A 110606-nucleotide genomic window follows, 5' to 3' on the forward strand; every position below is an offset into this window, starting at 1 on the left:
CCGGCGAACGGCGTGATGGTGGCGCCGATCGCCCGGATGCCGCGTTGATGCGCGCGCCGGATCAGCTCGCGGTAGCCATGGATCATCGCGGCCGCCTGCGGCAACGGGGTGTGCGGGGCGAAGGTCGAGCCCGGCCAGCCGATGTCGTTGATGCCGATGGCGACGATCACCGCACGGATGCCACGCTGCGCAAGCACGTCGCGCTCGTAGCGCGCCAGCGCGGATTCGCCCATGCCGGCGCGCAACAACTGGCCGCCGGAGATGCCGGCATTGAGCACGGCGATGCCGCGCGGTGCGAGCCGCTCGGCGAGGCCGTCGGGCCAGCGGCGGTTGGCGTCGACGGTCGAGCCATTGCCTTCTGTGATCGAATCGCCGATCGCGACCACGGCCCCTGCGTTGTTGCCCGCCTCTACCTCGATGGCGGCGACGAGCAGCCTGCCGCTGAAGGATGTCGCATGGGAGAGCGTGGCATTGCGCGTTGCGTCGCCTGGCGACAGCCACGCGGTCTGCCGTCCATCCCAATGGAAGCCGCCTGGCCGGAACGGCTTCGGCAGATGCAGGCTGATCGCAATCTCGCTCAGCGGCGGCACGGCCAGCTCGATCGCATCGCTGGTCACGGCCGCGCCGGCCGGAATCGTGATCGACGGACTGCCGCCGAAGGTCGCCGCGCGATCAGTGCTTGCATCGATGCCATCGCGCCCTGCGGAAAGGGCGAGCCGGGCTGCACCGATTGTCACCGGCTCGCGTCCATAACGGTTGGACAGCACCAGCCGCGCGCGTGTACCGCCCACGCTGACTCTGGCGAGCTGGCGCAGCGTCTGTCGGTCCAGCCGTGCCGGCACGCCGGTCGGCAGCGGCAGTTCGCCGGCTTCCCAGATCGGCTGCTCGCTGGCGGTCCAGGTCGGCAGCCAGTGAGTCATGGGCGCCTCGGTGGCGAACGCGGAAATCGCCGCGGTGCCCACTACGACGGCGGCGCAGGTGCGCAGCCAGCGCTGGCGCAAGGCTTGGGGAAACGAAATCGGCATGGTTCAGGTGGTCCTGTGAAAGCCCGGCGGCAAGCCGGTACAGGCGTCAAGCTACGGTATGCCGATCCGTTGCAGAAGCTGGCAAAATGGCATGTCGCTCATTCGATATTGGAATAGGCTGCCCGAAATTCGCGGTGCAGCCCAACGTTGTCGGGAATCCATGATGGACACCATCCGCGCCATGCAGACGTTCGTCCGCGCCGTCGAGCTGGGCAGCCTGTCGGCCGTCGCGCGCGAACAGCAGGCCTCGCAGCCGACCGTCAGCAAGGTCGTGGCCGCGCTCGAGAGGCAGCTCGGCGTACGGCTGCTCGAGCGCAGCACCACCAGCTTGTCGCCGACCGAGGCCGGGCGCCGCTTCTACGAGCGGGCGCGGCGCGTGCTGGAGGAGTTCGGCGAGGCCGTCGGCGATGCGCAGGGCCAGGCCGAACGTCCTTCCGGACTGGTCCGGCTCAGCGCTCCGGTCAGCTTCGGCGTGCTGCGCCTGAACGCGCTGGTGCTCGCGTTCCAGCAGCAATATCCCGACGTGGAGGTCGAGCTGCTGTTCGACGACCGCTATGTCGACCTGGTAGCCGAGGGCGTCGATCTGGCGCTGCGGCTGGGCGCGCAGCTGCCGCCCAATGTGGTCGCGCGGCGCATCGCCGTGTCGCCGCGCATGCTGGTCGCCAGCCCCGTGCTGATGGGGCGGCATAAGCGCGTGCGCCGTCCCGCGGACCTGGCATCGCTGCCGATGCTGCGCTTCACGTGGCTGGCCGGCGGCAACGCGATCGTGATGGAAGGGCCGGATGGCACGGCCACGGTCGAGGCGCCATGCCGCTATCGGGTCAACAACTCGCTGGCGATGCGGGAAGGCTTTGTCGCCGGCGCCGGCTTTGGACTGACGCCGGCCTGGCTGGTGCAGGATCTGCTCGATGACGGCGTGCTGGTGCCCGTGTTGCCACGCTGGCATGGCTCCGCGCAGGACGCCTTCCTGGTCTATCCGAGCCGCCGCTATCAGCCCGCCCGCGTGCGCGTGCTGATGGATTTCCTTGCCGAGCGCATTCCGTTGCTGCCGGGCATGCGGCCCGTGTAAGGTCGCCGGGGGAACTACACGGACGCCACGATGGTGTCGCGCAGCCAGCGATGCCCCGGGTCGCGATGGACGCGCTCATGCCACAGCATCGACATTTCGTAGCCCGGTATCTCGATCGGAGCCTCGACCACCCTGATCCCGGCGGCATCGCGCACCAGGCGCGACGGCAGCATCGCGACCAGATCGGTGCTCTCCAGCACGGACAGCACGAACAGGAAATGCGGCACCGACAGGGCGACCCGGCGTGACAGCCCGCGAGCGGCCAGCACCTCGTCGGTCGGCCCGTAAAAGCCGCCGCCATCGGGCGACACGATCACGTGCTCGAGCCTGCAGAACTGCGCCAGCGTCGGCTTGCGCTTCAAGCCGGGGTGCCCGGCGCGGCCGGCCAGTACATAGCGTTCGGTGAACAGCGGCCGGCGATGCAGGCCCTGCGGCGCGCCGTCGGTCGTGTGGAAGGCCAGGTCGATCTCGCCGTGTTCGGCCTGCCGCGCCAGCAGCGACGGCACCGCCTGCACGATCGCCAGCCGGGTGCCCGGTGCTTTGGTGCGCAAGTCGCGCAGCAGCGGCAGCACGATGGTCGCTTCCGCGTAGTCGAAGGCCGCGATGCGCCAGGTGTCGCTCGCCTGCGCCGGATCGAAGGGGCCCTGCGGGGATACCGCTTGCTGCAGCGCCTTCAGCGCTTCGCGCAACGGCTCGCGCAGCGCCTCGGCACGGGCCGTCGGCCGCATGCCGCGCGGGCCGGGCAACAGCAGCGGGTCGCCCAGCGTGTCGCGCAGCTTGGCCAACTGTACGCTGACCGACGGTTGCGACAGGTTCAGCCGCTCGGCCGCGCGCGTGACGTTGCGCTCGGCCAGCAGCACGTCGAGCGTGATCAGCAGGTTCAGATCCAGCCGTCCGAAATTGTTCATGGCAATACCTGGAATTTCAGAAATTCATTTCCAATATACCGGACGCGACCCTAAGCTGGCCTTCTCTTGCAATGGGCAATGGAGGCTCACCATGAACATTCTTCTGGTCTATGCACATCCCGAGCCCCGCTCGCTGAACGGGGCCATTCGCGACTTTGCCGTCGAGCGGCTAAGCCAGGCCGGGCATACGGTGCAGGTATCCGATCTCTATGCGATGCGGTGGAAGGCCGCGCTCGATGCCGCGGACAATCTCGCCCATCGGGCCGGCGAGCGTTTCGATCCTTCGCTCGACTCCAGACAGGCGTTCGAAAACGGCACGCAGAGCGAAGACATCGCCGCCGAGCAGCGCAAGCTGCTGTGGGCCGATGCGGTGATCCTGCAGTTTCCGCTGTGGTGGTTCTCGATGCCCGCGATCCTTAAAGGCTGGGTGGAACGCGTCTATGCCTATGGGTTTGCCTATGGCGTGGGCGAGCACTCGGATGCGCGCTGGGGCGACCGCTATGGCGAGGGCACGCTGGCGGGCAAGCGCGCGATGCTGATCGTCACCGCGGGTGGATGGGAGCCGCATTACAGCCCGCGCGGCATCAACGGCCCGATCGACGACATCCTGTTCCCGATTCATCACGGGATCCTGCATTACCCGGGCTTCGACGTGTTGCCGCCCTACGTGGTCTACCGGACTGGCCGCGTCGATGCGGCACGCTTTGCGATCATCCAGCACGAATTGGGACAGCGGCTGGATCGGATCGACACGACAGCGCCGATTCCATTCCGGCGGCAAAACGGCGGGGATTATGCGATTCCGCAGTTGACCTTGCGGGACGACCTCGCGCCGGGGGAGACGGGCTTCGGGGTGCATGTTGCGGGCGTGCACGAGGCACGCCCGCCGGCCGCATCGGCAATCGGATCCGATGCGGTGATGACGCCTTAGCGAGGCGTCAGCTCGATCCGCTTCTCCGCCGCCCGCTCGACCGCCTTGCGCGAATACACCAGCGGGAACGTCTGCCCCTTGGCCCACACCGGTGCCAGATCGCGGTAGTGCGGGTTGGCCGGGTCGCCCGATTGTCCAGGGGTATTGATCACGCGCCCCTGGTCCCAGTTGCCGACGTCGAGCACCATGCGGAACGACGCGCCCGCGGTCAGGTGGTAGTCGCTGTTGCGATAGCTGGTGTTCATCGGCGTGAAGGCGGACCCGCCGATGCCGCCCGCATCGACGTTGTACTGGGCGCGCGTGGCGTCGTCGACGATGTTGGCGAGCGGATGGCGGAAGATCGCGCGATGCAGCGCGCCCCAGTTGGCCAGTTTTTCCGGCGAGGGCGAACGCCGCTCCAGTTCGGCCATCGCCGCCTTCAGCGAGGTCAGCATGACCTCGTCGCGCCGCGCCACCGGCATCCACGTGTCCGGCTGCTCCAGCACCGCCAGCACGCGCGCCGCATCGCCGGCGCCGACCAGCCTGGCGGCGTCCTCCGGCAGCGCCGCGCGCACGACCGCGGGCCGCAGATGGTTGCTGAACCAGATCTCGAACAGCGCGGCCGGCACGCTGTCGGCCCGCACATTGCCGTCCCAGCCGCGCAGCAGCGCGACGGCGCGCTGCACCTGCGGGTCCTGCAGCAGCGATGCCGCGGCGCCGGCATTGCCGACGGTGCGCATCACGGCCAACGTGCGTTGCGCCGGCAGCGACACCGTGTCGTTCTGCCACGCGATCGAATCGCGCAGCGAGCTGACCGGTGCGGCCGCGACCAGACTCTTGAGCCGGCGCGCCCGCGAGCTGTCGCTCCATTCGTAGCCGACGCCGAGCTTCGCGGCCGGATGATCCGGCGGAATATTGTTCTCGTTCGCGGTGACGATATGGCCGGCGGACGGGTTATAGGCCCACGGCAGCTCGTCCATGTTGCGGTAGCCGGCCCACTCGTAGCGCCCGTCGCCCGGTACCGGGAACAGGCCGTCCCAGTTGGGGCGGATCACCGTCAGGCCGCCCGGAATCCAGCCGATATTGCCGTTGCGGTCGGCGTAGACCTGGTTTTCGCCGGGCGCGCCCCAGCGATTCATCGCCGCGCGGAACTGGTCCCAGTTGGTCGCGCGCATGTAATCCATCGAGCCGAAGTAGGGCGCCATGCCGGCATCGAGCCAGGCCGCGCGCAGCGCCCAGGCGCGGTGGCTGGCATCGTCGGCATGCAGCACGGGGCCATGGCGCGTGAAGTCGATCGTGACCGTGCGCGGTTCGGCCTCGCCGCGGACCGCGATCTTCTCGGTGATGGTTTCCATCGGCTCCCAGCGTCCGCGATAGCGGTAGGACTTGGGCTGCGCGGGATCGGTCTCGTAGACGTACAGGTCTTCCTGATCCATGTAGAAGCGCGTCAGGCCGAAGGCGATCGTGCCGTTGTGGCCGATCGAGATGCCGGGCAGGAACGGCTCGCCCGCGCCGATCACCGACAGGCCCGGCGCATTCAGATGCGACACATAGCGCAGGCTCGGCGCGCCGTGCGACCGGTGCGGGTCGTTGGCGAGGATGGGCCGGCCCGTCGAGGTCCGGCTGCCGGCGATCACCCAGTTGTTCGAGCCGAGGCTGCGGCCGGTGTCGCTGTTCGCGTCGACCGCGGCGTAGAGCTGGTCGACCGGCACGCTACCGGCGGCCGCCTTCTGCCAGGCTTCCTTCGGGAAGTTCGCCGCGGCCGTGGCCAGCGTATAGGCCTTCTTCAGCGCGGCGGCGGGCACCGCGCAGGGGTCCAGGCCCTCCGGCAGCGTCGGCGTGATCGGCGGATCGAGCTCGCGCCGCAGCCAGTCGGCGCGCGCTGCCTGCTCCTTGGCCTGGCAGTACAGCGTGGCGCGGTCGACCTCGCCGGTGAAGTTCAGCGTCAGGCCATGGTGGCGGATCCGGACGATGTCTTCGGCGCGCCAGCGCGAAGGCTTGTAGCCCAGCTGCTTGAACTCGCGCGGCAGCAGTTCGGGCTGCGCCTCGGTCAGCGCCACGTAGGCGTTGACGCCGGCGACGAAGGCCTCGGCCACGCGCTTCGCGTCCGAGCCGTAGGCCAGCCATTCGCGGTACATGTCGCCGCGGTACAGCACCGCCCGCGCCATGCGGTCGCCATCGACATAGGCGGGGCCGAAGTCCCTGGCCATCTCGCCGAGCCCGCGCTTGCGCCACAGGTCGATCTGCCACAGCCGGTCGCGGGCGGCGATGAAGCCTTGCGCATAGAAGGCGTCGTACAGCGTGCCGGCGTAGATGTGCGGCACGCCCCAGCGATCGATCAGGATGCTGGCCGGCTTCTCCAGGCCTGGGGCTGCATAGCGGTCGGTGGGCGGGGCCGCGGACGCCGTGCCGGCCAGCATGGGCAGGGCAGCGGCTGCGACGGCGAGTTGGCGGAGCAGGGTGGCGGCGGGCCGCCGGCGGACGATGCGCATCGGGTCTCCTTGCTTTGTTGGTCTTGATGGAGCGCGTGCCGGATGATGGCTCAGCGGAATCCGGCCACCGAAGCATAGCCGAGCGGGCAGCGGCATGGGGAAGGGATGCACGGTGATCGCACGGATCGCGGGCGATGCGGGCGATGCGGGCGCGTAAGGCCATGCCGTTGTCAAAATTGCACGCGGCGCGGTATGGCGCGCCGCAGCGAACGGCGCTGTTGCACCCGGCACGATCCGTGCGTGGTCAGCAAGACTTCAAGCCCTTCGAGTCATCGCCATGGCAAGGAAAGATGAGTACGGCACCAATGCCGAGGCCGCGCGCGCGTCGACGCGCGGCCGCCACCTGATCGCGCGCCCGATGCTGTGGGTGTTTATCGCGATCGTGCTGATCGGCCTGCTGATGCTGTCGTATTGGTAAGGCAGTCGGGCGACCGTCGAAGCGCGGTCCGCCCTTGGTGCGCTCAGGCGCCTACCGGCACGTACTTGTCCCGGTGGGCTTCCAGCCATTGCGCCGACGCGCTGGCGTCGTGCTCGGTCGGGTGGAAGTCGCGGCGGAAATAGTCGCGCCAGGCGCTGAACGTCTGCCGGATCAGACCACGCTTGCCGAGCAGGAACCGCATCGCGCCGGTCCAGGTGCGCCATTGCCATAGCGTGCCGTCGCGGCGCAGGTTGTCGATGGTCTGGCGCAGCGCATCGCCAAGGAAGGTGAGGCTGATGCGGCGGAACCAGGTAATGCGCCATTCGTGCGAGCCGCCCAGCGCCTGGTACAGGTCGAAGGCGGTATTGCGGTGCTCGGTCTCTTCGGCGCTGTGCCACAGCCATAGCGTCGCCAGACGCGGGTCCTGCTCGCCGAGCATGTCCGCGTTGCGCAGCATCCAGTCGGCAAAGATCGCGGTGAAGTGTTCGAACGCCGCGGTGATGGCCAGCGGGTGGCGCGGGTCCACGCCCTCGAGCTGCTTGAGCCGTTCCTTCGATCGGACCTCCCACGCATTGACCAGCCCCTGCCTGCGCAGATGCTCGTTGTAGAGGCCGTGCAGGCGGCGGTGCGTGGCCTCCTGGCCGACGAAACCCTGCACCTCGGCGCGGAAGCGGTCCTGCTGCTCTGGCGGCAGCGCCTTCAGGCCGTTGCGCACCGCATCGATAAAGAACTGCTCCCCGACCGGGAAGCTCATCGACAGCGCATTGAGGAAGGCCGTGCGAAAGGGATCGCCCGCGCACCAATGCCGCGGGATCGGCGCTTCCATATCGACGAGCAGGCGGCGAACGACGAGATGCGTCACGGTAGTCTCCCTGGGGTATTTGCCGGGAGCGTTGCCCGGCTGGTACTGCGGAGTACCGATCATGATGGCGCGGGTCGGTACTGTCAAGTACCATGGCGGCGGACCACGACCCGACCATGACGAGCCGCCCATGCACGCACCCGCCATCCTGACCGCCGGCACCGCGCCGGACCGCAGCGAGCATCGACGCCGCCTGCTCGAAGGCATGGCCGGCGCGGTCGCGCGCAAGGGCTATGGCGAAGTCACCATTGCCGATATCGTGGCCGAGGCCAACGTCTCGCGCCGGACCTTCTACGAGCATTTCGATTCCAAGGCCGATTGCCTGATGGCGCTGTACGTCAGCGCGAGCCGGCATGCGCTGCAGGTGCTGCGCGCCGCGATCGACCCGCGCCAGCCGTGGACCGCCCAGGTCGAAGGCGCGATGCGCGCCTATCTCGGCTATATGGCGGGCAACCCCGCGCTGCTGCGCACGCTGTTCATCGAAATCCTGAGCCTCGGCGGCCCCGGCCTGGCGGTACGCCGGCAGGTCCACCGCGAGCTGGCCGAATTCATCCAGCGCACCGTCGGCACCGACCAGCGGCGCCGGCAGCGCCTGCCCTACGAGAGCGCACTGGCCCTGGTCGGCGCGGTCCACGAACTGGTGCTGGAGCGGATCGAGCGAGCCGGGCCGGCGCGGCTGGAGGCGCTGGTGCCGACGGTCTGCGATCTGGTGCGCCGGATCGTCGGGGAGCCTGTTTGATGCCCTGTTTGACGCCCCCATCGGCCATGGAAGGAATCGACTCGAACAGGGATACCGTGAATAGCGGCGGAAGTGGCGACATTGCGGCTGTCAGGGACTGTTATCTGTCGGGACGAATTGCCGACGCGCTTCACGCCGCGCAAACGCTTCTGGATCGGCACCCCGATCACGCCGAATTGCTGAACCTGGCGGGCGTTTGCTACATGGCGCTTGGCGATGACAAGGCCGCCGAGGCGGCGCTGCGCCGTGGTAGCCAGGCGGCGCCCGAGTCCGCTGACATCAGCAACAATCTCGGCGCGCTGTATCGCAAGATGGGGCGGCAAGACGAGGCAGAGCGGTGGTTCCGGCGCGCTGTTGCCACGGCACCGGGTCATGGGCAGGCACTGCTCAATCTTGGCTTGCAGTTGCGATCGGCCAGGCGCCTCGACGAGGCCCGGCACGCGATATCGCAAGCGATCGAGATGGCGCCCGACAACCATCAGGCCTGGAATGTCCTTGGACTGGTGCTGAAGGATTTACGCCGCTTCGACGAAGCAGACATTGCGCATCGGCGTGCACTGGCACTGGATCCGCACAATGCCTCGTACCGGCTCAACCTTGGCAACCTGCTGCTTTACCGGAACAATTGGCCAGAAGGGCTTCCGCTATTCGAGGCTCGCTGCGAGGCAGGTTTGCAAGGAGCATTCTCCAGCTCGCCCGGGCTACCGTTTCCGCAGTGGCGAGGCGAGTCGCTGGCGGGGGCATCGCTGCTGATCTGGCCCGAGCAAGGCTACGGCGATCAGATTCAGCTGGTGCGCTATGTCAGGAAGATCAAGGAATCCGGTGCCAGGCACGTTACGCTGGTGTGTGATGCCGCGACCCTGGCATTGTTCTCTTCGATGCCCGAAGTCGACGCACTGGTTCCCCGCGAACGATTCAATCCGTCCGCCTGCCCGCGGCATGATTTCTGGACCTATATCTGGAGCATCCCGCTCAATCTGAAAAGCGGGCCCGGGTCGATTCCATCGGAGTTGCCATATCTCTTCGCGCCTGCGACCGCGGCATCGAAATGGGAGCGCTTCTTTCCAAAGAGACGCCTTCGAGTGGGACTGGTATGGAGAGGGAACCCCGGCAACGAGAACGACCATGTCAGGTCGCTGCCGAGCCTGAAGACGCTGGAGCCCCTATGGCAAACCGAGGGTGTCACGTTTGTCAGTCTGCAGAAGGAGGCTGACGGAGACCGGATACGGTCGGAGATCGGTGACCGCTTCATCCTGAACCTGGGAAATCGGGCGGCCGACTTTGCCGACATGGCCGGTATCATTTCCCGGCTGGATCTGGTCGTGGGAGTCGATACGGCCGTGGTGCATCTGGCCGCAGCGCTTGGCAAGCCCACCTGGATATTGCTTTCCAACGTTGCAACCGACTGGCGCTGGACGTGCGAAGGACCGACATCGATCTGGTATCCGGGCGCCGTCAGGCTGTTTCGGCAGGAGGTGGGCGACACCGACTGGTCCGGCGTCGTCGCGCTTGTCGCTGATGCCTTGTCCGCGGTTCGGAAAGCGAAACCGTGACTGGAACAACAATACGGAGGTTCGCCCCATGCCCGTGTTTCGCAACCTGGAGCAGCAATCGCTGGACAAGCAGTACAACAACCGGGCCGCGGTGCCCGAGCACCCGGCTATCCTGGCGCGGTGGGCTGCGGATGCCGCGGCCTTCCGGCAGGCACATGCGGTCGAGGAAAACCTCGCCTATGGCAGCGATCCGAAGCAGACGCTGGACTATTTCCCCGCCGGGGGGGCGGGCCGGCCGCTGCTGATCTTCATTCACGGCGGCTATTGGCAGGCGCTGGACAAATCCGATTCCAGCCATCTTGCCGCCCCGTATCTCGCACGCGGCATCGATGTGGCGATGCTGAACTACCGGCTTGCACCGGACGTGACGATGGCCGAGATCGTGCGCGACAACCGCAGTGCCGTGGTGTGGTTGCACCGGAATGCGCGCGTGCTGGGCTTCGACGCCAATCGCATCTTCGTCTCCGGCCATTCGGCGGGAGGCCAGCTGGTCGGCATGCTGGCCGGCACGCGGTGGGAGGATGTCGGCTTGCCGGCCGACGTGTTGAAGGGCGGCTGCTCGATCAGCGGGCTCTACGACCTGGAGCCGATCCGGCTCTGCTATCTCAATCGCGTGATCGGCCTGACCGAAACGGATGTCGCCGCCTACAGCCCGATTCACCATCCGCCAACCACAACGCTGCCGATGATCCTCACCGTGGGCGGCGATGAGTCCGATGAATATCACCGCCAGCAGGCGGAATATGCCGCGCTGCTCCGGCAACGCGGCGTGCCCGTCAGCATCGTCGTGCAGGCGCACGGCCACCATTTCGATGCGCTGGAGCATCTCGGCGATGCGCAAAGCGAGCTGGCGGCGGCCGTGCGGGGGATGATCGAGGCGACCGCGTAACTCTCGCACTGGGCGTCCGATCGGTGCGACGGATCGTCATGGCAATGGAGTGATCAGGTAGCTGAAATGGACTCCAGCGCTTCCCCCCGCGTCTCAATGCCGAACCGGTAGACGATCCATGCCGCCGCCAAAAAACAGGCGGCGCCCAGCGCGAAGACGCCGGCCTGGCCTGCAAGCGGCAGTACCAGTCCAACCAACGCCGGGCCGATCAGCGAGCCGACACGGCCGACGGTCGACGCCATGCCGCACCCGGTAGCGCGCGCCCTTGTAGGGTAGAGCTCCGGGGTATAGGTATAGAGCACCGCCCACATGCCGAACATGAAGAACTGCATCGTGCCGCCGGACAGGAACAGCGCGGCCGGCTCGGCGTGCATGCCGGCGACGCGGCCGTAGAGAAACGCCGCTACGGCGCCGCCCACCAGGGTCGCCACGCATGCCGGTTTCCTGCCCCATCGCTCGACCGCCCACGCGGCGCACAGGAAGCCGGGAATGCCGCCGATCGAAATGTAGACGGTATAGAGCACCGACTTGGTCACGCCCATGCCTCCCTGCTGCAGCAGGGCACCGATCCAGGTATTCAATCCATAGAAGCCCAGCAAGGCGAAGAACCATAGGCCCCAGACCGTCATCGTCCGATTGCGGTACTCGGGAGACCACAGCACCTTCACGCCGAAGGTTTGCGCATCGGCCGTCGTCACCGTGGCACTGGCTTCGGGCAACGATGTCAGCTTCAGGCGGCGCATCACCGTCGATTCGATGCCGTCGACGACGCGTGCCGCCTCCTCGTGCCTGCCCTTGGATTCGAGCCAGCGCGGCGATTCCGGTACGTAACGACGGACCACGAAGAGAAACAGCGCCGGAACGGCGCCGAGCATGAACATGGTGCGCCAGTCGTATGCCGACAGGACATAGTAGGACATCAGTCCGGCGCAGATGAAGGCGATCGGCCAGTTGCCATCCATCAGCGCCAGATACTTGCCGCGCTGGCGCGCCGGAATGAATTCCGACAACAGCGTTTGCGCCAGCGGCAGCTCCATGCCCATGCCGACACCCAGCAGCAGCCGGTACAGGCCGAGGGTGACGGGATCGTTCGCGGTCGAGCAAAGGAAGCTGCCGACGCCCCAGACGATCATGCTGACCTGGAAGACCGGCTTGCGTCCAAAGCGATCCGCCAGCATGCCCGAGCCGAGGGCGCCGACTGCCATGCCGACAAAGCTGGCGCTGCCAAGCATTCCCGCCTGCGCGCTGGTCAGCCCGAATTCGGTGCGGATCGACCCGAGCAGATACGTCATCATCGCGAGGTCGAGATTGTCGAAGAAGAACGCCATTGCAATGACGGCGAAAAGACAGCGGTGGTAGCCGCAGATGGGCAGGCGTTCAAGGCGGTCGCCGACGCGCACGCGCATCAGCTCGATCGGTGTCACTCTCATGTTGTCTCCTGTCTTGTCGTGGCCGGCTCCGTGCGGAGCGGTGGTGTGCAACATGGCCGTGCGGCATGTCGTTCGCTACTGTCGCGCGGGATGGCAGGCGGGGCACGCGTCGAGATGCCAACGGCTATCGCCATGGCGCCAACAGGTTCGACCGGCGTGGCGAATGCGGCTGATCATCGCGCGATGGATTCATGCGCGGAACGGAAGACACTGCGGATGCGTGGCCGCCCGCTCGTGGAGCAGGGTGGCCACGCCTTGCGGCCCATTGGAGAGGGCCAGGAGGGAGCGATCGGAGCGCGGAGGCGGTAGGGATCAGCGGGCGGAGAAGCGCTGCGGATCGAACGCTTCCTCAGGCAGCGCCGACAGCGTCGCGCCGGCCGGAAACGGATAGCGCAAGTAAGGTGCCCGTGGCTGGCCGGGCGGCGAGTATTGTCCGTCCGCGAGAATCCGCTTCTTGGCCGACAGTGAAAGGATTTCGCAGCGGTACGCCACGATCTGGTTGGCGGCCCCATCTTCGATCGGGGTGTAGTCCTTTTCGGGGCGGAACTTGTCGAGTGCCAGGTACTGATGCGCCCGAATTTCGTCGGTCTGGTCGCGCAAGGTGGCGACGCATCTCGCGATGACACTGTAGTACTCGAGGCTGGTGTTCTGGCCTTTGGGTGCCTTGAGCAATGCCACTGGGCGATCGATCTCGATGGTCACGTGAGGATTGGCCCGTATCGCCGAAGCCAGCTTTCCGTAGCGGGAGCTATGGATCAGGAAGGCATCTCCGGTGAAGGTGAAGCTTTGGGCCGTCACGTAAGGGAAGGGGTTGTCGTGGACGGCGACCCGGCAAATCAGTTCGTCCTTTAGAAAGGCCTCGATGGCGGGCCAGTCTGACCATGCCAGGTCGGTTCTCCGCATTTCATTGGTCAAGTAGGCGGGCGTCATGTTCGCACTCGGATTTATGGTTTGAGGGAATCAGTACAGAAAGCGCAGCTGGTCGCGCGCGGGGCCCAGGCCGACGCCACGAAGTCGGCGAGCGACGGCGCCTTCCAGCCAATGCAGCAAGGCATCGAGCTGCGGTGGCAGCGGGTCTTCACGGCGCTGTGGCAGCGCATTTCGACTGAATGCGGGAAATTCGCGGATGCGAGGTTCGGTTGTGCGATGAGAGGCGCCATCGAACAATGGAATAACCTGGCGCCGCGTGTCGACGAACCACGCCAGGCAATCGCATTTGTTCAGGAACCACTCGTCGATGCCATGCTGACGTATCGTCGTCCGTAGTTGCGCGACGTCGAGCAGTCCAATGCGACGCGGCCGCCCGGTCACGGTGCCGTACTCGTCGGCCAGCACGCGAAGGGCGGTGCCGATATCGAAGGCGTCGTCGCTGGCGAGCAGGCGAGCCGGATCATGGCGCGCGGCCTCGCGATACCGGTCGCCACGGTGTGCTGCCGCTGCCGCGCAGTATTGCGCCGAGCGCGTGCCGCCCAGCTCCGACGGGAAAGGTCCCGCGCCGACGCGCGAGACGATGGCCTTGGCGACGCCGATGGTCTTGCGGTGGTATTTGGCTGGCAGGTCGCCGCCGACATAAGCATAGGCCGGCACGGTATGGCTGGAGGTCACCCATGGCTGGTCGCCGTGCGTCACGTCGAGCATAACGGACTGTGCTCCCTCGAACAGCACGCGCGCGCCGCCCTCGACCAGCGTGCCCAGATGGTCCGGCTCAGAGGTGACGAAGTCGCGTACGGTCCGCCAGGCGGCGCGCATGCGGACGACCGCCGAGCTACGAGCATCCGCGCCGGCGCCCGTGCCGCCCTGCTTCTTGCACTCGCCAAGAAGGCGGAACACCGCTTCGCTGTCGGCGACCAGATCGCGCAGCTGGAACGCGACACGCATGCCCCCGCGCATGCGCCTTGCGTGGTCGGAGTAGCAGGGCCCGATGCCGTTTCCGGTGGTTCCGATGCTGCCACCATCGTCCCGGTCGAGCGCTACATGGGCGGGTTGGATCAGAGGGCAGCGGTCGCTGATGTTCAGACGCCCGTGCAACGAGATGCCGCGCGACGCCAGCATCGCCATCTCGTCGGCCAGTTCGGCCAGGCCGATCGCGCATCCCGAGCCGATGTAGAGCGACAGCGAAGGGTGCAGGACGCCGGAGGGAATCTGCCGCAGGCGAAGCGCGCCACCGGGGGCATCGATCGTATGCCCGGCATTGGCGCCGCCGTTGAAGCGCGCGATGACGTCATAGTCGCCGGCGAGATGGTCGACGATTCTGGCTTTGCCTTCGTCCCCATATTGCAGGCCGACCAGCACGTCGGCATATCCGGTGCGGGATGGTGTCGTCATGCGTCGATGGCCAGCGCGAACGTGGCTTCGATTTCGACCGGTGCGCCGAATGGCAGGCTTGCGACGCCGATCGCAATGCGCGCGTGTCTGCCCTTGTCGCCGAAGACGAAGTTGATCAGCTCGGAAGCGGCGTTGACCACGGCAGGAGCATCGTGGAAGCTCGCCGAGGTGGCCACGAAACCGCCAATGCGCAGCACGCGCTGGACCCGTTCGAGGTCGCCGTCCGTGGCGGCGGCGACCCAGCCGAGTACGTTGGCCACGCAGAGCCGCGCGGCTTCGCGCGCCGTGTCGAGCGACACGCCGTCAGGGACTCGGCCCGTCGCGAACGCCTTGCCGCCAACCGTTGGCAGTTGGCCCGAGATCGTCAGGATCCCGCGGTGCAGGGTATAGGGGACAAACAGCGCGGATGGCATGTCGGCCGGAGGCAGGACGATTCCGGCCTCCCGGATGCGTTCGATGACTGGCATGAGCTTCCTCGTGAGCAATGGCGACGCGCTGCCGGCGCCTTGCACGGCAGTGTCGCCATCTCACTGTGCCTTGGGAGCCCGCCGTCGTCCCGTGCGGCGAGGCCATGCGATGTCGCGCGGACGCCAGCTTCCGCGCGATGCGCTGCTAATGCTGCGCCATATCCTGAAAGTACTCGGTCGGCGTCATGCCGAGGGCGCGACGGAACATGGCGCTGAACGCGCTGGGACTCTCGTATCCCAGCTCGAGGGCAATGTCGGTGACGGGCTTGCCTTCTGCCAGCAACCGCACGGCGGCCATTAACCTGGCCTGCTGCTTCCAGCGGCTGAAGGTCAGGCCAGTCTCCTCGGGAAACAGGCGGATGATGGTGCGTTCGCTGGCACCGACGGAGCGGCTCCATTCCTCGACCGACGTCTCGTCGGACGGCTCGGCGACAATGCGGGCGCAAATGCGGGCCAGGCGTGGATCGCGGGGCATCGGAAGATGCAGTGGCACGACGGAGAGCGGCCGCATTTCATGCAACAGCAGGCTGGCGACGAGCCCGTCGCGACCCTCCTCGTGATAGTCAAGCGGCATGGTCACCGCCGCCGAGATCAACTCGCGCAGCAGCGGCGGCACTGCCACCACGCAACACGTCGTCAGCTCGGTGGGGACTGCGTCCTCCCGGACATAGACGGTGCGCATCTCCACGTCGCCGCACGCCTTCATTGCGTGCCGGACATTGCAAGGCACCCACACGGCCCGCTGTGGGGGTACCACCCAGGATCCCCATTCCGTCGTCACCAGAATCGCCCCGGTATAGGCATAGATCAACTGGCCGCGCGGATGCGAGTGATAGTCGATATAGAACCGGTCGGGCAGCTCGCGAGCCATGCCGCCGAGCGGGCGGTCGATGTGCTGGTAGTCGTCGCGATTCTCGCTCTTTCCGAACATGGCGTCTCCGAGATAGCGGGTGTCATCTGGCGGGGCGCCGTTTGCGCCTTGGCCATTTATCTTGGGGGTCGACGTGAGCGCGTCGTATTTTTTTAGCGATCGGTGTTCGCATCGAACCCGAATGTTCGGAGCCAAATTTAATGTCAGTGTATCGAAACTTCAATCAGGAATCGCTCGACCGGCAATACAACGTCCGGGGCGGCATTCCGCACTATCAGGCGATCTTCGAGCGGTGGGCAAAGCAGAGCGCTGAGGTTCGTCAGGCGCATGCCGTCAGCCAGGATCTCGCCTACGGCGATGACGCGAAACAGAAGCTCGATTTCTTCCCTGCTCGCAGTGCTGGCCGGCCATTGCTGATCTTCATTCACGGCGGATATTGGCAATCGCTGGACAAATCCGATTTCAGCTATCTGGTGATCCCGTACCTGGAGCGCGATATCAATGTCGCCGTGGTCAACTATCGGCTCGCACCCACGGTCGCGATGGGCGATATCGTGCGTGATAACCAGGATGCCGTGGTATGGCTGTACCGGCAGGCGCAGACGCTCGGCTTCGATGCCGATCGCATCTTCCTGTCCGGGCACTCGGCCGGCGGCCATCTGACTGCGACGCTGGCTGGTACGAGTTGGCAGGACTTCGGGGTGCCGGCGGACGTGCTGAAGGGCGGCTGCGCAATCAGCGGCCTCTATGATCTGGAGCCGATCCGACTCTGCTATCTCAACAAGGTGGTGGGATTGACGGAGGCGGACGTCGGCGCCTACAGTCCGATGGGCCATCCGCCCTCGACCAGGCTGCCGATGATCCTTACCGTCGGCGGCGATGAGTCGGACGAATATCATCGCCTGCAGGCCGACTATGCCGCGCTGCTGCGTCAGCACGGCGTACCGGTGGAGATCGTCGACCAGCCCAGCGGCCATCATTTCGACGCAGTCGATGCTCTCGGCGAGGCGCGCGGCGTGCTGACCGAGGCCGTGCTGAGGATGATCGCGGCAGCGGCGTAAAGACGCCAACGCCTCAGGAGCGGGCCATCTGTGCATTCCTCTCCTTGGCCGGGAAGCAGAGGTCCGCCAGCAATGCCACGAGGAGCAGCGCCGCCGCGGTCAGGAACAGCAGCCGGTGCGATTGCCCGCTCGCATTGAACAGCGCGGAATAGGCGTAACCCGCGACGGCCATCGCCGCCGCCGACACGATGCTGGCGCGGCTCCAGGCGATGTTTTGCCGCGGCGCATGGTCCGGGACGAGTTCATGCACACGGGCCAGCGCCAACGGCACCATGCCGGGCGCGAAGGTGCCGATCACGACGGTCAGGGCACCGAGCACCAGCAGGTTGTCGGTGACATACACCGCGGCCAGCACGATGGCCAGCACCAGCGACACCAGCCTGATACCCGGACCGGCGCCCAGCCGATCGGCGAGAAAGCCGTACAGCGGCGGTCCGGCGATGGCGCCAAGGCCATAGACCGCCCAGAACACCGCGCCCAGATGCGTGCCCGCGCCCAGGCCGCGGGCGATGAAGTCCACCAGGAATACCATCGGCACCACCGCGGCGGTCGCCATCAGCGCGTACTGCAGGAACAGCATCCACACGGCGCGGCCGAAGCGCGGCGTCGCGGACGGTGCCGGTCTTGCCGGCGCCGGGTGAGGCCGATCCAGCTGCCGTGGCGGCCACGCGAACCAGCTGGCCGCGGTCAGCAGCGCCGACACGATTGCCAGGCCGATCCAGGTTTGCGCCAGCCCCCATTGCAGCAACAGCGGAATGATGGTGCCCGATCCCGCAATGCCGAGCCCGAGACCGAGGAAGATGGCGCCGCCCGCGGCGCCTTTGCGCGCCGGCGGCACGTGCGGCAGGATGGTGCCGGCCACCAGCACCATGACGATCCCGCCGGCGATTCCCGACATGAAACGCCACGCGAAATACCAGCCGAACGACAGCGGCACGGCACAGGCGAGAAAGGCGGCGGTGATCCATACCATCATCAGGCGCAGCGTGCGCTCGTTGCCCAGCCGCGCACCGACGGTCCGGCCGATCCATGCACCGCAGACATAGCCGGCCAGATTGGCGGCGCCCAGATAGATCACGCTGGAAGCGGGAAACCAGTGCGCCTGGATCAGTTCGGGGATCAGCGGCGTGAACGCGAAGCGCGCCAGCCCGATGCTGTCGAGGCTGGCGCACAGGCCAGCGAAGATGTAGCGCCAGACCAGCGCGCGGTCCAGTTGTGCTGGCGTGTAGGAAGGAGGGTGTTTGGTCATGGGTGAGCGTGATAGGGAGGCAGGGCGCGCATCGTCCGGCGCCGGTTCGATGGATGGCTGATGTTTGACACTGTTGTCATGTTTGACAACTTAGTCAAGATTGACGAAGGTGTCAATCATCGGCTTAAATGGCAGCATGTTTTCAAGGGGCTTTGCCGCCCGAGCATTTGGAGAAACAGATGGCTGGGGTTCGCCAATTCGATGAAGGTCTTGCGCTGGACAAGGCGCTGGCGCTGTTCTGGCAGAAGGGCTATGCCGCGACCTCGATGCAGGAGCTGGCCGCGGCCACGGGGGTGCAGCGCGGCTCCCTGTACAACGCCTATGGCGACAAGGAAACGTTGTTCCTGCGCGTGTTCGATCTCTATCGCGAGCGCTTCGTCGGGCAGATGCGCGAGGCGCTGGACAAGCCGAGGTTGCGCGACGCGCTGCGCGGCTTCTTCGGCTGCGTGATCGCCTCGATGACCACGTCGATGGCCAGCGGGATGCCGACCCGCGGCTGCCTCAGCACCAAGACCGCCGTGGGCACCGAAGATCTGGAGGGGCCGCTGCGCGCGGCCCTGAAGGCCTTGCTCGACGATATCGAGCAGGTGCTGTTCGAGCGCTTGTCGCGTGAGGGCGAGCAGGCGCCGCTGGCACTGCCGCCGCGGCAGGCCGCCCGGCTGATCGTCACGTTCACGCGGGGACTGGTCGTGGTCGAACGGGTCTATCAGGACGAGAAACGGCTGCGCGCCACGGCCGACAATCTGATCGCCGTGCTGCTCGGGCCGCAATAACGCCTCTTCGCGATGGCCCGATGACGCGATGACCCGACCACCGCGGCGCGCCATTGTTCAAGCGGCGCCAACAGTGCTGCCAATGCCGGGGCGATGATCTTTTGGTCGCCGCCGCGCATAGTTCTCCCATGTCGCAACCCTTCCTCTCTATCCGCGACCCTTCCAACGGAGAACTGACATGAGCACCGACAATCTCACCGACAATCTCACCGACAAGCGCACCGACAAGCGCACCGACAAGCGCACCGGCAAGCCCGCCGACAAGCGCACCAAAAACCAGGTCGCCATCGTGACCGGCGCCTCCCGCGGCATCGGCGCCGCGATCGCGCGGCGCCTGGCCCGCGACGGCTTCACCGTCGTCATCAACTATGCCGGCAGTGCCCGCGACGCCGAGGCGCTGGCCGGGCAGATCGAGCAGGCCGGCGGGCGCGCCATTACCGCGCAGGCCGACGTCAGCGACGGCGCGGCCGTCCGGCGCATGTTCGACGCGGCCGAGACCGCGTTCGGCGGCGTCGACGTGCTCGTCAACAACGCAGGCATCATGCGGCTCGCCACGCTGGCCGACAGCGACGACGCGTTGTTCGACAGCCAGGTCGCCATCAATCTGAAGGGCACCTTCAACACGCTGCGCGAGGCGTCGCGACGGCTGCGCAGCGGTGGGAGGATCATCAATCTGTCGTCGAGCATGGTCGGCTTGTCTCAGCCGACCTACGGCGTCTATGCGGCGACCAAGGCCGGCGTCGAGGCGATGACGCGCGTGCTGACCAGGGAATTGCGCGGCCGCAATATCACGATCAACACGGTGGCGCCAGGTCCCACGGCGACCGCGCTGTTTCTCGATGGCAAGCCGGACGAGGTGGTCGAGCGCCTGGCGAAGCTGGCACCGCTGGAGCGGCTCGGTCAGCCGGAGGACATTGCCAACGTGGTGTCCTTCCTCGCCGGTCCCGATGGCGCCTGGGTCAATGGGCAGACGCTGCGCGCGAACGGCGGCGTCATTTGATGCCGGAGTATCGCGCCGGCGCTAGCGGAAGCTGGCGCGATACTGCGCCGGGGAAATGCCAAGCCGCTGCTGGAACAGCACGCGCATCCGGTCCACCGTCACGAAGCCGCACTTGTAGGCGATCGACTTCAACGGCAGGGCACTGCCCTCCAGCAGATTGCGCGCGATATCGATGCGCGCGCGCTCGATGAACGCATGCGGCGTCATGCCGGTATCCGCGACGAACAGGCGGACCAGATTGCGTCCGCTCATGCCGACTTCGGCAGCCAGCGCATCGAGCGTCAGCCTGGCGCCGATGTTCGCCATCACATAGGCCTGCACGCGGGCCACCGGCGAATCGGCCTGCGTGGGCGCCGCGGCCAGATAAGGGCTGAACTGCGACTGGCCGCCCTGGCGCTGCGCCACCACCACCAGCCGCTTGGCCACCGCCAGCGCCGCCGCGGCGCCGTGGTCCTCCCGCACCAATGCCAACGCCAGGTCGATGCCGGCGGTGACCCCCGCCGAGGTGACCAGCTTGCCGTCGCGCAGATGGATGCGGTCGTACTCGACCGTGGCGGCAGGAAACCGCTCGGCCAGGTGGGCGGCGTTCTGCCAGTGGGTCGTCACCGTCCGGCCATCCAGCAGGCCCGCGTGGCCCAGCACGAAGGCGCCGGTACAGACCGAACCATGCAGCCGCGCGCGCGATGCCGCGTTACGTAGCCACTTCGACACCGCGGCATCGGCCGGCGCACTCGGCAGGCCAGGGCCGCCCGCCACCAGCACGATATCGAGGCGTGGCGCTTCGTCGTTCAGCGACAGGTCCGGCATCAGCTGCATGCCGTTGGACGCGCGCAGCGGCTTGCGTGTCTTGCCGACCAGCACCGTCTGATAGCGGTCCTTGGGCCCGATAAAGGCATTGGCCTCGGCGAAGACGTCGACCGGACCGGCGACATCCAGCGCCTGCACGCCGTCGAGCATCAAGATGGCTACGGTGGTTACGCTCATATCGTCGATGTCCCGAGGCTGTCCTGAAGTGCGCTCATGATGTCCTGATCTGACGGAATCGCACCATTGTAGCCAACGACCGCGCCAGCCAGAATGAAAGCGCAAGCCCGGGCCGCCGAGGTCGACGATGAGGCGGGCCGGCTGGCATCCCACTTTCCACTCTTGCGATGGCGACCGCATCGTGCGCCGTGCCGATGCCCCGCCATGCCAATCCTTCAGGAGCAATAACGATGGCTGAAATCATTGCCGGCATCCGCGTGCCCGACAGCGCGATGGCACGCGCCGCGACGCAACTGGTGCGCGATACCGAAGACGACCTGCTGTACCACCATAGCCGCCGCGTGTTTTTCTGGGGCGCGCTGACCGGCGAGCGCAAGGCGCTGGCCTATGACCCGGAGCTGCTCTATATCGGCGCGATGTTTCATGACATGGGGCTGACGCAGCGCTATGCCAGCGACAATCTGCGCTTCGAAGTGGACGGCGCCAACGCGGCGCGCGATTTCCTGAAGGGGTATGGCATTGCTGAACGGGATATCGACGATGTCTGGGCGGCCATCGCGCTGCATACGACCCCCGGCATCCCCCAACATATGCGCCCGACGGTGGCGCTGGTCACGGCGGGCGTCGAGATGGATGTGCTGGGGCTGTGCTATCACGACTTCACCGGCGAGCAGCGCGACCACGTCTGCCGGCATCACCCGCGCGAGCACAACTTCAAGGAAAGCATCATCGACCATTTCGCCGAGGGCACACGCCGCAAGCCGCTGACGACGTTCGGCAACGTCAAGGCCGATGTGCTGGCGCTGAAGGACCCGAACTATCAGCGCCTGAACTTCTGCAGCATCATCCTGGGGTCGGCCTGGCCGACCTGATCCGGCCGGGCAGGGACCGGGCGCACGAAGGGTTCGCGCATGCCGGGTCGCGAATCCGTGCTAGCGGCCCGGCCGCGGACCCTTGGCCGCGAACTCCGCGACGAGCAGGCCATACTCCTCCATCTGCGGAAACTTCGCGAAGCTGTGCGCCGCTCCGGTCTTTGCCCAAGGCAGCGCCTCGCTCGTATAGGTTTCGACGTAGGGCGCGAACCAGGCGGCATCGTCGAGCATGGTGGGGCGAACGTTGACAAAGCCCATGCTGGGTTCCATCTCGGTAAATACCCAGCTCTTGCACCAATCGCAATGCCGGTGGTGCACCTGCTCGCCATGCATGCCACCGACGACCGGCTCGCCATCGGTCACGCGAAAGCCGGCCTCGGGAATCGCCATCGACAGCGAGAAGGCGCTGGCGCTCATTTTCTGGCAGCCGGTGCAATGACAGGCCATCGTCAGCAGCGGCGGCGCGGTGACTTCAAAGCGCAACCGTCCACATCGGCATCCGCCGGTCCAGGGCAAGTTCCAGTCGTTCATCGCGATCTCGTCGTAGGTTTGAGGAGACGAAATTCTATGATGGATCGGAATTTCCCCGGATCCGCTGTCTGTGCGGCGCCGATGGTGGCCTCAATGGCGATGGCGCAGGGCGGACTTCATTGCAGTGTCAGCCCGATCGCCTTGGTTGCCGCCTGGTAGGTCGGCCAGACGCGGCCGATGAACTGGCGCAGGGCATCGCCGGTCAATGGCGTGTCCTGGCTGCCGAGTTGTTGCCTGACCATCTTGACCTGCTCCGACTCGCTGATCGATCTGGTCACCAGCTCGGCCAGCCGCGCGGCGATCTCCGGCGGCATGCCCGCCGGGCCCAGCAGCATGTTGCATTCGGTCAGGTTGCGGAACACCGGACTGGTGAAGCCCTCGTCGGCCCATGTGGGGATGCCGGGCAGGCGATCGCTGCGCGGACCGGAGATGATCAGGATCGGCTTCAGGCCGCCCGACTGCAGGCCGCCCGTCATGCCGAGCAGCGAGCCGGCGCCGACATCGATATGGCCGGCCAGCAGGTCGCCCATCATCGCGCCCGTGCCCTTGTAGTTGATGATGTCGAGCTGGGCGCCGGTTTCCTTCTTCAACTGGGCCACCATCAGTTGCCAGCCGGAGCCCACCCCATAGTTGCCGACCGAGACCGGCCGCTTGCGGGCCAGCGCCAGCACCTCCTTGAAGTTGTTGGCGGGCAGGTTCTTGTTGGCCACCATCACGCCGACGCCCGTGCTGACCGCCGCGATCGGCAACAGATCGCGCGACGGATCGATCGGCGGCTTGCGCAGCAGCACCGGCGCCTGCGCGAGCTGGCTGTGCAGCGTAAACAGCAGCGTGTAGCCGTCGGGCTCGCTGCGCGCCACGGTCTCGGCGGCGATCATGCCGACGCCGCCGGGCTTGTTCTCGACCACCACGGGCACCTTCAGCACGCCGGTGAAATACTCGGCGAACGCGCGCGCCGTGCTGTCGTTGGACGAGCCGGGCGCTTGCGCGGCGATGATCCGGATCGGCCGGGCCGGCCAGTTGGCGGCGCGTGCCGACGCGACCGGCCACGGCAGCACGGCAAGGGCGGCACCAGCGCGCAGCAGGCGACGGCGTTGGCCGTCGACCAGCCATTGGGGTGGGTTGTCAGCCTTCATATCGTCTCCGTATCGTTGTTATCACTGCGCGGCCGCCAGCCGCGCCGAAGCGGGCGCTACATGCCGATCAATGCGGCCCGCTCGACCAGATTCCGGACGATGCGGATCGACGCGATGTCGATCATCTTGCCGTCGTACTGGACGGCGCCCAGGCCCTGTGCGAGCGCGGCGTCGTAGGCGCGCATCATGTCGCGGACGCGAGCGACATCGTCCGGCGAGGGCGAGAACACCTGCTGCGCCAGTTCGACCTGCGACGGGTGGATTGCCCACTTGCCGACCATGCCGAGGATCATCGCGCGCCGCGCTTCCTGCAGATAGACGTCCGGGTCGCGGAAGTCCGCGAAAGGACCATCGACCGCATCGAGCCGGTGAGCACGCGCGGCGATCGTCAGCCGGTGGCGCTGGTAGTGCCAGATATCGCCCGGATAGCCGCCGCTGCCGCCGATATCGCGCACCGACACGCCCTGGCTGGCCGAGTAGTCGCCCATGCCGAAGATCAGGCATTCGAGCCGGGGCGTGGACGCCGCAATGGCTTCCACGTTCATCATGGCCTCGACCTCTTCGATCAGCACGTCGATGCCGATCCGATGCGGCAGCTTGAGCTTGATCTCCATCATCGTCAGCAGCTTGTCGACGAACTGCACGTCGGCCGCGCTCATCGCCTTGGGCAGCATGATGACGTCCAGGTTGGCGCCGGCGCCTTCGACCACGTCGATGATGTCCTCGTAGGCGTACTCGGTGGTCAGGTCGTTGACGCGCACGCAGCGCGTGGTCCTGCCCCAGTCGAGCCCGTTCAGCGCGTCGACGATCTTTGCCCGCGCTGGCCGCTTCTCGGCCGGCGCGACGGCGTCCTCGAGATCGAGGAACACGAAGTCGACGTCCATCGCGGCGGCCTTGCTCATCATCTTCTCGCTCGAGCCCGGCACCGAAAGCTGGCAGCGGCGCAGGCGCCGCGGTCGTTGTTGTGCATCCCTTTGCATCGCGGTATTTGCTCCTTGGTGGTATGCGCTGTCGCCCGGCGAACCATGGCGATCCAGCGTGTCAGGGCCGCAGCGCGGCAATCTCGGTTGCGGTAAAGCCAAAGTCCGTCAGCGTCCGTTCGGTGTGTTCGCCGACCATCGGGGCTCGGCGCCGCACCGCGCCGGGCGTCGCGCTCATGCGCACCGGCGTTCCGGCCACCGTCAGTGGCCGTGCCGCGCCGGGCTGCTCGACTTCGACCAGCATGCCGCGCGCGCGAAAGTGCGGGTCGGCGAAGATGTCGCGCGCATCGAACACCGGGCCGAACGGAATCTCGCCGCCGAGTTCGTGCGCCAGTTGCTGCTTGGTAAAGCGCCGGGTCCACGCGGAGACGATCTCGTCGACCGTTTCGCGATGCGCGACGCGGGCGTCGTTGGTGGCGAAGCGCGGATCGTGCTGCAGTTCGGGCCGCTGCATCCGCGCGACCAATAGCGCCCAGAAGCGGTCGTTCGGCACGCCCAGGCTGACGTGGCCGTCGGCGGCGGGAAACAGTCCGAACGGGCACAGCAGCGGGTGGCCGTTGCCCTCCGGCCCCGGCGCGTTGCCGGTCACGCCATACTGGAACACCAGCCGCTCGCAGATGGCCAGCACCGCATCGACCATCGCGACGTCGACGAACTGGCCCTGGCCGGTACGTTGCGCGCGCCAGCATGCGGCCGCGATGCCATAGGCAAGGAACATGGCAGGCACGATATCGCCGATGCCGGGACCGATCTTGGTCGGCGGGCCGCCGCGGCGCGCTCCGGTGATCCCCATGATGCCGCCCATGGCCTGGGCGACCGGATCATAGGCCGGCCACTCGGCGTAGGGGCTCGCGCCGCTGCGCGGATCGCCGAAGCCCCGCAGCGTTGCGTAGACCAGCCGCGGGTTTTCGGCGGCCAGCGTCTCGTAGCCCAGGCCGAGGCGGTCCATCACGCCCACGCGATAGTTCTCGACCAGCACGTCGGCCTGCCGTGCCAGCCGCAGCAGCGCATCGCGGCCGGCGGGCTGCTTCAGGTCCAGCTCCACCGATTCCTTGTTGCGGTTGATCGACCCGAAGTAGGCGCCGTATCCCCGCTGCTCCAGGCGCAGCGCGCCATCGAGATGCGGGCCGTTGCGGCGCGTCAGGTCGCCGCCTGGCGGTTCGATCTTGATCACGCGCGCGCCCTGGTCGGCCAGCATCATCGACGCGTACGGTCCCGCCAGCATCTGGGTCAGGTCGAGCACGACCAGGCCGTCGAGCGCGCCGGCGGGACGCTCGTCCCCGCTCATCGCTCCCCCCAATGGCTCTTGCGCTTGAGCAGTACCGCGCGTTCTGCCTGCACGCACAGCTTGTCGTGCTGGTTGATGCCGTAGTGGCGAAAACGGACGAGGCCCGCGTCCGCGCGGCCGGGCGCGTCTTCCACCGCCAGCACCTCGGAGTAGGCGTACAGCGTGTCGCCATGGAAGACGGGATGCGACAGCCGGATCTTGTCCAGGCCGACTTCGCGCAGGCATTGTTCCGCGGTGTCCTGCGCGGCGAGGCCAAGCACCATCGACAGATTGATGCCGCCGAACACCACCCGCTGCGAGAAGATGCCGTTTGCCGCGCGCCGCATCGCGTCCTCGTTGAAATGGCCCTCGGCGGTGTTCATCACCATATTGGTCAGCAGCACGTTGTCCATCTCGGTCACGGTCTTGCCGCGCGCGTGGCGGATCAGCATGCCGGGCGAGAAGTCCTCGAAGTAGCCGTCGTGGCTGGTCAGCGCATGCGTCTTCATGCCGTGGCCCTCCCGGCGCCCTGGCGCTGGTCGAAGGCGCGGCTGGCGATCATGGCCTCGACCTCCGATCGTCCCAGCAGGCTGTTGGCGATGATGCGCTGCTGGATTTCCGAGGTGCCCTCGAAGATCTTGGTCAGCCGCGCGTCGCGCCAGTAGCGCTCGACCGGGAACAGCCTGGTATAGCCGGCGCCGCCGAAGATCTGCAGCGCGGTCGAGGTCACGCGCTCGGCCATCTCCGAGGCGAAGTACTTGACCATCGACGCTTCCTTGTCGCAACGGCGGCCGCTGTCGATCTCGTTGCAGACGTAATACAGCAGCTGGCGCGCCGCCTCGATTTCCGTCGCCATGGTGGCGATCTTGAAGCGGATCGCCTGGTACTCGGCGATCGGCATGCCGAACTGCCGGCGCTCCAGCGAGTAGGCGATGGCATCCTCGAGCGCGCCCTGGGCCAGTCCGATCGCACGCGCCGCGGTATGCGCGCGGGCGCCCTCGAGACCCTTGGCCATCAGCAGGAACGCCTTGCCTTCGCCGCCCATCAGGTTGCGGGCGGGGACGCGCACGCCATCGAGCGCCAGTTCGAAGGTCTTCCAGCCGAAGTAGCCGATCTTGGGAATCGGCGAGCCAGTCATGCCCGGCGGAAAGCTGCCGCGTTCCTTCTCGATCATGAAGCAGGAAATGCCTTCCCAGCGCTTGTCCGGGCTTGGCGGCGGCGAGGTGCGGGCGAACAGGATCAGGTAGTCGGCGCCGTCGGCAAAGGTGCACCAGTACTTGTTGCCGGTCAGCACCCATTCGTCGCCGTCGCGCTCGGCCCGGCACGAGATCGAGGCCAGATCCGAGCCGGTGTCGGGCTCCGACAGCGCACTCGCGTTCAGGAATTCGCCGCGGACCACGCGCGGCAGATAGGCTTGCCGCATGTCCTCGGGCATGGCCTTCATGATCCAGCCCCCCTGGGCGCGCGCGACGATGGACGCGACCGACATCCAGCCGCGCGACAGCTGCTCGCAGATCAGGCAGTACTCGAAGATGCCAAGGCCGAGGCCGCCGTACTGCTCCGGAATCGTGATGCCGAAATACCCCATCTCCGCCATCTTGTCGCGCAGATCCATGGGGATCTCGGCATCCGGGCCGTCGAGGGCGTTGGCGACGGGCAGCACCTCCTTCATGGTGAACTCGCGCGCCGCCTCCCGGATCATCTGGCGCTCTTCCGTCATGTAGCCCTTGCCGTCTGCCGATATGGTCATGCCCTGGTCCTCACAAGATTCGAACGTTTGAACTCGATCACCGCTTCGCCGCGCTGGTTGGTGCCCCGCGTGTGCCAGGTCACGATGCCGTAGCCGGGACGGTTGCTGGCGAGCCGCCGCGCGACCACCTCGGAGCTGGCGTACAGCGTGTCGCCCGGGTAGACGGGCTGTCCGTAACTGAGCTCGTCGACGCCGAGGAAGGGCCCCCCGCCTTCCGACAGGTCCTCGACCGACAGGCCGAAGACGGTGTTGAACACCAGCAGCGGATTGACGGGAATGCGCGGGTGTCCGCTGGCTTCGGCCACCGCGGCATTGGTGTATTGCGGGTTGTAGTGCAGCGTCAGCACCGAGAACAGCGTGTTGTCGGCTTCGCTGACGGTGCGGCCCCAGTGATGGGTAAAGGCGCGCCCGGGCTCGAACTCCTCGTAGCGATTGCCGCGGACGCGCAGCCTGGCCTCGGATTTGAGCCGCGCCACGATCGGGTCCACGGAAGCGGTGTCCTGGGATGTCATCGGATTGCCTCGAACAGGGGGTCAAGGGAAGGGAGCCGGTCCAGCGTTTGCACCGCATCGGCCAGGCGGCGAAAGCGCGCGCCGCCTAGCACCGGCGTGACGATGGCCTCGGCCTTGGCCAGCAATTGCTGCCACTGCCGGTCGAGATCGGTGGCGGGCACCGCGACATTGGCGCTCTCGCGCACGGTGCGGCCGTCGCGCGTGCGAATTTCGACCACGGCAGTGTTGCGGTCTCCGCCCTGATCGGTGCGCAGCGTGACCCGTTCGCGAGCGCCCGCAAGGCGAGGGTCGGTGGCCTGCTGGTCGGTGTAGTTGCCCAGGGACGCGGTCGATACGCCGTCGAGCGCCATCACCGCAAGATGCTGGATCGCGAACTTGATCTCCAGGCCCGTGCGCGGTTGCGCGATGTCGCAGACGCCGCGATGCGGCCCGGACACGAGAATGGCCATCGTCTGCATGTCGTCAAGGCCGATGCCATGCTTGCGGCGCGCCTGCGCCACGGCTTCCAGCGTGGAGTGGGTCAGATAGCAGGACGCGTGGTACTTGAACAGCGTCTTCTCGATCGCCATGGTGCCGCGCGGCTCGAACTGCGTGGGCAAGGGATGACTATCCGGCGCCTGCGTGGCGGCAAATCCCTGGGCGCATTCCAGCGCGGCGGTGTTGGCGGTGAAGCCGCGCGCCGCCAGCCGGGCCGCCATCACGCCATGCATCGCCGCCTTGCCGGCATGCAGCGGCTTTGCCATCGTGCCGAACATGCATTTGAGGCCGGCCGCCTGCGTGGCCGCCAGACCGAGCGCGTGGGCGCTGCGATCGGGGTCCAGCCGCATCAGCCGCGCGCAGGCCGCAGCCGCGCCGATGGCGCCGGTCGTTCCAGTGGGATGCAGACCGAAGCGGTACTGCGCATCGCCAATCCGCTCGCCGATGCGCGATTCCACCTCGTGCCCGATCACCAGCGAGCGCAGCAGGTCCATGCCGTCGGCGCGTTCCAGTTCTGCGACGGCGAGCGCGGCGGGAGCGACCGGTACGGTGGGGTGGCCACGCATCGCGGAAGCGACGTCATCGAAGTCGAGCGCGTGGCCCGCGGCCCCATTGATCAGCGCGGCATCGGCGACATGCGCGCGGCTGCCGGCCAGCACGGTACACGGCGCGTTCGTGCCGCCGCCGTGCTCGGCGGCCAGCATCCTGACCAGCGGCTCGTCGTTGGCGGCGATCGCTACCGCCAGCCAGTCCAGCAGCGCGTGGCGGGCCCAGAGCAAGGCCGCCGGGCGGATTGCGGTGTCGTCGACCGTACTGATCCACTGCGCCATCGCGGCGGTAAAGCCGGGTGCTGCCTGATCCGATCGTTCCATGTCCACCTGTTCGATGCGCCGCGATTTGCGAGCGGCGGTTGTTGCGGGTGGGGGCAGTATCGGCCGGCCGGGCTTCGGCGGGCATCACATATGTGATGGTTGACGATGGCCGCCATTCATCACGTATGTGATGGCGGGATGACGGACGGAAGGGCAGACTGCAGGTCGCGCGGTCGCGTACCGCCTGTCCTCCAGCCAACTTCGATATCCAGACCATGACCGACGATTCCATTCGCCTGCGCCGCTCCGTTCTCTACGTTCCCGCTGCCAACGCCCGCGCCATCGACAAGGCAGCCACGCTGCCATGCGATGCGATCGTGTTCGATCTCGAGGATGCGGTGTCGCCGGCGATGAAGGGCGCCGCCCGTGGACAACTTGCACAGGCCCTGTCCGCACGGGACTTTGACGGGCACGAGATCGTGCTGCGCGTCAATGCGCTGGGCACGGCCGAGTTCGAGCAGGATCTGTTGCTCGCCGCCAGCGCGCGCGTCGACGCGGTACTGCTGCCGAAGGTCGGGGACGACGCCGATGTCGTGGCGTTCGCCCGCGCCTGCGCGGCGCTGGCGTGGGACAAGCCGGCGGCGCTATGGGCGATGGTGGAGACGCTGCAGGCGATCCATCGGCTCGACGCGATCGTCGCGGCAGGGCGGGCGGCGACGCCCCGCCTCGAATGCCTGGTGATCGGCACCAACGATCTGGCCAAGGACACCGGTGTATTTGCCGGCGAGGAACGCCGCTATCTGTTGCCCTGGCTGATGCAGGCCGTGCTGACGGCGAAGCGCCACGGGGTCGACATCCTCGACGGCGTCTGGAACGACTTCGGGGACCAGGCCGGCTATGCCGCGGAGTTGACGCAATCGGTGCGGATGGCCTTCGACGGCAAGACGCTGATCCACCCGTCGCAGATCGATGCCGCCAACGCGGCATTCGCCCCGTCGGCACAGCAGGTAGCGGAGGCCGGACGGATCGTTGCCGCGTTTGCGGCAGACGCGCACGCCAATGCGGGTGTGATCAATCTGGACGGCAAGATGGTCGAGCGGCTGCATCTGGAGCAGGCGTCGCGGCTGCTGGCTCGCCACGAGGCGATCGTGCAGGCAGAACTGCGGCGAAGCGGGGCAACGCAGAACGCCTAGCAGTTTCGCGCGACCGCCAGCACCGCGGGCAGCAACTGCTTGCGGCGCGCGTGCAGCCGCGCCACCGGCCCGCCGGTACCGATGCCCAGCCATTGGCCGCGGATCGGCGTCGCCAGCAGCGTCGCCAACACGCCGGCGCCCGGCGTGGCCAGGTTCGCGGATTCGTAATAGCCTTGTTCGCGCGCCTGCCGCACGGCGCGCATGGTATCGGCCAGCCGCGCCGGCGGCCATGCCGGTTTGTGCTCCGCGTTATAGCGTCGCAGCAGGCGGCCCACCTCGTCGTCGTTCATCCGGCTCATCAGCATGATGCCGATCGCGGTCAGGTGCATCGGGCGCATGCCGCCGGATACGGCGGTAAGCCGAAGCGCATGCGGGGACTCGATGACCGACAGGTACTGCAGCATGATGCCGCTCTGGCGGCCAAGCAGCACGGTCTCGCCGGTTTCTTCGGACAGCCGCCGCATGGCGTCATGCACGGTGGCACTGGCGCCATGCTTGCGCGTGGTCCAGTCGCACAGGAACGACACGCGAACAGAGGGACAGAAGGTCCGTGCCTGCGCGTCGAACTCCATATAGCCGCGGGCCACCAGCGTGCGCACCAGCATCGAAACGCTCGATTGCGGTATGCCGAGCTTCTCGACGATTTCGCTGACCCGCAACGGCCGGCGCTCGCGCTCGAACAGCTCGAGCAGATCGAAGACCCGGTTCGCTGACTTCACCATGCCTGCATCCATCGACTGTCTCCCATGCCGCGCAGCCTGGGCTGCGGGTCATTCTGATGTTGGTGCGTATGGTAAACCGGGGCGTTTCGCCTGCGATGGAGACGTGCGCCGGTCAGTGTCCAAGGTGTTCATTGCTTCGAGCGCCGCCGGCTCGCGCGCGGGCCCGGAAGCTTTCGCGGTGTTTAGACTTTCCGATCTGGAACTGTCATCTACTCTAATGATCGCTGTAGATCATTTCCGGAATGGCATACATTGCTCCCACCGGGCCGCGCCAGATCGCCGATCTGCCGGCCCGCATCGTTGTGAGAGCCATGAACGCCCGCCATCTTTCCTACCTTCCAAGCCGTGCCGTGATCCGCGAGGTCGGCCTGCGCGATGGGCTGCAGAGCGTGCAGACCATCGTGCCGACCGAGCACAAGCGCGAATGGATTCGTGCCGCCTACGAGGCCGGCCTGCGTGAAATCGAGATCGGATCGTTCGTACCGGCGCGGCTGCTTCCGCAACTGGCCGATACGGCCGAGCTGCTGGACTTCGCCGGCACTCTGCCGGGATTGTTCTGCTCGGTGCTGGTGCCGAACCTGCGCGGTGCCGAGCTGGCGCTGGACCACGGCGCCGACCTGATGCTGGTGCCGCTGTCGGCAAGCCACGCGCACAGCCTGGCGAACCTGCGCAAGACCCCCGACGAAGTGGTGGCCGAAGTGGCCCGCATGCGCGCGGCCCGCGATGCCGCCGGTGCCCGCACGTTGATCGAAGGCGGGATCGGCACGGCCTTCGGCTGCACGATCCAGGGGCACGTCGACGCGGAGGAGGTATTGCGTCTGATGCAGGCGCTGCTCGATGCCGGCGCGGACCGCGTCAGCCTCGCCGATACGGTGGGCTATGCCGATCCAGCGCACGTCGCATCGCTGTTCGAACGCGCTGTCGCGATCGCCGGCGACCGGCTATGGTGCGGCCACTTCCACGATACCCGGGGACTCGGGTTGGCCAATGTCTACGCTGCGATGCAGGCCGGCGTGAACCGCTTCGACGCCTGCCTTGGCGGTATCGGTGGCTGCCCGCATGCGCCGGGCGCCAGCGGCAATGTCGCATCCGAAGACCTGGCCTATATGCTGGGCAGCATGGGCATCGACACCGGTCTCGATATCGGCGCGCTGCTGCGCCTGCGCGGGCGGGTTGCGGGCTGGCTTGCTGGCGAGACCTTGCACGGCACGTTGTGGCGCGCCGGCTTGCCGAAGACATTCCCCGGCGTCGACGCCGGCCACGATGCCGGCCTTGATGTGCCGAGCCACTGTGGCGCGGCAACTTCCTCGACTTTCGACGCCTGATCGCCGCCAATTGGCTCATATCATGACGCAAAGCAATGAATCCCTGCCGCTTGCTGGCATCCGCGTGGTCGAGTTCACCCATATGGTGATGGGGCCGACCTGCGGCATGATCCTCGCCGACCTCGGCGCCGAGGTGATCAAGGTCGAACCGCCGGGCGGCGACAAGACGCGCAATCTGCCGGGCCTGGGCATCGGGTTTTTCCGCGCCTTCAACCGCAACAAGAAAAGCGTGGTGCTCGACATCACGACCGACGAGGGCCGGGCCACCGCGGCGGAACTGGCCGCGCAGTGCGACGTGCTGCTGGAGAACTTCCGTCCCGGGCTGATGCAGAAGCTCGGCCTGGACTACGGCACGCTGTCGAAGTCCTGCCCGCAGCTGATCTATGTCTCGCACAAGGGCTTCCTGCCGGGGCCGTACGAGAACCGGCTGGCGCTGGACGAGGTGGTGCAGATGATGGGCGGGCTGTCGTACATGACCGGCCCGAAGGGGCGGCCCTTGCGCGCCGGCACCTCGGTCAACGACATCATGGGCGGCATGTTCGGCGCGATCGGCGTGCTCGCCGCGCTGCGCGAACGCGATCGCACGGGGCGCGGCCAGGAGATCCAGAGCGCGCTGTTCGAGAACTGCGTGTTCCTCGCCTCGCAGCATATGCAGCAGTACGCGATGACCGGCGAGGCGCCGCCGCCGATGCCATCGCGCGTATCGGCCTGGAGCGTCTACGACGTCTTCACGCTGGCCGACGACGAGCAGCTGTTCATCGGCGCGGTCAGCGACAAGCAGTTCGCCACGCTATGCACGGTTCTGGAGCGGCCCGACCTGCTCGACGTGCCCGAGTACGGCAGCAATGCCTCGCGCGTCGCCGTGCGGCCGCGGCTGCTCGAGCAGCTCGGCGGCATCCTGCGGCATCACCGCGTCGCCGAACTGGCGCCGAAGCTCGAGGCGGCAGGCATTCCCTACGCGCCGATCGTCCGCCCGGATCAGCTGCTCGACGACGTGCATCTGAAGGAGAGCGGGGGAGTGGTGCCGATGCAGGTCGAGGACGGCTCGACGGCGCCGACCGTATTGCTGCCGCTGCTGATGGGGGGCCGCCGTCCCGGCGTCCGCAGTCCCTTGCCGAAGCCCGGCGAGCACAACGACGAAATCCTGGCGCGGCTCGGCAAGGGCGCGCGCTGATATCACCGGGGCGGCCGGGGTGCAAGGCACGCCGGGAAGCCCGAACAGCCTGGACAGGCCGCGGCACAGCGGCCGAACAAGACCCATCAGGAGACAACATCATGCATTCCTCCCGCCCTCGTTCTGTCGCGCCCTCGCTGCCGCGCCGTCGCAACATGATCAAACTGGCGGCCGCGGCCGTCACGTTCGGCATGCTCGGCGCGCCGGCGCTGTATCCGTTCCGCGCCGCCCAGGCGCAGCCGGGGTCCGGCAAGCCGATCCGGCTGATCCTGCCAATCAGCGCGGGTTCGGGCGTCGATGCGATCGTCCGGGCCGCTGCGCCGGCGCTTGGCAAGGCGCTCGGCCAGCCGGTCGTCATCGAGAACATGCCCGGCGCGGGCGGCATCACCGGTACGGCCGCTGTGGTCAAGGCGGCCCCGGACGGCACCACGCTAGGCATGGTGTCGAACAACCATGCGATCAATCCCAGCGTGTTCAAGTCGATGCCGTTCGACGCGATCAAGGACATCACGCCGATCAGCGTGCTGGGCGCGACCTCGCTGGTGCTGGTAGTCAACCCCAAGGTGCCGGCGCGCAACGTCAAGGAACTGGTCGCGCTGCTGAAGACCAGGCCGGACGAATACAACTACGCGTCCTCCGGCAACGGCACCGTGATTCATCTGGCCGGCCAGATGTTCCTGGAGGAGGCGGGCATCAAGGCGCGCCATATTCCGTACAAGGGCACCGGCCCGATGGTCACCGATCTGCTGTCGGGCCAGGTGCAGATGGGCGTGGTCGCGTTGAACGCCGCGCTGCCGCATCTGAAGGCGGGCACGCTGCGTGCGATTGGGCTGTGCGGCGCGACCCGTTCGCAGGCTGCCCCCGATATCCCGACCATCGCCGAACAGGGCTTGCCCGCTTACGACATCGAGGGCTGGTTCGCGCTCGTCGGTCCGGCCAACATGCCGCCCGCCGAAGTCCAGCGCCTGCACGACGCCTTCGCCAAGGCCTTCACCAGCCCCGAGGTGGTCGAGGCGCTGAAGAAGCAGGCGACCGCCACGCGCCCGACCACGCCGGCGCAGGCGGCAAAGTTCTTCGCTAGCGAGGTCGCGCGTTATGCCACGCTGGTCAAGAAGGCCAACGTGTCGATCGAATAGCGTGACGCGTCGCGCGTCACGCGGGCCTTTCTTCTCCCTACCAACGCATCATCGAACATGGCTCTCTACCAGCTCGGCGACCTGACGCCGTCCATCTCCGACACCGCCTTCGTTGCGGATCAGGCCACCGTCATCGGCAACGCGCAGCTTGGCGAGCAGGTCACCGTCTGGCCCGGCGCGGTGATCCGCGCCGATAACGAAGCGATCGCGATCGGCGATGGCTCCAACGTGCAGGAGGGCGCCGTGCTGCATACCGACCCGGGCTTCCCGCTGCGGATCGGTACCGACGTCACCATCGGTCATCAGGCAATGCTGCATGGCTGCACCATCGGCGATGGCGCGCTGATCGGCATCCAGGCGGTGATCCTGAACAACGCGACGATCGGCAGCGAATCGCTGGTCGCGGCGGGCGCGCTGGTCACCGAAGGCAAGTCCTTCCCGCCGCGATCGCTGATCCTCGGCTCGCCGGCCAAGGCCGTGCGCGAACTCAGCGAAGAAGAAGTGCGCAACCTGCGCGCGAACGCCGCCGACTACGTCAAGCGCGGCGCCGACTACAAGAGCCAGCTGAAGAAACTGGTCTGACCGGGCATTCGGGCCCGACAGGCAGCACCAAGGGGAGACGTCGCGCAAGACGGTCTGCCGGTGCGGGGTGCCGCGGACCGTCACGCCCGGGCTGGCGTTGACGGGGAGAGCGGCGCTGCATCCAGGCCGGTTTGCTTTTTAATGAGAATGAAATATCATTATCGTCCACTCGAATGAGGACGATATCTTGCCCGCCGCCCCACATCCACGACCCCACACGATCCGATGGCACCGGCGCGCCGCCATGGCATTGCTGGCGACGGCGCCAGGCATCTGCGCGGCGCAGCCGGGGGAGGCCGCGCCGGCCGCCGAGCTGGAGGAGGTCACCGTCACCGGCACGCGCGAGCGGGCGTACCGCGCGGTGGTCGCACCTACCGCGAACAAGAGCGATACCGCGCTGAAGGAAACGCCGTTTTCGATCCAGACGGTGACGCGCGAACTGATCGAGGACCGCGGCGTATTCACGCTGGGCGAGGCGATTCGCACCGTTCCCGGTGTGACGGCGCAGGTCGGCTGGGGCGGCAGCAACGACCGCTTTCGGCTGCGCGGCTTCGCGACCTCGGCGAACCTGAAGAACGGCTTTCGACGCAGCGTGTTCGCGCCGGTCGACGAGATGGCCAATATCGAGCAGATCGAAGTGCTGAAGGGGCCTGCGTCCGCGCTCTATGGCCGTTTCGAGCCGGGCGGCGTGGTCAACCTGGTCACCAGGAAGCCGTTGGACAAGCCGCAGCACAGCGTCGAGCTGACCGGCGGCAGCCATGATTTCCGCCGTGTCACGGTGGACAGCACGGGCCCGATCAGCGATACGCTGAGCTACCGGATCACCGGCTCCTGGCAGGACAACCGCAGCTTCCGCGATTTCGTCGATGCCGAAACGGCGTTCGTATCGCCGGTACTGCAATGGAAGATCGCGCCGCAGACGCGGCTGACGGCGGAGTTCGAATTCGGCCGCCGGCGCGGGGCCTTCGATCGCGGCTTCGGCAACAGCCCGCTGTTCCTGAACGTACCGATTCACTACAACTATGGCGAGCGGGACGCGCGGCTGGACAACGACAGCGCACTCGGCTCGCTGGTGCTCGATCACCGTTTCGACAATGGCTGGGAACTGCGGGCTGGCGCCCAACGGTCGTACGCGCGCACCGATGCGGTCTGGTATCCGTATGGATTCCCCGCGATCAGCGGCGCCGACAGTTCCGACCCGCAGGTCAATCGCCGCAAGCAGCGCAATATCGACCGGCAGACCGATACCACGCTGATGGCCGAGGCCTCGCGCCGCTTCGAGACCGGCGGCATCGGCCATCGCGTATTGATCGGCGCCGATTACAACTGGGACGAATGGGACTTCAGCGCGCAGGCCAACGTCGGGCCCGGCGGCTTCCCGGTCAATCTGCCGATCGACCTCTACCACCCGGTGCATGGCGCCGCTGCGGGACCGCTGCTGCCGTACGATGGTTCGCGCTACACCGGCCGCAATCTCGGCCTGTATGCCCAAGACGAGCTGCAGTTCGGACCGCATTGGCGCCTGCTGCTGGGCCTGCGCTACGACCGCTCGCGCTCGAGCGCGCGGGCGCAGTACCTGCGGGCGGCCGACACGCTGGTCCGGCATGACGATGCGTTGTCGCCGCGGGTGGGCCTGACGTGGACGCCGGTCGAGCCGGTGTCGTTCTACGCGAGCTGGGCGCGCTCCTTCCTGACCGAACCGTCCGGCGGCATGCTGCGCGCCGGCACGCTGCCCGCACCGTCGCGCGGCAAGCAGACCGAGGTCGGTGCCAAGTTGAGCCTGCTGGACGGCCGGCTCGAGCCGACCGTCGCGCTGTTCGACATTCGCCGCAGCAACGGCGTGGTCTCCGATCCGGAGGAATTCAACTATGTGATCCAGGTCGGCGAGCAGCGCAGCCGGGGCTGGGAGATCGACGTGCCCTTCAGCATCACGCCGCGCTGGCGCGTGCTGGCCAGCTACACGCAGTACAAGGCGGAGATCGCCGCCGACAGCAATCCGGCGCTGGTCGGCAAGCTGCTGGTCAATGCGCCGCGCCGCACCGCCAGCATCTGGACCACCTACGATTTCGCCGGTGCTGCCTCTGGGCTCAGTGTCGGCATCGGCGCGACCTATGTCGGCGAAAGGCAGGCCAATACCGAGAACACCTTCGCGCTGCCTTCCTACACGCGCTGGGATGCCAATATCGCGTACCGCTTCGGCAAGGCCCGCCGCTACAAGCTGCAGCTGACGGTGCAGAACCTCGGCGATCGCCGCTACTACGACTCCGGCGGCGCCTTCGTGCCGACCTATCCGGGGGCGCCGCGCACCGTGTTCGCCAGCTTCGGAGCGACGCTGTGACGGTGCTGGCGACCACGGCCCTGTTCGCCGGCCACGGCGGCCGGGCGTTGCTCGGGCCGCTCGATCTTGCGATCCCGAGCGGGCGTTTCGTCTGCCTGCTCGGTGCGAACGGCGCCGGCAAATCGACGCTGATCCGCACGCTGTGCGCGATGCAGGCGCCGGTGGCGGGGCAGGTGCATCTCGATGGCGAGCCGATCCACGCGATGTCCTCCGTGCAGCGCGCGCGGCGTCTTGCGGTGGTGCTGACCGAGCGCGTCGACGGCACGCTGATGCGCGGCTACGAGCTGGCCAGCATGGGACGCTATCCCTATCTCGGGTGGGGAGGCCGGCTGAGCCCGGACGACCATCGGATCGTGCACGAGGCGCTGGCCTGCGCCGGCGCGCTGTCGCTGGCGGATCGGCTCGTCGCCGAGATGTCCGATGGCGAGCGGCAGAAGATCATGATTGCGCGCGCCCTCGCACAGCAGCCTCGCCTGCTGGTGCTCGACGAAGCGACGGCCTTCCTCGACCTGCCGCGCCGCGTCGGCACGATGCAGCTGCTGCTGGATCTCTCCCATCGGAATGGCCTGGCGGTGCTGTTGTCCACGCACGACCTCGAGCTGGCGCTGCGCTATGCCGACGAGCTGTGGTTGATCGACGGCCAGCGGCGGCTGCATGTCGGCGCGCCGGAGGACTTGGCCATCGACGGCGTGCTGGGGACGAGCTTCGCCGCCGACGGTCTGACCTTCGATCTCGAGCGCGCGGAGCTGCGCGTGGGACCGGCGGGAACGCGTGCGATCCGGCTCGAAGGTGGCGGGCTGCGCGCCAGCTGGGCGGCACGCGCGCTGGAACGGGCAGGGTATGTCCGCGATCCCGCCGCCGCGCTGACACTGCGCGCCGATGCGAGTGGATATGCGCTCGCCGGCGACGACAGCGAGGCGACCCGCTATTCGACGCTCGGCGAGCTGGTCGAGGCGCTGCGTTCGGCGTCGAACGGGACGGCCATCGCGCAGGAGCGGCCGTGAACCGGCACGGGTTTGCCGCCGCCACCGCCGCGGCAATCGGGCTGAACATGCTGTTATGCGGCTGCACGCGGATCGAAGCGCCGCCGCGCGCCACGTGGCCGAAGCAGGCCGTCGGCGCAGCCGGTCCCACCGCCAATCTCGATGCCGCCTGCGTCGCCGACTATCGTCCCGGGGTCGATTACTTCCCCCACAAGACGACGTTTTCGCATGCGTCGCAACTGGAGGTCGAGTACGGCCCCCACTACAAGCGCGTGCGTTTCACGCCGAGCGTGGGTACCGGTGAACGGCTCGAGTATCTGCTGGTCCAGTGCGGTACGCCGGTCCCGCCGCATCGCGACGAGGTTCCGGTGATCATGGTGCCGATCCAGCGCCTGGTCACCGGCAACGCGGCCATGCTTGGCGCGCTGGACGAGCTGGGCCTGGTGGACCGCCTGTACGGCACGGAGAACGTGCGCAGCGTCACGGTGCCGTCGGTGCGGGCCCGGATCGCGCAGGGCCAGGTCCACGACATGTGGGGCTATGGCCATGCATCGATCGAACAGGCGATGTCGGTGCAGGCCGATGTCTACCTGAGCTTCTATTCGGCCTATCCGCAGGGCAATATGCATCCGCGCCTGTGGGAGCTCGGCGTGCGTGCGATCGCGCAGGCAGACCATCACGAGCCCCATCCGCTGGGACGTGCGGAATGGCTCAAGCTGCTGGCGCTGCTGTCCAATCGCGAGCAGCGTGCCAACACGCAATTCGCGTCGATCGAGACGGCATACCGACGGCTGGCCGAGTTGGCGGCGCGCGCACGGGCTCGCCCCGCGGTGATGTCCGGCTTTGCCGCGGGACGCCAGCGCTTCGAGACGTTCGGCGCGGACAATCAGCGCGCGCGCTTGATCGCCGATGCCGGCGGACGCTATGTGCTCGACGGTGGCGGTACAGGCAGCCTGGTTTACCTGCCGTTCGAGCGCGTCTATGCGCGCGGCGCCGATGCGCCGGCCTGGCTTGGCACGGTGGGAGGGCGCGCCGATATCGAGGCGTGGATCGCCGCCAGTCCGCTGCACGGGCGCTTTGCCGCGGCTGCCAGCCGCAACGTCCACGCATGGGACCGCGGCTATACCGGCGCCTGGGCGTACCCGTACCAGGACCAGAGCATGACGCAGCCGCATGTCCAGCTTGCCGAGGCCATTGCGGCGCTGCATCCCGAACTGGCGTCGGAAGCCGCCGACGTCCTTGCCGTCTCGCAACAGGACACGCCGGCTTCCGGTCTCACCTCTCGATTCCTGCGGAAACTACCGTGACGACCCTGACTTCTGCCGCGGCTTCGATGCCCCGGACTTCTTCGCGGCGCGGCCCGCTGATCTTTGCCGGCCTGGGGCTCGCCATGCTGGTGCTGCTGGTGTCCGAGCTCACGCTGGGCGCCGTGGCCGTGCCGCTGCCGGCCGTGCTGCAGGCGTTGACCGCACAGCCGATGGAGGCCGAGGTCTGGCGCGATATCGTGCTGGGCTTTCGGCTGCCCCGGGCAATCAATGCGATGGTCAGCGGGGCGGCCCTCGGTGTGTCGGGGCTGCTGTTGCAGACGCTGTTCCGCAATCCGCTCGCCGATCCGTTCGTGCTCGGCATCGTGCACGGCGCGCGGCTGGGCACGGCGTTGCTGGTCACCATCGCCGGCGTCGCGGGCAATGCGTTCCTGCTGCGCTACGGAGTGGTCGGTGACCTCGGCATGGCACTGGCATCGATCGCCGGGTCCACCGCCGTGCTGGCTCTGCTTGCGGTGCTGTCGCGCCGGGTCGGCACGGTGACGCTGCTGATCACGGGCCTGATGCTCGGCTATCTGGCGGTCGGCCTGATCAGCGCCTCGATGCACTTTATCGACGAAACGCAGGCGCGCGCGTTCAAGGCCTGGGACGATGCCAGTTTCGCCGGCGCCACGCGCCGGCAGCTGGAACTGCTGGTGCCCGGCGTGGCGCTCGGCCTGCTCGGCAGCCTGCTGCTGGTCAAGCCGCTGAACGGCCTGCTGCTCGGCGAGCGCTATGCCGAGTCGATGGGGATTCCGGTGGCGCGGGTCAAGCGCGCCGCGTTGCTGGCGACGGCGTGGCTGACCGGGCTGGTGACGGCGTTCTGCGGCCCGGTTGCCTTCCTCGGCCTGGTCTCGGCCCAGGTGGCCCGCACGCTGTGGCGTTGCGCGGACCATCGCGTGCTGCTTCCGGGCGCGGCGCTGGTCGGCGCGGTGCTCGGCCTCGCGGCGGATCTGGTGGTGCATCTGCCCTGGAGCCGGCATGTGTTCCACCTGAATGCGGTGATCGGCCTGGTCGGCGCGCCGGTGGCGCTCGCCATGCTGTACCGGACCAAGGCCTTGCATCGGACCGAATGAGAATGCCCGTACGCGCGTCTTTCCCGATACGCGCGTTTTTTGTGTTGAAGTGCAATTAACCGCCAGGATTTTACCCAAACCATCGATCCCGGCATGCAAGGCGAGCGGCTTGGACCGCTGTCGTTCGCAGCGCTAAAATCCGCGGCTTCGATCCTCGCCTTGGACGTCCTGGTGCCGCGTTCCCATTCGTATCACGCCATGATTCAAGCCACGCTGGCGGTGCTGGCGCTGGCCCTGCTTTCGCCGTCGGCGGAAGCTGCAGGGGATCCGCGCGCGGGCAAGGCGGCATTCGACCGCAAATGCGCGTCCTGCCACAAGGTCGGACCGGGCGCGCGCAGCGGCTTCGGTCCGCAGCTCAATGGCATCGTGGGCCGCAAGGCTGGGGCGGCCAGCGATTACCCGTATTCGAATGCGATGCGCGGTGCGGGCATCGTGTGGTCCGACAACACGCTGGCCGCATTCCTCCGTGCGCCGGAGCAGGTCGTCCCCGGCAACAAGATGCGCTTCTGGGGAATCGGCAGCGCCAGGCAGATCGACGATCTGCTGGCGTATCTGCGGCAATTCCAATAGCCTCGCTGTCGTGCCGATTGCTACCGAAGGAGAGTCCCACGATGTTCAGCCATGTCACCGTCGGCGTCGCCGATCTATCGCGTGCTGGAAGGTTCTACGATGCCCTGTTGACGCCGCTGGGCCTGCGCCAGCGTCAAGTCATGCCGGATGGCGGTCCGCCGGCGCTGTGCTGGATCCAGCCGGGTGAGGCGCTGCCGCGCTTCTACGCCTACATCCCGTTCAACGGGCAGCCGGCCACCGCGGGCAACGGCACCATGGTGTCGTTCCTTGCGCCTTCGCCGCAGGCCGTCGAGCAGGCCTATGCGGCCGCGATGGCGGCCGGCGGCACGGACGAAGGCCCACCTGGGCCACGGCCGCATTACGGCGAGGGGTATTTCGGCGCCTATCTGCGTGATCCGGACGGCAACAAGGTCCAGGTGGTCCATCGCGGCGATCTGCCTGCGGCTTCGGCCTGAAGGACCGTCGCCGCCGATTTCGATGAGGGCAGCGGGGCGGCGGCCCACTCAGCGCCGCATCTGCGATGCCGCCACGAATGCGACCAGCGCGATGGCGGCCAGGCCGCTGCCCGTCATCACGACGCCTTGCCATCCGGCCTGTGCGTACACGAAGCTGGCCACCGCCGAACCGGCCGCGCCGCCGATGAAGATCGCGGTCATGTACAGCGCGTTCAGGCGCGCACGGCTGGCGGCATCGAGCGCATAGATCGCGCGCTGGCCCAGCACCATGTTCATCTGCACGGCGAAGTCGAGCACGATGCCGGTGGCGGCGAGGGCGTAGACGCCGTAGGGGCCGGTGGCCAATCCCGGCACAAAACTCAGCGCGGCGAGCGCCATCGCGGCGAGGGACGCGATACGGGTGTGTCCGGCATCGGCAAGGCGTCCGGCGATCGGCGCCGCGACGGCGCCCAGCGCGCCAACCAGTGCGAAGATGCCGATCTGCGCTTGCGACAGGCCGTGGCGGCTGGCCAGTTCGAGCGGCACCGCGGTCCAGAACAGGCTGAAGGCGGCGAACAGCAGGCCCTGGTACAGCGCACGCTGGCGCAGCAGCGGAAAGCGCGCCAACAGATGCCACAGCGAAACCAGCAGTTGGCCATAGCGGGCACGGTGTTCCGGCACGCGGCGCGGCAGCGTCAGCGCGATGATCGCCACGGTGGCCAGCGTCATCGCCGCCGCGGCGACAAAGACCGCGCGCCATCCCAGCGCCTCGGCCAGCAGGCTGGACAGCGGCCGCGCCAGCAGGATGCCGGACAACAGGCCGCCCATGATGGTGCCGACCGTGCGGCCGCGCGTGGCCTCCGGCGCCAGATGCGCGGCCAGCGGAATCAGGATCTGCACGCTGACCGAACTCAGCCCCAGCAGCAGCGACACCAGCAGGAAAGGACCGGGCTGCGTCGACAGCGCCGCGGCGACGAGGCTCGCCGTGGCCGCCGTGCCGCTGAGCAGCAGCAGCCGGCGGTTTTCGTAGAGGTCGGCGAGCGGCACCAGGAAGAACAGCCCGACCGCATAGCCGATCTGTGTCAGCGACACGATCAGGCTGGCGTTGCTTGCGGACAGGCCGATCTGCGGGCCGATCAGTTCGATCAGCGGCTGCGCGTAATACAGATTGGCCACCAGCACCCCGGCGCAAAGCGAGAACAATGCGACCAGCGTGGCGGGCATCGCACGCGCGTGGGAAGCCGATGGGGCGAGAGCGGAAGGAGCGGGCATGTTGATGGCCTCGGACTTGTCGGTTGGAATGTCCGAAGCTTAGGGGGACGGGTCGTTGCGGTGAATGCCATGCCGGCGCAAATCAGCGTTGCGCCCAAGACAATGCGTCGCGTGCGGGCGTCAGCAGCGGCCCTGCGCCAAGGCCGGCAGCCCCTCCAGGAAGGCGAGAAAGGCGGCGATACGGCGGGAGCCACGCTGGTTCGGCAGATACAGCGCCGACACGCCGCTGCTGACCTGATCCGGGTTGACGGTCCAATCGTCGAACAGGCGCCGCAGTCGTCCCGCCTCGATATCGGCATCGGTGACCCAGTCCGGCAGCAGGCCGATCCCGGCACCGGCCAACACAAGCTCGTGCAGCACGTCGATGTTGTTGCTGCGGAAATGGCCCCGGACCGGCACGATTTGCCGTTCCCCATCCCGCTCGAACGTCCAGACCTGATCACGCGCACCGTAGCCGAAGCGGAAGCGCAGGCAGGCATGGCCGACCAGATCCTCGGGAAGCGACGGCGTGCCATGCCGCTGCAGGTAGGCGGGACTCGCGACCACATGCCGGCGGAACGTGCCGATCTGTCGCGCGATGACATTGTCGTACGACGAGGCATTGCCGATGCGCACCGACAGGTCGAAGCGGTCGCCGAGCAGATCGACGATGTCGTCGGTCAGCGTCACCTCCAGCTCCAGCTGCGGATACCGTTCGAGCAGCGCGCCCAGATGCGGGGCGATGCAGCGGCGGCCAAAGGCGACGGGAAGCGACACGCGCAACTGGCCCACCGGTATGTCGCCGCGGTCGGCGATCAGCGCATCGGCTTCCTCGACTGCCTCGAGAATCCGTCGGGCCTGCTGATAGTAGGCGGCGCCCGCCTCGGTGACGGTGACCTGGCGCGTCGAGCGGTTCAGCAGCACTGCGCCGAGCGATTGCTCGAGGCCGTCCAGCGCGCGCGTCACCGACGAGGTGGCCAGGTCCAGCCGCCGCGCCGCGGCGGAAAAGCCTTTGGCGTCGACGGTCTCGACGAACATCTTCAGCGCAAGCAGTTTGTCCATCGGGTTCAGCGTCCGGCGTTGCCGGTGTTTGTTCGGTTCGGATACATCGCCGGCATGATACGTGCGAAGCGAGGGAGAGGCGAGGAAGAGGCGAGGGCCTAGTCGAGAAACAGGTCTGCAATGACCGAACGCAGCCAGCGATTGGCCGGGTCCTGGTGATAGCGCTCGTGCCAGTGCTGCTTGATCGAGAAGGTCGGCAGCGGGAAGGGCGGGGCCAACGCCTTGACGTTGGCGATACCCATCAGCATCTGCGCCACGCGCTCCGGCACCGTGGCGACCAGGTCGGTATTGGCCAGCAGATTGCCCAGCCCCGGCAACGTCGGCAGCGACAACGCGACGTTGCGCGTGACCCGCCGCCGCGCCAGCTCGCGTTCGAGCAGTTCATGGCCGGTGCCCGCGGCGGTGATCGCCACATGTTTTTCGCGCTTGAACAGCGTGGCCGTCATGCGCCGCTCGACTCGGGGATGGTCCTGCCGCACGACGCAGGCAAAGCCCTGATTGAACAGGCGTTGCTGATAGAAGCCTGCCTCCAGCTCGGGCATGAATCCCACGGCGAGGTCCGACGCCCCGGTTTCGAGCTCCTTGGGTGTCTCCGTCGAGATTCGCATCACTTCCACGCGAATCGCAGGCGCCAGTGTATTGAGCCGGTTCATCAGTCCCGGCAGAAACTGCAGGTGCGAGATATCCGTCATGCTGATGCGGAAGGTGCGTTCCGAACGCGGCGGGTCGAACACCACCTGCTGCTGCGTGGCGGTGCGCAGGATCGCCAGCGCCTGCCGGAATGGCTGGATCAGCGTCTCCGCATGCGGGGTCGGCAACATGCCTTCGGCGGTCCGGACGAACAGCGGATCGCCGAACTGACGGCGCAGCCGGCCCAGCGCCAGGCTGACCGAGGTCTGCGGCAGGCCCAGATGTTCGCCCGCGCGGGACACGCTGCGGGTCTTGTAGACCTCGTCGAAAACGGCCAGCAGCTTCGTATCCATTATTGAAAATCCCGCTTGAGCCTATGTCGGCCATTGCATGGACGCCATAGTGCCATTGCCCTAATCTTGCCGCAAGGCGCCACCGGACAGCGCGCCGCATACAGACAGGACATTGTTGGAGACATTGCATGCAGACAGGCAAGCTGGGGAGATGGCTCGCTTGTACCGCGCTGGCTGCACTGCCCGCGGTATCGACGCTTTCCCATGGGCAGGACTGGCCGAGCGGTCCGGTGCGGGTGATTGTGCCGTTCGCGGCGGGCTCGACGCCGGACATCACCGCGCGGCTGATCGGCGAACGGCTGACGGCGCGCCTGGGGCAGCCGATGGTGGTGGAGAACAAGACTGGCGCCGCCGGCAATATCGGCACCGACGCCATCGCCAAGGCCAGGCCCGATGGCCAGGTGATCGGACTCAGCATCGCCGGTCCGCTGGCCGTCAATTCGCTGCTGTACCGCAAGATGCCGTATGACCCGGCGCGCGACCTGCAGCCGGTGACCATCGCGACCAGCCAGCCCGCGGTGCTGGTGGTGGCCAACCGCGTGCCGGCGGGCAACGCCGCCGAACTGCTGGCGCTGCTGAAGAAGCAACCGAAGGCATTGAGCTATTCGTCGATGGGCGCGGGCACGATCTCGCATCTGGCGGTAGCGGCGCTGGCCGCGCGCAGTGGGGCCGATCCGGTTCACGTGCCGTATCCCGGCTCCGGTGCCGCGGTCACCGCGGTGATCGCCGGCGACGTCGACATGGCGATCCTGCCGGCGGCCACCGTGATGCCGCATGTCAAGAGCGGCCGCATCAAGGCGCTCGCGGTCGCGAGTGCGAAGCGTTCGCCATCGCTGCCGGACCTGCCGACGCTGGCGGAGGCCGGCATCGCGGACGTACAGGCCGATGCGTGGATCGGTTATGTGGTGCCGGCCGGTACGCCGGCGCCGATCGTCAGGCGGCTGCACGACGAGATCGTCGCCGCGCTGGCCGAGCCGGCGCTGCGCGAAAAGATGCGCCTTCAATATATGGACCCGGTCGGCAACACGCCCGACGCGTTCCGCCGCGTGATGGCGGAGGACGTCGCGCGCTGGAAGCCGGTCATTGAAAAACATGGGATTCGGCTGGACTAGCATGGCAACGACGATGGAAGAACTGGATCGCGGGGACACGTTGACGGAGGCGCGGCGCGACGTCCCGGTGCTCGGCCCCTTTGACGTGGTGGTACTGGGCGGCGGCCCCGCCGGCATCAGCGCAGCCGCGGCAGCCGCCTGCAATGGCGCGCGGGTGTTGCTGGCCGAACGCTACGGCTTCCTCGGCGGCATGGGCACCGCCGCCGGCGTGACGAACTTCTGCGGCTTGCATGCCAACGTGTTTGGCGACATCCGCCAGGTCGTGCATGGCGTCGCGGATGACCTGCTGATGCGGATGCGCAGGCTCGATGGCCTGAACGAACCGCATCTGGTGCTCGGCAAGATCCACGCGCAGGCCTACGACATGTCGGCGTTCAAGTGCGCCGCCGATGCGCTGCTGGCCGATCACGGAGTCCAGTTGCTGTTCCATGCGCTTGCGGCAGGCGTCGTTCGTCATGCGGACGGCGGCCTCGACGCGCTGCTGCTCGAGACCAAGTCCGGCCGCGTCGCGGTGCGCGCGCGCTGTTTCATCGATTGCTCCGGCGATGCCGATATCGCCCACTGGGCCGGTGTGCCCACCGAGAAGGGCGACGGGCACGGACATATGCTGTATCCCACGCTGATGTTCCGCGTCGGCAATGTCGACGCGCAGCGCGCCGGCGAGGCCTGGAAGACCATCCCGGCGCTGATGGACGAGGCCGAGGCCGCCGGGGAATTCCGCTTCCCGCGGCGTGGCGCGGTGGTACGCCCGCAGAAGCATCCGTACGAGTGGCGCGTCAACGTGACCCAGCTCCGCAAGCTCGACGGCTCCGCGACCGACGGTACCGACGCATATTCGCTGAGCGAAGGCGAGATCGAGGGCCGCCGCCAGATCGTCGAATATCTGCGCTTCCTGCGCGCCAGGGTGCCCGGCTTCGAACGGGCCTATGCGCTCGACATTGCGCCGCAGCTGGGCATTCGGGAAACGCGCCGGCTGATCGGCGAGACCATGCTGACCGCCGACGACGTGTTGAACTGCGCCGATTTCCCCGATGCAATTGGCGTCAACGGCTGGCCGCTGGAGAAGCATGTGGCCGGCGACGTGCAATGGGTATGGCCGCCGATTCCGGATTCGCGCGGCTACAACCAGCTGCCATACCGGATGCTGCTGCCGCGGCGCGCCAGTGCGGGCGGCGTCGACAATCTGCTGGTGGCGGGCCGCTGCGCGTCGATGACGCATGACGGGCAATCGGCGGCGCGTGTGTCGGGCGCCTGCTTCGTGATGGGCCAGGCGGCCGGTACCGCGGCCGCACTGGCGGTACGGGACCGCTGCTCGCCCCACGACATCGACGTACCGGAGTTGCAGGCCGTGCTGGTCAGGCAGGGCGCCTTTCTGGGCGACGGCAAGCAGGCGCGCGCTTAGCCCTGCACCGCCGGCAGCGCCGGGCGGGCGGCCGTATGCCCGCGGCCCAGCACCAGCATCGTCAATCCGGCCAGTACGGCGGGAATGCCGACCAGCACGAACAGCGCCGGCATGCCCAGGCCCAGCGACAGCATCGCGCCGCCGCCGACGGAGCCGACCACCGAGCCGATGCGGCCGACACCGTTGGCCCAGCTGACGCCGGTCGCGCGGCAGTCGGTCGGGTAGTAGGCCGCCGACAGCGCGTTTGCGCCGACCTGCGAGCCGGACACGCAGAAGCCGGCCCAGAACACGGCGACGGCGGCCAGCACCGGGCTTGCCGTCACGTTGCCGATCACGGCGGTGAACAGGCCGGCCAGCGTGTAGCTGGCGGCAAGCACATGATGCGGATTGAGCCGGTCCATCAGCCAGCCGAGCACGATGGCGCCGACGGTGCCGCCGACCTGGAACATCGCGGTGACCAGCGCTGCGTGCTTCAGCGAGATGCCGGTGCCGCGCAGCACGGTCGGCAGCCAGCTCGACAACAGGTAGATCACCAGCAGGCTCATGAAGAAGGCGAACCACAGCAGCAAGGTGCCGCGCAGCAGCTCCGGACGGAACAGATGCCAGACCGGCGAGCCGGCCTGCGTGCGCGGCGGCACCATGAACGTCGCGTCGCGCAGGTCCGCGTTTCGGTCGATACGCCGCAGCGCCGCGGCGACGCGATCGAGCTTCTTGCCCATGGTCACCAGATAGCGGACCGACTCCGGCAGCAGCACCAGCAGTACCGGCACCAGCAGCAGCGGCAGTACGCCCCCGACCACCAGCACCGAGCGCCAGCCATACGTTTCGATCAGGCCCGCCGAGGCCAGGCCGCCGAGCGCCGAGCCGATCGTGAAGCCGCAGAACATCGTCGTCACCAGGAACGAGCGGCGTTTGTCCGGGCAGTATTCCGAGGTCAGCGTGATCGCATTGGGCATCGCACCGCCGAGCCCGAGGCCGGTGATGAAGCGCAGCGCGATCAGCTCCCACAACGAGTCCGACCAGGCCGACACCAGGCTCGCGACGCCGAAGAACAGCACGCTGAAGACCAGCACCGTCTTGCGGCCGTAGCGGTCCGACAGCGGACCGAACAGGAAGGCACCGCCCATCAGTCCGGCCAGCCCCGCGCCGAACAGCGGCCCCAGTTGTGCAGGGCTCAGCTGCCATTCGCTGCGGATGGCCGGTGCGATAAAGCCGATCGCGGCGGTATCGAAGCCGTCGATCGCGACGACGAGGAAGCACAGCACGACGATCAGGATCTGGAACGGCGATAACGGCGCTTCGTCGATGAAGCGCGTCACGTCGATGGCGGGGCGCGGCATGGTTGTCTCCTTGGGATCCGCGCTGGGCGCGTTATGTTTGGGCGTGCGCAGAGCCGCTGGGTCCCCGCTTTCGCGGGGACGACAGACTTTTCCGTCGTTCCCGCGCAGGCGGGAACCCAGTGACTTGATCTGCGGACCGGTATCAGCGTTGGCCCGGCACCTTCAGGCAGTCCTGCGCGCGCCATCCATGCAGCCAGGCCAGCGCATCGTAGAACTGCTGTTGCGTGCGGCCGACCCACAGCGAATTGCGCACCAGACGTTCGACGCCCCTGGCGTGGTAGATCCGGCCCATCTCGCGGGCGGAGTACAGCACGCGTGCGGTGCGCGGAATCCGGACCCGGTCGTACAGCGCGAACGCCGCCTCGAAGTCGCCGTCGCAGTGCTCGACGGCGGCGCCCAGCGTCACCGCGTCCTCCAGCGCCTGGCAGGCGCCCTGCGCGAGGTATTGCGTCATCGGATGCGCGGCGTCGCCCAGCAGCGTGGCGCGGCCAAAGCTCCACCGCTCGACCGGATCGCGGTCGGCGGTGGCCCAGCGCTTCCACGAGGTCGGGCGATGCAGCATCTGATGCGGCCGCGGATGGATGCCTTCGAAGTAGGACAGCACTTCTTCCTTGCTGCCTTCCCTGACGCCCCAGACCTCCTGCTCGCGGCTGTGGAACGTCACCACCAGGTTGTACTGCTGGCCGCCGCGCAACGGGTAATGGACCAGGTGGCAGTGAGGGCCGGCCCAGACCACCGGCGCATTGATGCGCAGGTCCCGCGGCATGTCGTCGAGCTCGACGACCGCGCGGTAGACCACATGGCCCGTGACGCGCGGCTCGTCGCCCAGCAGCACCTGGCGCACGGCCGATTTGACGCCGTCGCAGCCGATCACCGCATCCGCGCGGTGCCGCTCGCCGCGCTGGTCGACCACGGTGACGCCGTAGTCGTCCTGATCGAGCCCCTCGACCCGCGTGGCGGTGTGGAAGCGGATCAGCGGATGGTCCTGCACTGCTTCAAGGATCGACAGATGGATGTCCGCGCGATGGATCACGGCATAGGGATTGCCGAATCGCTGGCGATAGCGCTCGCCTACGTCGACCACCGCCACCTCGCTGGCATCGACCGCGTCCATCAGCATCAGATGGTCCGTGAATACCGAGCGGCTGCGCGCCGCCTCGCCGACGCCCAGCGCGTCCAGCGCGGCGAAGGCGTTGGCCGCGAGCTGGATGCCGGCGCCGATTTCGCCGATCTGCTCGGCCTGTTCCAGCAGTTCGATGCGAATGCCCTGTCGTGCCAGCGCCAGCGCTGCCGCCAGGCCGCCGATGCCGCCGCCGACGACGATGACCTTGCGGCCCTGTTGTGATGTGTTCATCGATGTCTCCTGTCCCGCTCCCCGGGATGCATGGCGCTCAGCCCGGATAGTCCGGCTGCTGGCGCGGATCGGCGGCGCGGAAGGCCGGATGCTCGACCGCATGGCGATAGACCGCCATCGCCAGCGGAAAACGCTCGGTGTCGCAACCCATTCGCTGCGCGTTGGCGATCTGCGGCACCAGGCAGCAGTCCGCCAGCGTGGGCTGATCGCCGAAGCACCACGGGCCGGACGCGTGCCTTGCCAGCAGGCGTTCGACCATGGCCAGGCCCTCGTCGACCCAGTGCCGGTACCAGGCGTCCTTCTGTTCCGGCGACACGCCTAGCGTGTCCTGCAGATAGCGCAGCACCCGCAGGTTGTTGACCGGATGAATGTCGCAGGCGATCGCGTACGACAGCTCCAGCACGCGCGAGCGCGCTTCGATGTCGGCGGGAATCAGCCGCGGCTGCGGATGCCGCGCGTCGAGGTAGTCGATGATGGCCAGCGATTGGCCCAGGTGCAGATCGCCATCGACCAGCGCCGGCACGCTGGCCGACGGATTGATCTGCTCGACATAGCCGGGGGCGCGATGGGCGCCGTTGCGGATATTGACCGGCACGTAGTCGTAGGGCAGACCCTTCAGCGCGAGCGCGATGCGCACGCGGTACGACGTCGAGCTGTTGAAGAAGCTGTGCAGCTGCATGATCGCTTTCACTCGTTCCGCTCAGGCGATGCGCACCGACAGTTCGCCAAGTCCCTGTACGCCGGCCACCATCCGCTGGCCCGGTTTCACCGCGCCGACACCCTCGGGGGTGCCGGTAAAGATCAGGTCGCCCGGCTCCAGGCGGAAGTACTGCGACAGATAGGCCACCGTTTCCGCGACCGACCAGATCAGATGCGAGACATTGCTGCGCTGGCGCGTGTCGCCGTCGACGGTCAGCCATAGTTCGGCCTGCTCGGGATGGCCGACGTCGCCTGCGCGATGCAGCGGACCGATCGGTGCCGACGCGTCGAACGCCTTGCCGATTTCCCACGGGCGGCCCATCTCGCGCATCTTCATCTGCAGGTCGCGCCGCGTCATGTCGAGGCCAACGGCATAGCCCCAGACGTGATCGAGCGCCTGTTCGACCGGAATATCGCTGCCGGCGCGGCCGATTGCGGCAACCAGTTCGGCCTCGTAGTGATAGTTCTGCGTCTGCGGCGGGTAGGGCAGCGACAGCGTGTCGCCGTAGGCCACCGGAATCACCGCGTCGGCCGGCTTGCAGAAGAAGAACGGCGGCTCGCGGTCCGGGTCGAAGCCCATTTCGCGGGCATGCGCGGCGTAGTTGCGGCCGACGCAGTAGACGCGGCGAACCGGGAAGCGGTCATCGCCGCTGCCGGCGACAGGAATGCCGACGGTGGGCGCGGGATCGAAAACAAAAGGCATGGGAAGTCCTTGCAGGATCGTAGCGTTCAGGAATGGGTGCAGGCATCGGGGGCGCGGCCGTGATTCAGGCGCGCGCCAGTGTCCCGATGCGGGCCGTCAGAGCCGTTCTTCGCGCAGCAGATTCAATGCGCTGAGCACCGGGCGGTCGGAATAGCTGAACAGCACCGCGTCCTCGACGCAGGCGAGCTGCACCGGCTGCCACGACGGCGCGACGAAGATGTCGCGCGGCTCGAACTGGAATTGCATCTCGCCGATGCGTGCGGTGCCGCGGCCTTCGACGACGCTATAGACAGTTGCATCGGTGCTGCGATAGGTGCGGCCCTGGAAGCCGGCCGGCAGCAGTTGCATGTAGGTGGCCATCGTCGGCATCGGCCAGCCGCCGGTGGCGGGATTGACGTAGCGCAGCTTGACGCCGTCCCACGGGTCGAGCTCGCCATGGCGATAGAGCTGGTCGAGCGCCTCTCGGGTCCGCGCATACGGATAGCTGAAGATCGGCGAGCTGCCGCCCGTGGGCTGATAGCGCACCGGCACCATGTTGTTGCCGTAGCGCGCGAAGCTGTTGCCTTCGGGGCGCGTGACCGGCTGCACCGCTTCGGGGTAGCTCTCGGCGAACCCCGCATCGAGATGCTGCAGCAGCGGGATATCGAGCCCGTCGAGCCAGACCACCGGCTCGCCGCCGTCCGCCTCGAGCGGATTGCCGTGGTCGTGCCAGGTCCAGGACGGCGTGATGATGAAATCGCCAGGATGCATCGTCGTGCGTTCGCCGTCGACGGCGGTCCAGGCACCCTGGCCCTCGACGATGAAGCGCAGCGCGGACTGCGTATGGCGATGGCTCGGCGCGATTTCGCCGGGCAGGATCAGCTGCAGGCCGGCATACAGCGTCGACGTAATGCTCGATCTACCGGGCAGGCCGGGGTTTTCCAGCACCAGCACGCGGCGGACCGCTTCCTCGGCGCTGATCACAGAGCCGGCCTGCATCACCAGCGGGCGCACTTGCTCGTATTTCCAGATCGCCGGTTGCGCCTTCGGCTGCGGTTGCGGCGGCACCAGCGCGTGCAGCGATTCCCACAGCGGCGCCATATGGCTGCGTCCGATCTGTTCGTAATAGGCTGCGCGGGCGATATCGCGCTTGCTGTTCGACATCGAGGTCTCCAATCGGGAAAACACAGGCGGATCGGCTCCCCTCTCCCGCTTGCGGGAGAGGGGCTGGGGGAGAGGGAAGCTTGTCCGCGTCATCGTTTGTTGGGACTGTAGCCGCGCAGGTATATTTCGGAAAATGAATTGTTGATCTGATCCATACGAATATGGATATGACTGGGAGGGTTTTCCCCGATGGATTGGACGCACCGGCTGCGGCTTCGCAACCTGCAGATGTTGTTGAGCCTGGCGGAGACCGGAAATATGAGCCAGACCGCGGCGGCGCTGAATACCACGCAGCCCGGCCTGTCGAAATGGCTGCGCGAACTGGAGGAGGACATCGGCCTGCCGCTGTTCGAGCGGCACGCGCGCGGCCTGCGGCCGACGCCCTATGGCGAATCGCTGATCGAGCATGCGCGCCGCATCGAGGCGCAGCTCGATAGCGCGCGCGACGATCTGCAGGCGCTGCGCGATGGCGGCAGCGGCCTCGTGGTGATCGGCACCTCCGGCGCTTCGGCGGCCGATACCGTGCCGCTGGCAGTGGTGCGGCTGCTGAAGGCGATGCCCGGTGCGCAGATCCGCCTCGTCGAAAGCACGATGGACGAGCTGATGAGCCGGCTCGCGCGCGGCGAGCTCGATATCGTGGTCGGCCGCTCCGCGCCGGAGCTGCAGGATGCGCGGCTGCGTACCGAGGCGCTGTACATGGAGCCGATCCACTTCGTCGCGCGGCCCAAGCATCCGCTGCTGTCGATGGCGGCGCTCGACTGGTCCGCGCTCGAATCGTTCCAATGGGTGATCTGGCCGCGCGGCACGCCGATCCGCAATGCGCTCGAATCCGCGTTGGCGGCGGCGGGGCGGCCGCTGCCGGCGCGCTGTGTCGAGTCCAATTCGACCGTCCTGAACCTGACGCTGCTGAACCACACCAACATGATCGGCGTTGCCTCGCACCGCACCGCGCGCCGGCTCGAGGACCTGGGCGCGCTGCGCATCGTGCCGCTGCGGCTGTCGGGATTCGGCTCGGTGTCGATGTATTGGCGCGAGGACAGTTTCCGCCGCGGCGCGGTGGTGGCCGCGCTCGATGCCTTGCGCGAAGCGGGCGGGGGCGCCAGCGTGTAGAGGCGGTCTGCGGCCTTGGACGGCCCCGCGCGCATGGTCGGGATTGGATATGATGGCGCCGGCCGGCTTGCATCGACATCGAGCTGCGAGCCGCAACAACGACAACAACGATCGCAAGTCACCACACAAAAGGAGACCGCCCCATGACGCCCATCACGCCCATGGCGCCCATCACGCCTCGCGTCCGCCATCTTCCCCGCCGCACCATTCTCGGCATCGCGCTCGCCGGCCTGGCAACCGCAATCGTTGCGCTGCCGACGCCGGCCAGCGCCGCTGACTACCCGGCCAAGCCGATCCGCTTCATCGTGCCCTACGCCGCGGGTGGCACCACCGATCTGGTGGCGCGCACCGTCGGCCAACGCGTCGCCGAGAAGCTGGGCCAGCCGGTGGTGATCGAGAACCGGCCGGGCGCCGGCGGCAATATCGGCATGGAGGCCGTGGCCAAGGCGGCGCCGGACGGCTATACGATCGGCTTCGGCGCGATCTCGACCAATGCGCTGAACCCGCATATCTACAAGGCGATGCCGTTCGATCCGCGCCGCGACTTCACCGCGGTCAGTCTGCTGGGCACGTCGACCATCGTGCTGGAGGTCGGCAATCAGCTGCCGGTCAAGACCGTGGCCGAACTGGTGGCGTATGCCAAGCGCAATCCCGGCCTGACCTATGCGACAGCGGGCACCGGCACGTCGATGCATCTGGCCGCCGCAATGTTTGCGCAGATGACGGGCACCAGCCTGACCCACGTCCCGTACAAGGGCAGCAGCCCTGCGATCAACGACATGCTGGGCGGGCATATCCCCGTGATGTTCGACAACCTGCCGGCCTCGTTGCCGCATATCCAGGCGGGCAAGCTGCGCGCGCTGGCGGTGGCGGGCAGCACGCGCTCCCCGGCATTGCCCAATGTGCCGACGCTGGCCGAGGCGGGATTGGCCGGCTATTCGGTCGAGCCATGGTTCGGCGTGTACGGGCCCGCCGGCATGCCGGCCGATATCGTGCAGAAGCTCAATGCTGCCTTCGTCGAAGCGCTGGGCAGTGCCGCGGTGCGCGACAAGCTGGTGCAGGCCGGCTTCAATCCGAAGTCGTCGAGCGCCGCGGAACTGCAATCGCTGACGCAGGCCGAGTACGAGAAGTTCGGCAAGGTGGCGCGCAGCGCGAATATCACGGTGGATTGAATCGCACCTGTCCGTTGTGCCCCGTCGTCCCCGCGCAGGCGGGGACCCAGCGGCTTTGCATCGGGCATCGAGCCGAAGCCACTGGGTCCCCGCATTCGCGGGGACGACAGTAATGGAACATCGACACGCCGATCGCGTACCTGTATATTTATACAGTCCATTTCGTCCCCCGCGAAATGGCGCGATTTCAAGCCGTCATCGATGTCCGCCGCCGCTACACCGTCCGATTCTGCCGCCACCCAGCACCCGCCATTCGCCTCGCCACGCGGGCAAGGCGAGCCTGCGTCGGTGGCCGACAGCGAACCGCGCTACATCGTCGCGGTCCGCACGCTGTGCGATTTCACCGCCCGCGCCGGCGATCTGGACCTGCGCTTCACGCCTTCGCCGACCGCGCTGGAAGGCATGGCCGGTCATGCCACCGTGACCTCCCGCCGGCCCGCCGGCTATCGGACCGAGATCTCCCTGAGCGCGGACTTCGGGCCGCTGCGCGTGCGCGGCCGTGCCGACGGTTACGATCCCGCCCTGCGGCGGCTCGAGGAAATCAAGACGGTGCGCGGCGACGCCGCCGAGGTGCCCGACCATCATCGGCATCTGCATTGGGCGCAGGCCAAGGTCTATGGCTGGCTGATGTGTCTGCGCGAGGCGCTGGACGACATCGAGATCGCGGTGGTCTATTTCGATATTGTCAGCGGCCGCGAGCGTGCCGAGACGCAGCGATTTACGGCGCAGACGCTGCGCGAATGCTTCGAGGCGCAATGCCGTGCCTTTGTCGGCTGGGCCGAGCAGGAGCTGGCGCATCGCGCCGGGCGCGACCTGTCGCTGGACTCGCTGGCCTTTCCCCATGGCTTGTTTCGCGCCGGCCAGCGCGAGCTCGCCGAATCGGTCTATCGCGCCAATCTGTCCGGTCGCTGCCTGCTCGCGCAGGCGCCCACCGGCATCGGCAAGACCGTCGGCACGATCTTTCCCGCGCTGAAGGCAATGCCGAAGCAGAAGATCGACAAGCTGTTCGTGTTATCGGCCCGTTCGACCGGCCGGGCGCTGGCGTTGGAGGCCACGCGCGGACTGGCCGCGCAGCGGGATGCGATGCCGCTGCGCGTGCTCGAGATGGTGGCGCGCGACAAGGCCTGTGAATATCCGGGCCGCGCCTGTCACGGCGAAGCCTGTCCGCTGGCACGCGGCTTCCATGACCGCCTGCCGGCGGCGCGCGCGCAGGCGGCCGGACGGACGATGCTGGACCGCGCTCAGATTCGCGAGATCGCCCGGGCAAACGACGTCTGCCCGTACTACCTGAGCCAGGAAATGGCGCGCTGGAGCGATGTAGTGGTGGCGGACTACAACTACTACTTCGACCGCACGGCGTTGCTGCATGCCTTCGCGCTGCACGACGGTTGGCGCGTCAGCGTGCTGGTCGACGAGGCCCATCAGTTGCCGGAACGGGCTCGGGACATGTACAGCGCCACGCTCGATCAGGCCGACTTCCGCGCGCTGCGGCGGCAGGCGCCAGCGGATCTGCGCCGCGCGTTCGATCGCGTCGGCCGCCAATGGAATGCCGCCGGGAAGACGCTGGCCAGCGACTATCGGGCCGAGGCGAAGGTCCCCGCGCCGTTGCTCGATGCCTTCGAAGGGCTGTGCGCAGCGTTGCTGGAACGGTTTACAGAGCGGCCCACCGAACAGGACCCGGCGCTGCAGCGCTTCTATTTCGATGTGCTGCAATTCTGCCGGCTGGCCGAACAGATCGGTCCGCATTCCGTGTTCGACATGACGCGGATGCCGGCGCGCGGCGCGCACGCCAATGTCCGTCTCGGCGTACGCAACCTCGTGCCAGCGCATTTCCTGCGGCCGCGGCTGGCGGCGGCGCATTCCGTCTCGCTGTTCTCGGCCACGCTGGCGCCGGCCTCGTACTACGCCGATATGCTGGGCCTGCCCGAGCGATGGGTGTGGCACGAGGTGCCGTCGCCATTCGAGCCGGAACAGCTGCGCGTTCGCGTGGCCTCGCATATCTCGACCCGCTTCGCACATCGCCAGCGCTCCCTGCCCGATATCGTCGAGCTGATCGCCGCGCAGTATCGCGACAGCCCGGGCAACTATCTCGCCTTCTTCAGCAGCCACGACTACCTCGGCGATGCGCTGGCGCTGTTCACGCAGCGGCACGCCGATATCCCGAGCTGGTCGCAGGCACGCGGCATGGGCGAGGGCGAGCAGGCCGATTTCCTGGCCGCCTTCCGCCCCGGCGGCCGCGGCGTGGGCTTTGCGGTATTGGGCGGACCCTTCGCCGAGGGCGTCGACCTTCCCGGCGATCGGCTGATCGGCGCCTTCGTCGCCACGCTCGGACTGCCCCAGTTCAATCCGGTCAACGAGCAGCTGCGCAGCCGGCTGGAGGACGCGTTTGGCGACGGCTATGCGTACGCGTACCTGTATCCGGGCCTGCGCAAGGTCGTTCAGGCAGCGGGCAGGGTGATCCGAACCAGCGAGGACCGCGGCGTGGTGTATCTGATCGACGACCGCTTCGCGCAGCCGTCGGTGCGGGAGTTGTTGCCGGCCTGGTGGCGGGTAGAAACCTGGCCGTCGCGTTTTGTTTCAGCGGACATCTACGGTCCTTAGCCACGGAGAACGCCAATGCGCATAGAGAAGTGGGGAGCCAGTTTGGCCATCCGCCTTCCGAACAGCATCGTGGAGCTGCTGAAATTGCGCGAGGGGGACCACGTCGAAATTGTTGTCCACAATTCGGGCAGTTCGCCAAGGCGCAGGAGTCGGGACGCTGATGCGTTGTTGGAGCGCCTGCGAACATTCCGCGGACGACTACCCGCGGATTTCAAGTTCGGTCGCGGCCAGGACATGAGGTAGGCGAACTGACGGACAATGCGAGCCTATGCGTACTTCCCCGTCAGCCCGCCATCCACCACCATCTCCGTCCCCGTGACATACGCCGCCGCGTCCGAAGCCAAAAACGCGCAGGCGTAAGCCACGTCCCAGGCCGTTCCCATCCGCTGCACTGGTACCTGCCTTGCCCGCGCCGCGCGCGCTTCGTCGAGGTCGTTGTCGGAGAACATCTTCGCCACGGTATGCGCGATCCGGGGCGTATCGATCAAGCCGGGGACCACCGTGTTGGCGCGGATGCCGTGCGAGGCGTATTGCTGTGCCAGCATGCGCGTGAACTGGATTACCGCCGCCTTGGTGACGCAGTACGACAGGTGCGGATAGCCGAGATAGCGCAGGCCAGCGACCGACGAAATGGTCACGATGGCGCCGCGGCCGCGGGCGACCATCTCGGGCAATACCTGTTGCGACGCGAGCAGCAGGCTGCGGACGTTGACGTTGTGCGCCTGGTCGAAGTCTGCCAGTGCGGTGTCGAGCGGGCCGCCGGGCTTGCCGATGCCGACGTTGTGGTGCAGCACGTCGATCGGACCAAGGCGATCGCGTGCCTGGGCGAACAGACGCTCGACCTCCGGCTCGATGGCGACGTCCCCGATGAACGTCTCCGCTGTGCCGCCTTCCGCCCGGATCAGCGCGGTGGTCTCCTCGGCGGACGCTGCATCGCGATCGACGACGCAGACGCGGGCGCCGAGCCGCGCATAGGTCAGGCTGGCGGCGCGGCCGATGCTCCAGCCGGGACCGGCCGAACCGGCGCCGGCGACGAACACGGTCCGGTCGGCGAGGCTCAGGGGAAGGGCATGCATGCCCGTCACGATGCCTCTCCCGTCGGTGCGTTGCCGGCATAGGGAATCGCGTGCTCGACGGTGTCCCAGATATAGCGGCCGGAAGGACTTTGTTGTTCCTCGACGATATGCGCGACCAGTCCGGCCGCGCGCGAGATCACGGCAAAGCCCCGCATCACCGCGGTCGGCACGCCGATCTCGCCGAGCAGCGCCGCCACCGCGCCGGTGGCATTGATCGTGATCGGCCGGCCGGCCGCTTCGTCGACGGCGGCGGACAGTTGCTTCAACGCGCGAATCCGTTCGCCGCTCAGTTCTGGCTCCGCTTCGGCCAACTCAAGCAGCTTGTATGCACGCGGATCGACCGGCTTGTGCAGATGGTGGCCGAAGCCGGGAACCGGGCTCTTCGTTTCCTTGTAGTGGCGTGCGATGGCGCGCGCTTCCGCCTGCGGGTCGCCGGCAGCAAGCAGCCGATCGAGCAGCTGCGAGCAATTCTCCATGGTGCCGACGAAGGAGCTGCCGACCGCCAGCAGTCCGGCGGAAACGGCGCCCTGCAAATTCTCCGGCGCGCTCATATAGATGAGCCGCGTCGCGATCGCGCTCGGCGTCAGCCCGTGTTCCATCAGCACGATCAGCACGACATCGGTGATTCGCATATCGACCGGCCGCGGCGTGCGGCCGAGAATCTGCATCAGCATGACTTCGGTGAAGGTCTTCTTGCCCATCAGGTCGTTGACGAGATCGGCTTCGCGGTAGTGCAGGCTCGTCAGCGTATGCGTGCAGAGGCGGGTCACGGGCTTGGTGGTGGCGGTCATCGCTGGTCTCCCCGGTTTGCGGAAGCGGTGTTCGTAGCGTGGGCGAGCGCCCGGTCGCGTACGGCGTTTTTCAGCACCTTGCCGACGCTGGAGCGCGGCAGGTCGTCGTGGAAATGGATTCGCTTGGGCGTGGCCACCGGGCCCAGCCGCTCGCGCACGAAGGCGATCAGTTCGGCCTCGGATGGGATGACTGCCCCGTCGCGCAGCTGAACGGCGGCGTGCACCGCCTCGCCCCATTTTTCGTCGGGCACACCGAACACCGCGCACTCGTGGACCGCGGGATGCTGTCCCAGCGCGTTCTCGACATCGATCGGATAGACGTTGAAGCCGCCGGTGATCACGACCTCGCGCAGCCGATCCTTCAGATACAGATAGCCGTGCTCGTCGATCAGACCCCGATCGCCGGTATGCAGCCAGCCGTCGACGATCGTCCCGGCGGTCAGGTCCGGGCGCCGCCAGTAGCCGGTCATCACCAGATCGCCGCGCGCGACGACCTCGCCGATCTGTCCCGCTGGCAACAGCGTGCCGTCCGGCGCCATGATGGCGACGTCGCTGAACCAGGTCGTTCGTCCGACCGAGGCCAGATTGCGCTCGTCCTCGAAATCCTCGGGGCGCAGCACGGTCAGCAGTTGCGGCGCCTCGGTCTGCCCGTAGGTGGTGCCGACCACCGGGCCGAAGAACGCGCGCGCCTGGCGGATCTTCTCCACCGGCATCGGCGCGCCGCCGTAGATCAGCCGGCGCAGCGCCGGATAGTCGTCGCGCGAGGTGTCCGGCAGCGCCATCAGCATGTAGATCAGCGTCGGCGGCATGAAGGACACCGTGCCGCGCCGGTCGCGAAACGCGGCGCGGACCGCCTCGGCACCGCTGCCGTCCAGGATCACGTGGCAGCCGCCTTGCGCGAGGATCGGCAGCACATAGGTCGAGGTGCCATGCGTGATCGGGGCCGCCATCACGTAGCGGTCGTCGGCATCGAAGCCCCACGCATGGATCTGGTTGACGATATTGACCATCCACGCGCGGTAGGGCTGCATCACGCCCTTGGGCGCGCCGGTGGTGCCGCCGGTGAACTTGATGGCCTGCGTCGCATCGCGATCGAGATCGGGATACAGGTCGAGACGGGGCCGTGCCGCGCCGGCATGGCGCGCGATGATCGCCGGCAACGCGTCGCAGCCGTCGTCCGCCACATCCGTGAAGATGCGGGCGCCCGGCGCGCCGTCGGGCAGTGCCGTGCAGCCGCTATCCAGCACCAGAATGCTTGGCTCGGTCGCATCGACGATGCGGCGCAGCTCGGGCCGTGCGCTCTTCGGATTCAGCGGTACCCAGACCTTGCCGCTGGCCAGCACCGCCAGCAGCGCGACCAGATGCGTGGCGGAATTGCCGGCGCAGATGCCGACGCGGCTCTGCGGCGCGGCATCGAGCGCCATCAGGCCGGCCGCCACCGCGGCGACGCGCGCCGCCAGCTCGCGATAGGTGACGCAGCCGTCCGGCGCGTCGATGGCGAGGCGGTCGGGCCAGCGGTCCGCGGCCCGCCAGAACAGATCGATCGGAAACATGGGACTCCTCAATTCACACGGGCGCCGGATTGCTTGACGACGTCGTGCCAGCGTTTGATTTCGGACATCATGAAGGCGCGCATCTGCTCCGGCGTGCCCGGTTGCGGATTGGCGGCGAGGTCCTGCATCCGCTGCCGCACGTCGGGCGCCGCCAGCGCCTTGTTCAGCGCAGCGTTGAGCCGGTCCACCACGGGCCTGGGCGTACCGGCCGGCGCCGCGATCGCGAACCACGACTGCACGTCGAAGCCGGGGTAGCCCGACTCGGCGACGGTCGGCACATCGGGCAGCAACGGAAGACGCTGCGGGCTGGTCACCGCGATGGCGCGCAGGCGGCCGGCCTTGACGTGCGGCATCGCGGACGGCGTGTTGTCGAACATCGATTGCACCTGCCCGCCGAGCAGATCGGTGACCGCCGGCGCGCTGCCGCGATAGGGGACGTGCAGCATATTGATGCCGCTGCGCATCCGGAAGATCTCGCCGGACAGATGGATCGACGAGCCGCTGCCCGAGGAGGCGAACGTGATGCCCGACGAAGATTCCTTCGCAAAGCGCAGGTAGTCGGCCACGTTCTTGACCGGCAGGCTCGGATTGACGACCAGCACGTTTGGAATCTTCGCGATCATGCCGACCGGCTCGAAGTCCCTGGCCGGGTCGTAGCCGAGCTTGTCGTAGAGCGAGGCATTGATCGTGTTGGCGATCGTATAGACGTACAGCGTGTAGCCATCGGGCTCGGCCTTCGCGACCACCTCGGCGCCAACGTTGCTGTTGGCCCCGGCACGGTTCTCGACGACCAAGGGCTTGCCGAGTTCTTCGCCGACCTTGAGCGCGACCAGGCGCGCCAGCACGTCGGTCGCGCCGCCCGCGGCATAGCCGACGACGAGCCGCAGTGGCTTGCTGGGCCAAGGCTGCTGGGCATGGACAGAAAGGGAAGTTCCGCCCGCCAGCGCGGCAAGCGAAAGGGCAAGGGCACAGCCGAACAGGCGCCGGCGCGGCGCGTTGCGTACGTTCATGATGGTCGTCTCCTGGGTCGATAGCCTCGCCGGGGCGGCCCTCTTGTGGTGTTGGGGCATACTGCGCACTGGTATCCCGGCAAGGAAATTCTTCCCGATGACCTCTCGCCTTGCGAATCGGAACGTCCGGCAGGCGGACGTTTCAACCACCGCTCCGGAGGAGGGCGCGCGAGCGCTGCGGCGCGGCCTGACGCTGCTCGACGCGATTCTCGCGGGCGGCAGGGACGGCTTGCGCGTGGTCGATCTATGCAGGGCGGCGGGGCTGGAGCGCCCGACCGTCTATCGGCTGCTGGCCACGTTGATCGAATGCGGCTATGTCGCGCAGCGCGGCCGCTTTCGCTATGTCAGCGGGCCGCGGCTCGCCGCGATGCCGCAGCGCGACGGCTCGACCGAGTTGGCGGAGAAGCTGCGGCCGGTGCTGGCGCGGGTCAGCGGAGCGTGCGGGGATGCGGCCTTCGCGATCGTCCGCGATGGCTCGCTGTCGCGCTGCATCGCGCGCCATGTGGGCACGCATCCGGTGCAGGTGCTGGTGATCCAGGTCGGTACGCGCCAGCCGCTGGGCGTTGGCGCGGCCGGGCTGGCTCTGCTGTCCGCGTTGCCGGATGAGGCGGTGGGGGAAATCATCGATGGCAATGCCGACACCCTGGCTCAATACGGCGGCATGACGCCGGAGCGGATGCGCATCCTGATTCGGGCGACGCGGGAGCGCGGATGGTCGGTGATCGGCAATCACGCGACCCGCGGCGCGCTCGCGGTCGGCATGGCGGTGCACAACCGCGACGGCGAACCGGTGGCCGGTATCAGCGTCGCCACCACGCTGGCGCGGATGCCCCGCGATCGTCAGCAGTTGATCGCAAGGCTGATGCGGGAGGCAGTGGGGACGTTATTGCCGAAGGGGCTGTAGCGCAGTGACGAGGGCGGACTGCGGGCGTACCCCGCTACGTGAGCGCCGCGACGGTGATCCCGATGCCGACGATCGCCAGCATGCCGACGACCGCGACCAGTTCGAACTCGTACCACGCGTCGCGCCGCATCGGCGAAGCCGGATACCGGCCCAGCGTCACGATCTTCAGTACCAGCCAGCCGGGCCAATAGAGGACGAACTGGAACAGCGCATACATCGCGAAGCGCGCCACGACCCCGATGACAGATTCCATTCGCCATGCCCCGCTTGATGGTGGAATGGCAGCATTCTAAGCGGGGCAACCGGAGCGTCAAGCCGCGATCAAGCCGGGATCAAGCCGCGGTATAGGCCGTCTTCACCGTCGTATAGAACTCCTGCGCATAGCGGCCCTGTTCGCGCGGACCGTAGCTCGACCCCTTGCGTCCGCCGAACGGCACGTGGAAATCGACGCCGGCGGTCGGCGCGTTGACCATCACCATGCCGGCCTGCGCGTGGCGCTTGAAATGCGTCGCCAGCTTCAGCGAGGTGGTGCAGATGCCGGCGGACAGGCCGAACTCGGTATCGTTGGCGAGCGCCAGCGCTTCCTCGTAGTCCCGTGCCGCAATCACCGCGGCCACCGGCCCGAAGATTTCTTCCCGAGCGATCCGCATGTCGTTGCTGCAGTCGACGAACAGCGCGGGGCGCAGATAGAAGCCTTCCTTGCCGAGCGAAAGCCGTTCGCCGCCGCACACCAGCCGCGCGCCTTCCGCCTTGCCGATGGCGATATAGCGTTCGTCCTGCTCCAACTGGCGCGCGTCGACCACCGGGCCGATCTGCGTGCGCGCATCGCGGGCATCGCCGACCACCAGTGCCGCGGTGCGCTCGGCGAGCCGGGCGACGAAGCGGTCGTGGATACCGTGCGTGACGATGATGCGGCTCGACGCGGTGCAGCGCTGGCCGGTCGAATAGAACGAGCCCTGCAGCGCGACCTCGACCGCAAGCTCCAGATCGGCATCGTCGGTGACGACCAGCGGATTCTTGCCGCCCATCTCCAGCTGAAACTTCGCCATGCGCTGACAGGCCTGCGCGGCGATGCTGCGGCCGGTGGCCACCGAGCCGGTGAAGCTGATGGCATCGACCTGCGGATGTTCAACCATCCGCTGGCCGACATCGCGTCCGCGGCCGAGCACCAGATTGAAGGCGCCGGCCGGCAGGACCGAACGGCTCAGGATTTCCGCCAGCGCCCAGCTCGAGCCCGGCACCGGCTCCGCCGGCTTGAACACCACGCAGTTGCCGTAGGCCAGCGCTGGAGCGATCTTCCAGGCGGGAATCGCGATCGGAAAATTCCAAGGCGCGATCAGCGCGACCACGCCGATCGGCTCGCGCGTGATCTCGACGCCGATGCCGGGGCGCACCGAGGGCAGCAGCTCGCCGGCGGTACGCAGCGCCTCGCCGGCGAAGAACTTGAAGATCTGCGCGGCGCGCACGACCTCGCCGGTCGCCTCCGGCAGCGTCTTGCCTTCCTCGCGCGCCAGCAGGTCGCCCAGCTCGGCGCGGCGCTGCAGCAGCTCGTTGCCGACGAAATCGAGCACATCGAAGCGCTGCTGCGGCGTCGACAGCGACCACTTGCCGAAGGCTTGCCGCGCGGCGTCGACCGCCTGGTCGACGAGCACTGCGTCCCCCTGCGCGTAGTGGTCGATGATGTCCGACAGGTCGGACGGATTGACGTTGGCGCTGCTGTCGGTGCCGGCGACCCATTCGCCGGCGATGTAGTGCGATTTCACGGTGGCTTCCTTGTTGGCGAGGGGGGCGCCCGGCGGCGCCGGGCACGGCTTATTCCTTCTCGATACCGGCGGTGCGGATGATGCGGCCCCAGCGGTCCAGCTCGGCCAGCTGGAAGCGGCCGAGCTCCTCGGCGCTCGACAGCGCGATTTCCTGGCCGCTCTGCTCGACGACCTGCCGCACGCTCGGCGTGGCCAGCGCGCGATGGACCAGCTCGCTCAGGCGCTGCACCACCGGCTGCGGCGTATTGGCGGGCGCGTACAGCGCGTTCCAGTAGCCAGCCTCGTAACCGGGAAGCGTGTCGGCGATGGTCGGCACGTTGGGCACCAGGGCCGAGCGCTTGGGACCGCTGAAACCGAGCACGCGCAGCTTGCCGGAACGTACCTGCGGCAGGCTCGCGGGCAGGTCGACGATCATCAGGTCCGTCTGGCCGGCAACCAGGTCCACCACCGCCGGCGGGTTCGCCTTGTAGGGGACATGGGTCATCTCGGTGCCGCTCATCTGCTGGAACAGTTCGGCGGCGACGCGCGCCGACGAGCTGCCCGAGCCGTACGTCAGCTTGCCCGGCTCCTTCTTCGCCAGGGCGATCAGTTCGGCGACGCTGTTGGCCTTGACGTTCTGATTGACGACCAGCAGCTGGTAGCCCTTGGTCAGCATCGACACCGGCGTGAAGTCCTTGATCGGGTCGTAGGGCAGCTTCTTCAGCAGATGCGGATTGGCCGCCTGCGTGGTGTTGGTCGTGATGAACAGCGTGTAGCCGTCCGGCTTGGCCCGAGCCACGGTCTGGGCCGCGATGCCGCCCATCGCGCCGGCGCGGTTCTCGATCACGACGGCCTGCCCGGTCAGCCGGGTCACTTCATTGCCCAGGGCGCGGGCCAGGCCGTCGGTGGCGCTGCCGGGGCTGGAGCCGATCACGATGGTGATGGGACGGGCAGGATAGGTTTCCGCGAGCGCGCTGCCGGTCAACGAGGCAAAGGCGCAGAAGGCAAGCAGGGTGCGACGAAATGGCATCGATAGTCTCCAATGAACGTTGTTGTAGTGGGACGTGGCACGTCCCGGGCGTGCGGAGCGGGCTCCCGCCCGCGATGAAATCAGCGTGCGAGCCCCCAGCCGGACATCAGCTCGTGCAGGCGCTGCTGCTGGGCTTCGGTCAGCGGCCACGCCGACGGCGGCCGTGCGGCGCCGCAGTCGTTGCCCATCAGCTGCAGCGCGGCCTTGACGACCGTGACGTTGGTGCCGTTGTTTTCCTGGGCGCGCAGATCCTCGAAGGGCAGCATCTCGCCGATCAGGCGCATCGCCAGCGCATGGTCGCCGTCTTCCAGCGCGCGATGGATCGCCACCGAACGCTCGGGCATCACGTTGATCAGGCCGGAGGTGAAGCCGCGCGCGCCGACGGCATAGAAGGGCGGCGCCCAGACCTCGGCCAGCCCGCCGACCCAGGCCAGCCCGCGGTCCGCGGTGCGGCGGATTGCTTCGGCCAGCATCATCGGCGTAGGCGAGGCCCACTTGACGCCGACGACCTCGGGAATGCGGCACAGCGCTTCGATCGCGGCCAGGCCGATGTTGTCGTTGCGCAGATAGAGCACCAGCGGCAGGCCGTGGCCGGCCTCGGCAATCTTCTGCACATAGGCGACCACGCCGCGCGGCGCGACGAAGGGATCGGGCGGCTGATGGACCATCAGCGCATCGGCGCCGGCTTCGCGAGAGGCACGGGCGAGGGCGCAGGCTTCATGGACGCTGCGGCCGACGCCGGCCAGCAGCGGCACCCGGCCGGCCACGCATTCCGCGGCGGCATGGACTATGCGCACCGCCTCCTGCTCGCGCAGGCCGTAGAACTCGCTGGTATTGCCGTTGGCGACCAGTACATGCACGCCGGCGTTCACGGCTCGATCGACCACGGTCGAGAGCGGACCGGGCGAGACGGTATCATTCGCGTCGAACGGCGTGACCAGGATTCCGGAAATGCCATTGAGCGCCTCGCGCAGCGCGGAACCTTCGAAAGTCGCCACTTGAACTCCTGATGGAATGGACATGAGAGGCGCTACTGTAGAAAGGCGCCGGTGCCGCCGTCCAATCCAAACTGGCGATTACCCAATTCAAGATTTGAATCGTGTTCCAGCTATCCCATCTGCGCAGCTTCGTGGCCGTCGCGACCGAATTGCATTTCGGCCGGGCCGCTGCCTTGCTGAACATGACGCAGCCCCCGCTGACTCGGCATATCCAGCTGCTCGAACATGAGGTGGGCGTGCAGTTGCTGGATCGCTCGGGTGGCGCGGTCCGCCTGACGCCGGCGGGCGCGATCTTCCTGCGCGAGGCAGAGGACATCCTGCGCCGCAGCCAGGCCGCCAAGCTTGCCGCGCGCCGCGCCATGCGCGCCGACGCCGGCAGCGTGTCGATGGGATTCATTCCGGCGGCGAGCTTTGCGCTGCTGCCGCAACTGCTGGGCGCGATCCGTAGCAGCTTGCCCGAGGTCCATGTGTCGCTGCGCGAGATGCAGACCGACGCGCAACTCGAGGCGATCGCCGCCGACCGCATCGAACTGGGCCTGGTGCGCCCGTTCGCGCCGCGCAGCTTCGTCGAATCGGCGCCGCTGCTGCGGGAGCCCTTCGTGCTGGCCGCACCGGCCGGTCATCCGCTGCTGCAGGCCGAACGCCTGCCGCTGTCCGCGCTCGAAGGCCAGCCCTTCATCGAGTTCTGCCGCTCCGAATCGCGCTATCTGTACGAGATCGTCGCCGGGCGCCTGCGCGCCGAAGGCGTGGCGCCCGACACCGTGCAGACGCTGAGCCATACCCACTCGATCCTGTCGCTGGTCGATGCAGGCATGGGCGTCGCGCTGGTGCCGCAGTCGGCCTGGCGCCTCGGCTACGCCGGGGTGCGCTTCCGGCCGATCGACGATCAGGTCGGGCTGGATGTCGAGCTACATCTGGTCTGGCGGCGTGGCAATCCGCATCGGGTGGCGGCGACGGTGCGGCAAGTCCTGGAGCAAGCGTTCGACACGACGTGATTGCACTCGCCAGCCGGCGCGCGGCGCGCCATCCAAGTCGTTATTGTTCCGGAGATTGAGGAATTATTGCCTCCGTGGCGGCCAATAGGCCGATAGTTCCGGAATATTGGGAACTAATGGGCCGACCAAGGTGGATGACGAGGTCAAAACATGGTCAGAAAACTGCCGTTGCCGGATATCTCCCTGAGCCCGGTCGCTCACGATCTGCAGTCGTTAGGGGCTTTGATTCGCAGCCAACGAGGACGTTGTCAATTGCGGATCGACGATGCGGCCGATTTGCTCAATGTCTCCAAGGACTTGCTTTCTCGTCTGGAGAACGGCAGATCGGTCGGGCTCGACGGCCTGATGAAGGTACTCGATGGTCTGGGGCTGAAGTTGCTTGTTGTCCCTGAAGGGGACGCCCTGTTTTTGGAGGACCGCCTCACCGAAAGCTGGAAAGAAGCGTAAGTCCTAGAACACGCCCAGCGCCAGCCCGCTTGCCAAGCCTTCCCCAAGTTCCGCGCAGCGCGCCAGATCTTCGGGGCCGATCTGCTTCGGTGCCAGGATGCGCTCCGGCGTTTGCGCATGCGTGCACACGATCAGCCCGGGCGCCACGGAGCGCAGGCGCCAGCCGGTGGCGATCCGGTCGATCTGGCGCAGCGCGTTCTGGCCGTCGCTGCCGGCGCAGATCATCGCGGCATAGGGGCGGCCATTGATGCGGTCGAGCACCGGGTAATAGCAGCGGTCGAAGAAGTCCTTCATCAGCCCGGACATCGCGGCGAGGTTCTCCGGCGTGGCGAACAGATAGCCGTCGGCGTTCAGCACATCGTCGGGCCGGGTCTCGGTGGCCCGCAGCAGGCGGACCTCGATGTCCGGCTGGCTCCTCGCCGAGTCGGCGGCGGCCTCGGCCATCTGCTGCGTGCCTCCGGTCATCGTGTGGTAGACGATCAGCAGCGTTTTCATCGGGGCGTGTGGGCGGGTCGGATTACGAGGGCAATGTAGCACGCGGTAAGCGCCGTGCCGCGGCGTACCGCACCGGACTGGCGTCAGCGTAGCGGCTGGGCGTTGGCCGATGGCTCGACGGGAAAGGCCGACTGCGCGACCTGCCGGAAATGCCGCCCGGCGGGACGCTCGGTCTCGGCGCAATAGGCCAGCGCCAAGCCGATCGACGCGGCACCCGGCATGTCGTCGACCGGAATGCACGCCAGCCGCTCGTTGGCGAAGCGGTGCATGATCGACGGCACCAGCGCGATGCCGAGCCCGCTTTCCACCAGCGCCATCACCGTCTGGATCTGCGTGGCGATCTGCGTGATGCGGGGCTGGAAGCCGCCCAGTTGGCAGGCCGCCATCGCCGCCGCGTGCAGTCCCGAGGCCTCCTCGCGGGCGTACATCACGAAGCGCTCGCCGGCGAGCTCGGACAGCGACAGCGACCGGTGCCCGGCGAGCGGATGATGGCGCGGCAGCGCCGCGACGAAGCGGTCGTGCTCCAGCGCAGCGAGCGTGATCCTGCCCGCCTGCAGCAGCGGGATGCGCACGAGGCCCACGTCCAGCGCCTCGTCTTCGAGCTGCTTGACGATCGAGGCCGAGGTGGCCTCCTTCAGCGTCAGCTCCACCGCGGGATACTCGGCGCGAAAGCGCGACACCAGTTGCGGCAGCAGGTGATAGGTCGTGGAACCCACGAAACCGATCCGCAGCGTTCCACCCGTGCCGCTGGCCGCGGCGTGCGCGGCCTCGCGGAAATGGCCGGCATGAAACAGGATGCGCCGCGCCTCGGCCAGCGCCGCGTGGCCGCTCGGCGTCAGCGTGACACCGCGCGTCTCGCGCACGAACAACTGCGTTTCCAGTTCCTGTTCCAGTTTCTGGATCGAAACGGTCAGCGCGGGCTGTGCGATATGCAGCCGTTCGGCGGCGCGGCGAAAGTTCAGCGTTTCCGCGAGAACGACAAAATGCCGGATACGTCGGAAATCCATGGGGCAGGGCGGCGCGCGGGCAGTGGCGAAGCCCACATCTTACCGATGGCCGACGCCGTGCCCCGCCGGTCAGCTTCGCGAGGCCGGTTTCCGTTTCTCGAGAAAGGCCGTTACCGCGCGCCGATGGTCTTCGGTCTGGTGGCACATCGCCTGGAAGGTCGCCGACATCTCGAGCAGCGTGTCGAGCCGCGTATGCATGCCCTCGCGCAACAGCCGTTTGGCGAGCCGCACGGCTTGCGGCGGATTGGCGGCGATCGCCTCGGCCAACCGCATCGCCGTCGGCAGCAGCTGATCGGCGGGCACCACCTGGGACACCAGGTTCCATTCCAGCGCCCGCGCGGCATCGATCGGCAGGCCGGTGAAGATCATCTCGGCGGCACGCGACAGGCCGATGACGCGCGGCAGCAGCCAGGCGCCGCCGTCGCCCGGAATGATGCCCAGCCGCACGAAGCTCTCGGCGAACTGCGCGCTCTCGGACGCAATGCGCAGATCGCACATGCAGGCGAGGTCCAGGCCCGCGCCCATCGCCGGCCCGTTGACCGCGGCGATCACCGGCACCTCCAGATTGAACAGCGCCAGCGGCAGCCGCTGGATGCCGCGGCGGTAGTCGCGCCGGATCTCCATGCCGGGCACCGTTCCAGAGGCTTGCCGCTCCATGTCGCGGATGTCGCCGCCGGTCGAGAACACCGGACCCGCGCCGGTCAGGATCACCGCACGCACCGAGTCGTCGCCGTCGATCCGTTCGGCCGCTTGCACCAGCTCGGCCACCGCGGAGTTGCCGGTCAGCGGATTGCGGCGTGCCGGCTCGTTCAAGGTAAGGGTCACGATATGACCTTGCTGCGCGTAATCCAGGAACTGGCTCATGGTGGTCCTCGTTCGGTTGCTTGTCTGCCGCGGTGGTTGTTCGCGTGGCTATTGCTTCGGAATGCCGGCGCGCGTCGCCGCATCCGACCATTTGCGGATCTCCGCCAGCTGGAAGCGCCGCAGCTCGGCGGCATTGCCGGTAAAGACATCCCAGTTGGTGCGGGCGAAGAACTCGGCGGTCTCCGGCGCGGCATTGATTTCCAGCAGCAGCTTCTCCAGTTTTTCAACCACCGGGCGCGGCGTCTTCGCGGGCGCGAAGGCCGCGGTCCAGTTGACCATGAAGTAGCCGGGAAACCCGCTCTCCTGCAGCGTAGGCGTATTCGGCTGCGTCGCCAGCCGTTTCTCGCTGGTCACCGCCAGCAGCCGCAGCTTGCCGCCCTGCAGCAGTGGCAGCACCGCGCCATAGTCGGCGAAGGCGAAATCGATCTGGCCCGCGGCAACATCGGTCAGCGCCGGCGCGGCGCCCTTGTAAGGGACGTGGTTCGCCTTGATTTGCCCCTGCGTCAGGAACAGTTCTGTCGCGATCTGATAGGACGCGCTGCCGGCGCCGTAATTCAGCTTGCCCGGCTGCTGGCGGGCATGCGCGACCAGTTCCGCCACCGTATGGAATGGCGAGGCCGGGTTGACGACCAACGCCATCGCGCCCACGCGGAGCCGCGCGATCGGCGCCAATTCGCCGACCGGATCGTAGGGCAGCTGGCGAAACATCGCGACATTGGTCGCCACCGGGGAATTGCTCGCCAGCAGCAGCGTGTAACCGTCGGGCTCGGCGCGGGTGACGGTCTGCACGGCGATGAAGCTGTTGCCGCCGGGCCGGTTCTCGACCACCACCGACTGGCCCGTCTTTTCCTCGAGCTTGCGCGCCACGTAGCGAGCGGTGGAATCGGTGCCGCTGCCGGGCGGAAACGACACGACGAGGCGGATCGGCTTGTTCGGATAGTCGGCTCGCGCCGGCGCGGCAAGGCTCAGGGAAAGCGCGGCGACGCAGAAGGTGGCGGCCAGCAGCCGGCCCGGGCGGGTCATCAGCATGTCTCTCTCCAGTCGGCGCCCCGTCATCGCGCGAGGCTTGTGCGCAAGGCTAAGAGCGGCGTTGGCAGCCTGTCCAATATGAATTCGGCGTGTGGCGATATACAAAACTTATCGCCGAATGCCGGTGGTCGTCCCCGCGCAGGCGGACCCAGCGACTTTGATGTTCGAAAGAAGCGGAAAGCCACTGGGTCCCCGCATTCGCGGGGACGACGGAAGGGGATGCAGGCGAGAGCGATAAGCGCCGTGTATCGATCGATGCCGATTGGATATTGGACGCCCTGCGTACGCCTTCACTACGCTTGCCCCATTCGCAGCCCCAGGAGACCACCGGTGAAAGGCGCACTGGCACATATCAAGGTTCTCGACTTGACCCGCATCCTGGCCGGCCCGTGGGCAACGCAGAATCTGGCCGACATGGGCGCCGAAGTCATCAAGGTCGAACGTCCGCGCGTCGGCGACGATACCCGAGCCTGGGGCCCGCCGTTCCTGAAGGACGCGCAGGGCCGCGAAACCGCCGATTCCTCCTACTTCCTCAGCGCCAATCGCGGCAAGAAGTCCATCACCGTCGATCTGGCCGCGCCGGAGGGCCAGCAGATCATCCGCGAGCTGGCGCGCGAGGCCGATGTGGTGGTCGAGAACTACAAGGTCGGCACGCTGGCGCGCTACGGCCTCGGCTACGACGATCTGCGCGCGCTCAATCCGCGGCTGGTCTACTGCTCGATCACGGGCTTCGGCCAATCCGGTCCCTATGCCGCGCTGCCGGGCTACGACTTCGTGTTCCAGGGCATGGGCGGATTGATGAGCATCACCGGACTACCTGATGACGAGCCCGGCGGCGGGCCGATCAAGTCGGGCATCGCGATCACGGACCTGCTGACGGGCATGTACGCGAGCACCGCGATCCTGGCAGCGCTCGAGCATCGCAATGTCAGCGGCGAAGGGCAGTACATCGACATGGCGCTGCTCGACTGCGTGGTGACCATCAACTCCTACCAGGCGATCAACTACTTCCTGTCCGGCAAGGTCCCGCAGCGGATGGGCAATGCGCACTCGAACATGGTGCCCTACCAGGTGTTCCGCTGCCGCGAAGGGGACGTCATCGTCGCGGTGGGCAACGACGCGCAATACGCCGCGCTGTGCGAGGTGATCGGCCGCCCGGAGCTGGCGGCCGACCCGCGCTTCACCTCCGCCGGCCAACGCAACCGCAACCGCGAAGCGCTGATCCCGCAGATCGCCGAAGCGATGCTGGCGCGCACGATGACCGAGTGGGTCGAGCGCATGGAAGCGGCCAACGTGCCGTGCGGGCCCATCTACGACATGGAGCAGGTCTTCGAGGACGAGCAGGTGCGCCATCGCGGCATGCAGCTGTCGCTGCCGCATGGGGCGGGCGTGCAGGCGCCGGGACTTGCCAATCCGATCCGGCTGTCGGCCACGCCGATCCAGTACGAGCGCGCCGCACCGACGCTGGGCGAGCATACCGAGACGGTGCTGCGCGACAAGCTCGGCTTCGACAAGGCACGGCTCGATGCATTGCGCGCCAAGGGCGTGATTTGACGCCGGATCGCTGGCCTGCGCACCACGCACGGAATGGAGCCGCCCATGCAGACCATCGCCTCGCTGGAGGAGTTGCGCGCGGCGGTTGGCGCGCCAGCTGCAGTCAGCGGCTATTTCACGCTGGATCAGCGCATCATCGATACGTTCGCCGACCTGACGCACGACCGGCAGTGGATCCATGTCGATCCGGTGCGTGCGGCCGCCGAATCGCCGTACGGTTGCACGATCGCCCATGGGCTGTTGACGCTGTCGATGGTCACCGCGGCCTTCGGGCAGTGCTATCGCTTTCCCAATCGCAAGTTGTCGCTGAACTACGGCTTCGACCGCGTCCGTTTCACCGGAGCGGTGCCGGCGGGCTCGCGGCTACGCGGCAGCTTCGCGCTGCAGCGGGTCGAAGACGTGCGGCCGGGCGAGGTGCGCTGCTTCTGGCAGGTCGAGCTGCAGGTCGAGGGCGCCGACCGGCCGGCGATGGTGGCGACCTGGCTGATGCAGATGCGGTATTGACGCTATTCCACGTGCGAGCCGCGGAAACGACCATGAACAGACCGACCATCGACCGCATCGGAGCCGATCGCAGTGTCCAGTCTTCTCGATAACTTCGTCCTTGCGGAACTGCCGCCCGAGGCCGAGGCCTTCCGTGCCGAAGTCAAGCGCTTTCTTGCCGCGCAACTGCCCGACGCGCCCAACGCGCCCGCCGATCGCCGCGCGCGCTCCTGGATGGGCTTCGACGCGGACTTCAGCCGCCGGCTGGCGGCGCGCGGCTGGGTCGGCATCACGCTGCCGCCGGAATACGGTGGCGCCGGGCTCGATCCGTTTCGCCGCTTCGTGCTGGTGGAGGAACTATTGGCCGCCGGCGCGCCGGTCGCCGCGCATTGGATCGCTGATCGCCAGAGCGGGCCATTGATCCTGCGCTACGGCACCGAGGCGCAGAAACGCCGCTACCTGCCAGCCATCTGCCGGGGCGAGAGCTTCTTCTGCATCGGCATGAGCGAGCCCAACTCGGGCTCGGACCTGGCGAGCGTGCGAAGCCGCTCGAGCCGCACGGGCGATGGATGGGTGTTGAACGGCCGGAAGATCTGGACCACCAATGCCCCGCACTGCCGGTACATGATCGCGCTGGTGCGAACCTCGGGCGTGCCGGAGGACAAGCAGAAGGGGCTGTCGCAGTTCATCGTCGACCTGTCGTTGCCGGGAGTCACCGTGCGGCCGATCGAGGATCTGACCGGCGACGCGCATTTTGCCGAGGTTGTGTTCGACGACGTGCGGCTGGACGGCGATGCGCTGATCGGCAACGAAGGCAGCGGCTGGGAACAGGTCAATGCCGAACTGGCCTTCGAGCGCAGCGGACCGGAACGGATCTATTCGAGCGTGGTGCTGCTGGATCTGTGGGCTGCGCGCCTGCGCCGCGATGGCGCCACGCCGGAACAGCAGGCGCTGTTGGGCCGATTCTGCTCGCAACTGGCCACGCTGCGGCAGATGTCGATCGCGGTGACCGCGAGCCTGGCGGCGGGGGAGAGCCCGGTAGCCGAGGCGGCGTTGGTCAAGGACCTGGGCACGACGCTGGAGCAGCAGATCCCGGCCGCGCTGGAGGCCGTCATCGCAGGCAATCCGCGCACCGTTGCCGATGCCGACCTGTATCGCACCGTCAGCTATCTGAGCCAGATCTCGCCGACTTTCTCGTTGCGCGGCGGCACGCGTGAAATCCTGCGTGGCATGATCGCCCGCAGCCTGGGACTGCGCTAGGCAGGAGGAGGGAAGTGCAAGGGGAGAGCACCATGTTCGTCGAAGCGATCGAATCGATCCTGCAGGATGCCTGCACGCCTGCGGCGGTCCGCGCCGTCGAGGGCGGCGCCGACCCGAGGGGGCTGTGGGCCACGATCGAGGATGCCGGCTTTCTGGAACTGCTCGTGCCCGAGCAGAGCAGCGGTGCGGGCTTGACGCTGTCCGAACTCGCACCCGTGCTGATCGCCATGGGACGCCATCCGCTGCCCGTGCCGCTGGCGCAGTCGGTGGCCGCACGGGCGCTGCTGCGCCGGGCCGGGCTGGGGGTCCCGAACGGAATGATCACGCTGGCCCAGGCCGGCATGCGCGAAGCCGATGGCGGCGTGGTCTGCCCCGTGACGCCATACGGGGCGATCGCGGACCACGTAGTGCTGGGCCTCGACGGCAAGCTGCTGTTGCTCGATGCGGGCGCCGCCAGCCGGGTTGCCACTGGCGTGCACCGCGACCAGGCCGCGACGCTGCGCTGGCCGGCGCAGGCGGTGCCCGAGCCCGTGGCGGCGCCCGACGCCGACGTCGGCGCATGGGGCGCGGCGCTGCATGCCGCGCTGATCGCTGGCGCCGCGCGTCGCGTGTTCGATCTGACGCTGCAGTATTGCAATGACCGGACCCAGTTCGGCCGCGCGATCGGCAAATTCCAGGCCGTACAGCACCAGCTCAGCGTGATGGCCGAACTGGTCGCCGCCTGCCATATCGCCGGGCAGGTCGGGCTCACCGGCGATGGCGATCAGCCGGACGGCATCGCCGCCGCGATTGCGAAGGCTCGTACCAGCGAGGCCGCCGCCACGATCGCCGCCACCGCTCACGCGTTGCACGGCGCGATCGGCATTACCGAGGAATACGATCTGCAGTTGCTGACGCGGCGCCTGCATCAATGGCGCATGGCCCACGGCTCGGAGGCGTTCTGGGAGCCGGTGGTCGGCGCGGCCTGCCTGGCGTCCGCGCATACCGCGGTCGACTTCATTCGCGCGGTGACGGACAGCCGCGCACCTTGACGCGCCGGCTGCCGGCTGCCTGCGCACTGCCGCAGCTCACGCCGTCTCGAACAGCTTCTCGTGCGTGCGCGGCCGGGCCGCATGGTCGGGCAGGGCCCGATACCCCGCCGCGAACACCAGCCGGCCCGCCGACCATGTGTGCGTGACCATCGCTTGCCCGGCCACGTCGGCGACCGCGATCACGTCCGCGCGCAGTCCCGGCGCCAGCCGGCCCCGATCGCGCAACAGGCAGGCGTCCGCGGGATTGGCGGTGACCAGCGCCGCCGCCTCGTTCAGCGGCAATTCGGCCAGGCGTGCCGCGGCAAACGCGGCGGCGATCAGCGTCGATGGCTGGTAGTCCGAACACAGGATGTGGCCGACGCCTGCCTGGATCGCGTCGATCGCGCGCATCGATCCGCTCTGGCTGCGGCCGCGCAGCACGTTCGGCGCACCGAAGATGGCCGGTAGCGCGTGGGCGGCGGCCGCCTGCGCGGTGTCGAGGTTGATCGGAAACTCGCTCATGCGCACGCCGAGGGCCTGCATCGCGGCAATGCGCTGCGGGGAATCGTCGTCATGGCTGGCGGTCGGCACGCCGACTTCGTGCGCGCGGGACAGCAGCCGGCGGACCCGCTCGTGCGCACCGTCGTGCTGCTCGGCCTTCTTCGCGGCGGCGTCCGCCGCTTCCTCGCGGCTCATGCCATGGTTGCCGACCATGTAGGCAAGGTATGCGTCGAGGGTCTTGAACTGGCCCTGTCCCGGCGAATGGTCCATCACCGACAGCAGGTCGACCACGCCCTCGAGCATCAGCATCTCGAGCACCGGCACCGCGGCAGCGTCGGTCACTTCGTAGCGGCAATGGATTCGGTTATCGACCAGGCTGTGGTCGCGATACGCCGCCACGGTGCGCACCAGTTCGGCCGCCGTGTCGTTGTTGCGTACGCCGAACTGGTTATTGGCGAAGGACAGCGCATGGTAGGGCGTCGTGATGCCGGCCGCCGCGTTGCGCCGATCGACCTGTGCCACGGCGAAGTCCATCGGGAACAGCACGTTGGCGCGCGGTTCGACCTCCTTCTCGATCGCGTCGCAGTGGACGTCGATCAGGCCGGGCATCACCGTGTGTCCGCGCAGCGCCACGACGCTGGCCAGCGCGGGCACCGTGGATGGGTCGGGCTCGATGGCGGCGATGCGTCCATCCTCGATCAGCAGCGCGCTGTCTTGCAGTACGCGGTCGGGCAGTACCAGGGTGACGTGCGTCAGGTAAGTGGTGGACATGTCCGGCTCCGTGTCGGTTCAGGCTGGTGCGGGGTAGGGTGCAGGTAGGGTGCGGATAGGGTGCGGATAGGGGCGGCCGCAACGCGCATCACGCGGCCGCGGTCTCCGGCTGCAACGGCAACAAGCGCGTGGCGACCGCATCGCGGACCGCCTCGTCGTGAAAGATGCCGATCAGGCAGCGGCCCTCGGCCAGCGCCTCGCGGATCAGTTCGATCACCACGGTGCGGTTATCGGCGTCTAGCGAGGCGGTGGGCTCGTCCAGCAGCAGGATCGGGTGGCCGCCGATCATCCCGCGCGCGATGTTGACGCGCTGCTGTTCGCCGCCGGAAAACGTCGCCGGCGGCAAGTCCCACAGCCGGCGCGGCAGGTTCAGGCGCTCCAGCAGCGCCGCAGCGCGCTCGCGTGCCACGTTGCGGTCGATGCCCCGCTGCTGCAGCGGCTCGGCCACGACGTCCAGTGCGCCGACACGCGGTATCGCGCGCAGGAACTGGCTGACGTAGCCGATCACGTCGCGGCGCAGCTTCAGCACGCGTTGCTCGGGGGCATCCGTCAGCTCGACCCAGGGCGCGCCTTGCGCACTGGTATCGCGCAGCCGGATGCTGCCTTCGGTGGCCAGATAGTTGCCGTACAGGCATCGCAGCAAGGTGCTCTTGCCGGTGCCGGAACGGCCCGACAGCACCAGGCATTCGCCGCGCGCCGCGTCGAAATCGATCGACTGCAGCACCGGCAGCCGGATGCCGCCCTGGTTGTGCAAGGTAAACATCTTGCCGAGGCCGCGGACTTCGATCAGCGTCCGTGCGTGCTCGCCCTGCCGTGCTTGGTTCATGGTTCAACCCTGCGGAATGGAAGAGACCAGCAGCTGCGTATAGGGATGCTGCGGGTCGTCGAGAATCTGGTCGGTCAGGCCCTGCTCAACCACGCGGCCGCCCTGCATCACCAGCGTGCGGTGGGCCAGCAGCCGGGCGACGGCGAGGTCATGCGTGACCAGGATGGCGGCGAGGTCGAGGTCCGCTACCAGCCGGCGCAGCAGGTCGAGCAGGCGCGCCTGAACCGAGACGTCGAGCGATGCGGTGGGTTCGTCCATGAAGACCAGGCGTGGATGCGTGACCAGGTTGCGGGCGATCTGCAGCCGCTGCTGCATGCCGCCGGAAAAGGCGTGCGGGGTGTCGTCCAGCCGCGCGAGGTCGATCTCCATTTTCTTCAGCCAGGCGCCGGCGATCTCGCGCAGCTCGCCGTAGTGGCGCTGTCCGACTGCCATCAGGCGCTCGGCGATATTGGCGCCGGCACTGACCTGCATGCGCAGGCCGTCGCGCGCGTGCTGATGCACGAAGCCCCAGTCGGTACGGGCCAGCAGACGCAGCCGAGCGCTCGACAGCGAGGCGAGGTCGGTCAGCCCGGATTCGCGCATGTCGTAGCTGACGCTGCCGCGCTGTGCCGGCGCCTGCATCGACAGGGCCTGCAGCAGGGTGCTCTTGCCCGAGCCGGATTCGCCGACGATGCACAGCACTTCGCCGGGATACAGATCGAAGCTGACGTCATGGCAGCCGTGGACGCCGTCCCAGGTCCGCGTCAGCCCGCGCACCGACAGCAAGGGCGTCGCGTTCATCGCGCACCTCCTGCGGCCGGATCGATGGCGGGGTCAGCCTGCGCGGCCTGGCGGTCGGCGCAATACTCGGTATCCGAGCAGACGAACATCCGCGTACCGGCATCGTCGATGATGATCTCGTCCAGATAGCTGTCGGTGGCGCCGCACTGCGCGCAGCAGCTGGACCACTTCTCGACCGTGAACGGATGATCCGCGAAGTCCAGGCTCTTGACCGAGGTGTACGGCGGCACCGCGTAGACGCGCTTCTCGCGGCCCGCGCCGAACAGCATCAGCGCCGGATTGCGGTGCAGCTTCGGGTTGTCGAACTTCGGGATCGGCGAGGGCCGCATCATGTAGCGCTGGTTGACGATGACCGGATAGTCGTAGGTCGTGGCGATATGGCCGTGGCGTGCGATGTCTTCATAAAGCTTGACGTGCATCGCGCCGTATTCGGCCAGCGCATGCATCGTGCGTGTCTCGGTTTCGCTCGGTTCGAGCCAGCGCAGCGGCTCGGGAATCGGCACCTGGAACACCATGGTCTGGCCTTCGCGCAGCGGTGTTTCAGGGATGCGATGGCGGGTCTGGATGATGCTGGCCTCGGCGGTGCGCTCCGTGGTCCGTACGCCGGTCACCCTGCCGAAGAAGCGGCGGATATTGATGGCGTTGGTGGTGTCGTCCGAGCCCTGATCGATGACCTTGAGCACGTCCCGCCGGCCGATGATGGCGGCGGTCACCTGGATGCCGCCGGTGCCCCAGCCATAGGGCAGCGGCATCTCGCGGCTGCCGAATGGAACCTGGTAACCGGGGATCGCCACCGCCTTCAGCAGCGCCCGGCGCAGCATGCGCTTGGTCGATTCGTCGAGGTAGCCGAAGTTGTAGTGCGCGTCCGGCGTGGCCCGTTCCGGGAGAGGTGTTGCGATGGCGGCGGTCATGCGACGCTCTCCTCCTGCGGCTGGCATTTCAGCGCAGCTTCGCTGTCTGCACAGGGCGATGGGGCGGCCGCCGGCGTGTCGGTGTCCGCTTCGCCTGCTTGCCGCTGTGCGCGCAGCCGGCGCAGCAGTTCGAGATTGGTCTGGAAGTCCACGTAGTGGGGCAGCTTCAGATGCTGGACGAAGCCGGAGGCCTCGACATTGTCGCTGTGGTACAGCACGAATTCGATGTCGTTGGCCGGGTTGTCCGCTGCCTCGCCGAGTTCCGCGGCGCGCATCGCCCGATCGACCAGCGCCATCGACATCGCCTTGCGCTCGTTGTAGCCGAATACCAAGCCATAGCCGCGGGTAAAGCAGGGCGCTTCCTCGGCGTTGCCGGCGAAGTCGTTGATCATCTGGCATTCGGTCAGCTCGATCTCGCCGATCGTCACGGCGAAGCCCAGCTCTTCGACGAACAGCTCGACCTCCGCGGCGCCGTAGCGGATCTCCGCCGCGAACGGGTGCGAGTTGCCATATCCGCGTTGGGTCGAATAGCCCATCGACAGCAGGAAGCCTTCGTCGGCCCGCGCGAGGTTCTGCAGCCGCGACGCGCGATCGGCCGGGAAGGTCAGCGGTTCGCGGGTCAGATCGGTCGGCGCGGGATCGCCCGGCGGAATCGGTTCGGCCTCGATCAGCTCGTCGGCCTGCAGCAGGTCGGTCACGCGCGGCATCGGCCGGACGTTGGTGCCCGGGTCCGTGGCCGGTGCGATGGCCGGGCGCGCAGCGCCTTCAGCCTCGAGCGTGAAGTCGAGCAGCCGCTGCGTATAGTCGTAGGTCGGCCCCAGGACCTGGCCGCCGGGTACGTCCTTGAACGTCGACGAAATCCGCCGGCGCAGCCGCATGGCGCCGGTATCGAGCGGCACCGTATAGCCGAAGCGCGCGAGCGTGGTGCGATAGGCCCGCAGCAGGAACACCGCCTCGATCTGGTCGCCCGCCGCCTGCTTCAATGCCAGCGCGGCGAGATGCGGGTCGTAGAGCGAACCCTCGGCCATCACGCGGGAAACGGCGAGCGGCATCTGTTCGCGGATCTGGGCCAGCGTCAGTTCCGGCACCGAGGGATCGCCGCGGCGATACGCGTCGACCATCCGGTACGAATTGAGGATGGCGCGTTCGCCGCCCTTGACTGCGACGTACATGTCAGTCCTCCACCAGTGTGGTGCGCGGTAGCGCGCAAATCCGCGCGCCGGCGGTCAGCAGCAGGTCCACGCCTAGCGGAAAGCCGGCATGGTTCGCTTGCCATTGGTGGCGGAAGTCTTCCGGCAAGCCGCCGACACGCAGCGTGCACGTGGTCTCGATGCCGGGGCCGCGCAGCGTCAGCGTGTCGCCTACGTCGAGCGAAGCGGCCTCGACGATCAGCGTGGCCGAGCGGTCCGGAAATGCGGGATCGCCCTGCGCGCAGCGGTGCAGCGCCGGCACGTCATGGCCGGCCGGTACGCAGACGAACTGCGCGGCCGCGACCTCGTCGACCAGCGGGCAGCCGCAGTGAAAGCGCAGAAAACCGCCGATCGATCCGGCGACGTCGGCCGGCAGCCAGACCGGCGTATCGGGGTCGGCCAGCGTCAGCAGCAGCGCCGTCATCGCCGGCGACAGGCCATCGGGCACGCCGCAATCGGCGCTCAGCGTCTCGATGCGGCCGGGATGCGAGATCGCCTGCAGCGTCGCGCGAAAGACTTGTTGCGCGTCGTCGACAGGATTGTCGAAGCCGGGCAGCAGCGACGCGGTAGTCTGGCCGGACATCGTATGCAAGGTCGGCATGTCAGTCCTCTCCGCGGGCCATCGTGAAGAACTCGACGCGGGTCTGCGCGGCGGTAGCGGCTTCGGTCGCGGCGCGTTCGGCCAGCGCGCGTGCCAGGGGCTCGACCACGATCTGCTGTACGCGGGCATGCCACTCGGGCCGCTGCAGCAGCGCATCGAGGACGGCCGCCTGTTCGGCATGGCGCGGGCAGCGGCCCATTGCATAGGCCACGCCGGCGACCGCTGGCTCTTCGGCGGACGCAGCGCCCGCTTCAGCTTCAAGTACCACCGCGCAGCGCGTGACCGTGATTTCGCCGAGATTGAACTGCGCGCCAGTGCCGCCGGTACGCGCGCGCACCATCGCCATGCCGGATTCCGGCTTGCGCAGCAGCCGGTAGGCCGGCAGCGGTGCCTGCTGGCCCAACAGCCGGTAGGCGCCGTCCAGCGCGTCGGTGTCCGCCAGCGCCAGAATCCGCAGCCATGCGGCCCGGGAAGCGTCGGCGGTATCGCCGATCTGGCCGCTTTCGCCGATCTTGCCTGTCATCGTCATCCCTATACGTCTATACGTTTAGATGTGAGCTGCAACAACACGGCGCTACTAGACCACGGCGGGATGACCGTTTGATGACGAGCCCGGATCGTGATCGGACACCGCGCACGAGGGCATGCGGCTCGGGCACAATCGCACGATGCGATTGCCGCTGAATGACAGCGAACAACGACCAGAGGAATAACAACGATGTCGGAACGAGAAGTCGAACGGGGCTCGGGTGTCGCGGTATGGCGCCAGATCGGGGAAGCGCTGGCCGACGACATCCGCAAGAAGCTGTACGGGCCGGGCGAGCAGCTGCCGCCCGAGTCGGAGCTCGCGATGCGGTTTGCCGTCAATCGTCATACGGTGCGGCGTGCCATGAGCGAGCTCGAGCAGAGCGGCCTGGTGCGGATCGAGCAGGGGCGCGGCACCTTCGTGCAGGAGCATGCGATCGACTACGCGATCGCACGGCGTACCCGTTTCTCGCAGAACCTTGCAGCGCAAGGCATGCGCGGCCATACCGAAGTGGTCGGCAGCCAGGTCAGCCGTCTGCCCGAGGTCGCCCGGCATCTTGGCCTGGCGCGCACGGCGCCGGTGCTGCATGTGCAGATGGTGGGCAAGGCCGAGGGCCGTCCCATCGATGTGGCCGAGCACTATTTCGATTACCAGCGTTTCCCGCAGCTGGCGGACCTGCTGCGCGACCAGCGCTCGATTTCGCGCGCCCTCGCGCAATGCGGCATCGCCGACTACACTCGCAAGTGGTCGCGAATCACGGCGGCGCTGCCCAGCGCGCCGGTGGCGCGGCTGCTGAACCAGCCCAAAACCAGGCCCGTACTGCAGGTCGAGGCGTTGAACGTCGATATCGACGGCGCGCCGGTGCAGTACAGCGTCACGCGGTTTGCCGGCGACTGGGTTCAGCTGACCGTATCGGATAACGACTGAACCGCGGCGCGAGCCGATGGCATGCTGGTCGATTGGTCTAGACATCCGTCTGTCACCTTGCCGCGCTAGCCTGCCGATTGGACAAGCCCACGAACCTGACCATGCCGGCGCATCGATACGCCATATACCTTGCCCCCAACGAGCCGTTCCGGACCTTCGGCCAACACTGGCTCGGCCGCGACGCGGACACAGGTGCCGCGGTGCCCCCGCTTCCGGAAATGGCGGCCCGGCCGGCCGAGTGGGTCGGGGCGCCAGCCCATTACGGCCTGCACGCGACGCTGAAGCCGCCGTTCCGCTTTGCCGGAGGCGCAGCCCCCGCGATGCTGGACGAGGCCATGCGCCAGTTCGCGCGCGGTCGGCGGCCGTTCGAGGTTCCGTTGACACTGCGCGCGCTGCGCGGTTTTGTTGCGTGGTGCCTGGCGGATCGGCACGAGGCCGTGGCACTGATGCATCAGCTTGGCGACGCCAGCGTGCGCGAACTGGACCGGTTCCGCGCGCCGCCGACGCCGGACGAGATCGCGCGGCGCAACCCCGAACGGCTGTCAGTGTTGGAACGGCAAATGCTGCTCGACTGGGGCTATCCCTATCTGTTCGAGACCTTTACCTTCCATATCACGCTGACCGGCATGCTGGACGCGGAGCGGCAGGCCGCGGCGCTGGCCCAGCTGTCGATGGCGGCCGGCGCGCTGCTGGACACTTCGCTTCGCGTGGACAGCGTCAGCGTGTTCGTGCAGCCCGAGCCCGGCGCCGCGTTCGTCGCAGCGCGCCACTACGGCTTCGATGGACAATCTCGCGATGGCGCCGGCGCGGCGTACCTGTCGGCATGAGCGCGGCAAATCATGGCGTGGATGGCGCCGGCCTGTTCTATCTGATGGGCCCATCGGGCAGCGGCAAGGACTCGCTGCTGCGGGCCCTGCACACGAGACACGGCAGCGATGATCGCCTGGTCGTCGCGCATCGCTATATCACGCGTCCGGCGGATGCCAACGAAGCATCGGTCTCCCTGACCATCGAGGAATTCCAGCGCCGCGTCGCGCTGGGCTGCATGGCGATGCACTGGCACAGCCATGGCCTGCACTACGGCATCGGTATCGAGATCGAGCAGTGGCTGGCACGGGGCATCAAGGTCGTCGTCAACGGCTCGCGTGAGTACCTGCCCCAAGCGGTGGCGCGCTATCCGAACCTGAGCGCGCTCCATGTACGGGTATCGCCGGAAGTGCTGTCCGCACGCTTGCGCCAGCGTGGCCGGGAATCGGAGGAGGCGATCGCACGGCGCCTTGCGCGTGCCACCGCTTCGTTCGATGTGCCGGCCGGTTGCCGGCTTGTCGAGATCGACAACAGCGGGGCGCTGCACTCGGCCGCCGAGGCGATGGCAAAGGCGATCGGCATCGCGCCGGCCACGAGGCCGGCCGGCGAAGCCTGCTGATTGTCGAAGCCCGGCACGGCGTCGGTGCCGGGCCCCCTCAGACCAGCACCTTGCGGATCTGCGCCGACAGCACGTCGATCACCGTAACGAACGCGATGATCAGGATCATCACGGCGCAGGTCTGGGCGTACTGGAAGCTGCGAATGATTTCCCACAGCACAGTGCCGATGCCGCCCGCGCCGACGATGCCGACCACCGACGCCGAGCGGACATTCGACTCGAAGCGGTACAGCGCGAACGACAGCCACAGCGGCAGGACCTGCGGGATCACGCCGTAGACGATCTCTTCAAGCCTCCCCGCGCCGGTGGCACGCACGCCTTCGACGGGACGGGGATCGATGGCCTCGACCGCCTCGGCGAACAGCTTGGCCAGCACGCCGGTGGTGTGGATCCAGATCGCCAGCACGCCGGCGAACGGTCCCAGGCCGACGGCAACGATGAACAGCATCGCGAACACCATCTCGTTGATGGCGCGCGAAGCGTCCATCAGGCGCCGCGCCGGCTGGTAGACCCAGGCCGGCACGATATTGGCCGAACACAGCAGGCCCAGCGGCACCGCCACGGCGACCGCCAGCGCGGTGCCCCAGACCGCGATCTGCACGGTCACCACCATTTCGTCGAGATAGTGGCGCCAGTCGCGGAAATCCGGCGGAAAGAAGTCGGCGGCGAACTGCGCCATGTTGCCGGAGTCGCGCAGCAGGTCGAGCGGGCGCATGTCGGCGCCCTGCCAGGAAAGCGCGAGCATCGCGAGCACGATGGCCCAGACGAGCATGGCGGACAGGGAGGCGCGCGGCGGCCGGCCGTTTGCGTTCGGCGCAGGCAGGCCTGGCTTGGCGGTGGCGGTCATCAGGGGAATCCGTAGAAGGGAAAGAGGCAGCAGGGCCGCTGCACGTCGCCGGCCCTGCCGTCAGTCGGAATCATGTGGAACGACTGCGCGGTCACTGCGCGCTGACGGCCTTGTCAAGTTGGGCGAGGCGGCGCGACACGTCGGCCAGCCGCTTTTCCTTGTCGGCGGCGCCCAGCGTGCCGTCCGATTCGATGCGGGCTTTCTCCTTGGCCAGCTCGATCTGCCGGATCGGCACGAGCTGCGCATCGCTGGACGGGCGGAAGCCCTGGTAGGTCAGCGTGGCCAGCACCTGCTTCTCGCGCGTCGCATCGGCGCCCTTGCCGTAGTTGACGAAGAACGTCTGGATCTTCTTCTTCAGATCGGCCGGCAGGTCCTTGCGGTACACCATCGGATCGGCCGGGATCAGCGGCGATTTCCACAGCACGCGCACCTGTTCGTACGGGTCCTTGCCGGTGTTGACGCGATAGCGCCCCAGGTTTTCGGTATTGTTCACCGCGACGTCGACCTGCTTGTTCAGCACCGACAGCAGATTGGCCTCGTGGTTGCCGATGCGCACCGCCTTGAACAGCGTCTTCGGCTCGACCTTGTTCGCCGCCCACAGGTAGTGGCCGGGAACCAGCGTGCCGGACGTCGAGTTCGGATCGCCGGCGCCGTACGACAGCTCCTTGCCGCGCTTGATCACGTCGTCGACCGACTTCAGGTCGCTGTCCTTGCTGACGATCAATAACGACCAGTAGCCCGGGTTGCCGTCCTTGTCGATCACCGAGGCGAACACCTCGCCGTTGGCGCGATCGACCGCCTCCATCGCCGACTTGTTGCCGAACCAGGCGATCTGCACCTTGTTGAAGCGCATGCCTTCGATGATGCCGGCATAGTCCGATGCGAAGAACGGCTTGACCGGCACGCCCAGCGTCTTGCTCAGGTCGTCGATCAGCGGCTGCCAGGCGGTCTTCAGGTTCGACGAGGACTCGGTCGAGATGAAGCCGATGCTCAGCGGCCTGGAATCCTGCGCCAGGGCCGGGGTGGCGACGATGGCCGATGCGATCAGCGCGAAGAAGGTTCTGCGAAGCATGGTGGTCTCCGATGCGGAATTGGGGTGGGGAATGCGGTGCGGCAGCGAGAAGCAGCAGGATCAGGGAGGGTGCTCACGCGGCCGCGAGGTCCATCCTGACGGTGGCCGGTACCAGCGCGCCGTCGACTGGCGTTGCAATCCGGTCGGGCACCAGGTCATGCAGCAGCTCGTCCGCTTCGGTGCCGTAGAGATCGCGCAGCATGCTCTGCGTCAGCGCCTGCGACGGACCGTCGTAGACGACCTTGCCGTGGCGCAGCGCCACCACGCGCGGGCAGTAGCGCATCGCGATGTCGACCTGGTGCAGCGACACCACCACGGCCACCTTGTGCGTGCGATTGATCTGCGTCAGCAGCGACATCACGCGGCGCGACGATTCCGGATCGAGCGAGGCGATCGGCTCGTCGGCCAGGATCACGCGGGCGTTCTGCACCAGCGTCCGCGCGATCGCGGCGCGCTGCTGCTGGCCGCCCGACAACGTCGAAGCACGTTGAAACGCATAGTCGTCTATACCAACTTGCGCGAGCGCATCGAGCCCGGCGCGCAGTTCATCGGCCTTGAAATAGCGAAGCAGGCCACGCCATTTCGGGATGCGGCTCAGCATGCCGATCATCACGTTGGTGATCACCGGCAGACGTCCGACCAGATTGAATTGCTGGAACACGAAGCCGATGTCGGCGCGGGCCTTGCGCACGTCGGCGGCCAACCGGCCATCGCGCTGCACGGCGCGGCCATGTACCAGGATCTCGCCGCTGTCGGCGGCCACGAAGCCCGCCACATGGCGCAGCAGCGTGGACTTGCCGGAGCCGGAGGCCCCCAGCAGCGCCACCATTTCGCCGGGCGCCACCTGCAGCGTCACGTCGTCGAGGGCTTTGCGGTCGGCCCGGAACGACTTGCTGACGCCGCGCACTTCAATTGCATGGGTCATGTCGACTCCCTTGCTGAATGACGGGGGCATTCTGGGGGGAGGTGATGACAGAGCGATGACGGTGCGGGGCCATCCGCTGACGAATGCCGCTATGCCGTATCGGCGGCACTTGGCGTCGCAAATCAGCGGCGGAACAGCCAGATCAGAACAGAAACGATCAGTGAGATCACGATGCAGGTCGTGATCGGGAAATAGAAGCTGAAGCCTTCGCGGACGATATGGATGTCCCCTGGCAGGCGACCGAAGGGAAGACGGGAGAGCCAGGGCCAGGCGAGTCCCGCCGCGAGCAAGGCCAGGCCGGCGATGACGAGAAAGCGCTGCATGGTGAAGAGGGCGTGCGTGCGCGAACAATCGACCAGGCAAGCGTAGAGGAAGGGGAGGGCCGCTGCAAGCGGTGCTCCACCGCGACGGCATAGCGCAGAGGCAATGCAGTCGGTAACGAAGATTCGTAGTTGTCGCAATGTGTCAAGGAACTGACATTTGCCCTACCAACAATGCATGCCAACGATAGCGCTGTCCCTTTCCCCACCACGGAACTCCAGCCATGCTCCTTTCCTTCGCTTCCCTGTTGCGCCGCCGCGCGACGTTGCCGCTCGCGGCCGGCGCCATGCTGGCCGCGCTGCTGCTGGCCGGCTGCGGCGGCGGCGACGATGGTGCGACCCTGTCGCCCTCGGCCGCTCCCGACACCACCAATCCGAGCGGCAAGCTCCCCGGCAGGCCCGGCAACTGCTCGAGCCGCTGCGCGCCCTGACTGCGCGACGTTCCCAACGAACAAGAATCCGCCATGACATTCAATCCGTCGAAGCGACAATTCCTGAAGGCTTCGCTGGGCACCGGCGCCGCTGCCGCCGTGCTGGCGAGCTTCCCGCCCGCCATCCGCCGCGCGCTGGCGATCGAAGCCCACAACGCGACAGGCACCATCAAGGACGTCAAGCACGTCGTGATGGTGATGCTCGAGAACCGTTCGTTCGACAGCTATTTCGGCACGTTCAAGGGCGTGCGCGGCTACGGCGACCGCTTCCCGATTCCGCTGCGCAACGGCCGCACCGCGCTGTACCAGACCGATGCGAACGGCAACATCATCACGCCGTATCACCTGGACGAGACAGCCGGCAACGCGCAGCGCGCCGGCGGCACGCCGCACAACTGGGCCGACTCGCAGGCGGCTTGGGACCACGGCCGGATGGACCGCTGGCCGGTGGCCAAGCAGCCGCTGTCGATGGGCTACTACGATGACGAGGAGGTGACGTTCCAACGCGCGCTGGCCGATGCCTTCACGCTGTGCGATGCCTACCATTGCGGCATCCACACCGGCACCATTGCCAACCGCCTGTTCTACTGGACAGGCTCGAATGGTCCGACCGGCGACAACGTCGCGGTGACGGTCAACGAGTTCAACGGCGGCGCCGACGTGGGACCGTCGACCGAAGGCTGGACCTGGGAAACCTATGCGGACCGGCTGCAGGCCGCCGGCGTCAGCTGGAAGGTCTACCAGAACATTCCGGACAACTTCGGCTGCAACCAGATGATGAGCTTCCGTCATTGGCGCGCCGAGATGGAGAAGATGCCGGCCGGACGGCAGGTATCGAACACCAACGCGCCGGGCTTCAATCCGCCGTACGACCCGGCCATCGACGACCGCTACAGCCCGTTTGCCAAGGGCTTCTGCAACACCATGGCCGACGGCGGCTTCCTGCAGTCGCTGCGCGACGACGTGCAGAACGGGCGCCTGCCCGAGGTCTCGTGGATCATCCCGCCGGCCGAGTTCAGCGAGCACCCGGGGCCGTCGAGCCCGGCGAAGGGCGGCTGGTACGTACAGGCGATTCTCGATGCGCTGACGTCGGACCCCGAGGTCTGGAGCAAGACCGCGCTGATCATCAACTACGACGAGAACGACGGCTTCTTCGACCACCTGCCGCCGCCGACCGCGCCGTCGCGCAATTCGGACGGGACCGTCGCCGGAAAATCGACGCTGTCGGATGCGCAGATGGCATTCGAATACCACGATTACCAGCCGGCCACGCCCAAGCAGCCGGCCAGCGACGGGCGGCCCTATGGCCCGGGTCCGCGCGTGCCGATGTGGATCGTCTCGCCGTGGAGCCGCGGCGGCTGGGTCAATTCGGAGGTGTTCGACCATACCTCGGTGATCCGCTTCCTCGAGGCGCGCTTCGGCGTGATGGAGCCGCAGATCAGCCCGTACCGCCGCGCGGTATGCGGCGATCTGACCAGCGCGTTCAATTTCGCGACGCCGAACGCGAACCCGCTGCCTGAACTCGCCGGTCGCACCACGCGAGCGGAGGCCACCAGCCTGACGGCCGCGCAACAGGCGATGCCGAAGATCCCGGTGCCCGCCACGCCGGCATTGCCGGTGCAGGACGCCGGCACGCGCCCGTCCCGTGCGCTTCCTTATGAGTTGCACACCAGTGGGCGTGTCGATGCCCGCAACAACCGGCTGCAGCTGCTGTTCGCCAATGCCAGCGCGCGCAGCGCCGGTGCGGTGTTTCACGTCTACGATCGCCTGCATCTGGATCGCATTCCGCGACGCATCGTCGTCGAGGCCGGCAAGATGCTGGACGACGTTTGGGACCTGAGCGGCGACGGCGGCAAGTACGACCTGTGGGTGCTCGGCCCGAACGGCTATCACCGCAGCTTCGTCGGCGATGCGGCGGAGCAGGGCGAGGCGATGCCGGAGATCCAGGTCTGCTACAACCCGTGCGAGCGGCCGACCGTGCAGGTCAAGCTGCATAACAACGGCCGCCGGCCGATCCGCTTCACCGCGGAGGCGCTGGCCTATCGCAGCGATGGCCCGTGGACGAAGATGGTCGCTCCCGGCAAGGTGGTCGAGTTCGAGTGGGCGATCGGCGACTCGGGGTGTTGGTACGACTTCGTCGTGACCTGCGACGCGAGCCCGGCATTCCGCCGCCGCTTTGCCGGACGGATGGAGACCGGCAAGGACCTGGTCAGCGATCCGGCGATGGGGCAGAGCGCCTGAGTCGGCCGCAGTCGCGGAGGACAACCCCGTCGTTCCCGCGCAGGCGGGAGCCCAGTGTCTTTGAAAGCCGCTGGGTCCCCGCGTTCGCGGGGACGACGGAGGTTGGCCGGCGCGCCGCGCTCGCTCAGCCGGTCCGCATGAAGGTACCCAACCCTTCGTGGTCGTAGTACTCCAGCGTGAGCCGGTCGCTGCCGAACCACACGCGCGAGATCGTGCCGGGCGTCGCGTTCTCGTTGCGCAGCTGGAACGTGTAGACGTCGCCATCCCAATGCGACAACGGCAGCACCAGCGGCGCGGGGCCGATCGTCAGCACCAGTGCGCCACCGGATTCGCGTACCGTGATCGGCCCGTAGTAATCATTGGCGTAGTCGCCGGCATAGACGGACAGCGCGCGCGGCGGCAGCGGCGAGGCCGGCGGCGTGGCGCCGACCAGCGCGCCCTCCGGCGCCAGCACCGGTGCCAGCGCCTCCTCGATGATCGTGGCCCAGTCCTGCTGGATCGCGCCGTGATCGACCAGATCGAAGAACTGGTTGTTGATCGTCTCGGGCACGCCGATCGGATAGCCGTTGGTCAGCGTGACGATCGCCAGGCCGAGCGATGGCACCGCGAGAAAGGCCGTGGCGGCGCCAAGCGCGAACGCGCCCGAGTGGTTGTACATCGGGCGGCCGGCGGGATTGATGCCGACATTGAAGCCATAGCCGTAGAAGCCGGCCGGACGTCCGCCTGCCGGCGGCGTCGACTGATTATGCGGGGCGATCGCTTCCTTCAGCGCACCAGCGTCGACGATGCGCCTGCCTTCGAACATGCCCTCGCCGAGCATCATGATCAGCCAGCGCGCGACATCGTTGACCGAGGCGCTGACGCCGCCGGCCGGCGATTGCGCATCGGCATCGCGCACCGGGCCCCGTACCCACACGCCGTTCTCCCGTACGTGGCCGACCGCCCGATTGTCGCGGGCCACATAATCGGCGTGGCGAGAGCTGGTGCGCGTCATGCCGAGCGGTCGATAGAGGGTCTGCTCCGATAGCGTGGCCCAGTCCGTCGCCGCTGGGGTTGCGACCGCTTCGGCGGCGGCAGTCAGCCCGAAATTGGTGTACTGGTACGACGCGCGAAACGGATGCAGCGGCAGGAACCGCAGCCGCTCCAGCACCTGGCGGCGGTCGTACCCCATGTCCTCGAGGCGGTCCCCGGCATGGTCGGGCAGACCCGAGCGATGCGAGTACAGGTCCGCTACGGTCAACACCGGATTCACTTCGGCATCGGACAGGGCAAACCACGGCAACTGCGATTGCACCGGCGTGTCCCACCGTACGCGTCCGATTCCGACCTGATGCGCGACCACCATCGCGCCGATCGATTTCGACATCGAGGCGAGCTGGAACACGGTATCGGCGTCAACGGGCGCGGTCTCGTCGACGGCCCGCTTGCCGAATCCTCTGGCATAAACGATTCGACTGCCGGCTTGATCGCGGCGCACCACCGCGGTGGCCACACCGGGCACGCCGGTGCGCGACATCTGGACGGTCACCAGCTTGTCGAGGCTGGCGATGGCCTCGGCGATCCGGGCCTCCGGCACCGGCGACGGCTGACCCGAGGGTGGCGAGGGATCGTCGTCGTCGCCACCGCAGGCGGCGAGGGCGGACCCCAACGTGGCGACGAGAAACGAGCGGCGCGAATGCAAGGTCGTCATGGCGGGTCCCCTTCGTGTTATTCGGGCAGGCCGCTGCGCGCGCAGCGCTCCTGTCTTGCTGGACAGTAGAAGCTGCGGCGGCGAATGTCGAGGACGGGAACGGGGCCGCCGGCGCGGCAAGGCCGGATGTGCGGGACGGGATGCCGCGAGCGCGGTTTGGCGCCGCGTTCAGGCGAATGCTGCTTGCCTTTCGGGCCAGGCCAGATGGGTACGCAAGAAGGCGATCTGATCCGCGACGACGAGGCGGCGGACCGCCTCGTTGTAGAAATCGAAATGCGCGCAGGGATAGCGCCGCAATTCGCCGAGCGGTGCCCGATCCGCGATCCGGCGGCCGAGGTGCGAGGGCGTTTGCGCATCGCGCTCGGCCAGACAGACCAGCAACGGCGCGTTGACGCGGTGCGCGCGGCGCCCCGGCCGGTACCACAGCATCATGTCGAGCAGCACGCGCGGCGTGATCTCGTTGCGCCAGCTGTCGTTGCGCATCGAGCGGATCACCGCGTCCGCCTCGTCGAAGGCCATCACCGCAAGCTGGCCGCGCGGTGCGACCGCGGGGACATAGTGCGGCGGCCGGCCGATTCGGCCATGCCACCAGTCCTTCAGCATGGCCCGCAGCAATTGCCGGGTCTCTGCCGAGGTCCTGCCTTCGACCTTGCGCGGAAAGCCGTTGAACGGCACCTGCGCGACCACCGCGGCGATCCGCGAGTCTTCGGCTGCTACCTCGACCACATGGCCGCCGCTCAGCGAGCTGCCCCACAACGCGATTCGTTCGGGATCGACGCCCGCCAGCGTGCGCGCATGCCGAATCGCCGCATGCCAGTCCGCCTTCTGCGCGGCGATCGAGATCAGTTGGCGCGGCGTGCCGGCACTCTCGCCGAAATAGCGGTAGTCGAAGGTCAGCACGACAAAGCCGGCGCCGGCAAAGTCTTCGGCGGTGCTGGCCAGCGAGCCCTGTTGCGTTCCGCCAAAGCCGTGCGCCATCACGATGCAGGCGGGCAACGTCTCGCGCTGCGCGGGGCGATAGACGTAGCCGATGCAATCGACGCCATCGACCTCGAAGCGCGTTGCGGTCTTCTGCACCATGGACATCGCTTGATTTCCCTCCATTGCGCTCAGGCTGCCGCTGCCTCAGGCCGCTGCTCGCTGCCCGGCTTTCCAAGCCTCATGGCGTTTGCCCCAGGCGGACATTGCCGTCACCGCATCATTGAGACTCAGGCCCAGCGGCGTGATCGAATACTCGACGCGCGGCGGCACTTCATCGTAATCATGGCGATGGATCAGTCCGTCCGCCTCCATCTGCCGCAATTGCTGCGCGAGGACTTTTTCGCTGACGCCGGGCAACAGCCGGCGCAATTCCGCGAATCGATGCGGGCGCAGATGCAATTCCCAAAGCACCGATGTTTTCCATTTGCCGCCGATTGCCTGCAGCGCAGAGGCAAAGCCGCAACTGTCCGGTTCCTTGTTCCTCATTGCAAAAATCTCCATCCCCGGAATCGGGGTACTTACCTCAAGGTGCGTTCTTCCACGGGCAAAGGCGAATCGATATCATCGATTCTCCCTTTCACAACTCATCGGGCGGCCGCAATCTCGATCTGCGACCGCCGGAGAACTGTTGCATGGCATCCAATTCGCAGCCGCGCGATGCTGCCCCGATGGGCGCGGCCGTCGTTACCATTTTAGTGAACCCGTGCCATTGGTTTCGGCATGACATTGCGGAGTGCGGCAATGCGGGCTGAAGATCGCAAGCGAACCGCGGCATGTTCGTGCCGTGGCGTCGAACTGGTGCTCGCCGGCGAACCGCGCCGCGTCTACGCATGCAGTTGCCTGGAGTGCCAGCGCTGTACCGGCTCGGCTTTTTCCTACCGGGCCATCTATGCCGAATCGGCGATTGTCAGCCGAAAAGGCGAAACCCGGACATGGCGCCGTACCGGGACATCGGGACAATGGCTGGAACAGGAATTCTGTACCACGTGCGGATCGGTGGTGCTGATGCGGGCGGAGGCATTGAAGGAAGCCATTTCGGTATCGGCGGGATGCCTGGAGGATCGGGATTTCCCGCCGCCGCAATTGCTGCATTGGGCGGAGCGCAAGCATCGGTGGCTTTGTCTGCAAGACATTACCGAATCCCGCCCGGCATAAAAACACGGCGATCCGCAAATGAACTCCGCGGCATCACCGCGGGTTTTCCCTGATTCGGGCAAATTTTCTTCGCTTCGTTTCCAATTTGCCGCGTTTGGGTTATTAGTCCGGCAAAGGGTTTTCGGTATGATGCGAAGCCATGCCCGCGCGCCAGCCCCAATCCTGCTCATCGGACGATTCCGCCGCCAGCGGCATTGTCCTGGGCAGTATCTGGTCGTTCGGGTTTCGCGCCCTGGCCGCATTCTTCGGCCTGATTGTGGCGATGCTGATTACCCGGCAATTATCCCAGCCCGATGCCGGGCGCTATTTCCTGTTGCTCAGTGTGGTTTCCGTCGCCGCGGTCGTGCTGGGCGGTGGACTGAATTTCAGCGTCGTCAGGCTGATTGCGGAAGCCCAGGCGCAGCGGCGTCCGGCACGCACGTTGGGCGTGATCGATCTGTCGATCCGGTTCGTCGCGGCGGCGGCGGTGCTGACCGCCATCGTCATGGCCGTGCCGCCGATACGGCTGCTGCTGGTCGATTGGCTGGCCTACGACGGCCGCCTGCCGTGGATCGCGCTATGGCTGTGGATCGCCGCGAGCGCCTTGCAGACCTTGCTGGCAGAGATCTTTCGCGGCCTGCAGAACCTGTTTCTCGCCTCGCTGTTCTCCGGCGCGGCAAGCGCCGTGCTGTCGGTATTGCTGCTGACCGCATTCGGCTGGTTGGTGCCCGCTTCGCTTGACGCGGTCGTGGTCGCCATCGCCGCGGCCACGCTAGCCGGCGCAACCGTTGCCGCGGTCTGCCTGTGGCGCGCCCGTGAGCCCTTGGGAACGTCCATCGAGCGCGATGCCCGGCGGCTGTGGCAGACCAGCGCTCCGCTGTGGGCGACACAGCTGACGCTGCTGGTCCTGCTGCAGGCCGATATCTGGATCCTGCAGGGCGCCGGCGACAGCGCCGGCGTCGCGCTGTATGGCACCGCCGTTCGGATGACCGTGCTGCTGACCTTGCCGCTGACGGTGCTCAACGCCGCGCTGATGCCGGTGATTTCGGCTCGCCATGCGCTGGCGCGCCATGCCGAGCTGCAGCGCCTGTTGCGCGATGTCGCCTCGCTGGCCGCGCTGCCCGCCGCGCTGGCGGTGCTGGTCTTCGCGGGCTGCGGGGAGCCGCTGCTGAGCCTGCTGTTCGGCGATGCCTATCGGGCCGCGGCGCCGCTGATGCTGGTGCTGTCGCTGGGCCAGCTCGTCAATGTCCTGTGCGGCTCGGCCGCTTACACGCTGATGATGACGGGACGGCAGCGGGACATGATGTGGATCACGATCGCCGCCGGTGCATTGACGATCGGGCTGGGCCTTGCCGTCGTTCGCAGCCACGGCGCGCTGGGCGTGGCCTGCGCCTCGGCCATCGGCCTCGCGCTGCAGAGCCTGGCGATGTGGCTGCGCGTGCGGCAGACTCGCGGCCTGTGGACGCATGCCAGCTGGCGTGGGTTGCTGCAACCGCTCGCGACGCTGAGGCAATTGCGATGACGCCGCCGCGCGTGAGCCTGGTCGTGCCGGTGTACAACGCCGGACGCTATATCGCCGAGACGCTGGACTCGCTGCTGGCGCAGCGCTATCCGGACCTCGAAATCATCGTCATCGATGACGGTTCCACCGACGATTCGTGGGCGCGGATCCAGCGCCATGCCGGCCGCTGCCGTGTGTTCACGCAGCCGAACCAGGGCCAGGCCGCCACGCTCAATCGTGGCTGGGCGCTGGCCTCGGGCACCGTGCTCGGCTACCTCAGCGCGGACGACACGCTCGAGCCCGACGCCGTCGCACAGGTGGTGCAGGCGCTCGAATCGCGGCCGCAGGCGGTGCTGGCCTATCCGGACTATTGGCTGATCGACGCCGATTCGCGGCGATTCCGCGAGGTCAGCGCGCCGGACTTCGACTATGCCGCGGTGCTGCTCGAAGGGGTCTGTCCGCCCGGCCCCGGCATGCTGTTCCGCCGGGAGGCCTTTGCGCGTGTCGGCGGCTGGGACCCATCGCTGCGGCAAATTCCCGACTACGAATTTCTGCTGCGGATCGGGCTGTGCGGCGAGGGCGTCCATGTTGCCCAGCGGCTGGCCAGCTTCCGTGTCCACGAACAATCGCAGACATTTGCGCTCGCCGATGCCGCTCGCGTTGGCGAGCATGGCAGGGTGATTGCCGGCTTTTTTGCCCGCGACGATGTTCCGCCGGCGTATCGGGCGGCGCGGCGGCAGGCGCAGGCCAACGCCGCGATCCTGATGAGCCGCGGCCATCTGCGCGCCTGGCGCTTCGGTCAGGCGCTGGACTGCGGAATGCGGGCGCTGGCGGCGCACCCCGGCGTGCTGCTGCGCGCGCGGACGTGGCGGCTGCTGGCGAACGGCTTGCTTGGCAGGGCACTACATGATTGGCGTGCGCGCCGAGGACAGCAGGTGAGGGCATGAAGGCGGCGGGCATGATGGCAACGGATCGGACCGGACAATCGCGCCCGGCGCTTCGGTGGGGTGGGCGCGCGCTGGTTCTCCTCTGGCTCGCGGTCGCCGCGGGTACCTATGTCGGTCACCCCGGCAGTCCATGGGTACTGACCGCGTTTCACCTGGCGTTCGCGGCGATGCTCGCGCTGCTGCCGCGCCGGCCGCGCGTCGACGCCTACGGCTTCCTGGCGATCTTCCTGTTCCTCGGCTTCTGGGCGAAGTTCGTCGCGCACCAGTGGTTCCGCTATCCCTATATCGAGCCGATTGGCGACTTCGCCCAGCGCCCCGAGCAGTGGGACCGCGCGCTGGCGGCGGCGACGGCGGCGGCGGTCGGCGTCGCGCTGTTCCGTGTGGTGCAGCTCGGCTGGCTGCGCCACCGGGCCGGGCAGGCGGTGCTGCCGCTGTCCATGCCCAGCTTGGCGGTGCCGGCCTGGTACCGGCGCGCCCCGGGGTGGACCTGGGCCGGCCTGACGGTGGCGGTGGGGCTGTTCTACCTGGCCAACTATCACTACGCGTTCTTCGTGACAGGCGTCAACGCGCGCATCGTGCTGCCGTTCAAGCTCAATGCGATCTTTGCCTGGACCGCGTATTGCGGCATCGCCGCGCTGGTGATGCTGCTGGCCGACTGGGAACATCAGCGTCGCTCCAATCGCTTGTGGCCGCTCGTGATCGCACTGAGCGTGCTGGGGGTCGTGATGTCGGCATCGATGTCCAGCCGGGCCAGCGCACTGTTCGTATTCGGCGCGTTGGCGATGGCCAGCCTCGCTCACGGCCGGATCGCGCCCTCGCGCTGGTGGCGCGAGGGCGGGTGGAAATGGCTGCCGGTGATGGCCGCCGCGTTCGCCGCGAGCCTGGTGGCGGTCTCGGCGATCCGGCTGACGTTGTACAAGGTGGCCGATCCGAACGCGCCTGCCGCCGCGACGTCGCCCGCGCAGCCTGCCATCGACGCCGGCGCGGCACCCGACGCGACTTCCAACGCGCCGGCCAACGCGCCGGCCAACGCGATCTCCGCGCCGGCGGTCAATGCATCGCCGGCTCCGGCAGCGGCTACGCAGTATGTACTGCCCGCATCGGCAAGCGCCGCTTCAACGGGCGGCTCGGCGCCCGCCATCGCCGTTGCCCCAGTTGCGCAACAGCGGCTGCAGATGACGCCGAGCAATATGCTGCGCCAGGTCATGCTGCTGACGATCGACCGCTGGATCGGCATGGAAGGCATGATGGCCGTGGCGTCCAGCGACCGGCTCGGCCTGCCGCTGTTGCGCGAGGGTCTGACCGAAGACCCGGCGCGCGGCGTCCATGCGGTTTTCCAGCGCCTCGCGCATTCGGTCTACGCCTATCAGCCGGACTTCACCTATCTGACGCTGCCGGGCTTCGCGACCGTGCTGTACTACAGCGGCTCGCTGCTGGTGGTCTGTCTCGGCATGTTCGCGGTCTGCGCGCTGATCTGCTGGCTCGACGGCCTGGCGTTGCGTGCGACCGGCAGCCGTCTGCTGACTGCATGGGTCGGCCTGCTGCTGGCCAATGCGGTGTGCCAGATGAGTTTTCCGTATCTGGCCCTGGTATTCGCCGTGCTGACCGGGCTGTCGCTGATCGGCTTCTGGCTGCTCGGCCATATCGGCCGCGGCGAGCCGCGGACGGTGGCGCAACATGCATGAGCCGCGGGTGGTGTGCGTGACGGGCGCCAGCGGCTTTCTCGGCCGCCATCTGGTGCGCGCGCTGCAGGGCGAGTCCGGCACGGTGCTGCGCACATTGAGCCGGGGCGGTCCGCACGACGGCCACACGCAATTTCGCGGCGACCTGCGGGATGCGGCGAGCCTGCGCGGCTTTGTCCATGGTGCCGCCGTGCTGATCAATCTGGTCAATCCGGCCGACGCGCCGGACGAGGGCGCCCACGCGGACGCGATCCGCCACCTTGCCGAAGCGGCGCGACAGGCAGGAGTCTCCCGCGTGCTGCATGTCAGCACCGCCGTCGTCGTCGGGCGCTGCAATGCCTTGCGGATCGACGAGCACACCCTATGCCGGCCGCGCACCGAATACGAGCGTCGCAAGGGGCTGGCCGAGCGGCTGCTAGCCGAGCGTCTCGGCCCGGCGGTGGATCTGGGAATCATCCGGCCGACCGCGATCGTCGGCGAAGGCTCGGCCAATCTGCGCAAGCTTGCGTCGCTGATCGCGCACGGTCCGGCGTGGAAACGGCACGCGCTGCGCGTCATTCATGGCCACAGGCAGATGCATCTCGTCCCGGTCGAGCGCGTCGTCGCGGCGCTGAGGATGCTGGCAGGCGATCCACGGCCGCTCGCCGGTGCGACCTTTGTGGTCAGCGCGGATGACGATCCGCTCAATCGCTACCAGGCCATCGACTCCCGTCTCGGACAGCTGCTCGGCAAGCCGCTCGCGGGTAACACACCGGCCGCGCCGACGTGGCTGCTGCGCTTCGCCTTGCGCATGCTGGGCCGCTCGCTGTGCGATCCGCGCCAGCGGTTTTCCGACGCCAGGCTGGTGGCATATGGATTGGCCGACCGCCATTCGCTGGACGCAGCCCTGGCCGCCTTTGCCAGGGGCTTTGCCGCCGACCGCGGCGCGGAGCGGGCACGATGAGGGTGCTGTTTGTCTGCGATGCGATCGACCCGTCGATGGGCGGCGGGACCGCCGAACGGACCTTTCGGCTCGGCCGTGCGATGAAGCAGGCCGGTGCCCAGGTGTCGCTGCTGGCGACGCGCATCGGACTCGGCCCGCAGCGGCTGCGCGAGCTCGCCGGCATCGACTGCACGCTGGTGCCGACGCCGAGCCGGCGCTTCATCGTGCCGTGGGTCTGGCCGGGCAGCATCGCGCGCCGCGTGCGGCAGGCCGATGTCGTCCATATCCACGGGCACTGGAGCTGGCTGGGCGCGCTGAGCGGATGGATGGCCCTGCGGCACGGCCGGCCGTACGTCTACTGTCCGGCCGGATCGTTGCCGATCTTCGGGCGCTCGAAGGCGATCAAGACGCTGTACAACGCGATCGTCGGCAAACGGCTGGTGCTGGGCGCCAGTTGCTGCGTGGCGGTCACCGAGCAGGAGCGCGCCCACTTCCATGCCTACGGCGTGCCCGATTCGCGCATCGTCGTGCTGCCCAACGGCGTCGATGCCGAGCCGTGCGACGATCTGCGGCCGCAGCGTGCGCGCGACCGCCATGGCATCGGCACGGCACCGCTGGTGCTGTTTCTCGGCCGGCTGGCGCTGATCAAGGGTCCGGATCTGCTGATCGAGGCATGGAGCCGGGTCGCAACGGCCCATCCCGATGCGCGGCTGCTGCTGGCGGGCCGCGACGCTGGCGAGCGTGCCGCGCTGCTGGCGCAGATCGAACGGCTCGGCCTGCAGGGGCGCGTGCAGCTGATCGGCAATGTCGAGGGCCAGCACAAGCTGGACCTGCTCGCCGCCGCCGACCTGCTGGTGGTGCCGTCGCGCCAGGAAGCGATGTCGCTGGTCGTGCTCGAAGCCGGCCTGCTGGGCACGCCGGCGCTGATCACCGACCAGTGCGGCTTCGATGCGCTGGAGCCGGCCGGCGGCGGGCACATCGTGCCGGCTACGGCCGAGGGACTGGCCGCCGGGCTCGAGCGGATGCTGGATCTCCCCCCGGCGCAGCGGCAGGCGATGGGCGCGGCGCTGCAGCGGCTTGTGCTCGAGCGTTATACCTGGGCGCATCTGGCCCGACAGGCGTGGGCGCTGCATCGGCAACTGATCGACGCCGGCACACCCGCCAACGCGGCCCCTTCCGCCGACGCGGCTCCTTCCACCACCGACCATCCCGATCCCCATGTTCAGCGATAAATGCCTGCTCATCACCGGCGGCACCGGCTCCTTCGGGAATGCCGTGCTGGAGCGGTTTCTCGACAGCGATCTGCGCGAAATCCGCATCTTCAGCCGCGACGAGAAGAAGCAGAACGACATGCGGCTGCGCTACGCCAGCCCGAAGCTGAAATTCCATCTGGGCGATGTGCGCGACCAGCAGAGCCTGCTGGCGGCATTCCAGGGCGTCGACTATGTGTTCCATGCCGCGGCGCTCAAGCAGGTGCCCTCGTGCGAGTTCCATCCGATGGAGGCGGTCAAGACCAATATCGTCGGCACGGAACAGGTGCTCGGCGCCGCGCAGTCTTGCGGGGTTCGGCGCGTGATCTGCCTGAGCACCGACAAGGCGGTCTATCCGGTCAGCGCGATGGGCATGAGCAAGGCGCTGATGGAAAAGGTGGCGCAGGCCAAGGCGCGCCAGCTCGACGAGCAGCGCACCAGCGTCTGCATCACGCGCTACGGCAACGTGATGGCATCGCGCGGCTCGGTGATTCCGCTGTTCGTCGAGCAGATCCTGGAGCGCCGGCCGTTGACGCTGACCGATCCGCGCATGACACGCTTCATGATGAGCCTGGAGGACGCGGTCGAACTGGTGATGTTCGCGTTCAAGCATGGCCGCAATGGCGACATCTACGTGCAGAAGTCGCCGGCGACGACGATCGCGACGCTGGCCAAGGCCCTGTGCGAACTGTTCGATGTGCCGGACCACCCGGTGCGGATCATCGGCACGCGCCACGGCGAGAAGCGCAGCGAAGCGCTGCTCAGCCGCGAGGAGATGGCGCTGGCCGAGGACCTGGGCAGCTACTACCGTGTGCCGCCGGACAATCGCGACCTGAACTACGCCAAGTTTTTCGAGCAGGGCGAGACCGCGATCTCGGCGTCGGCCGACTACAGCTCGGACAACACCGAGCAGCTGGACCTGCAGCAGACCAAGGCGCTGCTGCGGCGCCTGCCCTTCGTGCGCGCGGCGCTCGAAGGCCAGTACAGCCAGGTGGAGTACTGACGATGCGCGTGCTCGTGTTTGGCGCCGGCGGCATGCTCGGCTATACCCTCTACCGGCATCTCGCGGCGGATAGTGACATCGAGGTGCATGGTTCGCTGCGGACGCCGCTGCCCGGCAACTATCCGTTGCCGGCACGTGGGCGCCTGCATATTGGCATCGATGCGCTGGACGAAGCGGCCGTCGATGCCCTGGTTCGCCTCGTCAAGCCGGATGCCCTGATCAATTGCGTCGGCCTGATCAAGCAGCGCGAGCAGGCGCAGGATCCGCTGGCGGCGATTGCGTTGAACGCGGGCCTGCCACATCGGTTGGCGCGCGCCTGCACGGCGGCCGGTGCGCGGCTGATCCATGTGTCCACCGATTGCGTGTTCTCCGGCCGGAAAGGCAGCTACCGCGAAACCGATCCGGCCGATGCCGACGACCTCTACGGCCGCACCAAGCGGCTCGGCGAGGTCGACTACGGCGGCCATCTGACGCTGCGTACCTCGCTGATCGGCCACGAGCTGGCACGCGGCATCAGCCTGGTCGACTGGTTTCTTGGCCAGCGCGGGGCGGTGACCGGCTACGGCGGCGCCGTGTTTTCCGGGCTGCCGACCGTGGAAATCGCCCGCGTGCTGCGCGAACGGATTCTGCCGCGGCGCGAACTGGCCGGTCTCTACCACCTGAGCGCCGCGCCGATCGACAAGGACCGGCTGTTGCGGCTGGTCGCCCGCCAATATCGCCACGACATCGACATTCACCGCGAGATGCAGCCGGCCATCGACCGTTCGCTCGATTCGAGCCGGCTGCGCGCCGCGCTCGACTATGCCCCGCCTGCGTGGGAGGCGCTGATCGACGCGATGCACGCCGACTATCTGCAAGCCTATGCGCCCGGGCGGCGCAGCCAGGGAGACGCGTCATGAAACGACTGAAGGTGATGACCCTGCTCGGTACGCGGCCGGAAATCATTCGTCTGTCGCGCATCATCGCGCTGCTGGACCGGCACTGCGACCATTGCCTGGTGCATACCGGCCAGAACTACGACTTCGAACTGAACGAAGTGTTCTTCGAGCAGCTGCAGGTCCGCCGGCCGGACCATTTTCTCGATGCCGCGCGCGAGTCTCCGGCGGCGACGATTGGCGAGGTCATCGTCCGGACCGATGCGGTGCTGGCCAGCCAACGGCCCGATGCCCTGCTGATCCTCGGCGATACCAACAGCAGCCTGGGCGCAATCGCCGCCAAGCGGCGCAAGGTGCCGGTCTTCCATATGGAGGCTGGCAACCGCAGCTTCGACGAGCGCGTGCCGGAAGAGATCAACCGCCGCATCGTCGACCATATTGCCGACATCAACCTGACCTACAGCGACATCGCGCGCGAGTACCTGCTGCGCGAGGGCTTGCCGCCCGATCGCGTGATCAAGACCGGCAGCCCGCTGCGCGAGGTGCTGGACCACTATCGGCCCGGAATCGAAGCCTCCACCGTGCTCGATACGCTGGCGTTGCAGCCGCGGCGCTTCTACGTGGTCAGCGCGCACCGCGAGGAGAACGTGGACACGCCGGAGCGGCTGCGCCGGCTCGCGCAGGTGCTGGCCGACCTCGCCCGCGACAGCGGCATGCCGGTCATCGTGTCGACGCATCCCCGTACCCGCAAGCGCATCGACGCGCTTGGGCTGGATTTTCCGGCCAACGTGCGGCTGCTCAAGCCGCTGGGCTTTCTCGACTACGTGCGGCTGCAGTGCGAGGCCCGTGCGGTGCTGTCGGACAGCGGCACCATTACCGAGGAATCGTCGCTGCTGAACTTTCCGGCGCTGAACCTGCGCGAGGCCCACGAACGGCCCGAAGGCATGGAGGAGGGCGCGGTAATGATGGTCGGCCTCAACCCGGAGCGCATTCGCCAGGGCCTGGCGATTCTCGACGCGCAGGGCCGTGGCGAGCAACGGCAATTGAAGATGGTCGCCGACTACGGCGCGGACAACGTCTCGGAAAAGGTCCTGCGCATCCTGCACAGCTATACCGACTACGTCGACCGCGTGGTATGGCGCAAGGACAGCGCATGACAGCCGGCAGCCGGGTCCTGATCCTGAGCCAGTATTTCTGGCCGGAGAATTTCCGCTTCAACGAGCTGGCGGTCGAGCTTGCGCGGCGCGGGCATGCGGTAACCGTGCTGACGGGCGTGCCGAACTACCCGCAGGGCGCGGTATTCCCATCGTATCGCCAGGCGCCGGCGGACTTCTCCGCGCTGGACGGCGTCGATATCGTGCGCGTACCGATGATGGCGCGTGGTACCGGCTATCGGCGGCTGGCGCTGAACTACCTGAGCTTCGCGCTGAGCGCCAGCGTGCTCGGCCCGTGGAAGCTGCGCGGCCGGCGCTTCGATCATGTGTTCGTCTGCCAGCCATCGCCGGGCACGGTCGGGCTGCCCGGCGTCGTGCTCAGCCGCCTGAAACGGGCCAGCCTGATGCTGTGGGTGCAGGATCTGTGGCCCGAATCGATCAGCGCGGTCGGCGCGGTGCGGTCACCGCGGCTGCTTGCCCCGATCGCCGGCTTCATGGCATGGGTCTATCGGCGCTGCGACCACGTATTTTCGCAGTCCCGCGCGTATATCCCGTTGCTGAACGCGCGTGTCGGAGGCCGCTCGCGCGTCAGCTATCTGCCGAACTGGGGCGATGGCCGCGCGGACGACGGCACCGCAGCCCGGCCGATGGCGGCAGAAGGCGGCAAGGACGGCTTCGATATCTATTACCTTGGCAATCTTGGCCATGCCCAGGGTTTTGCCGCCGTGCTCGACGCCGTCCAGGCGGCGGGGGACGACGGCACGCGCTGGCATTTCGTCGGGGCGGGCAGCGCGGCCAGCTGGATGGCCGACGAGGTCGCGCGCCGCGGGCTTGGCGCCCGGGTCCGATTTCATGGCCTGGTCTCGCCTGACCAATTGCCGCGCTTCTATCAGCAGGCCGATGCACTGCTGGTAACGCTCAAACCGGATCCGCTGTTCGCGATGACGGTGCCCAGCAAGGTGCAGTCCTATCTCGCCACGGGCGTGCCCATCGTCGCCATGCTGGATGGCGAGGGCGCCCGCGTGGTCGAGGATGCCGGCGCAGGCGTGACCTGCGCGGCCGGCGACAGCGCAGCGCTGCTCGCCGCAGTACGCAGGCTGCGCGCGTTGCCAGCGCGGACCCGCCACGCCATGGGCGAATCGGCCAGGCGTTACTACGACAGCCAGTTCAGCTTTGCGCGCGTCGTCGACAAGCTGGAGGGCTGGCTGCGCAGCGAGCCCATGCAGGAAGCGCAGGGCGAGAACGCGGGCGAGGAGGCCGAGGAGAAGGAGGACTGCGGCGTGGTGGCGCAGTAGTCGATCAATGGAACGAGGTGGGCGGCGAGGCCGGTGATTTAAACTCCGTCGAATTCACCGCCGACCCCAGTTCTGGTAATGTCTCGGCCTTGACGCCAGCCTGCCGCCACGCGCATGCCCGGCGTCGAGCCAAGACCAGATACCAATACCAATAAATCCGGAAGGGGGTCCCGGTGCACCGGCCGCGCAGCGTCCGGTCCCGGCTCAGCCTGGCGCATCGCCATGCCGCTTCCGGCGCAAGCTCTGCGGGAGGCCGGCGCAATGACGCTCTACGAACTCAAGCCCAGATTTCAGGCATGGCTGCGGCCGCTGGTCGAGGATCTGGCCGAGCGCGGCGCGACCGCCAATCAGGTGACGCTCGTCGCCGCGGCCGGCTCGCTGGCCGTCGGTGCGCTGGCCGCGATCGGCGCGCTGGTGGCCGAGACGTCGGCGCTGTTCCTGCTGTTTCCGCTATGGCTGTTCGCGCGGATGGCGCTCAATGCGATCGACGGCATGCTGGCGCGCGAGCATGGCCAGAAGAGCGCGCTGGGCGCCTATCTGAACGAGCTGGGCGACATCGTCTCCGATGTCGCGCTGATCCTGCCGCTGGCCGCGCTGCCGGACTTCAATCTGGCTCAGGTCGGGCCGTTCGCGCTGCTGGCGGTGATCGTCGAGGCGGCCGGGCTGATCGGCCCGCTGGCCGGTGCCAGCCGCCGCTACGACGGCCCCTTCGGCAAGAGCGATCGCGCGCTGGTGGTGGGCGCGATCGCGCTGTGGGCCGGCGTCGGCCTGGGCTTCGGCGCGGCCGGGCCGTGGCTGTGGCTGCTGCTGTCGCTGCTGTCGGTGCTGACCATCGTCAACCGGGTGCGGCGCGGCGTTGCCGAAGCGCAGGCCCATGCCCAATCCCAAGCCCAGACCGCGGAGTAAGGCATGGACCGACTGTCGTCACGCCAGCCGCAGGAATTGCAATTTCAGACGCACGATGGCCAGGCGCTGTTCTATCGGCATTGGCCGGCGGTGGAGGGGCAGCCGCGCGGCGCGGTGGTGCTATTCCATCGCGGTCACGAACATTCCGGCCGCGTCGCCCACCTTGCCGACGAACTGAATCTGCCGGGCTACGACATCTTTGCGTGGGACGCCCGCGGCCATGGGCGCTCGCCGGGCGAGCGCGGCTATAGCCCGAGCCTGGCCGACTCCGTGCGCGATATCCAGACCTTTACCGAGCATATCGGCGCCAACCACGGTATCCCGCTGCAGCGGATGGCGGTGGTGGCGCAAAGCGTCGGCGCGGTGCTGGCGGCAACCTGGGTCCACGACTACGCGCCGCCGATCCGTGCGCTGGTGCTGGCTTCGCCCGCGTTCAAGGTCAAGCTGTATGTGCCGTTCGCGCGCCCGGGCCTGAAACTGATGCACCGGCTGCGCGGCAAGTTCTTCGTCAACAGCTATGTCAAGGCAAAGTTCCTGACTCACGATCCGGAGCGCATTGCCAGCTATGACAACGATCCGCTGATCACGCGGCCAATCGCGGTCAATATCCTGCTCGATCTGTACGAGACCGCCGAACGGATCGTCGCCGACGCCGCGGCGATCACCGTGCCGACGCAGCTGCTGATCTCCGGCGCTGACTGGGTGGTCCATCGCGGCCCGCAGGACCGCTTCTACGAGCGGCTGGGCAGCCGGACCAAGGAGCGCATCGTGCTCGATGGCTTCTATCACGACACGCTGGGCGAGCGCGACCGCCAACGCGCGGTCGATGCGGCGCGGCGCTTCATCGTGCGCGAATTCGACGCGCCGTCGGCGCCGCGCTCGCTGCTCGATGCCGACCAGATCGGCCCGTTCCGCGAGGAATCGGACCGGCTCGCCTCGGCGCCGACGGGCCTGGCGGCGTGGTATTGGCGCGCGGCGCGCGCCAACCTCAAGCTCGGAGGGCTGCTGTCCGACGGCGTGCGGCTTGGGCACCAGACCGGCTTCGATTCGGGCTCGACGCTCGACTACGTCTATCGCAACACGCCATCGGGCCGCGGCGCGCTGGGCCGGATGGCCGACCGCCAGTACCTCGAGGCGATCGGCTGGCGCGGCATCCGTCAGCGCAAGGTTCACGCCGAGGAACTGATTGCCGAGGCAGTGCGCCGGCTGCAAGCGGCCGGCATGCCGGTGCGGATCGTCGATATCGCGGCCGGCCACGGGCGCTATGTGCTCGAGGCGCTGGAGAAGCTCGATCGCACAGCAGTCGAATCGATCCTGCTGCGCGACTACAGCGCGCTGAACGTCGAGCAGGGCAGGGCGCTGATCGCGGCCAAGGGGTTGGCCGGCATCGCCCGCTTCGAGCAGGGCGATGCGTTCGATGGCGACGATCTGGCCGCGCTGTCGCCGGCGCCGACCTTGGCCGTCGTCTCCGGCCTGTACGAGCTGTTCCCTGATAACGCAATGATCCGCCGCTCGCTCGATGGCATGGCGCGTGCGGTGCCGCCGGGCGGCTATCTGGTCTACACGGGCCAGCCCTGGCATCCGCAGCTCGAGTTCATCGCCCGCGCGCTGACCAGCCACCGCGCCGGCGCGGCCTGGGTAATGCGGCGCCGCTCGCAGGCCGAGATGGACGAACTGGTGCGCACCGCCGGTTTCGACAAGGTGACGCAGCGGATCGACCGCTGGGGCATCTTTACCGTCAGCCTGGCGCGCAGGCGCGACGCATGAGCGCCTTGCCTGCCGACACGCAGTCTGGGACGCAGCCTGCTCCGAGGGAGGCCCGCCCCTGGGGCCTGGCCTGCGTGCTGCTGGCGTTGGCCGGCGCGCTGTTCTTCTCGAGCTATGGCTTCGCCAACTGGCTTGCCAGCCAGCGCGCGCACGTGCCGTCGTTCTACTTCGGCTGGGAACGCGGCATCCCGTTCGTGCCGTGGACCATCGTGCCGTACTGGTCGATCGACCTGCTGTACGGCATCTCGTTTTTTCTGTGGCGCACGCGCGCCGGGCTGCTGACGCACGTCAAGCGCCTGGTCGCGGCGCAATTGATCTCGGTTGCCTGCTTTATCGTTTTCCCGCTGCGCTTTGCCTTTACCCGTCCCGAGGCTGACGGTCTGCCGGGGCAGCTGTTCACGCTGCTTGGCGGCTTCGACCTGCCCTTCAATCAGGCGCCGTCGCTGCATATCAGCCTGCTGATCATTCTGTGGGTCGCGTTTGCCGCGCATCTGCCGAGGCGCTGGCGCTGGCTGCTGCATGGCTGGTTCGCGCTGATCGGCGTCTCGGTGCTGACGACCTGGCAGCACCATCTGGTCGACGTGCCTACCGGCGCGCTGGTTGGCTGGCTGTGCGTCTACGTGTTTCCGCTGCGCCTGCCGGCGATCGCACAGAGTGCGGCGGATGTGGCCACGCGCCGGCTCGCGCGCCGCTACGCGCTCGGGGCGGTGGTGACGCTGCTGTGCGCGCTGCTGGCGCTGGGCACCTCGGTCACGCTGGCGCTGTTGCTGCTGTGGGGCGCGCTGGCGCTCGCCTGTGTCGCCCGCATCTATGCGCTGGCGGCGCCGGCCTGGTTCCAGAAGGACAGCGACGGCACCATGGCGATCGCCGCGCGCTGGGTGCTGGCACCCTATCTGCTGAGCGCCTTTCTCAATTCGCGTTGGTGGACGCGGCGGGACCCGCAGGCTAGCGTCATCGCGGACGGCATTCGGGTAGGGCGTTTCCCCACGCGGGCGGACCTGCGCGCGTGCGGTGCCGATGCCGTGCTCGACCTCAGCGCGGAACTGCCGCGCGCGGTCGTCGACGACGCGCTCGCCTATCGTTGCGTGCCGATGCTGGACCTGACCGTGCCCACCGCCGCGCAGCTCGATCAGGCGGTAGCCCAGCTCGACGCGTGGCACGCGGCGGGCAGGCACGTATTGGTCAGTTGCGCGCTTGGCTATTCGCGCAGCGCGATGGTGGTGACCGCGTGGCTCGCGCGTCGTCAAGGTTCGCCCGATGCCGCGGCGGCCGTCGACGCGGCGCTTGCCCATCTGCGTACCCACCGTCCTGCGGTCGTGCTCGGCGGCGCCCATGCCGACGCGCTGCGGCGGTGGCTCGTGCAGGCCCGGGCAACGGAGATCGACCATGCCGCCTGATTCGACGCGGAAGGGCGCCGGCGCAAACGTCGAAGCCAACATCGACGCCTGGACCGCGCATGCCGTTGCGGGTGCGCTGTCCGGCGCCACCTGGATGGCGGGTGCGGGGCTGGCGTTCGGCCTTGCGACCGTCTGGCTGCTCGTTGCCAACGATTTGCCCGGCTGGCTCGCGGGCATGCCGGTGCTGCTCGCGCTGGCGCAGCTCTGGCTGCTGCTGCGGGTGGCGATCGACCGCCGGCTGTTCGAGGCGCTGGCGGCTTACGCGAGCCGCCACGGCGCGGCCGATCTGGCGGGCCTGGATGCGGCGCTGCTGCAGCTCGGCTGGATCGCGCCAGGCCGCCAGGGCCGGACGATGACCGACCGCGCGCGCGGTGCACTGCGGCTGGTGCGGCTGTGCGGCGCGCTGGCCGTGATCCAGTTTGTCTTGACCTTCCTCACATCGATCCTGGGATAACACCATGTGGATTGCCCGCGTGACCGCGCGCGCCATCATCGTCTTCGCCCGCCTGCTGACCGGCATGCGCGCCAACTGGCAGGGCTGCGTGCCGGCGGCGGTGCAGCGCGTCTACTTCGCCAATCACAGCAGCCACGGGGACTTCGTGCTGATCTGGGGCTGTCTGCCGCCGGAGCTGCGGCCGCGCACACGGCCCGTGGCGGGCGCCGATTACTGGGACCGCTCGGCGCTGCGGCGCTTCATCGGGCGCGATGTCTTTCGTGCGCTGCTGATCGACCGCACCCGCAGCGACCCGGGCAGCGATCCGGTCGCGCTGATGCGCGGCGCGCTCGAAGGCGGCGATTCGCTGATCCTGTTTCCCGAGGGCACGCGCAATACGACCGAGGCCAGGCTGCTGCCGTTCAAGAGCGGCATCTTCCATCTGGCGCGCGCCCGCCCGTCGGTGGAGTTCGTGCCCGTGTGGATCGACAACCTGAACCGCGTGATGCCCAAGGGCGAGATCGTACCGGTGCCGCTGCTGTGCACGGTGACGTTCGGTCAGCCGGTGCTGCTGGTCCCGGACGACGACAAGGACAGCTTCCTCGCCCGATGCCGCGACGGCCTGCTCGCGCTCGCTCCCGTACTGGATTAATTTGCCATGCCGACCCTGCATTGGAACCACGAGACCTGGCTGTTGTTCGGTGGCCTGCTTGCTGTGCTGCTGCTTGCCTCGACGGTGACGCTGCTGCTGCGTTGGCGGATCGCCGGCGGCGGCGCGCATCCGGTGATCGACAACCTCGCGCAGCGGGTCTGGGCCTGGTGGTGGATGATCGGCGTGATGGGCGTGGCCTTCGCGCTGGGCCGCACGGCGGTGATCGTGCTGTTCTACCTGCTGTCGTTCTTCGCGCTGCGCGAGTTCGTCACCATTACGACCACGCGGCGCGGCGACCATCGCGCGATCGTCGCCGCCTTTTTCCTGTTCCTGCCGCTGCAAT

Annotated in this window: 109 protein-coding genes (2 of these 109 cut by a window edge); 55 read left to right on the top strand and 54 right to left on the bottom strand. The window is 67.7% G+C overall.

Going from position 1 to position 110606, the window contains the following annotated elements; all coding sequences use genetic code 11:
- Positions 1–1025, bottom strand: partial view of an SGNH/GDSL hydrolase family protein gene (locus tag LRR16_RS05165; RefSeq protein ID WP_232205011.1) — the 5' portion only. The gene continues 265 nt to the left of window position 1, outside the view; 1025 of the gene's 1290 nt are visible here — the first part of the coding sequence; the start codon lies at positions 1023–1025; its stop codon lies beyond the left edge, outside the window.
- Between the two features lie 163 nt (positions 1026–1188).
- On the opposite strand from LRR16_RS05165, the gene LRR16_RS05170 reads away from it, so the two are divergent.
- Positions 1189–2094: a LysR family transcriptional regulator gene (locus LRR16_RS05170; RefSeq protein ID WP_232205272.1), complete on the top strand. Its 906-nt coding sequence runs from the start codon at positions 1189–1191 to the stop codon at positions 2092–2094.
- A gap of 14 nt (positions 2095–2108) precedes the next feature.
- On the opposite strand, the gene LRR16_RS05175 is transcribed toward LRR16_RS05170, so the two are convergent.
- Positions 2109–3002, bottom strand: coding sequence for a LysR family transcriptional regulator (locus LRR16_RS05175; RefSeq protein WP_232205012.1), 894 nt, complete (start codon positions 3000–3002; stop codon positions 2109–2111).
- 91 nt (positions 3003–3093) lie between these two features.
- Between LRR16_RS05175 and LRR16_RS05180 the strand changes: the two genes are divergently transcribed.
- Positions 3094–3933 carry an NAD(P)H-dependent oxidoreductase gene (locus tag LRR16_RS05180; RefSeq protein ID WP_232205273.1) on the top strand — a complete coding sequence of 280 codons (840 nt, stop codon included), beginning with the start codon at positions 3094–3096 and terminating at the stop codon, positions 3931–3933.
- Here the strand turns inward: LRR16_RS05180 and LRR16_RS05185 are convergent.
- Positions 3930–6404 (bottom strand): penicillin acylase family protein, encoded by a 2475-nt coding sequence (locus tag LRR16_RS05185; protein ID WP_370646758.1) that lies wholly within the window; start codon positions 6402–6404, stop codon positions 3930–3932. The genes LRR16_RS05180 and LRR16_RS05185 overlap by 4 nt on opposite strands.
- A 277-nt stretch (positions 6405–6681) precedes the next feature.
- On the opposite strand from LRR16_RS05185, the gene LRR16_RS05190 reads away from it, so the two are divergent.
- Complete coding sequence (locus tag LRR16_RS05190) at positions 6682–6822, top strand: hypothetical protein (RefSeq protein ID WP_023264801.1); 141 nt, start codon at positions 6682–6684, stop codon at positions 6820–6822.
- 43 nt (positions 6823–6865) lie between these two features.
- Here the strand turns inward: LRR16_RS05190 and LRR16_RS05195 are convergent, their stop codons facing one another.
- Positions 6866–7684, bottom strand: coding sequence for a metal-dependent hydrolase (locus tag LRR16_RS05195; RefSeq protein ID WP_232205019.1), 819 nt, complete (start codon positions 7682–7684; stop codon positions 6866–6868).
- Positions 7685–7814: 130 nt separating this feature from the next.
- Between LRR16_RS05195 and LRR16_RS05200 the strand changes: the two genes are divergently transcribed.
- Genes LRR16_RS05200 through LRR16_RS05210 form a run of 3 tightly spaced genes read left to right on the top strand, consistent with a single transcriptional unit; the run spans position 7815 to position 10865 of the window.
- The gene (locus LRR16_RS05200; RefSeq protein ID WP_006576211.1) at positions 7815–8423 is read left to right on the top strand and encodes a TetR/AcrR family transcriptional regulator; all 609 of its coding nucleotides are present in this window, start codon (positions 7815–7817) and stop codon (positions 8421–8423) included.
- Between the two features lie 26 nt (positions 8424–8449).
- Positions 8450–9976, top strand: coding sequence for a tetratricopeptide repeat protein (locus tag LRR16_RS05205; RefSeq protein WP_232205041.1), 1527 nt, complete (start codon positions 8450–8452; stop codon positions 9974–9976).
- 28 nt (positions 9977–10004) lie between these two features.
- Complete coding sequence (locus LRR16_RS05210; RefSeq protein ID WP_232205275.1) at positions 10005–10865, top strand: alpha/beta hydrolase; 861 nt, start codon at positions 10005–10007, stop codon at positions 10863–10865.
- A 53-nt stretch (positions 10866–10918) separates the two neighbouring features.
- On the opposite strand, the gene LRR16_RS05215 is transcribed toward LRR16_RS05210, so the two are convergent.
- From LRR16_RS05215 to LRR16_RS05235, 5 genes are all read right to left on the bottom strand, one after another.
- Positions 10919–12295, bottom strand: a complete 1377-nt coding sequence (locus LRR16_RS05215; protein ID WP_043441440.1) for an MFS transporter — start codon at positions 12293–12295, stop codon at positions 10919–10921.
- Between the two features lie 312 nt (positions 12296–12607).
- A complete protein-coding gene (locus tag LRR16_RS05220) occupies positions 12608–13225 on the bottom strand; it encodes a pyridoxamine 5'-phosphate oxidase family protein (RefSeq protein WP_006576208.1) in 618 nt (205 codons plus the stop codon).
- Positions 13226–13255: 30 nt separating this feature from the next.
- Positions 13256–14620, bottom strand: coding sequence for an adenylosuccinate synthetase (locus LRR16_RS05225; protein ID WP_023264804.1), 1365 nt, complete (start codon positions 14618–14620; stop codon positions 13256–13258).
- Positions 14617–15087, bottom strand: coding sequence for a RidA family protein (locus LRR16_RS05230; protein WP_006576206.1), 471 nt, complete (start codon positions 15085–15087; stop codon positions 14617–14619). Before LRR16_RS05230 ends, LRR16_RS05225 begins: the two co-directional genes overlap by 4 nt.
- A 145-nt stretch (positions 15088–15232) precedes the next feature.
- The gene (locus LRR16_RS05235) at positions 15233–16018 is read right to left on the bottom strand and encodes a helix-turn-helix domain-containing protein (protein ID WP_006576205.1); all 786 of its coding nucleotides are present in this window, start codon (positions 16016–16018) and stop codon (positions 15233–15235) included.
- A gap of 140 nt (positions 16019–16158) precedes the next feature.
- On the opposite strand from LRR16_RS05235, the gene LRR16_RS05240 reads away from it, so the two are divergent.
- Positions 16159–17019, top strand: a complete 861-nt coding sequence (locus tag LRR16_RS05240) for an alpha/beta hydrolase (RefSeq protein ID WP_006576204.1) — start codon at positions 16159–16161, stop codon at positions 17017–17019.
- A 13-nt stretch (positions 17020–17032) separates the two neighbouring features.
- Here LRR16_RS05240 and LRR16_RS05245 read toward each other — a convergent pair whose 3' ends face one another.
- Positions 17033–18268 carry a YbfB/YjiJ family MFS transporter gene (locus LRR16_RS05245; RefSeq protein WP_232205043.1) on the bottom strand — a complete coding sequence of 412 codons (1236 nt, stop codon included), beginning with the start codon at positions 18266–18268 and terminating at the stop codon, positions 17033–17035.
- Positions 18269–18447: 179 nt separating this feature from the next.
- On the opposite strand from LRR16_RS05245, the gene LRR16_RS05250 reads away from it, so the two are divergent.
- Both LRR16_RS05250 and LRR16_RS05255 read left to right on the top strand, forming a co-directional pair.
- Positions 18448–19041 (top strand): TetR/AcrR family transcriptional regulator, encoded by a 594-nt coding sequence (locus tag LRR16_RS05250; protein WP_064576625.1) that lies wholly within the window; start codon positions 18448–18450, stop codon positions 19039–19041.
- A gap of 178 nt (positions 19042–19219) precedes the next feature.
- Positions 19220–20041 carry an SDR family oxidoreductase gene (locus LRR16_RS05255; RefSeq protein WP_232205045.1) on the top strand — a complete coding sequence of 274 codons (822 nt, stop codon included), beginning with the start codon at positions 19220–19222 and terminating at the stop codon, positions 20039–20041.
- A gap of 21 nt (positions 20042–20062) precedes the next feature.
- Here LRR16_RS05255 and LRR16_RS05260 read toward each other — a convergent pair whose 3' ends face one another.
- A complete protein-coding gene (locus LRR16_RS05260; RefSeq protein ID WP_064576624.1) occupies positions 20063–21025 on the bottom strand; it encodes a GlxA family transcriptional regulator in 963 nt (320 codons plus the stop codon).
- A 230-nt stretch (positions 21026–21255) separates the two neighbouring features.
- On the opposite strand from LRR16_RS05260, the gene LRR16_RS05265 reads away from it, so the two are divergent.
- Positions 21256–21897: an HD domain-containing protein gene (locus LRR16_RS05265; RefSeq protein ID WP_232205047.1), complete on the top strand. Its 642-nt coding sequence runs from the start codon at positions 21256–21258 to the stop codon at positions 21895–21897.
- A 60-nt stretch (positions 21898–21957) separates the two neighbouring features.
- Here the strand turns inward: LRR16_RS05265 and LRR16_RS05270 are convergent, their stop codons facing one another.
- The 8 genes from LRR16_RS05270 to LRR16_RS05305 all read right to left on the bottom strand — a co-directional run bounded on the left by LRR16_RS05270 (position 21958) and on the right by LRR16_RS05305 (position 29422).
- Entirely contained in the window at positions 21958–22380 is a 423-nt protein-coding gene (locus LRR16_RS05270) for a GFA family protein (RefSeq protein ID WP_370646763.1), read from the bottom strand.
- Positions 22381–22544: 164 nt separating this feature from the next.
- Entirely contained in the window at positions 22545–23564 is a 1020-nt protein-coding gene (locus LRR16_RS05275) for a tripartite tricarboxylate transporter substrate binding protein (protein WP_023264808.1), read from the bottom strand.
- Between the two features lie 56 nt (positions 23565–23620).
- Positions 23621–24544, bottom strand: coding sequence for a CoA ester lyase (locus tag LRR16_RS05280; protein WP_232205055.1), 924 nt, complete (start codon positions 24542–24544; stop codon positions 23621–23623).
- 61 nt (positions 24545–24605) lie between these two features.
- Positions 24606–25832 (bottom strand): CaiB/BaiF CoA-transferase family protein, encoded by a 1227-nt coding sequence (locus LRR16_RS05285; protein WP_232205061.1) that lies wholly within the window; start codon positions 25830–25832, stop codon positions 24606–24608.
- Positions 25829–26320, bottom strand: coding sequence for a MaoC family dehydratase (locus tag LRR16_RS05290; RefSeq protein ID WP_232205063.1), 492 nt, complete (start codon positions 26318–26320; stop codon positions 25829–25831). The genes LRR16_RS05285 and LRR16_RS05290 overlap by 4 nt, the downstream gene beginning before the upstream one ends.
- Entirely contained in the window at positions 26317–27561 is a 1245-nt protein-coding gene (locus LRR16_RS05295; RefSeq protein WP_064576619.1) for an acyl-CoA dehydrogenase family protein, read from the bottom strand. The genes LRR16_RS05290 and LRR16_RS05295 overlap by 4 nt, the downstream gene beginning before the upstream one ends.
- Entirely contained in the window at positions 27558–28073 is a 516-nt protein-coding gene (locus LRR16_RS05300; protein ID WP_232205064.1) for a MaoC family dehydratase, read from the bottom strand. The genes LRR16_RS05295 and LRR16_RS05300 overlap by 4 nt, the downstream gene beginning before the upstream one ends.
- Complete coding sequence (locus tag LRR16_RS05305) at positions 28070–29422, bottom strand: MmgE/PrpD family protein (protein WP_232205065.1); 1353 nt, start codon at positions 29420–29422, stop codon at positions 28070–28072. Before LRR16_RS05305 ends, LRR16_RS05300 begins: the two co-directional genes overlap by 4 nt.
- A 215-nt stretch (positions 29423–29637) precedes the next feature.
- Here LRR16_RS05305 and LRR16_RS05310 point away from each other — a divergent pair, with 215 nt between their 5' ends.
- Complete coding sequence (locus LRR16_RS05310) at positions 29638–30555, top strand: CoA ester lyase (RefSeq protein ID WP_006576399.1); 918 nt, start codon at positions 29638–29640, stop codon at positions 30553–30555.
- Here LRR16_RS05310 and LRR16_RS05315 read toward each other — a convergent pair.
- Positions 30552–31277, bottom strand: a complete 726-nt coding sequence (locus LRR16_RS05315) for an IclR family transcriptional regulator (RefSeq protein ID WP_006576398.1) — start codon at positions 31275–31277, stop codon at positions 30552–30554. The two genes, LRR16_RS05310 and LRR16_RS05315, sit on opposite strands and share 4 nt — an antisense overlap.
- Positions 31278–31588: 311 nt before the next feature.
- Here LRR16_RS05315 and LRR16_RS05320 point away from each other — a divergent pair, with 311 nt between their 5' ends.
- From LRR16_RS05320 to LRR16_RS05365, 10 genes are all read left to right on the top strand, one after another.
- Entirely contained in the window at positions 31589–32602 is a 1014-nt protein-coding gene (locus LRR16_RS05320) for a hydroxymethylglutaryl-CoA lyase (RefSeq protein ID WP_083492675.1), read from the top strand.
- Positions 32603–32624: 22 nt separating this feature from the next.
- Positions 32625–33776 carry a CaiB/BaiF CoA-transferase family protein gene (locus tag LRR16_RS05325; RefSeq protein WP_006576396.1) on the top strand — a complete coding sequence of 384 codons (1152 nt, stop codon included), beginning with the start codon at positions 32625–32627 and terminating at the stop codon, positions 33774–33776.
- 101 nt (positions 33777–33877) lie between these two features.
- Positions 33878–34912 carry a tripartite tricarboxylate transporter substrate binding protein gene (locus LRR16_RS05330; protein WP_052511425.1) on the top strand — a complete coding sequence of 345 codons (1035 nt, stop codon included), beginning with the start codon at positions 33878–33880 and terminating at the stop codon, positions 34910–34912.
- 57 nt (positions 34913–34969) lie between these two features.
- Complete coding sequence (locus tag LRR16_RS05335; protein WP_006576395.1) at positions 34970–35494, top strand: gamma carbonic anhydrase family protein; 525 nt, start codon at positions 34970–34972, stop codon at positions 35492–35494.
- A gap of 244 nt (positions 35495–35738) precedes the next feature.
- The gene (locus LRR16_RS05340) at positions 35739–37832 is read left to right on the top strand and encodes a TonB-dependent siderophore receptor (RefSeq protein WP_232205067.1); all 2094 of its coding nucleotides are present in this window, start codon (positions 35739–35741) and stop codon (positions 37830–37832) included.
- A complete protein-coding gene (locus LRR16_RS05345) occupies positions 37829–38836 on the top strand; it encodes an ABC transporter ATP-binding protein (protein WP_006576393.1) in 1008 nt (335 codons plus the stop codon). Before LRR16_RS05340 ends, LRR16_RS05345 begins: the two co-directional genes overlap by 4 nt.
- Positions 38833–40122 carry an ABC transporter substrate-binding protein gene (locus LRR16_RS05350; RefSeq protein ID WP_232205068.1) on the top strand — a complete coding sequence of 430 codons (1290 nt, stop codon included), beginning with the start codon at positions 38833–38835 and terminating at the stop codon, positions 40120–40122. The genes LRR16_RS05345 and LRR16_RS05350 overlap by 4 nt, the downstream gene beginning before the upstream one ends.
- Positions 40119–41195 carry an iron ABC transporter permease gene (locus LRR16_RS05355; protein ID WP_006576391.1) on the top strand — a complete coding sequence of 359 codons (1077 nt, stop codon included), beginning with the start codon at positions 40119–40121 and terminating at the stop codon, positions 41193–41195. Before LRR16_RS05350 ends, LRR16_RS05355 begins: the two co-directional genes overlap by 4 nt.
- 198 nt (positions 41196–41393) lie before the next feature.
- Positions 41394–41765 carry a cytochrome c family protein gene (locus LRR16_RS05360; RefSeq protein ID WP_232205069.1) on the top strand — a complete coding sequence of 124 codons (372 nt, stop codon included), beginning with the start codon at positions 41394–41396 and terminating at the stop codon, positions 41763–41765.
- 41 nt (positions 41766–41806) lie between these two features.
- Positions 41807–42220 (top strand): VOC family protein, encoded by a 414-nt coding sequence (locus LRR16_RS05365; protein WP_232205070.1) that lies wholly within the window; start codon positions 41807–41809, stop codon positions 42218–42220.
- Between the two features lie 48 nt (positions 42221–42268).
- On the opposite strand, the gene LRR16_RS05370 is transcribed toward LRR16_RS05365, so the two are convergent.
- The 3 genes from LRR16_RS05370 to LRR16_RS05380 form a co-directional block, all read right to left on the bottom strand.
- The gene (locus LRR16_RS05370; RefSeq protein WP_197498351.1) at positions 42269–43423 is read right to left on the bottom strand and encodes an MFS transporter; all 1155 of its coding nucleotides are present in this window, start codon (positions 43421–43423) and stop codon (positions 42269–42271) included.
- Between the two features lie 168 nt (positions 43424–43591).
- Positions 43592–44512 carry a LysR family transcriptional regulator gene (locus LRR16_RS05375; protein WP_006576388.1) on the bottom strand — a complete coding sequence of 307 codons (921 nt, stop codon included), beginning with the start codon at positions 44510–44512 and terminating at the stop codon, positions 43592–43594.
- A 98-nt stretch (positions 44513–44610) separates the two neighbouring features.
- Positions 44611–45495: a LysR family transcriptional regulator gene (locus tag LRR16_RS05380; RefSeq protein WP_006576387.1), complete on the bottom strand. Its 885-nt coding sequence runs from the start codon at positions 45493–45495 to the stop codon at positions 44611–44613.
- A gap of 128 nt (positions 45496–45623) precedes the next feature.
- Here LRR16_RS05380 and LRR16_RS05385 point away from each other — a divergent pair, with 128 nt between their 5' ends.
- Both LRR16_RS05385 and LRR16_RS05390 read left to right on the top strand, forming a co-directional pair.
- Entirely contained in the window at positions 45624–46607 is a 984-nt protein-coding gene (locus LRR16_RS05385) for a tripartite tricarboxylate transporter substrate binding protein (protein ID WP_023264816.1), read from the top strand.
- A 13-nt stretch (positions 46608–46620) separates the two neighbouring features.
- Complete coding sequence (locus tag LRR16_RS05390; protein ID WP_006576385.1) at positions 46621–48009, top strand: FAD-dependent oxidoreductase; 1389 nt, start codon at positions 46621–46623, stop codon at positions 48007–48009.
- Here the strand turns inward: LRR16_RS05390 and LRR16_RS05395 are convergent.
- The 5 genes from LRR16_RS05395 to gtdA all read right to left on the bottom strand — a co-directional run bounded on the left by LRR16_RS05395 (position 48006) and on the right by gtdA (position 53248).
- Entirely contained in the window at positions 48006–49349 is a 1344-nt protein-coding gene (locus LRR16_RS05395; RefSeq protein ID WP_006576384.1) for an aromatic acid/H+ symport family MFS transporter, read from the bottom strand. The two genes, LRR16_RS05390 and LRR16_RS05395, sit on opposite strands and share 4 nt — an antisense overlap.
- Before the next feature lie 142 nt (positions 49350–49491).
- A complete protein-coding gene (locus tag LRR16_RS05400; protein WP_232205071.1) occupies positions 49492–50703 on the bottom strand; it encodes a 3-hydroxybenzoate 6-monooxygenase in 1212 nt (403 codons plus the stop codon).
- Between the two features lie 37 nt (positions 50704–50740).
- Positions 50741–51382 carry a maleylacetoacetate isomerase gene (maiA, locus tag LRR16_RS05405; RefSeq protein ID WP_232205072.1) on the bottom strand — a complete coding sequence of 214 codons (642 nt, stop codon included), beginning with the start codon at positions 51380–51382 and terminating at the stop codon, positions 50741–50743.
- 21 nt (positions 51383–51403) lie between these two features.
- Positions 51404–52105, bottom strand: coding sequence for a fumarylacetoacetate hydrolase family protein (locus LRR16_RS05410; RefSeq protein ID WP_232205073.1), 702 nt, complete (start codon positions 52103–52105; stop codon positions 51404–51406).
- Between the two features lie 96 nt (positions 52106–52201).
- Positions 52202–53248: a gentisate 1,2-dioxygenase gene (gtdA, locus tag LRR16_RS05415; RefSeq protein ID WP_043441457.1), complete on the bottom strand. Its 1047-nt coding sequence runs from the start codon at positions 53246–53248 to the stop codon at positions 52202–52204.
- A 189-nt stretch (positions 53249–53437) separates the two neighbouring features.
- Between gtdA and LRR16_RS05420 the strand changes: the two genes are divergently transcribed.
- The 4 genes from LRR16_RS05420 (at position 53438) to LRR16_RS05435 (ending at position 58374) form a co-directional block, all read left to right on the top strand.
- Positions 53438–54358: a LysR substrate-binding domain-containing protein gene (locus LRR16_RS05420; RefSeq protein WP_006576381.1), complete on the top strand. Its 921-nt coding sequence runs from the start codon at positions 53438–53440 to the stop codon at positions 54356–54358.
- 143 nt (positions 54359–54501) lie between these two features.
- On the top strand, positions 54502–55530 hold the full coding sequence (locus LRR16_RS05425; protein ID WP_006576380.1) for a tripartite tricarboxylate transporter substrate binding protein: 1029 nt from the start codon (positions 54502–54504) through the stop codon (positions 55528–55530).
- Between the two features lie 288 nt (positions 55531–55818).
- Positions 55819–58131: an ATP-dependent DNA helicase gene (locus LRR16_RS05430; protein ID WP_232205074.1), complete on the top strand. Its 2313-nt coding sequence runs from the start codon at positions 55819–55821 to the stop codon at positions 58129–58131.
- A 15-nt stretch (positions 58132–58146) separates the two neighbouring features.
- Positions 58147–58374, top strand: a complete 228-nt coding sequence (locus tag LRR16_RS05435; RefSeq protein WP_232205075.1) for an AbrB/MazE/SpoVT family DNA-binding domain-containing protein — start codon at positions 58147–58149, stop codon at positions 58372–58374.
- Between the two features lie 23 nt (positions 58375–58397).
- Here the strand turns inward: LRR16_RS05435 and LRR16_RS05440 are convergent, their stop codons facing one another.
- From LRR16_RS05440 to LRR16_RS05455, 4 genes are read right to left on the bottom strand one after another with little or no spacing between them, the layout of a single operon-like run.
- Positions 58398–59207 carry an SDR family NAD(P)-dependent oxidoreductase gene (locus tag LRR16_RS05440; RefSeq protein ID WP_043441508.1) on the bottom strand — a complete coding sequence of 270 codons (810 nt, stop codon included), beginning with the start codon at positions 59205–59207 and terminating at the stop codon, positions 58398–58400.
- A 5-nt stretch (positions 59208–59212) separates the two neighbouring features.
- Positions 59213–59998 (bottom strand): citryl-CoA lyase, encoded by a 786-nt coding sequence (locus LRR16_RS05445; protein WP_232205076.1) that lies wholly within the window; start codon positions 59996–59998, stop codon positions 59213–59215.
- Positions 59995–61551 (bottom strand): class I adenylate-forming enzyme family protein, encoded by a 1557-nt coding sequence (locus LRR16_RS05450; RefSeq protein ID WP_232205077.1) that lies wholly within the window; start codon positions 61549–61551, stop codon positions 59995–59997. The genes LRR16_RS05445 and LRR16_RS05450 overlap by 4 nt, the downstream gene beginning before the upstream one ends.
- An 8-nt stretch (positions 61552–61559) precedes the next feature.
- Positions 61560–62561 carry a tripartite tricarboxylate transporter substrate binding protein gene (locus tag LRR16_RS05455; RefSeq protein WP_006576374.1) on the bottom strand — a complete coding sequence of 334 codons (1002 nt, stop codon included), beginning with the start codon at positions 62559–62561 and terminating at the stop codon, positions 61560–61562.
- A gap of 97 nt (positions 62562–62658) precedes the next feature.
- Between LRR16_RS05455 and LRR16_RS05460 the strand changes: the two genes are divergently transcribed.
- Positions 62659–63465, top strand: coding sequence for an IclR family transcriptional regulator (locus LRR16_RS05460; RefSeq protein ID WP_006576373.1), 807 nt, complete (start codon positions 62659–62661; stop codon positions 63463–63465).
- Positions 63466–63499: 34 nt separating this feature from the next.
- Here the strand turns inward: LRR16_RS05460 and LRR16_RS05465 are convergent, their stop codons facing one another.
- From LRR16_RS05465 to LRR16_RS05480, 4 genes are all read right to left on the bottom strand, one after another.
- Positions 63500–63718, bottom strand: coding sequence for a hypothetical protein (locus tag LRR16_RS05465; protein WP_064576597.1), 219 nt, complete (start codon positions 63716–63718; stop codon positions 63500–63502).
- 79 nt (positions 63719–63797) lie between these two features.
- Complete coding sequence (locus LRR16_RS05470) at positions 63798–65228, bottom strand: aldehyde dehydrogenase family protein (RefSeq protein WP_232205078.1); 1431 nt, start codon at positions 65226–65228, stop codon at positions 63798–63800.
- A 49-nt stretch (positions 65229–65277) separates the two neighbouring features.
- Positions 65278–66237, bottom strand: a complete 960-nt coding sequence (locus LRR16_RS05475) for a tripartite tricarboxylate transporter substrate binding protein (protein ID WP_006576369.1) — start codon at positions 66235–66237, stop codon at positions 65278–65280.
- 80 nt (positions 66238–66317) lie between these two features.
- On the bottom strand, positions 66318–67235 hold the full coding sequence (locus LRR16_RS05480; protein WP_232205079.1) for a dihydrodipicolinate synthase family protein: 918 nt from the start codon (positions 67233–67235) through the stop codon (positions 66318–66320).
- A 101-nt stretch (positions 67236–67336) separates the two neighbouring features.
- Between LRR16_RS05480 and LRR16_RS05485 the strand changes: the two genes are divergently transcribed.
- Positions 67337–68230, top strand: a complete 894-nt coding sequence (locus LRR16_RS05485; protein ID WP_006576367.1) for a LysR family transcriptional regulator — start codon at positions 67337–67339, stop codon at positions 68228–68230.
- 150 nt (positions 68231–68380) lie between these two features.
- Complete coding sequence (locus LRR16_RS05490; RefSeq protein WP_232205080.1) at positions 68381–68677, top strand: helix-turn-helix domain-containing protein; 297 nt, start codon at positions 68381–68383, stop codon at positions 68675–68677.
- A 3-nt stretch (positions 68678–68680) separates the two neighbouring features.
- Here LRR16_RS05490 and LRR16_RS05495 read toward each other — a convergent pair whose 3' ends face one another.
- The 4 genes from LRR16_RS05495 to LRR16_RS05510 form a co-directional block, all read right to left on the bottom strand.
- Entirely contained in the window at positions 68681–69172 is a 492-nt protein-coding gene (locus LRR16_RS05495) for a flavodoxin family protein (RefSeq protein ID WP_006576365.1), read from the bottom strand.
- A gap of 83 nt (positions 69173–69255) precedes the next feature.
- Positions 69256–70179, bottom strand: a complete 924-nt coding sequence (locus LRR16_RS05500) for a LysR family transcriptional regulator (RefSeq protein WP_006576364.1) — start codon at positions 70177–70179, stop codon at positions 69256–69258.
- Between the two features lie 69 nt (positions 70180–70248).
- Positions 70249–71043, bottom strand: a complete 795-nt coding sequence (locus tag LRR16_RS05505) for a crotonase/enoyl-CoA hydratase family protein (RefSeq protein ID WP_006576363.1) — start codon at positions 71041–71043, stop codon at positions 70249–70251.
- Between the two features lie 48 nt (positions 71044–71091).
- Complete coding sequence (locus LRR16_RS05510; protein ID WP_370646764.1) at positions 71092–72066, bottom strand: Bug family tripartite tricarboxylate transporter substrate binding protein; 975 nt, start codon at positions 72064–72066, stop codon at positions 71092–71094.
- Between the two features lie 336 nt (positions 72067–72402).
- On the opposite strand from LRR16_RS05510, the gene LRR16_RS05515 reads away from it, so the two are divergent.
- The 4 genes from LRR16_RS05515 (at position 72403) to LRR16_RS05530 (ending at position 76400) form a co-directional block, all read left to right on the top strand.
- Positions 72403–73626: a CaiB/BaiF CoA-transferase family protein gene (locus LRR16_RS05515; RefSeq protein WP_006576360.1), complete on the top strand. Its 1224-nt coding sequence runs from the start codon at positions 72403–72405 to the stop codon at positions 73624–73626.
- A 45-nt stretch (positions 73627–73671) separates the two neighbouring features.
- Complete coding sequence (locus tag LRR16_RS05520; protein ID WP_006576359.1) at positions 73672–74130, top strand: MaoC family dehydratase; 459 nt, start codon at positions 73672–73674, stop codon at positions 74128–74130.
- Positions 74131–74202: 72 nt separating this feature from the next.
- Entirely contained in the window at positions 74203–75369 is a 1167-nt protein-coding gene (locus LRR16_RS05525) for an acyl-CoA dehydrogenase family protein (RefSeq protein WP_006576358.1), read from the top strand.
- Positions 75370–75401: 32 nt separating this feature from the next.
- The gene (locus LRR16_RS05530) at positions 75402–76400 is read left to right on the top strand and encodes an acyl-CoA dehydrogenase (protein ID WP_232205082.1); all 999 of its coding nucleotides are present in this window, start codon (positions 75402–75404) and stop codon (positions 76398–76400) included.
- A gap of 36 nt (positions 76401–76436) precedes the next feature.
- Here the strand turns inward: LRR16_RS05530 and LRR16_RS05535 are convergent, their stop codons facing one another.
- The 7 genes from LRR16_RS05535 to phnG form a co-directional block, all read right to left on the bottom strand.
- The gene (locus tag LRR16_RS05535) at positions 76437–77651 is read right to left on the bottom strand and encodes an alpha-D-ribose 1-methylphosphonate 5-triphosphate diphosphatase (RefSeq protein ID WP_232205083.1); all 1215 of its coding nucleotides are present in this window, start codon (positions 77649–77651) and stop codon (positions 76437–76439) included.
- Between the two features lie 88 nt (positions 77652–77739).
- A complete protein-coding gene (phnL, locus tag LRR16_RS05540) occupies positions 77740–78477 on the bottom strand; it encodes a phosphonate C-P lyase system protein PhnL (protein WP_232205084.1) in 738 nt (245 codons plus the stop codon).
- A 3-nt stretch (positions 78478–78480) separates the two neighbouring features.
- Positions 78481–79257 carry a phosphonate C-P lyase system protein PhnK gene (gene phnK / locus LRR16_RS05545; protein ID WP_064576585.1) on the bottom strand — a complete coding sequence of 259 codons (777 nt, stop codon included), beginning with the start codon at positions 79255–79257 and terminating at the stop codon, positions 78481–78483.
- Positions 79254–80168, bottom strand: a complete 915-nt coding sequence (locus LRR16_RS05550) for an alpha-D-ribose 1-methylphosphonate 5-phosphate C-P-lyase PhnJ (protein WP_232205085.1) — start codon at positions 80166–80168, stop codon at positions 79254–79256. The genes phnK and LRR16_RS05550 overlap by 4 nt, the downstream gene beginning before the upstream one ends.
- Positions 80165–81340 (bottom strand): carbon-phosphorus lyase complex subunit PhnI, encoded by a 1176-nt coding sequence (locus tag LRR16_RS05555; protein WP_232205086.1) that lies wholly within the window; start codon positions 81338–81340, stop codon positions 80165–80167. The genes LRR16_RS05550 and LRR16_RS05555 overlap by 4 nt, the downstream gene beginning before the upstream one ends.
- Position 81341: 1 nt before the next feature.
- On the bottom strand, positions 81342–81959 hold the full coding sequence (gene phnH, locus LRR16_RS05560; RefSeq protein ID WP_232205087.1) for a phosphonate C-P lyase system protein PhnH: 618 nt from the start codon (positions 81957–81959) through the stop codon (positions 81342–81344).
- Between the two features lies 1 nt (position 81960).
- On the bottom strand, positions 81961–82488 hold the full coding sequence (gene phnG / locus LRR16_RS05565; protein WP_232205089.1) for a phosphonate C-P lyase system protein PhnG: 528 nt from the start codon (positions 82486–82488) through the stop codon (positions 81961–81963).
- A gap of 189 nt (positions 82489–82677) precedes the next feature.
- On the opposite strand from phnG, the gene phnF reads away from it, so the two are divergent.
- From phnF to phnN, 3 genes are all read left to right on the top strand, one after another.
- Positions 82678–83412 (top strand): phosphonate metabolism transcriptional regulator PhnF, encoded by a 735-nt coding sequence (gene phnF / locus LRR16_RS05570; RefSeq protein WP_232205090.1) that lies wholly within the window; start codon positions 82678–82680, stop codon positions 83410–83412.
- A 95-nt stretch (positions 83413–83507) separates the two neighbouring features.
- Positions 83508–84239, top strand: coding sequence for a DUF1045 domain-containing protein (locus LRR16_RS05575; RefSeq protein WP_232205277.1), 732 nt, complete (start codon positions 83508–83510; stop codon positions 84237–84239).
- Complete coding sequence (gene phnN, locus LRR16_RS05580) at positions 84236–84838, top strand: phosphonate metabolism protein/1,5-bisphosphokinase (PRPP-forming) PhnN (RefSeq protein ID WP_232205091.1); 603 nt, start codon at positions 84236–84238, stop codon at positions 84836–84838. Before LRR16_RS05575 ends, phnN begins: the two co-directional genes overlap by 4 nt.
- Positions 84839–84875: 37 nt before the next feature.
- Here phnN and phnE read toward each other — a convergent pair whose 3' ends face one another.
- The 4 genes from phnE to LRR16_RS05600 all read right to left on the bottom strand — a co-directional run bounded on the left by phnE (position 84876) and on the right by LRR16_RS05600 (position 88005).
- Positions 84876–85685 (bottom strand): phosphonate ABC transporter, permease protein PhnE, encoded by an 810-nt coding sequence (gene phnE, locus LRR16_RS05585; protein ID WP_232205092.1) that lies wholly within the window; start codon positions 85683–85685, stop codon positions 84876–84878.
- A 91-nt stretch (positions 85686–85776) separates the two neighbouring features.
- Entirely contained in the window at positions 85777–86757 is a 981-nt protein-coding gene (phnD, locus tag LRR16_RS05590) for a phosphonate ABC transporter substrate-binding protein (RefSeq protein WP_232205093.1), read from the bottom strand.
- Positions 86758–86830: 73 nt separating this feature from the next.
- On the bottom strand, positions 86831–87682 hold the full coding sequence (gene phnC, locus LRR16_RS05595; protein WP_232205098.1) for a phosphonate ABC transporter ATP-binding protein: 852 nt from the start codon (positions 87680–87682) through the stop codon (positions 86831–86833).
- A 122-nt stretch (positions 87683–87804) separates the two neighbouring features.
- Positions 87805–88005: a DUF2905 domain-containing protein gene (locus LRR16_RS05600; RefSeq protein WP_232205099.1), complete on the bottom strand. Its 201-nt coding sequence runs from the start codon at positions 88003–88005 to the stop codon at positions 87805–87807.
- A gap of 221 nt (positions 88006–88226) precedes the next feature.
- On the opposite strand from LRR16_RS05600, the gene LRR16_RS05605 reads away from it, so the two are divergent.
- Positions 88227–88433, top strand: coding sequence for a hypothetical protein (locus LRR16_RS05605; protein WP_232205100.1), 207 nt, complete (start codon positions 88227–88229; stop codon positions 88431–88433).
- 33 nt (positions 88434–88466) lie between these two features.
- Positions 88467–90674, top strand: coding sequence for a phosphocholine-specific phospholipase C (locus tag LRR16_RS05610; protein WP_232205102.1), 2208 nt, complete (start codon positions 88467–88469; stop codon positions 90672–90674).
- Positions 90675–90798: 124 nt separating this feature from the next.
- Here LRR16_RS05610 and LRR16_RS05615 read toward each other — a convergent pair whose 3' ends face one another.
- From LRR16_RS05615 to LRR16_RS05625, 3 genes are all read right to left on the bottom strand, one after another.
- Positions 90799–92364, bottom strand: a complete 1566-nt coding sequence (locus tag LRR16_RS05615; protein WP_232205103.1) for a serine hydrolase — start codon at positions 92362–92364, stop codon at positions 90799–90801.
- Between the two features lie 168 nt (positions 92365–92532).
- The gene (locus LRR16_RS05620) at positions 92533–93444 is read right to left on the bottom strand and encodes an alpha/beta hydrolase (RefSeq protein WP_232205105.1); all 912 of its coding nucleotides are present in this window, start codon (positions 93442–93444) and stop codon (positions 92533–92535) included.
- A gap of 45 nt (positions 93445–93489) precedes the next feature.
- Positions 93490–93831, bottom strand: a complete 342-nt coding sequence (locus LRR16_RS05625; RefSeq protein ID WP_232205107.1) for a helix-turn-helix domain-containing protein — start codon at positions 93829–93831, stop codon at positions 93490–93492.
- 255 nt (positions 93832–94086) lie between these two features.
- Here LRR16_RS05625 and LRR16_RS05630 point away from each other — a divergent pair, with 255 nt between their 5' ends.
- From LRR16_RS05630 to LRR16_RS05705, 16 genes are all read left to right on the top strand, one after another.
- Complete coding sequence (locus LRR16_RS05630; RefSeq protein WP_232205108.1) at positions 94087–94500, top strand: GFA family protein; 414 nt, start codon at positions 94087–94089, stop codon at positions 94498–94500.
- 139 nt (positions 94501–94639) lie between these two features.
- Positions 94640–96001, top strand: coding sequence for a lipopolysaccharide biosynthesis protein (locus LRR16_RS05635; RefSeq protein WP_255674028.1), 1362 nt, complete (start codon positions 94640–94642; stop codon positions 95999–96001).
- Positions 95998–96927: a glycosyltransferase gene (locus LRR16_RS05640; RefSeq protein WP_232205110.1), complete on the top strand. Its 930-nt coding sequence runs from the start codon at positions 95998–96000 to the stop codon at positions 96925–96927. The genes LRR16_RS05635 and LRR16_RS05640 overlap by 4 nt, the downstream gene beginning before the upstream one ends.
- A gap of 11 nt (positions 96928–96938) precedes the next feature.
- A complete protein-coding gene (locus LRR16_RS05645) occupies positions 96939–98612 on the top strand; it encodes a hypothetical protein (RefSeq protein ID WP_232205111.1) in 1674 nt (557 codons plus the stop codon).
- Positions 98605–99552 (top strand): NAD(P)-dependent oxidoreductase, encoded by a 948-nt coding sequence (locus LRR16_RS05650; protein ID WP_006577438.1) that lies wholly within the window; start codon positions 98605–98607, stop codon positions 99550–99552. The genes LRR16_RS05645 and LRR16_RS05650 overlap by 8 nt, the downstream gene beginning before the upstream one ends.
- Entirely contained in the window at positions 99549–100763 is a 1215-nt protein-coding gene (locus tag LRR16_RS05655) for a glycosyltransferase (RefSeq protein ID WP_232205112.1), read from the top strand. The genes LRR16_RS05650 and LRR16_RS05655 overlap by 4 nt, the downstream gene beginning before the upstream one ends.
- Positions 100750–101784, top strand: coding sequence for a polysaccharide biosynthesis protein (locus tag LRR16_RS05660; RefSeq protein ID WP_064576567.1), 1035 nt, complete (start codon positions 100750–100752; stop codon positions 101782–101784). The genes LRR16_RS05655 and LRR16_RS05660 overlap by 14 nt, the downstream gene beginning before the upstream one ends.
- Before the next feature lie 2 nt (positions 101785–101786).
- Positions 101787–102683: an SDR family oxidoreductase gene (locus tag LRR16_RS05665; protein WP_006577436.1), complete on the top strand. Its 897-nt coding sequence runs from the start codon at positions 101787–101789 to the stop codon at positions 102681–102683.
- The gene (wecB, locus tag LRR16_RS05670; RefSeq protein ID WP_064576565.1) at positions 102680–103816 is read left to right on the top strand and encodes a non-hydrolyzing UDP-N-acetylglucosamine 2-epimerase; all 1137 of its coding nucleotides are present in this window, start codon (positions 102680–102682) and stop codon (positions 103814–103816) included. Before LRR16_RS05665 ends, wecB begins: the two co-directional genes overlap by 4 nt.
- Positions 103813–105108: a glycosyltransferase family 4 protein gene (locus LRR16_RS05675; protein WP_232205113.1), complete on the top strand. Its 1296-nt coding sequence runs from the start codon at positions 103813–103815 to the stop codon at positions 105106–105108. Before wecB ends, LRR16_RS05675 begins: the two co-directional genes overlap by 4 nt.
- Positions 105109–105369: 261 nt before the next feature.
- A complete protein-coding gene (locus LRR16_RS05680) occupies positions 105370–106014 on the top strand; it encodes a CDP-alcohol phosphatidyltransferase family protein (RefSeq protein WP_064576707.1) in 645 nt (214 codons plus the stop codon).
- Positions 106015–106017: 3 nt separating this feature from the next.
- Positions 106018–107781, top strand: a complete 1764-nt coding sequence (locus LRR16_RS05685; protein WP_232205114.1) for a bifunctional alpha/beta hydrolase/class I SAM-dependent methyltransferase — start codon at positions 106018–106020, stop codon at positions 107779–107781.
- Positions 107778–109178, top strand: coding sequence for a phosphatase PAP2/dual specificity phosphatase family protein (locus tag LRR16_RS05690; protein WP_232205115.1), 1401 nt, complete (start codon positions 107778–107780; stop codon positions 109176–109178). The genes LRR16_RS05685 and LRR16_RS05690 overlap by 4 nt, the downstream gene beginning before the upstream one ends.
- Positions 109168–109632: a hypothetical protein gene (locus LRR16_RS05695; RefSeq protein ID WP_232205116.1), complete on the top strand. Its 465-nt coding sequence runs from the start codon at positions 109168–109170 to the stop codon at positions 109630–109632. The genes LRR16_RS05690 and LRR16_RS05695 overlap by 11 nt, the downstream gene beginning before the upstream one ends.
- A gap of 4 nt (positions 109633–109636) precedes the next feature.
- The gene (locus LRR16_RS05700; RefSeq protein ID WP_232205117.1) at positions 109637–110263 is read left to right on the top strand and encodes a 1-acyl-sn-glycerol-3-phosphate acyltransferase; all 627 of its coding nucleotides are present in this window, start codon (positions 109637–109639) and stop codon (positions 110261–110263) included.
- A gap of 6 nt (positions 110264–110269) precedes the next feature.
- Positions 110270–110606 carry the beginning of a phosphatidate cytidylyltransferase gene (locus LRR16_RS05705; RefSeq protein ID WP_006577725.1) on the top strand. Its footprint extends 617 nt past the window's final position, so only the first 337 of its 954 coding nucleotides appear in the window; the start codon lies at positions 110270–110272; the stop codon falls past the right edge of the window.

Origin of the sequence: Cupriavidus sp. UGS-1, assembly GCF_021213615.1 — a bacterium.
In the GTDB taxonomy this organism is placed as follows: domain Bacteria; phylum Pseudomonadota; class Gammaproteobacteria; order Burkholderiales; family Burkholderiaceae; genus Cupriavidus.

Excerpts from the sequence above, each read along its gene's own strand:
- phnH (WP_232205087.1), bottom strand. The coding sequence starts at position 81,959 with ATGCCGACCTTGCATACGATGTCCGGCCAGACTACCGCGTCGCTGCTG.
- LRR16_RS05310 (WP_006576399.1), top strand. The coding sequence starts at position 29,638 with ATGACCGACGATTCCATTCGCCTGCGCCGCTCCGTTCTCTACGTTCCC.
- LRR16_RS05255 (WP_232205045.1), top strand. The coding sequence starts at position 19,220 with ATGAGCACCGACAATCTCACCGACAATCTCACCGACAAGCGCACCGAC.
- LRR16_RS05325 (WP_006576396.1), top strand. The coding sequence starts at position 32,625 with ATGACGCAAAGCAATGAATCCCTGCCGCTTGCTGGCATCCGCGTGGTC.
- LRR16_RS05440 (WP_043441508.1), bottom strand. The coding sequence starts at position 59,207 with ATGCATGCCCTTCCCCTGAGCCTCGCCGACCGGACCGTGTTCGTCGCC.
- LRR16_RS05280 (WP_232205055.1), bottom strand. The coding sequence starts at position 24,544 with ATGCAAAGGGATGCACAACAACGACCGCGGCGCCTGCGCCGCTGCCAG.
- LRR16_RS05210 (WP_232205275.1), top strand. The coding sequence starts at position 10,005 with ATGCCCGTGTTTCGCAACCTGGAGCAGCAATCGCTGGACAAGCAGTAC.
- LRR16_RS05505 (WP_006576363.1), bottom strand. The coding sequence starts at position 71,043 with ATGAGCCAGTTCCTGGATTACGCGCAGCAAGGTCATATCGTGACCCTT.
- LRR16_RS05175 (WP_232205012.1), bottom strand. The coding sequence starts at position 3,002 with ATGAACAATTTCGGACGGCTGGATCTGAACCTGCTGATCACGCTCGAC.
- LRR16_RS05420 (WP_006576381.1), top strand. The coding sequence starts at position 53,438 with ATGGATTGGACGCACCGGCTGCGGCTTCGCAACCTGCAGATGTTGTTG.
- LRR16_RS05435 (WP_232205075.1), top strand. The coding sequence starts at position 58,147 with ATGCGCATAGAGAAGTGGGGAGCCAGTTTGGCCATCCGCCTTCCGAAC.
- LRR16_RS05615 (WP_232205103.1), bottom strand. The coding sequence starts at position 92,364 with ATGACGACCTTGCATTCGCGCCGCTCGTTTCTCGTCGCCACGTTGGGG.
- LRR16_RS05665 (WP_006577436.1), top strand. The coding sequence starts at position 101,787 with ATGCGCGTGCTCGTGTTTGGCGCCGGCGGCATGCTCGGCTATACCCTC.
- LRR16_RS05535 (WP_232205083.1), bottom strand. The coding sequence starts at position 77,651 with ATGTCCACCACTTACCTGACGCACGTCACCCTGGTACTGCCCGACCGC.
- gtdA (WP_043441457.1), bottom strand. The coding sequence starts at position 53,248 with ATGTCGAACAGCAAGCGCGATATCGCCCGCGCAGCCTATTACGAACAG.
- LRR16_RS05400 (WP_232205071.1), bottom strand. The coding sequence starts at position 50,703 with ATGAACACATCACAACAGGGCCGCAAGGTCATCGTCGTCGGCGGCGGC.
- LRR16_RS05235 (WP_006576205.1), bottom strand. The coding sequence starts at position 16,018 with ATGTTCGGAAAGAGCGAGAATCGCGACGACTACCAGCACATCGACCGC.
- LRR16_RS05700 (WP_232205117.1), top strand. The coding sequence starts at position 109,637 with ATGTGGATTGCCCGCGTGACCGCGCGCGCCATCATCGTCTTCGCCCGC.
- LRR16_RS05375 (WP_006576388.1), bottom strand. The coding sequence starts at position 44,512 with ATGGACAAACTGCTTGCGCTGAAGATGTTCGTCGAGACCGTCGACGCC.
- LRR16_RS05370 (WP_197498351.1), bottom strand. The coding sequence starts at position 43,423 with ATGCCCGCCACGCTGGTCGCATTGTTCTCGCTTTGCGCCGGGGTGCTG.
- LRR16_RS05490 (WP_232205080.1), top strand. The coding sequence starts at position 68,381 with ATGGTCAGAAAACTGCCGTTGCCGGATATCTCCCTGAGCCCGGTCGCT.
- LRR16_RS05230 (WP_006576206.1), bottom strand. The coding sequence starts at position 15,087 with ATGCCAGTCATCGAACGCATCCGGGAGGCCGGAATCGTCCTGCCTCCG.
- phnD (WP_232205093.1), bottom strand. The coding sequence starts at position 86,757 with ATGCTTCGCAGAACCTTCTTCGCGCTGATCGCATCGGCCATCGTCGCC.
- phnL (WP_232205084.1), bottom strand. The coding sequence starts at position 78,477 with ATGAACCAAGCACGGCAGGGCGAGCACGCACGGACGCTGATCGAAGTC.
- LRR16_RS05640 (WP_232205110.1), top strand. The coding sequence starts at position 95,998 with ATGACGCCGCCGCGCGTGAGCCTGGTCGTGCCGGTGTACAACGCCGGA.
- phnC (WP_232205098.1), bottom strand. The coding sequence starts at position 87,682 with ATGACCCATGCAATTGAAGTGCGCGGCGTCAGCAAGTCGTTCCGGGCC.
- LRR16_RS05475 (WP_006576369.1), bottom strand. The coding sequence starts at position 66,237 with ATGCCATTTCGTCGCACCCTGCTTGCCTTCTGCGCCTTTGCCTCGTTG.
- phnN (WP_232205091.1), top strand. The coding sequence starts at position 84,236 with ATGAGCGCGGCAAATCATGGCGTGGATGGCGCCGGCCTGTTCTATCTG.
- LRR16_RS05170 (WP_232205272.1), top strand. The coding sequence starts at position 1,189 with ATGGACACCATCCGCGCCATGCAGACGTTCGTCCGCGCCGTCGAGCTG.
- LRR16_RS05410 (WP_232205073.1), bottom strand. The coding sequence starts at position 52,105 with ATGCCTTTTGTTTTCGATCCCGCGCCCACCGTCGGCATTCCTGTCGCC.
- LRR16_RS05695 (WP_232205116.1), top strand. The coding sequence starts at position 109,168 with ATGCCGCCTGATTCGACGCGGAAGGGCGCCGGCGCAAACGTCGAAGCC.
- LRR16_RS05620 (WP_232205105.1), bottom strand. The coding sequence starts at position 93,444 with ATGGTGCAGAAGACCGCAACGCGCTTCGAGGTCGATGGCGTCGATTGC.
- LRR16_RS05685 (WP_232205114.1), top strand. The coding sequence starts at position 106,018 with ATGGACCGACTGTCGTCACGCCAGCCGCAGGAATTGCAATTTCAGACG.
- LRR16_RS05465 (WP_064576597.1), bottom strand. The coding sequence starts at position 63,718 with ATGGAATCTGTCATCGGGGTCGTGGCGCGCTTCGCGATGTATGCGCTG.
- LRR16_RS05460 (WP_006576373.1), top strand. The coding sequence starts at position 62,659 with ATGACCTCTCGCCTTGCGAATCGGAACGTCCGGCAGGCGGACGTTTCA.
- LRR16_RS05205 (WP_232205041.1), top strand. The coding sequence starts at position 8,450 with ATGGAAGGAATCGACTCGAACAGGGATACCGTGAATAGCGGCGGAAGT.
- LRR16_RS05550 (WP_232205085.1), bottom strand. The coding sequence starts at position 80,168 with ATGACCGCCGCCATCGCAACACCTCTCCCGGAACGGGCCACGCCGGAC.
- LRR16_RS05260 (WP_064576624.1), bottom strand. The coding sequence starts at position 21,025 with ATGAGCGTAACCACCGTAGCCATCTTGATGCTCGACGGCGTGCAGGCG.
- LRR16_RS05180 (WP_232205273.1), top strand. The coding sequence starts at position 3,094 with ATGAACATTCTTCTGGTCTATGCACATCCCGAGCCCCGCTCGCTGAAC.
- LRR16_RS05605 (WP_232205100.1), top strand. The coding sequence starts at position 88,227 with ATGCTCCTTTCCTTCGCTTCCCTGTTGCGCCGCCGCGCGACGTTGCCG.
- LRR16_RS05315 (WP_006576398.1), bottom strand. The coding sequence starts at position 31,277 with ATGGTGAAGTCAGCGAACCGGGTCTTCGATCTGCTCGAGCTGTTCGAG.
- LRR16_RS05650 (WP_006577438.1), top strand. The coding sequence starts at position 98,605 with ATGCATGAGCCGCGGGTGGTGTGCGTGACGGGCGCCAGCGGCTTTCTC.
- LRR16_RS05395 (WP_006576384.1), bottom strand. The coding sequence starts at position 49,349 with ATGCCGCGCCCCGCCATCGACGTGACGCGCTTCATCGACGAAGCGCCG.
- LRR16_RS05300 (WP_232205064.1), bottom strand. The coding sequence starts at position 28,073 with ATGACATCCCAGGACACCGCTTCCGTGGACCCGATCGTGGCGCGGCTC.
- LRR16_RS05365 (WP_232205070.1), top strand. The coding sequence starts at position 41,807 with ATGTTCAGCCATGTCACCGTCGGCGTCGCCGATCTATCGCGTGCTGGA.
- LRR16_RS05445 (WP_232205076.1), bottom strand. The coding sequence starts at position 59,998 with ATGACCGCCACCACCAAGCCCGTGACCCGCCTCTGCACGCATACGCTG.
- LRR16_RS05240 (WP_006576204.1), top strand. The coding sequence starts at position 16,159 with ATGTCAGTGTATCGAAACTTCAATCAGGAATCGCTCGACCGGCAATAC.
- LRR16_RS05250 (WP_064576625.1), top strand. The coding sequence starts at position 18,448 with ATGGCTGGGGTTCGCCAATTCGATGAAGGTCTTGCGCTGGACAAGGCG.
- LRR16_RS05690 (WP_232205115.1), top strand. The coding sequence starts at position 107,778 with ATGAGCGCCTTGCCTGCCGACACGCAGTCTGGGACGCAGCCTGCTCCG.
- LRR16_RS05265 (WP_232205047.1), top strand. The coding sequence starts at position 21,256 with ATGGCTGAAATCATTGCCGGCATCCGCGTGCCCGACAGCGCGATGGCA.
- LRR16_RS05285 (WP_232205061.1), bottom strand. The coding sequence starts at position 25,832 with ATGAGCGGGGACGAGCGTCCCGCCGGCGCGCTCGACGGCCTGGTCGTG.
- LRR16_RS05380 (WP_006576387.1), bottom strand. The coding sequence starts at position 45,495 with ATGGATACGAAGCTGCTGGCCGTTTTCGACGAGGTCTACAAGACCCGC.
- LRR16_RS05530 (WP_232205082.1), top strand. The coding sequence starts at position 75,402 with ATGTTCGTCGAAGCGATCGAATCGATCCTGCAGGATGCCTGCACGCCT.
- LRR16_RS05495 (WP_006576365.1), bottom strand. The coding sequence starts at position 69,172 with ATGAAAACGCTGCTGATCGTCTACCACACGATGACCGGAGGCACGCAG.
- LRR16_RS05390 (WP_006576385.1), top strand. The coding sequence starts at position 46,621 with ATGGAAGAACTGGATCGCGGGGACACGTTGACGGAGGCGCGGCGCGAC.
- phnG (WP_232205089.1), bottom strand. The coding sequence starts at position 82,488 with ATGACGATGACAGGCAAGATCGGCGAAAGCGGCCAGATCGGCGATACC.
- phnF (WP_232205090.1), top strand. The coding sequence starts at position 82,678 with ATGTCGGAACGAGAAGTCGAACGGGGCTCGGGTGTCGCGGTATGGCGC.
- phnK (WP_064576585.1), bottom strand. The coding sequence starts at position 79,257 with ATGAACGCGACGCCCTTGCTGTCGGTGCGCGGGCTGACGCGGACCTGG.
- LRR16_RS05295 (WP_064576619.1), bottom strand. The coding sequence starts at position 27,561 with ATGACCATATCGGCAGACGGCAAGGGCTACATGACGGAAGAGCGCCAG.
- LRR16_RS05335 (WP_006576395.1), top strand. The coding sequence starts at position 34,970 with ATGGCTCTCTACCAGCTCGGCGACCTGACGCCGTCCATCTCCGACACC.
- LRR16_RS05305 (WP_232205065.1), bottom strand. The coding sequence starts at position 29,422 with ATGGAACGATCGGATCAGGCAGCACCCGGCTTTACCGCCGCGATGGCG.
- LRR16_RS05275 (WP_023264808.1), bottom strand. The coding sequence starts at position 23,564 with ATGAAGGCTGACAACCCACCCCAATGGCTGGTCGACGGCCAACGCCGT.
- LRR16_RS05630 (WP_232205108.1), top strand. The coding sequence starts at position 94,087 with ATGCGGGCTGAAGATCGCAAGCGAACCGCGGCATGTTCGTGCCGTGGC.
- LRR16_RS05190 (WP_023264801.1), top strand. The coding sequence starts at position 6,682 with ATGGCAAGGAAAGATGAGTACGGCACCAATGCCGAGGCCGCGCGCGCG.
- LRR16_RS05360 (WP_232205069.1), top strand. The coding sequence starts at position 41,394 with ATGATTCAAGCCACGCTGGCGGTGCTGGCGCTGGCCCTGCTTTCGCCG.
- LRR16_RS05340 (WP_232205067.1), top strand. The coding sequence starts at position 35,739 with ATGGCATTGCTGGCGACGGCGCCAGGCATCTGCGCGGCGCAGCCGGGG.
- LRR16_RS05450 (WP_232205077.1), bottom strand. The coding sequence starts at position 61,551 with ATGTTTCCGATCGATCTGTTCTGGCGGGCCGCGGACCGCTGGCCCGAC.
- LRR16_RS05600 (WP_232205099.1), bottom strand. The coding sequence starts at position 88,005 with ATGCAGCGCTTTCTCGTCATCGCCGGCCTGGCCTTGCTCGCGGCGGGA.
- LRR16_RS05215 (WP_043441440.1), bottom strand. The coding sequence starts at position 12,295 with ATGAGAGTGACACCGATCGAGCTGATGCGCGTGCGCGTCGGCGACCGC.
- LRR16_RS05660 (WP_064576567.1), top strand. The coding sequence starts at position 100,750 with ATGTTCAGCGATAAATGCCTGCTCATCACCGGCGGCACCGGCTCCTTC.
- LRR16_RS05455 (WP_006576374.1), bottom strand. The coding sequence starts at position 62,561 with ATGAACGTACGCAACGCGCCGCGCCGGCGCCTGTTCGGCTGTGCCCTT.
- maiA (WP_232205072.1), bottom strand. The coding sequence starts at position 51,382 with ATGCAGCTGCACAGCTTCTTCAACAGCTCGACGTCGTACCGCGTGCGC.
- LRR16_RS05625 (WP_232205107.1), bottom strand. The coding sequence starts at position 93,831 with ATGAGGAACAAGGAACCGGACAGTTGCGGCTTTGCCTCTGCGCTGCAG.
- LRR16_RS05655 (WP_232205112.1), top strand. The coding sequence starts at position 99,549 with ATGAGGGTGCTGTTTGTCTGCGATGCGATCGACCCGTCGATGGGCGGC.
- LRR16_RS05610 (WP_232205102.1), top strand. The coding sequence starts at position 88,467 with ATGACATTCAATCCGTCGAAGCGACAATTCCTGAAGGCTTCGCTGGGC.
- LRR16_RS05290 (WP_232205063.1), bottom strand. The coding sequence starts at position 26,320 with ATGAAGACGCATGCGCTGACCAGCCACGACGGCTACTTCGAGGACTTC.
- LRR16_RS05185 (WP_370646758.1), bottom strand. The coding sequence starts at position 6,404 with ATGCGCATCGTCCGCCGGCGGCCCGCCGCCACCCTGCTCCGCCAACTC.
- LRR16_RS05555 (WP_232205086.1), bottom strand. The coding sequence starts at position 81,340 with ATGTACGTCGCAGTCAAGGGCGGCGAACGCGCCATCCTCAATTCGTAC.
- LRR16_RS05385 (WP_023264816.1), top strand. The coding sequence starts at position 45,624 with ATGCAGACAGGCAAGCTGGGGAGATGGCTCGCTTGTACCGCGCTGGCT.
- LRR16_RS05200 (WP_006576211.1), top strand. The coding sequence starts at position 7,815 with ATGCACGCACCCGCCATCCTGACCGCCGGCACCGCGCCGGACCGCAGC.
- LRR16_RS05520 (WP_006576359.1), top strand. The coding sequence starts at position 73,672 with ATGCAGACCATCGCCTCGCTGGAGGAGTTGCGCGCGGCGGTTGGCGCG.
- LRR16_RS05675 (WP_232205113.1), top strand. The coding sequence starts at position 103,813 with ATGACAGCCGGCAGCCGGGTCCTGATCCTGAGCCAGTATTTCTGGCCG.
- LRR16_RS05220 (WP_006576208.1), bottom strand. The coding sequence starts at position 13,225 with ATGACGCCCGCCTACTTGACCAATGAAATGCGGAGAACCGACCTGGCA.
- LRR16_RS05225 (WP_023264804.1), bottom strand. The coding sequence starts at position 14,620 with ATGACGACACCATCCCGCACCGGATATGCCGACGTGCTGGTCGGCCTG.
- wecB (WP_064576565.1), top strand. The coding sequence starts at position 102,680 with ATGAAACGACTGAAGGTGATGACCCTGCTCGGTACGCGGCCGGAAATC.
- phnE (WP_232205092.1), bottom strand. The coding sequence starts at position 85,685 with ATGACCGCCACCGCCAAGCCAGGCCTGCCTGCGCCGAACGCAAACGGC.
- LRR16_RS05320 (WP_083492675.1), top strand. The coding sequence starts at position 31,589 with ATGAACGCCCGCCATCTTTCCTACCTTCCAAGCCGTGCCGTGATCCGC.
- LRR16_RS05500 (WP_006576364.1), bottom strand. The coding sequence starts at position 70,179 with ATGGATTTCCGACGTATCCGGCATTTTGTCGTTCTCGCGGAAACGCTG.
- LRR16_RS05680 (WP_064576707.1), top strand. The coding sequence starts at position 105,370 with ATGACGCTCTACGAACTCAAGCCCAGATTTCAGGCATGGCTGCGGCCG.
- LRR16_RS05330 (WP_052511425.1), top strand. The coding sequence starts at position 33,878 with ATGCATTCCTCCCGCCCTCGTTCTGTCGCGCCCTCGCTGCCGCGCCGT.
- LRR16_RS05245 (WP_232205043.1), bottom strand. The coding sequence starts at position 18,268 with ATGACCAAACACCCTCCTTCCTACACGCCAGCACAACTGGACCGCGCG.
- LRR16_RS05645 (WP_232205111.1), top strand. The coding sequence starts at position 96,939 with ATGATGGCAACGGATCGGACCGGACAATCGCGCCCGGCGCTTCGGTGG.
- LRR16_RS05510 (WP_370646764.1), bottom strand. The coding sequence starts at position 72,066 with ATGACCCGCCCGGGCCGGCTGCTGGCCGCCACCTTCTGCGTCGCCGCG.
- LRR16_RS05425 (WP_006576380.1), top strand. The coding sequence starts at position 54,502 with ATGACGCCCATCACGCCCATGGCGCCCATCACGCCTCGCGTCCGCCAT.
- LRR16_RS05635 (WP_255674028.1), top strand. The coding sequence starts at position 94,640 with ATGCCCGCGCGCCAGCCCCAATCCTGCTCATCGGACGATTCCGCCGCC.